The 80,895-nt window shown below is 35.3% G+C and carries 67 protein-coding genes; 17 read left to right on the top strand and 50 right to left on the bottom strand.

Annotation, left to right across the window (positions count from 1 at the left end):
* The 4 genes from KKG99_04150 to KKG99_04135 all read right to left on the bottom strand — a co-directional run.
* The coding region (locus KKG99_04150) for an AAA family ATPase (GenBank protein MBU1012172.1) at positions 1 to 1,109 on the bottom strand (1,109 nt) is incomplete at its 3' end.
* Between the two features lie 354 nt (positions 1,110 to 1,463).
* Positions 1,464 to 3,188, bottom strand: a complete 1,725-nt coding sequence (gldG, locus tag KKG99_04145; protein MBU1012171.1) for a gliding motility-associated ABC transporter substrate-binding protein GldG — start codon at positions 3,186 to 3,188, stop codon at positions 1,464 to 1,466.
* A complete protein-coding gene (gene gldF, locus KKG99_04140; GenBank protein ID MBU1012170.1) occupies positions 3,182 to 3,913 on the bottom strand; it encodes a gliding motility-associated ABC transporter permease subunit GldF in 732 nt (243 codons plus the stop codon). Before gldF ends, gldG begins: the two co-directional genes overlap by 7 nt.
* Before the next feature lie 90 nt (positions 3,914 to 4,003).
* The gene (locus KKG99_04135) at positions 4,004 to 4,780 is read right to left on the bottom strand and encodes an SAM-dependent chlorinase/fluorinase (GenBank protein MBU1012169.1); all 777 of its coding nucleotides are present in this window, start codon (positions 4,778 to 4,780) and stop codon (positions 4,004 to 4,006) included.
* Between the two features lie 112 nt (positions 4,781 to 4,892).
* Between KKG99_04135 and KKG99_04130 the strand changes: the two genes are divergently transcribed.
* Both KKG99_04130 and KKG99_04125 read left to right on the top strand, forming a co-directional pair.
* Positions 4,893 to 5,846 (top strand): PhoH family protein, encoded by a 954-nt coding sequence (locus KKG99_04130; GenBank protein ID MBU1012168.1) that lies wholly within the window; start codon positions 4,893 to 4,895, stop codon positions 5,844 to 5,846.
* A gap of 7 nt (positions 5,847 to 5,853) precedes the next feature.
* Positions 5,854 to 6,801 (top strand): phosphoribosylaminoimidazolesuccinocarboxamide synthase, encoded by a 948-nt coding sequence (locus tag KKG99_04125; GenBank protein MBU1012167.1) that lies wholly within the window; start codon positions 5,854 to 5,856, stop codon positions 6,799 to 6,801.
* A 288-nt stretch (positions 6,802 to 7,089) separates the two neighbouring features.
* Here the strand turns inward: KKG99_04125 and dnaB are convergent, their stop codons facing one another.
* From dnaB to KKG99_04105, 4 genes are all read right to left on the bottom strand, one after another.
* Positions 7,090 to 8,622, bottom strand: coding sequence for a replicative DNA helicase (gene dnaB / locus KKG99_04120; protein ID MBU1012166.1), 1,533 nt, complete (start codon positions 8,620 to 8,622; stop codon positions 7,090 to 7,092).
* A gap of 96 nt (positions 8,623 to 8,718) precedes the next feature.
* Positions 8,719 to 9,423, bottom strand: a complete 705-nt coding sequence (locus tag KKG99_04115; protein ID MBU1012165.1) for a hypothetical protein — start codon at positions 9,421 to 9,423, stop codon at positions 8,719 to 8,721.
* A gap of 109 nt (positions 9,424 to 9,532) precedes the next feature.
* The gene (locus tag KKG99_04110) at positions 9,533 to 10,768 is read right to left on the bottom strand and encodes a hypothetical protein (protein MBU1012164.1); all 1,236 of its coding nucleotides are present in this window, start codon (positions 10,766 to 10,768) and stop codon (positions 9,533 to 9,535) included.
* A gap of 134 nt (positions 10,769 to 10,902) precedes the next feature.
* Positions 10,903 to 11,613 carry a 3'-5' exonuclease gene (locus tag KKG99_04105; protein MBU1012163.1) on the bottom strand — a complete coding sequence of 237 codons (711 nt, stop codon included), beginning with the start codon at positions 11,611 to 11,613 and terminating at the stop codon, positions 10,903 to 10,905.
* A gap of 87 nt (positions 11,614 to 11,700) precedes the next feature.
* Between KKG99_04105 and mnmD the strand changes: the two genes are divergently transcribed.
* The 4 genes from mnmD (at position 11,701) to KKG99_04085 (ending at position 15,035) form a co-directional block, all read left to right on the top strand.
* The gene (mnmD, locus tag KKG99_04100) at positions 11,701 to 12,366 is read left to right on the top strand and encodes a tRNA (5-methylaminomethyl-2-thiouridine)(34)-methyltransferase MnmD (protein ID MBU1012162.1); all 666 of its coding nucleotides are present in this window, start codon (positions 11,701 to 11,703) and stop codon (positions 12,364 to 12,366) included.
* Between the two features lie 127 nt (positions 12,367 to 12,493).
* Positions 12,494 to 13,222 carry a cell wall-active antibiotics response protein gene (locus KKG99_04095; protein ID MBU1012161.1) on the top strand — a complete coding sequence of 243 codons (729 nt, stop codon included), beginning with the start codon at positions 12,494 to 12,496 and terminating at the stop codon, positions 13,220 to 13,222.
* Positions 13,223 to 13,228: 6 nt separating this feature from the next.
* The gene (locus KKG99_04090) at positions 13,229 to 14,296 is read left to right on the top strand and encodes a histidine kinase (GenBank protein ID MBU1012160.1); all 1,068 of its coding nucleotides are present in this window, start codon (positions 13,229 to 13,231) and stop codon (positions 14,294 to 14,296) included.
* A complete protein-coding gene (locus KKG99_04085; protein MBU1012159.1) occupies positions 14,283 to 15,035 on the top strand; it encodes a LytTR family transcriptional regulator DNA-binding domain-containing protein in 753 nt (250 codons plus the stop codon). The genes KKG99_04090 and KKG99_04085 overlap by 14 nt, the downstream gene beginning before the upstream one ends.
* Here KKG99_04085 and KKG99_04080 read toward each other — a convergent pair.
* The 11 genes from KKG99_04080 to KKG99_04030 all read right to left on the bottom strand — a co-directional run bounded on the left by KKG99_04080 (position 15,032) and on the right by KKG99_04030 (position 26,658).
* Positions 15,032 to 15,823 (bottom strand): class I SAM-dependent methyltransferase, encoded by a 792-nt coding sequence (locus KKG99_04080; protein MBU1012158.1) that lies wholly within the window; start codon positions 15,821 to 15,823, stop codon positions 15,032 to 15,034. The genes KKG99_04085 and KKG99_04080 overlap by 4 nt on opposite strands.
* Positions 15,824 to 16,053: 230 nt before the next feature.
* Positions 16,054 to 17,361 (bottom strand): nucleotide sugar dehydrogenase, encoded by a 1,308-nt coding sequence (locus KKG99_04075; protein ID MBU1012157.1) that lies wholly within the window; start codon positions 17,359 to 17,361, stop codon positions 16,054 to 16,056.
* 72 nt (positions 17,362 to 17,433) lie between these two features.
* A complete protein-coding gene (wecB, locus tag KKG99_04070) occupies positions 17,434 to 18,480 on the bottom strand; it encodes a UDP-N-acetylglucosamine 2-epimerase (non-hydrolyzing) (protein MBU1012156.1) in 1,047 nt (348 codons plus the stop codon).
* Between the two features lie 35 nt (positions 18,481 to 18,515).
* Positions 18,516 to 19,478, bottom strand: coding sequence for a Gfo/Idh/MocA family oxidoreductase (locus KKG99_04065; GenBank protein MBU1012155.1), 963 nt, complete (start codon positions 19,476 to 19,478; stop codon positions 18,516 to 18,518).
* A 191-nt stretch (positions 19,479 to 19,669) separates the two neighbouring features.
* Positions 19,670 to 19,876 (bottom strand): hypothetical protein, encoded by a 207-nt coding sequence (locus KKG99_04060; GenBank protein MBU1012154.1) that lies wholly within the window; start codon positions 19,874 to 19,876, stop codon positions 19,670 to 19,672.
* A gap of 317 nt (positions 19,877 to 20,193) precedes the next feature.
* Entirely contained in the window at positions 20,194 to 21,462 is a 1,269-nt protein-coding gene (locus KKG99_04055) for an outer membrane protein transport protein (GenBank protein ID MBU1012153.1), read from the bottom strand.
* 268 nt (positions 21,463 to 21,730) lie between these two features.
* Entirely contained in the window at positions 21,731 to 22,852 is a 1,122-nt protein-coding gene (locus KKG99_04050) for a DUF2891 domain-containing protein (protein ID MBU1012152.1), read from the bottom strand.
* A 6-nt stretch (positions 22,853 to 22,858) separates the two neighbouring features.
* Positions 22,859 to 23,794 (bottom strand): biotin-dependent carboxyltransferase family protein, encoded by a 936-nt coding sequence (locus KKG99_04045; GenBank protein ID MBU1012151.1) that lies wholly within the window; start codon positions 23,792 to 23,794, stop codon positions 22,859 to 22,861.
* The gene (gene pxpB / locus KKG99_04040) at positions 23,791 to 24,489 is read right to left on the bottom strand and encodes a 5-oxoprolinase subunit PxpB (GenBank protein MBU1012150.1); all 699 of its coding nucleotides are present in this window, start codon (positions 24,487 to 24,489) and stop codon (positions 23,791 to 23,793) included. Before pxpB ends, KKG99_04045 begins: the two co-directional genes overlap by 4 nt.
* On the bottom strand, positions 24,486 to 25,247 hold the full coding sequence (locus KKG99_04035; GenBank protein MBU1012149.1) for a LamB/YcsF family protein: 762 nt from the start codon (positions 25,245 to 25,247) through the stop codon (positions 24,486 to 24,488). Before KKG99_04035 ends, pxpB begins: the two co-directional genes overlap by 4 nt.
* 169 nt (positions 25,248 to 25,416) lie before the next feature.
* The gene (locus tag KKG99_04030; protein MBU1012148.1) at positions 25,417 to 26,658 is read right to left on the bottom strand and encodes an Nramp family divalent metal transporter; all 1,242 of its coding nucleotides are present in this window, start codon (positions 26,656 to 26,658) and stop codon (positions 25,417 to 25,419) included.
* A gap of 264 nt (positions 26,659 to 26,922) precedes the next feature.
* On the opposite strand from KKG99_04030, the gene speB reads away from it, so the two are divergent.
* A complete protein-coding gene (speB, locus tag KKG99_04025; protein MBU1012147.1) occupies positions 26,923 to 27,717 on the top strand; it encodes an agmatinase in 795 nt (264 codons plus the stop codon).
* Positions 27,718 to 27,780: 63 nt separating this feature from the next.
* On the opposite strand, the gene KKG99_04020 is transcribed toward speB, so the two are convergent.
* The 4 genes from KKG99_04020 to KKG99_04005 all read right to left on the bottom strand — a co-directional run bounded on the left by KKG99_04020 (position 27,781) and on the right by KKG99_04005 (position 33,917).
* A complete protein-coding gene (locus KKG99_04020; protein ID MBU1012146.1) occupies positions 27,781 to 28,290 on the bottom strand; it encodes a DUF4251 domain-containing protein in 510 nt (169 codons plus the stop codon).
* A 24-nt stretch (positions 28,291 to 28,314) separates the two neighbouring features.
* Entirely contained in the window at positions 28,315 to 28,911 is a 597-nt protein-coding gene (locus KKG99_04015; protein MBU1012145.1) for a hypothetical protein, read from the bottom strand.
* 172 nt (positions 28,912 to 29,083) lie between these two features.
* A complete protein-coding gene (locus KKG99_04010; protein ID MBU1012144.1) occupies positions 29,084 to 31,477 on the bottom strand; it encodes an ABC transporter permease in 2,394 nt (797 codons plus the stop codon).
* Between the two features lie 16 nt (positions 31,478 to 31,493).
* Positions 31,494 to 33,917: an ABC transporter permease gene (locus KKG99_04005; protein ID MBU1012143.1), complete on the bottom strand. Its 2,424-nt coding sequence runs from the start codon at positions 33,915 to 33,917 to the stop codon at positions 31,494 to 31,496.
* A gap of 403 nt (positions 33,918 to 34,320) precedes the next feature.
* Here KKG99_04005 and KKG99_04000 point away from each other — a divergent pair, with 403 nt between their 5' ends.
* The 3 genes from KKG99_04000 (at position 34,321) to KKG99_03990 (ending at position 37,859) form a co-directional block, all read left to right on the top strand.
* Positions 34,321 to 35,679 (top strand): sigma-54 dependent transcriptional regulator, encoded by a 1,359-nt coding sequence (locus KKG99_04000; GenBank protein MBU1012142.1) that lies wholly within the window; start codon positions 34,321 to 34,323, stop codon positions 35,677 to 35,679.
* The gene (locus KKG99_03995; protein MBU1012141.1) at positions 35,669 to 37,018 is read left to right on the top strand and encodes a PAS domain-containing protein; all 1,350 of its coding nucleotides are present in this window, start codon (positions 35,669 to 35,671) and stop codon (positions 37,016 to 37,018) included. The genes KKG99_04000 and KKG99_03995 overlap by 11 nt, the downstream gene beginning before the upstream one ends.
* A 127-nt stretch (positions 37,019 to 37,145) precedes the next feature.
* Complete coding sequence (locus tag KKG99_03990) at positions 37,146 to 37,859, top strand: hypothetical protein (GenBank protein MBU1012140.1); 714 nt, start codon at positions 37,146 to 37,148, stop codon at positions 37,857 to 37,859.
* Positions 37,860 to 37,985: 126 nt separating this feature from the next.
* Here KKG99_03990 and KKG99_03985 read toward each other — a convergent pair whose 3' ends face one another.
* Entirely contained in the window at positions 37,986 to 38,969 is a 984-nt protein-coding gene (locus tag KKG99_03985; GenBank protein MBU1012139.1) for an N-acetylmuramoyl-L-alanine amidase, read from the bottom strand.
* Positions 38,970 to 38,997: 28 nt separating this feature from the next.
* Positions 38,998 to 41,421 carry a transketolase gene (locus tag KKG99_03980; GenBank protein ID MBU1012138.1) on the bottom strand — a complete coding sequence of 808 codons (2,424 nt, stop codon included), beginning with the start codon at positions 41,419 to 41,421 and terminating at the stop codon, positions 38,998 to 39,000.
* 140 nt (positions 41,422 to 41,561) lie between these two features.
* Here KKG99_03980 and KKG99_03975 point away from each other — a divergent pair, with 140 nt between their 5' ends.
* Entirely contained in the window at positions 41,562 to 42,356 is a 795-nt protein-coding gene (locus tag KKG99_03975; GenBank protein ID MBU1012137.1) for an SDR family NAD(P)-dependent oxidoreductase, read from the top strand.
* Between the two features lie 92 nt (positions 42,357 to 42,448).
* Here KKG99_03975 and KKG99_03970 read toward each other — a convergent pair whose 3' ends face one another.
* The 3 genes from KKG99_03970 to KKG99_03960 are packed head-to-tail and all read right to left on the bottom strand — an operon-like array spanning position 42,449 to position 44,479.
* Positions 42,449 to 43,417 carry a hypothetical protein gene (locus KKG99_03970; protein MBU1012136.1) on the bottom strand — a complete coding sequence of 323 codons (969 nt, stop codon included), beginning with the start codon at positions 43,415 to 43,417 and terminating at the stop codon, positions 42,449 to 42,451.
* Positions 43,418 to 43,458: 41 nt separating this feature from the next.
* Positions 43,459 to 44,127 (bottom strand): PspC domain-containing protein, encoded by a 669-nt coding sequence (locus KKG99_03965; protein MBU1012135.1) that lies wholly within the window; start codon positions 44,125 to 44,127, stop codon positions 43,459 to 43,461.
* Positions 44,128 to 44,140: 13 nt separating this feature from the next.
* On the bottom strand, positions 44,141 to 44,479 hold the full coding sequence (locus tag KKG99_03960; GenBank protein MBU1012134.1) for a PadR family transcriptional regulator: 339 nt from the start codon (positions 44,477 to 44,479) through the stop codon (positions 44,141 to 44,143).
* A gap of 299 nt (positions 44,480 to 44,778) precedes the next feature.
* Between KKG99_03960 and KKG99_03955 the strand changes: the two genes are divergently transcribed.
* The gene (locus tag KKG99_03955) at positions 44,779 to 47,424 is read left to right on the top strand and encodes a T9SS type A sorting domain-containing protein (GenBank protein MBU1012133.1); all 2,646 of its coding nucleotides are present in this window, start codon (positions 44,779 to 44,781) and stop codon (positions 47,422 to 47,424) included.
* 121 nt (positions 47,425 to 47,545) lie between these two features.
* On the opposite strand, the gene KKG99_03950 is transcribed toward KKG99_03955, so the two are convergent.
* Together KKG99_03950 and KKG99_03945 are read right to left on the bottom strand one after the other, a co-directional pair.
* Positions 47,546 to 48,253: a response regulator transcription factor gene (locus KKG99_03950; protein ID MBU1012132.1), complete on the bottom strand. Its 708-nt coding sequence runs from the start codon at positions 48,251 to 48,253 to the stop codon at positions 47,546 to 47,548.
* Between the two features lie 14 nt (positions 48,254 to 48,267).
* Entirely contained in the window at positions 48,268 to 49,506 is a 1,239-nt protein-coding gene (locus KKG99_03945) for a HAMP domain-containing histidine kinase (protein ID MBU1012131.1), read from the bottom strand.
* A 156-nt stretch (positions 49,507 to 49,662) separates the two neighbouring features.
* Between KKG99_03945 and KKG99_03940 the strand changes: the two genes are divergently transcribed.
* The 3 genes from KKG99_03940 to KKG99_03930 all read left to right on the top strand — a co-directional run bounded on the left by KKG99_03940 (position 49,663) and on the right by KKG99_03930 (position 53,854).
* On the top strand, positions 49,663 to 49,989 hold the full coding sequence (locus KKG99_03940) for a hypothetical protein (protein ID MBU1012130.1): 327 nt from the start codon (positions 49,663 to 49,665) through the stop codon (positions 49,987 to 49,989).
* Between the two features lie 89 nt (positions 49,990 to 50,078).
* A complete protein-coding gene (locus tag KKG99_03935) occupies positions 50,079 to 51,680 on the top strand; it encodes a 4Fe-4S binding protein (protein ID MBU1012129.1) in 1,602 nt (533 codons plus the stop codon).
* A 245-nt stretch (positions 51,681 to 51,925) separates the two neighbouring features.
* Positions 51,926 to 53,854, top strand: a complete 1,929-nt coding sequence (locus KKG99_03930; GenBank protein MBU1012128.1) for a response regulator — start codon at positions 51,926 to 51,928, stop codon at positions 53,852 to 53,854.
* 387 nt (positions 53,855 to 54,241) lie between these two features.
* Here KKG99_03930 and KKG99_03925 read toward each other — a convergent pair whose 3' ends face one another.
* The 6 genes from KKG99_03925 to KKG99_03900 form a co-directional block, all read right to left on the bottom strand.
* Positions 54,242 to 57,262, bottom strand: coding sequence for a hypothetical protein (locus tag KKG99_03925; GenBank protein MBU1012127.1), 3,021 nt, complete (start codon positions 57,260 to 57,262; stop codon positions 54,242 to 54,244).
* 62 nt (positions 57,263 to 57,324) lie between these two features.
* Positions 57,325 to 58,104 carry an outer membrane lipoprotein-sorting protein gene (locus KKG99_03920; GenBank protein MBU1012126.1) on the bottom strand — a complete coding sequence of 260 codons (780 nt, stop codon included), beginning with the start codon at positions 58,102 to 58,104 and terminating at the stop codon, positions 57,325 to 57,327.
* Positions 58,105 to 58,389: 285 nt separating this feature from the next.
* Positions 58,390 to 59,796: a glycoside hydrolase family 47 protein gene (locus KKG99_03915; GenBank protein MBU1012125.1), complete on the bottom strand. Its 1,407-nt coding sequence runs from the start codon at positions 59,794 to 59,796 to the stop codon at positions 58,390 to 58,392.
* A gap of 128 nt (positions 59,797 to 59,924) precedes the next feature.
* Positions 59,925 to 60,659 carry a 1-acyl-sn-glycerol-3-phosphate acyltransferase gene (locus KKG99_03910; protein MBU1012124.1) on the bottom strand — a complete coding sequence of 245 codons (735 nt, stop codon included), beginning with the start codon at positions 60,657 to 60,659 and terminating at the stop codon, positions 59,925 to 59,927.
* Positions 60,660 to 60,854: 195 nt separating this feature from the next.
* Complete coding sequence (locus KKG99_03905) at positions 60,855 to 61,571, bottom strand: rubredoxin (protein MBU1012123.1); 717 nt, start codon at positions 61,569 to 61,571, stop codon at positions 60,855 to 60,857.
* Between the two features lie 79 nt (positions 61,572 to 61,650).
* On the bottom strand, positions 61,651 to 62,190 hold the full coding sequence (locus KKG99_03900; protein MBU1012122.1) for a glutathione peroxidase: 540 nt from the start codon (positions 62,188 to 62,190) through the stop codon (positions 61,651 to 61,653).
* A gap of 140 nt (positions 62,191 to 62,330) precedes the next feature.
* Here KKG99_03900 and KKG99_03895 point away from each other — a divergent pair, with 140 nt between their 5' ends.
* Positions 62,331 to 63,650 carry an MFS transporter gene (locus KKG99_03895; GenBank protein ID MBU1012121.1) on the top strand — a complete coding sequence of 440 codons (1,320 nt, stop codon included), beginning with the start codon at positions 62,331 to 62,333 and terminating at the stop codon, positions 63,648 to 63,650.
* On the top strand, positions 63,650 to 64,876 hold the full coding sequence (locus KKG99_03890) for an Nramp family divalent metal transporter (GenBank protein MBU1012120.1): 1,227 nt from the start codon (positions 63,650 to 63,652) through the stop codon (positions 64,874 to 64,876). Before KKG99_03895 ends, KKG99_03890 begins: the two co-directional genes overlap by 1 nt.
* 50 nt (positions 64,877 to 64,926) lie before the next feature.
* Here KKG99_03890 and KKG99_03885 read toward each other — a convergent pair whose 3' ends face one another.
* The 14 genes from KKG99_03885 to KKG99_03820 form a co-directional block, all read right to left on the bottom strand.
* Positions 64,927 to 65,694, bottom strand: coding sequence for a TIGR02757 family protein (locus KKG99_03885; GenBank protein ID MBU1012119.1), 768 nt, complete (start codon positions 65,692 to 65,694; stop codon positions 64,927 to 64,929).
* A gap of 7 nt (positions 65,695 to 65,701) precedes the next feature.
* Positions 65,702 to 66,274 (bottom strand): hypothetical protein, encoded by a 573-nt coding sequence (locus KKG99_03880; protein ID MBU1012118.1) that lies wholly within the window; start codon positions 66,272 to 66,274, stop codon positions 65,702 to 65,704.
* 69 nt (positions 66,275 to 66,343) lie between these two features.
* Entirely contained in the window at positions 66,344 to 66,889 is a 546-nt protein-coding gene (locus tag KKG99_03875; protein ID MBU1012117.1) for a 2-oxoacid:acceptor oxidoreductase family protein, read from the bottom strand.
* A gap of 33 nt (positions 66,890 to 66,922) precedes the next feature.
* A complete protein-coding gene (locus KKG99_03870; protein ID MBU1012116.1) occupies positions 66,923 to 67,714 on the bottom strand; it encodes a 2-oxoglutarate oxidoreductase in 792 nt (263 codons plus the stop codon).
* Positions 67,715 to 67,718: 4 nt separating this feature from the next.
* A complete protein-coding gene (gene vorB, locus KKG99_03865; GenBank protein ID MBU1012115.1) occupies positions 67,719 to 68,804 on the bottom strand; it encodes a 3-methyl-2-oxobutanoate dehydrogenase subunit VorB in 1,086 nt (361 codons plus the stop codon).
* Positions 68,805 to 68,824: 20 nt separating this feature from the next.
* A complete protein-coding gene (locus KKG99_03860; protein MBU1012114.1) occupies positions 68,825 to 69,061 on the bottom strand; it encodes a 4Fe-4S binding protein in 237 nt (78 codons plus the stop codon).
* Positions 69,062 to 69,175: 114 nt separating this feature from the next.
* A complete protein-coding gene (locus tag KKG99_03855) occupies positions 69,176 to 70,618 on the bottom strand; it encodes a pyridoxal-dependent decarboxylase (protein MBU1012113.1) in 1,443 nt (480 codons plus the stop codon).
* 83 nt (positions 70,619 to 70,701) lie between these two features.
* Positions 70,702 to 71,679, bottom strand: a complete 978-nt coding sequence (locus KKG99_03850) for an ornithine cyclodeaminase family protein (GenBank protein ID MBU1012112.1) — start codon at positions 71,677 to 71,679, stop codon at positions 70,702 to 70,704.
* Positions 71,680 to 71,849: 170 nt separating this feature from the next.
* Positions 71,850 to 72,218, bottom strand: coding sequence for a four helix bundle protein (locus KKG99_03845; GenBank protein ID MBU1012111.1), 369 nt, complete (start codon positions 72,216 to 72,218; stop codon positions 71,850 to 71,852).
* A gap of 294 nt (positions 72,219 to 72,512) precedes the next feature.
* Entirely contained in the window at positions 72,513 to 74,036 is a 1,524-nt protein-coding gene (locus KKG99_03840; protein ID MBU1012110.1) for a tryptophanase, read from the bottom strand.
* Between the two features lie 1,362 nt (positions 74,037 to 75,398).
* Entirely contained in the window at positions 75,399 to 76,745 is a 1,347-nt protein-coding gene (locus tag KKG99_03835) for a pyridoxal phosphate-dependent aminotransferase (protein ID MBU1012109.1), read from the bottom strand.
* A 76-nt stretch (positions 76,746 to 76,821) separates the two neighbouring features.
* On the bottom strand, positions 76,822 to 78,888 hold the full coding sequence (locus tag KKG99_03830; GenBank protein ID MBU1012108.1) for an acetate--CoA ligase family protein: 2,067 nt from the start codon (positions 78,886 to 78,888) through the stop codon (positions 76,822 to 76,824).
* A 312-nt stretch (positions 78,889 to 79,200) separates the two neighbouring features.
* Complete coding sequence (locus KKG99_03825; GenBank protein MBU1012107.1) at positions 79,201 to 79,404, bottom strand: hypothetical protein; 204 nt, start codon at positions 79,402 to 79,404, stop codon at positions 79,201 to 79,203.
* A 342-nt stretch (positions 79,405 to 79,746) separates the two neighbouring features.
* The gene (locus tag KKG99_03820) at positions 79,747 to 80,616 is read right to left on the bottom strand and encodes an RES domain-containing protein (protein ID MBU1012106.1); all 870 of its coding nucleotides are present in this window, start codon (positions 80,614 to 80,616) and stop codon (positions 79,747 to 79,749) included.
* Positions 80,617 to 80,895 lie beyond the last annotated feature (279 nt).

The raw sequence follows: 80,895 nt of genomic DNA, 5'->3' as shown, positions 1-80,895 counted from the left end.
GGGGTGAGTACTTTGGAAGGTGTAAAGCTTATTAAATCAGTCAGCTCTTTTTCTTCAACATTCGATTCAAAAAGGCCTAGAGCTGCAGCCATTCTACGTTCATTGCTTGCTTTCAGAACGGTTTTTATATTATGCACTTTTAAAGCAGTTGTATAGGTGTCATCGGCAACTTCAAGAACAGCGATAGGAAGTTTTTTAATCCCGGTAATTAATTTCATAATTTCCCTACTGGGTTTGTAGCCGCCGGTGAGGAGAATTCCTGCAATTTTCGGAAAATTTTCTGAAATGTAAGTCATGAAAAGACTGATAATAACATCAGGCCGATCACCAGGTGTTATAACAAGTGCTCCGGCTTTGGTATGTTCCAGTATATGTTCGATACTCATTGCACCAATATGATATTCGTCAACATCATAATCTAAAACCACGTCGTCACCATAAATTTTGTTTGCCTTTAATGCATTGCTTATTTGACGTATGGTAAGCTTTTGTAATAATGCCAATTCAGGAATCACGATATTTATCTCCTTATCGGTTTGTTCCTGCCTGATAAAATTTTCAATTTTAGGTTTATCTTCTAATTTAACCCGATTTGCAAACATTCCGAAATAGGAACATTTTTCATCGGCTATGATTTTTTTGTTGAGATGAATTGTTCTTTTTATTTCTTCGACGCTTTTTGCATATCCATTTATCACAATAATGATTGGAGCACCTAAATTGTTGGCAACTCTTGCATTAAAATCAAATTCAAATGGTCGTAAAGAACCTGTAAAATCAGTTCCTTCAATCAAAACAAAATCACATTTTGATTCAAGTTGCTTGTATTTATTAAGGATAGCTGAAAAAAGGCTGTCCATATCATCTTTCCGAATGAATTCGAAAGCTTCTTCGTCGTTTAAACCATACATTTCCCTGTGTTCAAAAGGAAGTTTAAAATGTTGACGGATAAGTTCGATATGAGGATCGTTACCTTTACTTATATTTACGATTGGTCGAAAGATTCCGACACGTTTCAAATTTCGTAGTAGAATGTTCATGATCCCTAAAACGATTAGGGATTTGCCGGAGTATGCTTCTGCTGCAGCTATGTACAGGTTTTTTGTCATTAATTCAGATAGGCTTAAATAGATATTATAAATACGGTGCAAAGATAACAAAGCTATTGTTAAGAATTAAACAATAAAAAGATTATTTCAGGAAAGATCATATTGATAAAAGATTAATTGATATGCAATTAAATAAGAGGTTGAGCTTTAATCAAAAGAATTCCTCGAAGCTCTGCTTCGCGGTAAGAATCCAGAATTCAGAAGAGGGAATAAAATATCTTCAAAAAAAATTCTGACTTCTGACTACTGTATTCTGTATTCCAGATACCTCGCAGCTTTGCTGCGGGGTAGTTCATTATATCCTGAATACTTCATTTTATCCATTGATAAGATAAGTATTGCTTAAGTTAATGCTTATCCAGCATACTTTTTTCGGCGAATCACGAAGAGAATTATACCAAAAAGCATGACTGCCATGATTGGGACCAAGCTGTTCAATAATTGCCAGTATATCCGGTCCTTGGTTATTTTTGCTTTGTCGAGTAATCGTAGTTTTAACTCACGGTTGCGCAAACTAATCAAACCATTACCATCCGTCAGGTAATTCAATGCATTTAATATAAAATCTTTATTGCCATAAGTTTGTCCGGTATATTGATCGTAGCCTAATGGAAGCGGATAGAATTGTGTACGATGTAATTGGTTTTTTATCAAATCTCCATCTGTAATGACAATCATCTGGGTAGATACACTATTTTCAAAAAATTTGGTGTTGGGATATTCATTCGAGAGCGGCGAGAACCGATTTTTAAATACGGATTCAAATATACCTTCGAGCAATACTGCAATATTTTGTGGCCCCTGATTAAAAAAAAGTGGGTCAGGTTCCGATTGTAAAATATCGAAACTGATAATGGCTGGTGTATTTATAGTTCTTGAATAATTAGAACTTGATAATAAAATTGTTTTTACCGTTCCACTTTTTGAAAGGGTATCAATGCTGCTGACAAATTCGGTGCTGATCGAATTCAGATTTTTAACAATGGGATGATTTGATTGCGGACCAATTGCCGGAAAATAAAACCAAGGGAAAAAATCAATTTTTGCCTGAGTGCCTACTTGCCCCGTTCGCAAAGGAATTTTCCGGGAATTCAAATCCATGATCAGGTTATTCTTAAGCCTTACTCCGTAAGTGAAAAGTTGATCATCAAGATTTAAATATTTGGTGATGGCCATCATGGATTGATAGTTTTTAAGGCTGTCCATCGAAGCATCAACCGGGTCGATCAACCACAATACTTTTCCTCCATTCATGATGTATTGATCGATTACGAATTTATCGGCTTCAGTAAAGACCTTTTCAGGTTTAGCAATGATGATGGTTGAATATTTCGGCTGCATCGAATCGGTACCAAAATTTTCGATCAGAGATTTGGGATTGCCAAAAATTTCAACCTCATTTAATCGATAATCTTTAGCCAGAGCTTCAGCGATATCCGCAATGTATTCGCGACCTAGTTCTCCATGCCCTTTTAAAAAAGCGATATCAGGTTTGGTTTTGTTAATCAATCTTTTTATTGAACTTGCAATATTGAACTCAAGTGATTGAATTGAATTGTTTAATACCGCTTCTGGCGGAACGCCCATTTGTGTTTTTAATAAATCCAATGGAAGTTCGTTCATGTTATGACTAACGATTGCGCCCGGGAAAATCATTTGTTGTTTTAAACCATCTTTGGTTTTAACCTGAAGATCTGTTTGGGTCAGTCCTTTGTCGATTAATTCCTGATACAGTTGATTGCGTTTGTCGTTATCCTTTTCCTGATTGGGGTTGATAAATCTAAAACGGATATTTTTATTGTAAGCCTGAAATTCATTCAGCATCTCCTTCGTTTTCTGTTTTAAACGCATAAATCCGGCCGGAAAATCCCCTTCCAGATACACATTGAAAAATATTTCATCATTAACCGATTTCAACAAGGTTTTACTTTCATCAGAAAGCGAATATCTTTTTTCTGAACTCCAATCCCATCTTACATAATAAATAGAACTGAGCCAATTAATTAAAAATAGCACTGCCAGAACAAATAAAATTTGTTTCAGTGTTTTGATCCGATGAGATGTGCCTTTACTTACCATTTCCGTCTCCCTAACAATATTTTAGTAAAATAGATGAATAAAGAAATGATACTTAGAAAATAAATAAGATCGCGTGAATCAAGTACCCCACGACTTATTGAAGTATAATGTGAACTAATTCCCAGATTTTGGATCAATAAAAACAGGTTATTAAAGCTTTCGGACGCAGAAATATAATCTAACCCTAAATACAAAAAAGCACTCAGGGCAACTGCAACAATAAACGATAAAATCTGATTATTTGTCAAAACTGATGAAAATATGCCAATGGAAACAAAAGTGGCGCCCAGTAAGATCAATCCGGTAAAAGATCCCCAAAATGCACCAAAATCAAGATTTCCTTTTGGAAACCCAAGTTGATAAACCGAATAAAAATAGATCAGGGTAGGGATAATTGAAAATATCACCAAAGCCAAGGCAGCAAAATATTTTGCCAGAATAATATGTAATTCACTGATGGGTTTAGTCAATAAAAGTTCAATAGTCCCACTGCGATGCTCTTCAGAGAAAAAACGCATCGTAAGTGCCGGTATCAGAAACATAAAAGTATAAGGAGCAATACTGAACAAGCCATCCAAATCGGCATATCCATAATCCAATATGTTCAAATTGCCGGGTAAAATCCACAAAAACAAGCTATTGATCAATAAAAAAACAATGACCACCACATAAGCAGTTAAAGAATTGAAAAACCCAAAGAATTCTTTTTTAAAAATTGTGATCATCAACAAAAAAATTATACGCTAAAATAATGAATAAATGAAAAACGCCAAGTTTATCGAAATATTACTAAGGAGTTCAAACGTGAATTGACACTATTTTTCGAATTCGATCCTAATCGCGTCATTTATTGCTATGCCAAGCAAACTGGCAGCGTTTCCCTGATTTATTGCAATTTCCAAATGACCGTTTGAAGCAAAAACTGCCACTGTTTCTCCTGTTGGGACATCAAGATATGATTGTGCGATTGACCTGATTTTTACTCCTCTGAGCTGGATGGCAAATTTTCTGCCATTTCCAACTTTGTCGAAAAGATCTTTCGTAATATTCGTGATCAGGTTTTCATAACCATCAATATGAATTACCATGCCTTTAATTAATAATTCTTCAAGGGCAGGTTTGAATAACATCTTCATTTGAATGTTTTTCAATGGATTCCCCAATTCCTCAATTGGTTTTCCGTTGGCCAGATGAACAGCTGCTTTTACAAAACGGTCGCGTGCAGAAAAAGTAAAAAAATCAGTGTCTTGTGGAATAGTAAGTTCAAATATTTTTTCAGGTTGATCGGTAAATAGCATTGAAAAAATACCATTGTCCGTTCCAATAAAATAATGATTATGATGAAAAACCACGACGTGGGAATCTTTATCAGATTCTTCTGTATTTACACCAATGATATGAATAGTTCCTTCGGGGAAATCCTGATAACAATTTTTGATCACGAATGCTGCATGTTCAATATTAAAAGGACTGATTTGATGCGAAATGTCAACGATATTAACTTCCTGAATATTGGCAAGAATCTTACCTTTTACTGAAGCCAGATAGTGATCCCTTAATCCCCAGTCACTGGTTAATGTAATTATTGGCATACGATATTATATTAACTTCCTTTTACTTTCGGAAATTATTAATTTTGTAAGTCAAAATTAAGAAAATTATCACTGTAAATAAGAATATTCATTTTTTTAAAGAACAATGCCGATGATAGAGAAAACAATCATGCTTGATGATTACAATCCGTTGGAAATTTTTGGGATCAATGATGTGAATCTGGAGCTAATCAAAAAGTACTTTTCGAAATTAAAGGTGATTGCGAGGGGAAATGTTTTAAAACTTATTGGTCCGGAAAATGAAATTCAATTATTTGAAGAAAAGTTTTCTTTGATTCTGCTTACTCACGACAAGTTTGGTCGTATTACTGAGAGTGATATAAATCAGATACTGGAAACTACAGAAGCTGAATTTAATGCCAAAAATGGTGATTCATCAGATGTTCTTGTTCATGGTCGCAACGGATTAATGGTTAAGGCCAGAACTGAGAATCAAAAGAAAATGGTTGAAGCTATTGACAAAAACGACATGTTATTTGCGATTGGCCCAGCCGGTACCGGAAAAACATATACAGCAGTAGCACTAGCGGTTAGGGCATTAAAAAATAAAGAGATCAGAAGAATTGTATTGACCAGACCGGCGGTTGAGGCAGGTGAAAACCTGGGCTTTTTGCCGGGTGATTTAAGAGATAAATTAGATCCATATTTACAGCCACTTTATGATGCATTACGCGATATGATTCCAACACAAAAATTATTAACCTACATGGAAGATGGTACCATTGAAATTGCTCCGCTGGCTTTCATGCGTGGAAGAACTTTGGATAATGTATTTGCCATCCTTGATGAGGCTCAAAATGCAACCTCTAATCAACTCAAAATGTTTTTGACCCGTATGGGCCGTTCTGCAAAATTTGTGATTACAGGTGATGTGACCCAAATTGATTTACCAAAAAACCAATCATCAGGCTTAATCGAAGCTCAGCGTATTTTGAAGGATATCAAAGGGATTTCTTTCATTGAGTTGGGCAAAGAAGACATTATTCGCCACAAATTGGTGACTAATATAGTTAATGCTTATTCTAAAAATCAAAACGAAAAATAAAATCAACATGAAAAATGCCATTGTAAAAACCGATTTCAATTTCCCAAAACAAAAGGGTGTATATAAAGGAAAAGTCCGAGATGTTTATAATATCAATGATGAATTGCTTGTTATGATTGCATCTGATCGAATTTCGGCTTTTGATGTGGTCCTGCCTAAAGGGATTCCATACAAAGGACAGGTACTCAACCAAATTGCTGCCAAATTTTTAGATGCAACTGTCGACATTGTTCCAAACTGGAAATTGGCCGTTCCGGACCCAATGGTAACCGTTGGTCATTATTGTGACCCCGTAAAGGTGGAAATGGTAATCAGGGGATATTTGTCAGGTCATGCCTGGAGAGAATATCGGGAAGGCAAAAGAAGTATTTGTGGAGTGGCAATGCCGGATGGCTTGAAGGAAAATGATAAATTTCCTGAGCCTATTCTAACCCCAACAACCAAAGCAGCTGTTGGACATGATGAGGATATTTCGCGTGAGGAAATTATCAAACTTGGACTGGTTGATGAGAAGGATTATGTTCAATTGGAAAAATATACCAGAGCTTTATTTCAGAGAGGTAAAGAGATCGCAGCTACCATGGGTTTAATTTTAGTGGATACAAAATATGAATTTGGTAAGGTTGGAGATAAAATTTATTTGATTGATGAAATTCATACTCCCGATTCTTCAAGATATTTCTACAAGGAAGGATATCAGGAAAGACAAAATAGAGGAGAATCTCAAAAACAGCTTTCTAAAGAATTTGTGAGAGAATGGTTGATGGCAAATGGTTTTCAAGGTAAAGATGGTCAGAAAATACCCGAGATGCATGATGAGTTTGTAAACTCAGTTTCAGAGCGCTATATCGAATTGTACGAGCACATTACCGGCGATAATTTTGTTAAAGCTGATAGCAATGATGTTTTGGCAAGAGTTGAGAATAATATCAATCAATATCTGAAAAATCGATAATTAAAGATCAGATCCGGATTTGATTTAGAAAGCACTGAAATACATGCTCTTTTATGTTTTAAATAAAGATATAAGACGTTAGATTTTAGACCTTCATGTCTTGTTGCTTGTTACTTGTTGCTCGTTGCTTGTCTGTCTTGTGTCTTGAGTCTTGCATCTTGTGTCACATCGTGTGTCCATAGTCTAACTTCTAATATCTAACGTCTTATTAGCTCAATGGGATAAATATCAGATAGGTTGAAGTCTGTTTCAATATCGAATCCAGATTTGAATTAGTTCTATTTTTATTTAGAAAGGAATATCTTCGTCGCCCATCTCGTTCATTTTTGACGGAATGATACGAGTGGGTTGACCACTATCAAAATCTTCGTTGGCATCGAACCCTGAATAGGCAAGTCCATCACCATCTGTATGAAGGTCGGCAAACTTGGCAAACTTATCAATAAACCGTAATGGAATATCTTTTAAAGCACCGTTACGATGCTTTGCAATGCAAATTTCGGCTATTCCTGCAGTTGAATTACCATTATCATCAACCTCAATTTTATAATATTCAGGACGATAAATGAACATAACCATATCGGCATCCTGTTCAATGGCACCCGATTCACGTAAATCCGAAAGAATTGGTTTCTTTGATCCCCCTCGTGTTTCAACTGCGCGGCTTAACTGCGATAAAGCAATAACCGGGATATCCAATTCTTTTGCAAGTGCTTTAAGTGAACGGGATATTGCACTGATTTCCTGCTCACGGTTGCCTCTGGCGTCTCCGCTGCCACTCATTAATTGAAGGTAATCGATAATTACCATGTCAATATCGTGTTGTGCTTTTAAACGGCGGCATTTTGCACGGAGTTCAAAAACGGTGAGGGCAGGGGTATCGTCAATTAAAAGCTTAGCATCGGTGAGTTTACCAATTTTTGAATGTAATTGTTCCCACTCATAACTTTCAAGATTACCTTTTTTGAGTTTATCGGCAGAGAGTTGGGTTTCACTTGAAATCAAACGTGTTACCAACTGAATTGATGACATCTCTAATGAAAAAAATGCAACAGCTTTGCCAAAATCAACGGCACAATTCCTGGCCATAGATAAAACAAAAGCGGTTTTACCCATACCCGGTCTGGAAGCCAGAATTACCAAATCTGATTTTTGCCATCCATTGGTAACCCGGTCCAAATCGGTAAATCCTGAAGGAATTCCCCGAAGGTGACCCTCCTGGCCCTTGCCTGCTTCAATTTCTTTAATGGCTACTGTAACAAGTGATTGCATATCATCATAATTCCGACGAAGATTGCTTTCACTTACCGAAAACAAATTTTGTTCGGCACGATCCAATAAATCAAAAACATCTGTTGTATCTTCAAAAGCATCCTTAATAATTTCGGATGAAATGCGGATCAATTCACGTTGAATGAATTTTTGACTGATGATCCGGGAATGATACTCAACATTTGCTGCTGAAGCAATTCTGTTTGTTAGTTGAGTGATATAATAAGGGCCGCCTACAATTTCAAGTTCTCCTGTATTTTTTAGTTCATTGGTAACCGTTAAAATATCAACAGGTTCTGATTTACCAAATAAACGAGTAATCGCCGAAAAAATGATATTGTGCGCTTCTTTATAAAATACTTCCGGTTTTAAGATGTCTATCACTTGTGTGAGCGCATCCTTTTCAAGCATAATAGCGCCAAGTACAGCTTCTTCTAGATCTATAGCTTGTGGTGGAACTTTTCCATGTTCCCATGAGCCCCCTGTTTGATTGAATGGCTTTGTCCTTTTCCTTAAATTATCAGTAGTTTTTTTTGATGCTTCTTCCATGAGCCAAATATATAAAAAATGAAAGCTGTTATAGTGAAAAATTAGAAGGTAAATTTATTAACAATATTCAGACTTATTTTCTGAGATTTCAGAGGTTCATTCTTTTGGAATATTTTTCCAGCAATGGCCAATAAAATCGCAAGGATAAGGTGAATTGCAGTGCGGTCCGATTTCAATTTCGGGCGAATGTTTTAAAAATAAAGTTTCTTTCGCTTTAGGGAGATGATCCGTGATAAATGCTTGTAATTCATAAATTTCAGGCAAAACCGATTTTATAATAAATAGCTGACCCAAATCTAATCTTTTCTCATCTCCTTCAATCTGATCAAAATTTTCATTCATGTAAATAATGGAGAAATCTTCAATTTCCAAACCTGAGTTTTGAATAACATAATACTGTAATGCAGCATCCTTCAAATATGTTGGTGAGATTGCTTTGGAGCTTTTAACCTCGTAGGCATAGATATTTCCATTCTTCCGCACTAAAATATCTAAAATGATTAATATCTGATCACTTTGGAAACAGGCTTCGTAAATACAGAAATCATTTCCGGTTGAAATAATCTCAGAAGTCGCAACAATAGATTTTTTATATTGAGAAGGAGATTTTGGTTGTAGATTTATTCCTCCCGGAAATAACTGATGGGCAAGGATGCCAAAATCAGTACCGCGCTTAAACTTTGCAAGTTGCTCAACCGACAATCGATCCCTTAAATAGGATCTGTTTTTATGTAAATAAAGTGATTTAAGGCATTGCGTACTTCGGATGAATGTGGATTTTGACAGTAAATGTTTTTCCATGACTTTCTTCTATGCTATATTATTTGCGTATTTATATTTATGCTTTCATAAAGATAAAAAAACTCCCTTCAGAAATCTGAAGAGAGTTTTTTATTCAAGCTATCAGGGATTAGAAGAAATAATATACGGCCATAAGTAATCTTAAATTACTAACATTATGGGTATCATCAACGGTTCCGTCAGACTGTGTAGTTCCATAAGCAGCCGTTGTATATTCAACTTCGCCCGAAAAGCGCATTTTGCCTGAATTGATATCAATACGTGGAGCGATACGATAAATATTGTCGATATTGGATCCACGACTGTAGTATGGCCCAATGATATCTTCACCGGCTCCTTTGTTTTTTGTGTAACCCGCAAATATGCCGGCCTGTACTTTTTTGCCATTGCTATGAATATCGGTCCAGAATGACAAAGTTTTTATTGGCAGATACTCAACATAATTATAAGTCGTATTCGTCTCATCAGAAGTAACATATCCGCCTAACATGGTTAAGTGTGTGGTGTTTTTACCCATCACACCTTCAAATTTTAAAGTAATATCTTTCGTGGCATATTTCATAAATGCCATAGTTGAAATTCCACTGACTGCCTGATCAGTAGCATATCCGAGGTTAGTTTTCAGGCGAGGTACCAACGAAAGATAATCAGCGCCAAAACCAATTAAGAAAGAATCGCCGTTACTGGATTTTGAACTGTATTGAAGGGTTAAATTCATTTCAGGTAATACATTGTTTCGTAAATACATTGAACCTCCACCATCAGGACCAGTACTTGCAAAATCACGCTGCGACATAGCCGTGAAGCTCATTTTGAATCCATCAAATTTTTGGGTAAAACGAATTTGTGGATTACGTGAGAATGGTTGAAATGGGGCACCTGTATTGAATGAAACCGTTCCAGGGAAGCAATCGGTGATGAACATTGCATGCCAGAATTGGCCTACCATAAGTTCTGTATTTGTCCAGGTTAATTTTGCATGTGCATGTCGAAGTCGGAAACCGTTAATATCAGCATCAGAATGGCCAAAAAATTCACCTTCAATGTACGCTGACGTTTTTGCTCCAAAGGCATCGGGACCACTTATGGATCCTATTAACCTGGTTTGAACACTTAGCATATTAAAGTTTGATTTTGAGTTGATGTCAAATCCATTAGGATCAAGCGATTCGTTAAGTGGGTACAAGTAAAAATGCCCTTCCCTAATCGCCATATTTTGTCTTGAATCATAATAAATATCAGTTTTAACAAAGCCGGTAAATTTTATACCAAACGAAGGCTGATCTTGCGCTATCATTAATATTGGCAAGAAAAGTGCAAAAAATAATATTGAAATTTTTTTCATAATAAGAATGTTGTTTTAATTAGGTTATAGATTAATAGATTGGTTCGCAAATATAAAATAATTATATCTGTTATACTTAATAGATATTAGTTAATTAACAACCTATGATAATAAAAAAATGATCTAAATAAGAATTAAGGAATTATTACAATTTGATTATCGTTGAGTAGCGGTTTACTTTGGTATTTCAAGAACAATTGAGCAACAGTCAGAACATCTTTTTGACAATAATGTACTATTCTTTCCATATCATGATCTTCCCAATAAACCCTTGCTACATCAGCACCGTTAATATCATCTTTTGGAGTTTTGATTCCAAAGATTGCAGCAAGCAATGCCAAAGAAGTATAATGCTTATAATCACCGAATTTCCATAATTCCATGGTGTCGAGGTGAGGTATTTCCCAAGGTTTTTTACCTGCAATATTTAGGATCAAAGGGAGTTGAAGATCATTAATAAGCATACGTCGGGCAATATACGGATAGTCGAACTCCTTTCCGTTGTGGGCACATAATAAATGTTGCCTACTGCTAAAATGACTGTTCAATAATTCGTTAAACTCGGTAAGGAGCAACTTTTCATCATCTGAATAAAATGATTTTATCCTAAATTCCCGGTTGTAAAAATAACCTGCAGAGATACAGATGATTTTCCCGAATTCAGCGTAAATACCGGCTTTAGCATAAATTTGATCCGAGGTTTCTGTTTCCGATTTTTTTAATCGTTCCGCTTTTTGATCCCATAAAGCCTGAAAGTGATCCGGCATATCCTCATAATCAGGATAAGCAGGCACGGTTTCAATATCGATGAAGAGTACGTGATGAAGTTCAATGGATTGCAACATGTTTTTTCTTCTTTATACCATAAATTTAAAAATATTCCCATTACAATAGAAAAACATTCGTAAAATCATAATTGAGTACATTTGCGAATGATTAAATTAATTGTCACAGATGATGGCTCTTCAACATTGTTTGTTGAGGAGTTAAATGAACACTATCATTCAACCTTTGGTGCGGTGCAGGAATCGAGACATATTTTTATTGAGGCCGGATTTAAGTATCAGCAGAAGAGCTTAAAGCAAATTAAAATCCTGGAAATTGGATTCGGAACAGGTCTAAATGCATTGCTCAGCCTGGATGAAAGTCTGAAAAGTGAGGTACAAACTCATTATTGTGGAATTGAACCATATCCGGTAAACCCGGAATTTATTGCGGCATTAAACTATGGTAAGATCTTAATGAGTGATATACTCTCAAAGCATTTTATTCAAATACATGATGCAGCTTGGAATTGCAAAGTCAAATTAGCACCCAATTTTGTATTTGAAAAAAAGAAGGATATCATTGAAAATGTTGAATTGCCCGACCATTATTTTAATTTGGTTTATTTTGATGCTTTTGGACCGGATGTTCAGTCGGAGATCTGGACCGAAAAAATCTTTAAAAAAATTTATGATTCAATGGAGAATGGCGGAGTGCTGGTAACCTATTCTGTGAAAGGAATTGTAAAAAGAGCGCTGAAATCAGCAGGTTTTACAATAGAAAAACTACCCGGACCTATAGGCAAGCGGGAGTTTTTGAGAGCTTCAAAATAACAAAAATATTAATCGATTAACGTATCCACCGTATTTAATACGTGTTTTACCGATTATAACTTTATAAACCTTAAAGGCTAATATATCTTTGCTTCATAAAAAAATATTAACTTTAAAAATTCATTTTATGGAAAAATATATAGAAAATTATTCTGAAAATAGACGTATGAAAAAAGTAGCCTTAGGAGTTATTGTTGTTGTCATCGGAGCCTTATTGATGGCATCTAATTTTGGATATCTGCCATATCGACTAAGGCATATATTCTTGTCATGGGAGATGTTATTAATTGCGATTGGTTTGATAAACGTAGTTAATCGTGAAAGTAAAACAATGGGATTGATTCTGATTTCTGTTGGAACATTCTTTTTATTACCTGATATTTTTAGATTCGACTTTAATTTTGTAAGATTATTTTGGCCAGTATTATTAATGGTGGTTGGCTTTTCACTGATTCTTTATGGGGGTAAGTCTTTTAACTGGCAACGTCATCGAAGGCAGAAAAGTACTTTTGATAGTGGTTTTATCAATGAATTTAATGTATTTGGAGGTTCTAAAAGACGTGTTTCCAATCAGGTATTTAAAGGCGGCGAATTGAATAATATCTTTGGTGGATCGGAGCTGGATATGACTCAGGCCATTTTAGGCGAAGGCGAAAATTTACTTGAGGTTCAGTGTATTTTTGGTGGGGTAGGAATGGTCGTTCCGGCCGACTGGAACGTAAGAATTGAAGTGGTTTCAATTTTTGGTGGTTTTAGCGATAAACGAGCCTATATAAAGAAAAGTGAAAACGACACCAATGTTTTGGTGATAAGAGGAACCTGTATTTTCGGAGGTGGTGAAATCAAAAGCTATTAATAAATTATGATAGTAGATCATCCGGTTTTTAAATCAACAAAATCGTTTGGGCTTTATGCGATATTATGGATTCTCACGATGGGGATCCATTTTTACATCATGTATGGCTTTTATGGGCAAAGCATCGCGATTGCCATAACCGATTCGTTAGTATTTAATGTATTATATGCTTTATTCGGATTGTCATTATGGTTTGCTGTTGGCTTTACTAAACCTACTAAAACCAATTTATTCAATGTCATTTTTAATCATATTACTTCTTTAACAATTATCATACTCATATGGATAAGTTTAGGTTCTTACATTGCCAAATCTATCATTGACGGTGAGAATTACCAATATTTTCTGACCGATACAATACCATGGCGAATAATTAGTGCCGTTTTCCTATATTCAATTATTGTATTAATTTATTATTTGATCATGTATTATCGTGATTTGCAAGATCGCTATCAAAATGAACTGGAACTAAAAGAGACTATTGTTGAAGGCGAATTGAACCTGCTCAAATCTCAAATTAATCCGCATTTTTTGTTCAACAGTTTAAATTCTATCAGTTCACTCACCACAAGCGATGGAGAAAAGGCAAGAGAAATGATCGTAAAACTTTCTGATTTTTTAAGGTATACGGTTTCAAAAGATAACTTACGATTTACTGATTTGGGTAAAGAAATTGAAAATGTGATCAGGTATCTTGAAATTGAAAAAATACGTTTTGGCAATAAAGTTCAGTTCGAATTTAAAATGACTGTCGATTGTAAGGAGAAAATGATTCCTGTGATGATTTTACAACCATTATATGAAAATGCTGTTAAGCATGGAGTGTATGAAAGTATTGAAACTGTATTTATACGTACTGAATGTATCATGCAGAATGACCATTTGCACATTATCATCAAAAATAATTTTGATGGAGATAGCGGTAAGAAGGGGGCAGGGATTGGCTTGAAGAATATTAGGGATAGACTAAAGCTTATCTATAAACATGATCAATTGCTGAAGACGACTAAAACAGAAAATGAATTTATTGTCGAATTATTTATACCATATAAAGCAGGAAATGAAAAAGTATAGCTGTTTAATTGTTGATGATGAAGAACCCGCAAGATCTTTGATTCGTGATTTTTTAAATAAGTTTAATGAATTTGAAATTATTGGTGAGGCCGGTAATGGCTTTGAAGGAGTTCAGTTAATCAATGAATTAAAGCCTGATGTCGTTTTTCTTGACATTCAGATGCCAAAACTTTCAGGATTTGAGGTCCTCGAATTGATAGATTGCAAGCCATTTATCGTATTTTCGACCGCGTTTGATCAATATGCCATTCAGGCATTTGAAAAAAATGCCATTGATTATTTACTCAAACCTTATTCACGTGAACGTTTTGAGAGAGCCGTGAAAAAAATCATGGAGCAGGATTATGAACTGAAAGATAGGGGAGAAGTTAATCAAAAAATAATCGAAAATCTGGATGATTCGAATGAAATGATTAATAGAATCGCGATCAGGGCAGGTAAACATATTCAGGTTATCCCCGTTGATGATATCAGCTATCTTGAATCAGATGATGATTATGTAAGGGTTCATTCAAAAGGTAAAGAATATTTGAAAGAAAAAACAATGAAGTTCTTTGAAAACCATCTGGATTCAACGCAGTTTGTTAGGATTCACCGCTCTTATATCATGAATGTGAATGAACTTGATCGTTTGGAACGCTACGAAAAAGACAGTTATCTGGCCATCATGAAAGATCAGTCCAGGCTTAAAGTAAGTGCCAATGGGTATAAGGCGCTCAAAGATATTCTTAAATTTTAAGCTTGTTTAATCAGGTAATAAACCGCAGTCGTAAGATAATTTCTAAAATATGGAATATTTGAAATGATTGGAGTTTGTTTCCTTATTTTTAGATTAAACTTGAATTTATAAATTGGATTAATAAAAAAATGAATTCTATCAACCACTTCATATCCTTCCGATTTAGCAATTTTCTCAAATTTCTCAATTGAAATTCTACAATTTTTTATATCAATAAGTTCATCTATCGTATCATTCCTTTCACCAAATAGCTTCAATATTCCTTTATAAATAGAGCGCGGAAGTATATGATAATAGGGGAGAAACGCGGCAATTTTGCCCTTACAAATTTGTTGGTGCCCACCAAAAGGCATCTGCCATGGAGGAAAACCGAAAAAAATAAAACCATTTGGTTTCAGTAGTTTCTTTAATTCACGAATAAAAATTTGTTGGTTAGGTAGATGTTCGATAACATCTTTTAAAATGATCAAATCAAATTTAAAATCAAATATATTTACATCAATATCAAAAATATTTTTATTGATGATTTGAACCTTTCCGTCCTCGATATCTTTCTTTAAAAATGATTTAGCTATTCCAACACGATAATCGCTTAATTCAATTCCGGTGCAAATATGTCCTTCATCAACGAAAGCCTTTAAAACACCTGCTTCAGCGCAACCAATTTCTAAAATCTGCCTGCTTTGTTGAAAATTAAGATGTGGACTTACAAAGGGTATAATGTAATCCTTCGAAGTGCAATATTGCATATCAAAATACCTGACTTTATCTTTGTGAAATTCGAACATCTACTTTAATATTTCGGGCAAATATACTAAAAGAAAACGTAGAGAATTTTAACTTTTATCCTAGTTCTAATAAAAGAGGCTGTCCATTTTGGGCAGCCTCTTTTATATCCTTTTTGACGTGTTGGGCATGTTTTAGCATATATGTTACAAAATGGGGCAAGAGAGAAGGAAAACAACGGTTCAAGTGCAATAATTGCGGTATTTATTTTACACGTAACCGCCCTGATTTCTTACAACCTATCATCAACCATTTCTCGAGGGAGTATTGATTTAATATCATAAATTACATAATTATTTCCTTTAGTTAAATTATAATAATCAAGCTCAAGAAATTCATTGTGAGATACAGCTAAAATGATGGCATGATATTTATTAGGTGTAAGTGATGAACTATGGGTAATAAGTTGCAAATTGTATTCTTTTTTTACGTCTTTTTCATCTGCCCAAGGGTCATATATATCCACTTTGCAACCAAATTGTTCGAGTTGATTAATTACATCAATAACCTTAGTATTACATATATCTGGGCAGTTTTCTTTAAATGTTATTCCCAGAACAAGGACATTGCTATTTAGAATTTTTTGTCCTTTCCTGATCATGAGCTTTATAACTTTATTGGCTACAAATTGGCCCATATTATTATTAACCCTTCTGCCGGATAGAATCAAATTGGGTTGATAACCCAAGGACTCGGCCTTATGGGCTAAATAATAAGGATCAACTCCAATACAATGTCCACCAACCAATCCTGGTTTGTATTTTACAAAATTCCATTTGGATCCAGCGGCTTCAATTACTTCTGTTGTATCAATCCCAATCCTGTCAAAAATAAGTGCAAGTTCGTTAACAAATGAAATGTTTAAATCTCGCTGGGCATTTTCAATTACTTTTGAAGCTTCTGCAACTTTAATTGATGATGCCATATAAGTTCCATTTAATAAAACTTTATTATAAAGATTATCCACAATTTGAGCGATCTCCGGGTTGGAACCTGAGGTCACCTTTTTTATAGTTCTGAAAGTATTAATTTTGTCACCTGGGTTTATTCTTTCTGGCGAATAACCACAATAGAATTCAGTATTAAATTTTAATCCACTGAATTTTTCAAGTATTGGAACACATTCCTCTTCTGTTGCACCCGGATATACAGTTGATTCGTATATTACAATATCTCCTTTGCTTAATACAATTCCGACTGTTTCAGAAGCTTTTATCAAAGGAGCTAAATCGGGTTTGTTATTCTTATCTATGGGCGTAGGAACTGTTATAATGTATATGTTGGATTGTTTAATATCGCCTATAGAGGCTGTGATAAACAAACCTTTACTATTTATTTTTTTTAATTTGCGCGTTATAACAGATTTTAGATCTGAATCCGTTACCTCAAGTGTTGAATCACAACCATTTATCAACTCCTTAATCCTTTCTAAATTTATGTCAAATCCAATTACATTGAATTTTTTTGCAAATTCAACGGCAAGCGGAAGACCAACATATCCAAGTCCAATTACTGTTATTTGAGTGTCTTTGAAATCCATGTTTTTAGCAATCTGTATAAAGTGAATACTGAAGAAATTTTTTAATAAATAATACGTTTGTATTTTGCTCTTTTATTTGAAGTATTTTATTATTTCATCAATGATGATCTTTCTTGCATTCCCATCTCCATAGAGTTCTTTATTCCATGAACCCAACGGTTGCTCAAGCAATTGATTTATCTGTGCTAAATTTTCAAATATTAGTGTATTCCAATTATTATCTAGAGTTTCGGTCCATTCAGTTTCAGTTCTGATGGTTATACATCTTTTCTTGAGAAAATAAGCTTCTTTTTGCATTCCACCTGAATCAGTGACTAGGGCAACAGAATTGTAGAGATAATTTAGATTATTTATATAAGATTGGGGTTTAATAAAATCTATGTTTGTAAAATTTTCCTCATGGAAATTATATTTAGTCATCATCTTTTTTGTTCGGGGATGGATTGGAAATACAACATTTTTATTCAAATGATTAAGTTGATCTAAAATGTATTTTAATCGATCGGGTTCGTCCGTATTATAAGGACGATGTAGAGTGCAATAAATTATATCAGTAGGCATCGATTTTCTATGAAGTAAGCCCTTTTCTAAAATGGTGAAGATCAAATCTTTCATGATGTCCCCACAATTGAAAACATTACTATAAATTCCTTCTTTTTTCAGCTGTTCAAGCGATTGATCTGAGGAAACAAATAATAATCCGGACAAATGATCCGCTACGATCCTATTGATTTCTTCAGGCATATTCTTATTAAAGCTCCTCATACCTGATTCGATATGTGCAACAGAGATGTTTAGTTTTGATGCAGCTAAAGCACCTGCCAGAGTCGTATTGGTATCACCGTATATAAGGACCATATCTGGCTTTTCAGCTAATAGGATTTTCTCAGTTTCGATTAAAATTCCAGCGGTTTGTTCACCATGCAAAGTTCCATTGGTATTTAGAGTATAAGTGGGTAAATCAATTCCTAATTCGTCATAAAAAACCTGACTCATCTCAGTATCATAATGTTGTCCGCTGTGAATAGAAATATGCTTAAAATGTTTTTTAAGCTCAGGTTCGAGCACAGCATGTTTAATAAACTGTGGTCTTGCACCAATTATGGTTGCTATTTTAATGTTAGTATTCACAAATTGAGTATAAAATTAAAAAATTATTTCTTCAAAAACGGGTGATAATCTCCCTTTGAACCAATTGCATTGGCATTTCTAATATGATACACCATTTCAATACTAGCGCGGGCATCTTCGAGTGAAAATCCTTTTTCATTCAAAATATCTTTATAAACAAGGGTATGTAAGTCGGTAAATCCACCCGAAAATTCAATTTCCCTGTTTTCAATCGTAATGGATCTGTATGTTCTTTGATTTTTTTCAATTGCTTCTTTCGGAAGGCATTTATCATCCACACTTAGAAACCATCGAACCCTTGCTCTTTCAAGAATCAGAAAACCCGCATTTGTTTGTTGATCAAGTAAATGTACATCACTCTTCTTGCATTTACCAAAGATGTAAGTCAACATGTCGAAAAAATGAACCCCAATGTTTGTTGCAACCCCTCCCGATTTAGCTGGATTACCTTTCCATGAAATAAAATACCAAGGCCCTCGAGCAGTAATATATGTTAAATCAATATCATAAATTTTATCTTTGGGTCCATTATCCACTTCTCTTTTTAAATCAATAATACTATGATGAAGTCTTAGTTGTAGAATATTATAAATCTTTTTATCGCTTTCCTTTTCAATTTTTTGCAACGCATCTATATTCCATGGATTTAATACAATCGGTTTTTCGCAAATGGCGTTAGCTTCATTTCTCAAAGCCATACGAATATGAGCATCATGAAAATAATTTGGAGAACAGATACTGACATAATCTATTTTTTCGTCACCATTTCTTCTTTTTTTATCAAGATGCCTGTCAAATCTTTCCGGTTCGGTAAAGAAATCTGCATTTGGGAAATATGAATCAATTATCCCGACGCTATCAAATGGATCGAGTGCGGCAACCAGATTGTTTCCGGTTTCCTTAATGCTGTGCATATGTCGGGGGGCAATATAACCCGATGCACCGAGAAGTGCAAAATTTTTTGGTTTGAGAGATGATTTTTTCATGAAGATATTAAAATTACCAAAATGTGATGTCCAAGTGTTTTTAATCCTCTTTCGCGTTCGCTTCGGCGGACTTGTCTGCCTGCATGGCAGGCGAGAAATTTGTTTGAATTCTCCTCGTAGTTCTACACCGAAAACAAGGGTTCATTGTTCAACCCTGAGGTTTAGTACCATTTATTCGTGAAACTCAGATTTCAAAAACGTAGTGAATTGAAATCTGTAAGATGAACGCCTGCCTGCCTAACAGCAGTACAGGCAGGAATCCCGATAGCGCAGCGTATCGGGATAAATGAGATTAACCTGCCTGCGCAGGCAGGTACTCCGATGCTTGCATCGTCAATAAAAAGAATTTCCAAATTGATACCTCGACAGCTTGCTGCCAAGTAGTTCATTTGAATCACCTAACCAAATTTAAAACTTGTTAATATTCAATTAAGTAAATAAGTGATATTTTTATCAGCAAGTTAAGAATATTTTTTTTGTTGATTAACTATAACTGAGAAAGAACCAAATTCTAAATTAATTAGGAAATACCTATTGATTAGTTGCTAATATTTAGGTTTTGTTCGCAAGGTTTATGATCTGCAAAATTATGAATTTTCATTTTTAACCCGATCAAAAGAGTGCTTATATTTTTTTATTACGAATTGTTAATAATGTTGATGCAAAAAAAAGGCTGCCCAACATGGACAGCCTCTTTAATATCCTTTTTGACGGATTAAAATGTAAAACCAATTTCAAAAATCCATTGACTCATTGTTAAACCAATAGTTTGTTGACCAGGTGCTTCCATTGGATTTGGACCGATAACGGTATTCTCTAATGCACGAACAATAGCGAAATTCAATTCGTTTTTGCCCATTTTTTTAGAAAACCCTAAAGTGATATGGTCATCAATAACTCCGGGTGCCAAGATGTTAAACATTACTTCGCTTGCCTGCACAGGGTTGGTTCCGTGTGAATAACCTGTTCTTAAGGTCCAATCTTTACAAGTTGCATATTCAACACCAAATTTAATAATGGTCATATCTTGCCATCCAAAACCTGCACCGGTTTCTGATCCCATTGGGAAGTTTGGTCCGGTCGAACTCATCATGGTATTCGCAATAGATTTTACTTTACTGTAAAAAATTTGTTTAACATCAAACGCAAAAACTAATTTCTCAGGAATAAATTCATAAGCTATACCGGCTGTCCAGGTTGCAGGGACATCGAAATCACCTTTTTCGGCAAATAATCCTGCGTACTCATCAAATTGACCCATTGAAATTTTGGTCTGGTAAGTAGCTCCAAATGTTAATCCTTTTGTGATTTCACCATAAATACCAAGTTTTCCTCCTAATCCTAAAGCTGAGCTTGCGCCATTGTCGGTTAATTTGGTTCCATCCATTGAAAAACCTGCAAAAGCCTGAAGTCCTTTTGCTTCGAATGATTGCCATGCTGCTATTGCAGACAGACCAACACTCCAATTATCACTTAATTTGCGTGAGTAAGTGAATGCTCCAAACAATTGCATTAAATTAACACCTGTTGGTGAATTACCATGAAATGTTGCAGTTGGATAATCGGTGTTCATTCCACCGTTTCCGAACAAAGAAACATTGAAAGCACTTTTGTCATCAAGCATCCAGTTAGCTGATAATGCAGGCATCAGAAAAATATTTGATTCACTTTCTACTTTTCCGGGTGCTAACCCAAAAGTACCGGGATACATACTTGGATTACCAGTAATTTCGTACGATCGAATCGGGTTAAAAACAGCTAAACTTACTCCATATTTATTACCTAAAAATACTAAACCGGCAGGGTTGTTAGCTCCAAATAGTGAATTTTGGAAAAGTGCAATTCCTGCACCGGCCATACCATTGCTTTTTGTGCCAAAACCAACACCAAAGTATCCGTCGGTGGCAAATAAACTGCTACTTGCAAGTACTAATACCATAGTAGCAATTGTAAGTTTGCTCTTAAAATTTTGTTTTCGTTTCATAAATTTTTGATTTTATTGCTATTGAGTTTGATTCTATATCTACTAATCTTGCTATTAACATAAATAGATATACAAATATATATATAATTTGAAGTGCTCTAAATATTTAACTATTGATATATATCATATTTAGTGAATAGATAGAATAGGGAAGAATACCTATGGATAATTAATTGTAGTACAATATAATTTGGTCGGAAATATGAAAAACGAGGTAACTTACTATAATTAAATTATTTACTGGATGTTGAGTAAATCCAATGTTTTGTTATTGTTCAAGCGAAAGTAAATAAACAGCAAAGGATGCCAGCCAATGCTCACCTTCGTAACTTCCTGTAGCAATGTTATTCAACGCACTTGTTGCATGAATATTAACTGCTGTTTTTAATATTTCTCTTACAGGATCATCTTTGGATAAAGCATTTAAAATCCCCAACATACACCATGCCCTGCTTAAGTTTAATCCATCAAGGTGAACTCCTTTCGGATCACTACGGTCAGAAACAATTGCCGGTTGGGTTAAATTTGAATATTGATCATTGCTAAATCCGGGTAAAAATTGATGAAACCAGTTTGCAAATTCATCAGGGTTTAAAACCCTTCTCATCAAATCGGCCTCTATTAAAACAGGTGATAAAAAATCTTCTCCACCGGGTTCCCAAAGTGCCGGTCCATCCTTATCATTCTGAAAATATGTTTTACTTCTTTCAATTAAAAAATCTTCAAAGGAAACATCATTGATTTTTCGGGCATAATCTAATGCAAATGATATTCCAAAGGCGGTATTCGGGTGAACCCCGGTTCTGACCGGATAAGTTTGATTTGGAAGAAAATCTGTATAAGCCTTAATCATACGCTGAGTAAGCGGTTCTATATTTTCAAGCCAGTGTTTTCCATCTTTATCATTCCAGCCGTGCAATTCTTCCGAAAGTTTTAGTAACCATGCCCAACCATAAGTTCGCTCGAATGATTTACGCCCTTCCTGATTATAATATTCAACCTCTTTTAGAATGTTTTCCTTTTTTAAATTTGAATTTATAGCATTCCTAATTTCTTCAGCTTCAGGTAAATTTGGGAACAGTTTTAATAACCGAACCAACATCCAATGACCATGAACCGACGAATGCCAATCAAAGCATCCATAAAAAGCCGGATGCATTTCAGAAGGAGAGAGCACCTCCGTCGAATCATTCATCACATGCCCTGTTTTATTAGGATATTCCTTATGCACGCAATTTAATGCCAGGCGAGCAAAATCTGAAGCCACTTCTTGCGTGAGTTTAATGGATTTGCTAGTTTCATCTTGTGACGCTTTAATATTAATTGAACTAATTAACATAAAAACGAATAGCCCTGTAACTAATGGTTTTCTTGAAATTGATGCTTGCATAACAAATTATAAATTAAACAATTTAACTAAGTTTTCTTCCTGTTTTTTAATTAAGTCCTGAGCTTCTTCAAGGGTAATTTCTTTAAATTTTATTTTATCCCCGGCTTTCATTTGTCCCATGATAGGCAGGTCAACAGACACTACATTGGCAATTTTTGTATATCCTCCAACTGTTTGGTGATCGGCCATCATAATGATCGGTTCTCCGTGACCCGGAACTTGTATGCTGCCGTTCACTATTCCGGATGAAATAATATCAGCTCCGTTTTTATGCTTAATTGGAGGGCCCGATAAACGATAACCCATTCTGTCATTTTGATTGCTGATCGTATATTCAGAATTGAGAAAGGTATTCCAAGCTTCGTTTTCAAAACGATAAAATTCAGTGCCCTTCAAAACTCTGATTGTTTGAATACCCGGGTAGATAAATAAGAGCGGAGAAGGGATTTCTTTCATCAGTATTAACGAATTCTTACCAATTTCAATTAGATCCCCTGTTTCAATTTTCCGACCCTGAAAACCACCTACTTTAGCTCTGAGATAAGTGGACCTGCTTCCCATTACATCTGGAATTATTACCCCACCGGCTATTGACAAATAGGCTCTCATTCCTTTTTTTACGGCTCCCATTACCAAAATATCCCCTTTTGCAATAAAAATACTTGTATTCATTGGAACAGAACTTCCATTTACTTTTGATTGCATAATTGCACCACTAATCGCAATCGTTGTATCAGAATGGAATTCTATTTCCGGTCCAAGATAGGTTATTTCAAAACAGGCTTCATTTCTTTTATTCCCTACTAAATAGTTCGCCAATTGCAAGGAGTATGTATCCATGGCCCCTGATACAGGCATGCCAAATTTTTGATGGCCATATCTGCCCATATCCTGAATACTTGTCAGCATTCCGCCCGAGATAAATTTTATCTGCCCAGTCATTTGTCCTGTGCTATTTTAATTGATTCAAATTCAGTTTTACTTATTGGAACAAATTGCAGATGATCACCTGCTCTGCAAAGAAACACATCTTCTCTATCTGGATCAAAAAGATTGAGTGGCGTCCTGCCTATGAGTTGCCAACCACCAGGGCTTTCGATGGGATAAATTCCTGTTTGTTTATCAGCAATACCTACCGAACCTGCCGGAATATTTTGTCTAGGTATTTTTTTTCGCGGACAGGCAATCCGTTCATCCATTCCACCTAAATAACTAAATCCGGGTGTAAATCCAAGCATATAAACAAGGTACTTTGTGGAGGAATGAATTTGAATAATTTCTTTTTTTGACAATCCTGTGTGTTCAGATACCTCTTCAAGGTCACTGCCAAATTCTTCATCGTAACAAACCGGAATTTGGATTAATCGCTGTTCGATAGTTCCCGGTTTGCCTGGTTTTTCAATTTCCTCTTTAATTATTTGACTTAATCCATCATAAGAAACCTTCAAAGGATCATACAAAATAAGAAGGTCCGCATAAGCAGGTACCATTTCAATAATTCCTTTGATCTTTAATACATCCAGCATAAAATGAAGATCATGCACACGTGTGTTAATTTCTTCGGTGATCTCATTACCGAGTCGCACCAATATAGCAGAATCTCCGGAAGGAATAATCTTCAAGTTATTATTGGTCATTTTTTTATTGCCTGTATGATGATTCCATTTTTTTCAAGATGATTTTTTAATGACCTGGCCATGTCGATTGCTGCAGGATTGTCACCATGAATACATATAGTTTCTGCCTTAATTTTAATATCGCTGCCATCAATCCCTTTAACACTTCCTTCCTCGATCATTCTTAAAACCCTTTCGTTGCAAATATTGGTGTCGTGAATGACTGCTCCTGGAAGTGCACGCGATACCAAGGTTCCAGACTTGATGTATGCGCGGTCTGCAAAAACTTCGCTTGCAGTTTTTAGACCCAACTTTTTAGCCACTTCCAACATTTCAGAATTTGCCAGACCCATAAAAATAAGCTCAGGATCGATTAAGTAAACTGCTTCAACTATTGCAGTTGAAATAGATTTATTTACGGCAGCATCATTGTATAATGCCCCATGTGCTTTTACATGTTGTAATTTACCTCCCAATGCTTCTGTCATAGCTTTGAGCGCACCCACCTGATAAAGGACATAGGCTTTGATTTCTTTTGGGCTTAAATTCATTGATCGTCGTCCGAAACCCATCAGGTCGGGATAAGCGGGATGAGCCCCAATTGCAACCTTATTTTCGAGTGCCAATTTGATGGTATCTTCGATCACCACCGGGTCGCCGGCATGAAAACCACAGGCTATATTTGCAGATGTAATGTATTTCATTACTTCAGCATCATTTCCCATTTTGTAATTTCCGAAGCTTTCGCCTAAATCTGAGTTTATATCTACTTTCATTATATTAGATTTTTAGATTCTAGAATTAGATACAAGTGTCAAGTTTCATGTTTCAAGTATCAAGATTCAACCTGCCTGCGGCAGGCAGGGTATCAAGATCATTGAAAATTCTACATTTTAAATTTTACATTCAACATTGATCAATAATGAATAATCATTTATCAATAGTCATTTACAACGCTCCAAAAGCTAAAAGAATACTTTTACCTCCAAGTACAAGCATAATTAAAACAATAATTAATCCCAAAATATTTTGAAATATTTTATTTGAATGATTTCCCAGAATACGCTTGCTGTTCATTACTATTAATAAGTAAATCGCAATTACCGGAAGTAAAATTCCGTTGGTTACCTGTGCAAATACAATCGCTTTTATCGGACTAAATCCAATGGCTGAAAAAATAATTCCAATCGATAAAATTGATATCCAAACCGCTTTAAATTTCTTTGATTTCAAATCAGTTTTCCAACCTAAAATACCTGAAGTGGCATAAGCAGCTGCCAGAGGTGCCGTAATTGCAGAGGATATTCCTGCAGCAAATAATCCAACCGACATAAAGATTCCTGCCCAATCACCCAAGAATGGAGTTAATTGTGAAGCAAGGTCGGAAGCTCCCCTTATCTGTGCGTTTGTACCAAAAAATGCCACTGCCGAGGTTATCACTATTGACATTGAAATTAATCCTCCTAAAATTATAGATAAGGATAAGTCAATACGAGCTACTTTTAAGTCTTTCTCACCTTTCCATTTCTCTTGAACGGTTGATGCATGCAGAAATAAATTATAAGGAACAACCGTAGTGCCAATTAAGCCAATTAACATTAGGGTGCTTCCCGTTGGTAATTTAGGAATAAAAACCCCCTTAAATATTTGAGCTAAATCAGGTCCGATTACAATCATAGTGGCAATAAAGGACACGCTCATCAATAAAACAAGCGCAATTAAAGCTCGTTCCAAATGTTTATAACTACCTAAAAATAAAAGTAAGAATGCAGTTAAACCAATTATCGGTCCCCAGATTCTTAACACTCCACCATTAGCTAACGTAAATCCTGAAAATTTAGTGATTTCTTCCAATCCTAGTGATGCGCCCAATATATTTCCTGTTTCATAAGCAGCATTTCCAATGACGATGGCTGACAAAATGAGTACTGCTGATAATATTTTTGTGATTGGATTTTTGAACTGTTTTCTCAAAGCTTCACCAAGGCCAAGTCTGCCTACAATACCAAGTCTGGCTGACATTTCCTGTAGTATGATGGTCGCGATAACCGAGAATAGCAAACCCCATAAAAGTGCATACCCAAAACCGGCTCCTGCCAAAGTACAGGTCGTAATTGTTCCTGGTCCTATAAAGGCTGCAGTTACCAGAATTCCGGGCCCAATTGATTTTAATCTATTTCGTAGGCTCATCATTTTCAGATTAATTTTCATAAAAATAAGGATTTATGTTTCAAGATAGACGTGATGAATGGAATTGATTTTGAAAATTTACGAACCATCCTAAATGAAACGAGCCACGAGAATTACTTCTTGCTCTTTTTTTGTCATAGGTACAATTATAAGAATTGTTACCTAAATTGTGAAGAAATACACGACAGGCAGGCATCTGACAATTAAAAAACAAATTATAAACAGATGAAAAATTATCTTTGTGTAAGATCAATGTAATTAATAATGAGAAAACAAATAGTAAATTTACTTGGAATCCCTTACGATGATAAATCGTCTTTTAAAAAAGGAGCTGCAAAAGCTCCAAATGAAATAAGAACAGTTTTTTATGACGGATCCTCAAATTATATGACGGAAACAGGAATTGATATTTCGCTTGTATTGAAAGATTGTAGAGATATTCAAACAGCAGATTATCAAAAGATTTCGCTGCAAATAAGCAAGGCTATTGATTTAAAATTACCATCAGTGTTTCTTGGTGGAGATCATTCAATCACTTATCCAATTGTTCAGGCGTTAAATAAGGAACACAGTAAATTTGACATATTGCATTTTGATGCACATGCCGATATTTATGACGAATTGGATGGAGATCGCTTTTCACACGCTTGCCCTTTCGCACGTATTATGGAAGGTGGTCTAGCGAAGAGATTGGTTTCGGTTGGTATTCGAAATATGCCAACATATCTTCTGGATCAAGCCAAAAAATTTGGAATTGAAATTGTCATGATGAAAGATATCGCCAATATGAAAATTTTAAATTTTCAAAATCCTTTATATATATCAATAGATTTGGATGTTCTTGATCCGGCTTTTGCACCCGGAGTTTCGCATCATGAACCAGGTGGATTATCGACCCGAGAACTGATTAATTTACTGCATCAAATTAAAGCCCCGATAATTGGGGCTGATATTGTGGAACTGAATCCTGATCGTGACCCTTCGGGCATTACTGCCGCATTGGTAGCTAAATTGCTAAAGGAAGTAGTTGGATTGATTGTTTTGAATGCTAATTTTTGATTGATGAGTTTTGAATGTTTGGAATTAAATATCCGAACTTAACAATCTAACTATTGAATCAACTTATTCGAGCAATTTGTTCAGAATTCCATCATAATTAATGGTTTGACGATTATTACATGAGATTTTGAGATTCCCATAGCCTGAAGAAGAAATATTCATATAAATCCGATAGGTATCACTTGGTTCAATTATTTCAAACCTAATTTCATAATAACTTGTTTTTTTATTGAATACGATGCGGTAATTATATATTAAGTTTTCGAATTTTATTCCACCCTCATTACTTCCGTATTCAACTTTGTAAGCTTCCCCAAAGTAAGGTAAGTAGCTATAAGCAGAATCTCCGGTAATTTTGAAATCATAATCAGAGGTCAGTGTTATTGAGGGCCCGATTGCCGGATTGGCATTTCTAACCGTGAAAATAAAATCTTTCGACTCAATTACTTTTTTAACCGTAGATTCAATTTTTGCCTTCCTTGCTTCACGAATGTCCTTTCGATTATTGAACTCTTGCGCAAAAATGGAATATGGAATAATAAAAACAAACAGGAAAATTGATAAACGTTTCATGCCTTAAATAAACTAATGTTAGAATTAAAATGAAAATCCAAATCCAATATTGAAAATTAAACCACCGGTAATTATCGAAGGAACTTCTTCAATGTGAATTTCTGAAGGACTATTATTGAAATTAACTTGGATGTCAATCGTATTTGGGAGTGGTGTAAATGAGTATCCGATTTCAGGCCTGAAATAAATCAGGCCACCCCATTTTGCACCAAGTTTAATATTCAGTGTATTCATTCCTATTCCTGCTGTTGCAGAACCAAATTCACCTGAATTTTGATCAGATTCAACATTCTCATAAGTCAAATCAACATTCATGTTTGTATAACTAATTGCAACATAAGGTCCATGGCCTTCTCTCCTTAAATAATAATTGATACCCGCTTCGAAGTATGAATAGTTTAAACTAACATCCTGATCATTAAATGAATATGTTGAATAATCAATCATAAAAGCCAATCTTTGTTCAACAAGTGGTGTAACATATTCGATATTACCTGTAAGGATATTTGGAAATCCAACTTTAACTCCGATACGAAATGGTTTTTCTTGTGCGTTTAATTGAGCTGCAATTAGAAGCACTAGAACAACTAGGCTTATTGATCTAATTATATTACGTTTCATGACATTTGTTTTTTTATGATTAATGAAGTGTAGATAATTATATCCAAAGGTCGTTAATTAATGAGTATTTTACAAATAAAGGAATAAATGAAATTGTTTGATGTAAAAATGGAAAGGTAGTCTTGAAATTAATATTGCAAGACTACCTTTTAGCTTATTTGTTCAATCTAAGCTATTCGTACTTTAATGATTCAATCGGATTTCGGGTTGAAGCTTGATAGGCCTGATATGAAATGGTTAAAATGGCTATGATAAAAGAAATTAGACCTGCACCAATAAAAACCATCCAGTTTATTTCAACCCTATAAGTAAAATTATTCAACCACTTATCCATGATATACCAGGATAGTGGCACAGCTAATACAAAAGCGATTAAAATAAGTATAGCAATGTCTTTTGTAAATAGCATAAAAATGTTGAATAGGCTTGCTCCATTAACTTTTCTAATGCCTATTTCTTTAGTTCTTTTTTCAGCAGTAAATGTAGCCAGTCCAAATAACCCAAGCAAGGCTATGACAATTACAAGGAACATGAAGATGTTCATAATGATACCCATTCTATTTTCCTGGGTATACATATTGTTAAATTCATCATCAATAAATGTATATTCGAATGGCAGGTTGGGAAAAAAATTTTCCCAATTGGATTCTAAGATTGTTATCACTTCATTCACATTTTCCGATTCATAACGAATGGATAAGTAATTTCCTGTATTTGAAATAACCATTGCAATCGGTGTAACCTCATTCTTTAGTGATTTAAAATGGAAGTCTTTAATTACCCCTATGATGTTCATTCGTGCATCATCATTAACCTGACTTAAATAATGGGTCAATGGTTCAGTCATTCCCGTTTTTCGTAAAAATGCTTCATTCACAATTATTGCATCTTCATCTGTTGAAAAATCTCTTGAGAATGCCCGACCTTCAATAATCTCCATCTTAAAGGTTTTAATATAATCATAATCAACAAAAAAGATTGTAACCCTAGATCCTTGGTTTGGATCACTATCAATTTGTAACCACGTATTATAATCACCAGAAGGTGTAGGAAGGGATGTAGATAAAGTTCCACTTTTAATCTGAGGATATGTATACAGTTTATTTTTATATTCCTGAGCTCTTTCTTTAAGCTCATCTGTATTAGAGAGTCTAATGATCGATTCTCTGGAATATCCCATGGGCTTTGTTTGAATAAGCTTTAATTGCTGATTAATAAAAATGCAACAACTTATTAAAACGATGGTTGTAATAAACTGGATAACGACCAGCACATTTCTAAGCCGGCCTCGTCCTTTTCCAGAATACGTACCTCCTTTTAGAACAATAACCGGTTTAAATGAAGAAAGGTAAAACGAGGGATAGCTCCCCGCACTTATGCCGGTGATTATAATAATTGCGATGATTTTAAGTAAAGTTGGAATGTTAAAATAGCCAATTGATATTTCTTTTTGGGATAAGGTGTTGAAAGCAGGTAATACGAGTTCAACAACGATCATAGCCACAAAATATGAAATAATTACCAAAATAAAAGACTCAAGCATAAATTGGAAGATTATTTGCTTTTTATGAGCTCCTGATACTTTTCTAACACCAACTTCCTTTGATCTGCTATCCAGTCTGGCCGTAGTCATATTCACAAAGTTGATGCATGCAACAACCAAGATAAACAAAGCAACAAAGGAAAAAATATACACATAAGTAATGTCACTGTTTGACTCTAGCTCACCTATTAAATCTGACTTTAAATGGATATCCGTTAAAGCCTGTAAGTGCAGAGACGAAGATCGACCTTCCATAGCTTTTTCAAATGGAATACCAAACCTGCTCTCAACTGCAGGAGCAAAGTGTTTAAGAAAGAGTTCATTGATTTTCTCTTCCAGCCATTCAATATCCGAATCGGGATGCAGTAATAAATAGCTTCTAAAATTGTCGCTGACCCAATTTTCTTGCAAGCTTGAATTCAAAGAATTCATTGAAATAATAATGTTAAAATGAAAGTGTGTATTAAAAGGAATATCCTCATAAACACCGGATACCATATAGCTTGTTTCATTTATTATCAGTGTTTTACCAATGGGATTTTCATCCGGAAAAAATTTTAGGGCTGTTTTTTCGCTTAATGCCACATATTGGGTTTGATTCAATACGGTATTTGGATCACCGTAAATTAATGGTAAATCAAAAAAATTGAAAAATGTTGAATCGGCATAAACAATTCTGTTTACCCTGAATGATAAATCACCTGCTCTTACCAACTCTGATCCCCAAGGACGCAATCGACATGTTTTTATAATGTCTGGGTATTCCGATTTAAGATTTTCTGCCAGCGGTGCAACAGTCGTTGTTACATTTACAGCTTGTCCATTAAAATCGTTCATTCCAATAATTCGATAGATCTGCTGATAATCTTTGAAATGCTTGTCAAAACTCAGTTCATCTTGAACCCAAAGAAGAATTAGTATGGTGGTAGACAATCCAAGTGCCAGACCCAGAATATTTAATATTGAAAATAGTTTATTTCTAAAAATACTTCTAAATGTTGTTTTCAAATAATTTACGATCATGACTTAATGATTTTATTTATTCGTATTTCAATGATTCAATCGGATTTCTGGTTGATGCATGATAAGCCTGATATGAAATAGTTATGACAGCAATCAGGAAGGAGATTAATCCTGCTCCTAAAAAGACAAGCCAGTTGATGTCGACACGATAGGAGAAATTATTTAACCATTTATCTATAATATACCATGTCAAAGGAACTGCAAGCACAAAAGCTATTAATATTAATTTTACAATATCTTTAGTGAATAGCATAAAAATGTTAAAAAGGCTTGCCCCATTTACTTTTCGAATACCAATTTCTTTAGTTCTTTTTTCAGCAATAAAGGCAGCCAAACCAAATAACCCTAAAGAAGCAATAATGATGGCTAGTATTGTAAAATTCCTCATGATCTTACCCATTTGTTGTTCTTGAAAATACATATCATTAAACCGATTACTTATGAAAGAATACTCAAAAGGATAATTGGGCGCAAATTCTTTCCATTTCTTTTCTAATAATTCAATGACATCTTGTGTGTTTTCTGCTTCATATCTCATTGTTAGGTAAAATCCATTATTTCCAGCACCCATTAAACTTCCTAATGTCATTAACATCGGAGAAATATTCGTTTTCAATGATTCAAAATGAAAATCTTCAATGACTCCAACAATTTTGTAATTGGCTTTTCCCCCATGATCGTTAAGGACAAGTTGCACGAAATGTCCCTCAGCAGTTTCCCAGCCAAATTGTTTCATTGCAGCTTGATTGACCAAAACGGCTAAAGAATCAGTTCCATAATCTTTCGAAAGATTTCTTCCTTCCACAATATTCATTTTTAATGTTTCAATATAATCAACATCAACGGTCCATTGATACATACTAACTAATTTATTTTGATCGCCATCCGGAAAAGCAGCTGAATTATTCGAACTAGAAGGAACCGGTAAATAGGATGAAATTGTCCCACTAATGATTTCTGGATGGTTTAATAATTCTTGTTTCAAATTAATGGCATTATTATCTAGAATATCCATATTGTGAAGACAAATTAATTGTTCTTTATCAAAACCAATTTTTTTGCTTTGGATATAGCTTAATTGATTGTAAACAAAAATGCTGCTACTTATTAATAAAATGGTGGTGAAAAATTGTATAACTACCAATATATTTCTCAATTTCCCACTCGATTTTGCTGCTTTAAAAGTTCCCTTTAATGTTTCAATAGGTTGAAAAGAAGATAAGTAGAAGGAAGGATAACTTCCTGCCAGTAAACTGGCAGATAGGATAATTCCAATAAGGATTAGCATTGTTTGGGGTTCAAAATAATTTATGTTAATATTTTTACCTGATAAGGTATTGAAGCTTGGTAAATAAAGTTCAACCAATATCATCGCTAAAAAATAGGCTAGTATTGTTATCACAAATGATTCTAATAAATATTGAAATACGATTTGTCCTCTAACGGCACCAGCAACTTTCCTAATCCCAACTTCTTTACTCCGTCCTTCGGAACGAGCAGTAGCCATATTCATGAAATTAATACACGCAATGATTAAAATGAAAAGGGCTATGAATGAAAATATATATACATTGTTGATGTCATTATTGTTTTCAAGTTCAGCCATTAAGTCTGATTTTAAATGTATGTCTGTCAATTTTTGTAATCCAAAAGCTGCCGATCCACCACTCATGAATTCTTCTAAGGTTTTTCCGATAAATCTTTCCAGATCAGGACCCAAATATTTTGCAATCATTTCTTGCATTTGCGATTCTAACTTCGTAATATCAGTGGTTGGATGAACTTGAATATAGGTGTGATAATTATTGCTTAGCCACACTTGACTAAAACTATCTTCAAGGCTTGGCATGGATAATAAAATATCAAAGTTAAAGTGTGTATTGTCAGGAATATTTTCATAAATTCCTGAAATCATGTATGATTGTTCGCCTACTTTAATGGATTCTCCAACCGCATGTTTATCTCCAAAAAGTCGTTTAGCCGTTTCTTTGCTTAGCATTATAAAATTTGGTTGATTTAATAGATTTTTGGGATCGCCTTCTAATATGGGGATATTAAATAGATCAAAAAAAGTTGAGTCGGCATAGGTGACATCTTCAATTTTAAATTTTTGTTCACCTACTGCTAATATTCTTGATCCGAGTTGTCTAAATCGGCATGCATTTAGTACTTCGGGGTAGTCGTTAATCATGCTTGCAGCCATAGGAGCACATGCAGTGCAAAGATTCATACGAACTCCGTTTAAATTATAATCACCTGTTACCCTATAAATATCGTTTGCATTTTTATTATACCTATCATAACTCAATTCATCCTGAACCCAAAATAAAATTAGGATGGCGGTAGCTAAACCTAACGAAAGGCCCAAAATATTAAGAAAAGTAAAAAGCTTATTTCTTCCTATATTTCGTATTGCGGTTTTGAAATAATTTCTGATCATGTTTGATTATTTTGGTATTGATATATGTCTTTTCAAATGATGTGCCATTAAATGTATATTGCTGATAAAGAGCCTAAATGCGTTCCTGGAAATATGAAATCGACATTGGAGTGTAAAAATATTTTACAGGTGTTCGTCAAAAATATTTACATTTGAGATAAAAAAAAATCTTAAAGTCGACTACCTCGAGGCTGGCCAGGTATACTTGCCTGACCTGCCAGTCCGGCAGGCTGGCGGTCAAGCAAGTTTCGCCGATTTTATTTTAGCTTAGGGTTGGAAAACGATTTTTTCTTATTTTACCCCTCTGTCAGTCTTTCGACTGACATCTCCCCTTTTAAGGGGAGAATATGAGGAACCCCCGAAGCAGAGCTTCGGGGAATTATTTGGTTAAATACCTGCTATGATGAATGAAGGAGTAATTTTAATCGTGGATGATAATAAAGATGTTCTGAGTGCCCTGGAGGTTTTATTAGATGATGAATTTAAGGAACTGATTACAATTAGCAATCCGAATCAGATCCCAAATATGATTCAAACGAAATTTCCGGATGTTGTTTTATTGGATATGAATTTTACTTCAACTGTAAATACTGGAAATGAAGGAATTTTTTGGTTAAAAAAAATTAAAGAAATTGATCCAATAATAGAGGTTTTGATGTTTACGGCTTTTGGTGATGTGCATGTAGCCGTTAATGCAATGAAGGAAGGCGCAACCGATTTTGTGCTTAAACCATGGGATAATGATAAATTAACGGCTACTTTAAAATCAGCTGTAAAATTAAGCAGATCGCAAAAAGAATCGGCAAAGCTAAAAGTTCAGAAAAACTATCTTGTTGAAGAGATTAATCGTAATCAAATTCCAATTATCGGAAAATCTGTCACGTTTAGAAAAATAATGGAAGTTATTGCAAAGGTTGCTCCAACCGATGCCAGTGTTTTAATTACAGGTGAAAACGGCAGTGGGAAAAGTTTACTTGCTCGTGAAATCCATTTGCATTCAAATAGAAGTAAGGAAGCGTTTGTTACAGTTGATCTGGGTTCATTAAGTGAAAGCCTATTTGAAAGTGAATTATTTGGTTATAAAAAAGGTGCTTTTACAGATGCAAAAAGCGACAAAGCGGGAAGAATGAGTACAGCCAATGGCGGTACATTGTTCTTGGATGAAATCGGGAATTTATCGATGGCCATGCAGGTGAAGCTTTTAAATGCATTGCAGGAGAAGAAAATCACACCTTTAGGATCAAATATGGCCGAACATTTGGATATTCGCCTTATTACGGCGACAAATCGTCCCCTTCAAAAGTTGATCATCAACAAAGAATTTCGCGAGGATTTGCTTTATCGGATCAATACCATCACCCTCGAAATGCCTTCATTAAGGGATCGATTAGAAGATATTGAGTTTTTGGCGCAAATTTTTTTGGAACGCTTTTCCAAGAAATACAAAAGAGAGGGTATGAAAATGACATCAGCATTTATTCAGTCATTGCAAAAACATTCCTGGCCGGGGAATATCAGGGAATTAGAACATTTAATTGAAAAATGCGTTATCCTAAATAAAAATGAAATATTGGATGCGGATGCAATGAACACTGAAGGAAATCAAAGCATTCAATCACTTACCGGGAGTCTAGAGGAAATTGAGAAGCAGGCCATTTTAAGTGCGGTTAAAAAGCATCAGGGAAATATGATCAGGGCAGCACGGGAACTCAGCATTACAAGGCAAACCATTTACAATAAGATGAAAAAATATGGTTTATAGAAAGTTTTATATTCAGGTTGTAATAAGAATTTTGCTCATGTTTTTAAGTGGATTTATCTTCTTGCAGTTGTTGAATAAATCCAATTTATTGTATGTTCAGTTATTCTTTGTTTTTTTGACTGTTATCCAGATATACTTGTTGATCGATTATCTGAATAAAATTAACAGAAAATTAGCCATGTTTTTCGAATCGGTTAGAACAGAAGATATTAATGTAATTTACAGAAATACTGGTCCTAAGGGAGATTTTGACGAACTAAATTTTCAGCTTGATCTGTTATCAATGCATTTTAAGGATGTAGTAAAAAAACGGGAGGAGCAAGATCTGTATTTCAAAGCTGTAATAGAACATGTTGGAGTAGGCGTATTTGCTTTCGATTCGAGAAGATTGATCAGGTTTATAAATTCCGAAGCCCTAAAGATTTTTGGATTATCGCGACTTAAGAATTTATTTGCGCTGGACTTTACGCATAAAAATTTAAGCGAATTCTTTCTTAAGCTCATTCCCGGACAACAGCAATTATTAGAGCTAAAAAATGGCAACGAAATGCTTCAACTCGCTGCTAAGGTTACCATGTACAAAATTGCCGGTGAGGAATTGAATCTCGTTTCTCTTCAGAATATTAAACCTGAATTGGATTTGAAAGAAACAGAAACCTGGCAAAAAATGATTCGCATCCTTACTCATGAAATAATGAATTCGGTATCTCCAATCACTTCTTTGGCCGATTCACTTTCTGCTTTGGTCAAAAAAAATCAAGAACCCGATGAGAAAATGAGGGCCAAGCTTGATAAAGGTCTGACTACCATTAAAAATAGAGGTGAGGGAATGATGGAATTTGTAAGAAAATACAGGAACTTAACCATACTTCCCTTACCCCAAATGGTAGAAATTTCATTATTTGATTTAATGAATGAATTGGTAATTTTATTCGAAGAGGCATTTGAAAAGGACAAAATCATCTTTGAATGGGAAGTTGAGCCAAATGACTTGAAAATAAATGCAGATAGAGAACAGATAGAGCAGGTGCTAATTAATTTAATAAAAAACTCAATTTGGGCTGTTATGCAGGTTGAGACCAAACAAATATCCGTGAAGGCATTTCATGCAGCCAACAAAAGGGTACAAATTGAAATTAAGGATTCGGGGACGGGTTTAAGCGACGACTTGCTAGACAAAATTTTCATTCCCTTTTTTACAACCAGATCTGATGGCTCAGGAATTGGTTTAAGCTTGTCGAGGCAGATTATGCTCATGCATGGAGGCAGCATTTCTGCCCATTCTTATAATGGCAATGGTGCCATGTTCGTACTCATATTTGGAAATTCTCACAATTAATCTCAGTTTCATTGCTGGAATATATCATGTTTTTGATATCAGGCTTTCTGGAAAAAAATAACTACTTTTGAACTTCAAAATGTAAAAAAATATTCTAACAAATCTAAGTCTAACTTTTAAAATTATAATGATGAAAATTTTCAATTCCTCACTTTTAATGATATTACTTATATCAATATTCGCATGTAATTCAAATTCTTCAAATGCTGATTCGGTTGAAGCGGTCGATGGTCAGCATAAAGCCAGTGTAAAAGAAGTTCTTCAAGCCAATGCTTATACTTATTTATTGGTTGAAGAGAGTTCTGATAAGTTTTGGATTGCCTGTACCAAGCATGATTTTTCGGTAGGACAAACTGTATATTTCACGGAAGGTTTAGCAATGGAAGACTTTGAGAGCAAAGATTTAAACAAAACATTCGATCTTGTTTATTTTATCAATCAAATTTCGTTTGAACCCATTCCTGTAACTCAACCCGACATGACTGCCCCTCACGGTATGGTCAAAGAGGCTGTGAAAAAAGCTGTTCAGGTTGAAAAAGCTGAGGATGGCATTACCTTAGGTGATTTATTTGCAAACCCTGAAAGTTTTAAAGGAAAAGAAGTTATTATTAGAGGAGAAGTTGTAAAATACAATGAAGCCATTATGGGCAAAAATTGGGTTCATATTCAAGATGGCACTGGCAATGAGAACGCTTTTGATCTGACCATTACTACTGCTGCTGAAGTTAAAGTTGGTGATGTTGTTACCTTTAAAGGAACCATAAACCTGAATAAAGATTTTGGTGCAGGTTATGTTTATGAAGTAATCATGGAAGAAGCTGAATTACAAAACAGCATTTAGTTTTAGATTCAACCTATTTTACCTGATGTATTTTTTTTAGTTATTGGTTATTGACTTTTATACAAGCTAACAACAAACAACCAATAACCTAAAAGCCAACAGCTAAAAGCTAATAGCTGATCGAAATTATTTTTTCTTTACTTCTTCATTAAAGTCTTCGATCAATCCTTCGGTAAGCCAATTAGCTAGGGCCTGACGATTATCTGCTATTAGAAACCGTTTTTGATTTTGTTGATGATTCATATTTCCAAGTTCGATGAATGTGGCAGTAGGGTAGGTGTTTTGAAGTACAAATAGATTACGTGGTGACACTGTACCGTCATAACCTCTGCCGGGCTGGTGCGTGTTATATTTTTGTTTTAGCTTATTCAGCAAAATTTCCGACATTTTTTTACCACTATTACTCCGTTTGTCGTAATAAAAATAAACATCCAAATCTTCATTTTTACTTCTTGCATCCATATGGATAATAATTACCCGTTGAAATTTTTCTTTGTCAGCCAAGTATAATTTGTTTACTGCATTGGTTCTTTGTCGCAACCTGAGCAATTGGTTATGAGGGATTTTCTTGTCAGGGTAACACAATTCATCGTGGTCACATTTTAAAAAGCGTTCATCCCTGATACCATCGTTTATATCCCTGATAATCATATAAACAGTGGCCCCACGTTGGATTAAGGCCCTGCCAAGCCTTAACGCAATATCATAATTATACTCATCTTCACAAACCTGTTTATTTTCAATAATTGATACCGCTCCTGGATCGGGACCACCATGTCCGCTGATCAAATAATAAGTGGCTCCTTTTAATTGCTGATCGATAATATCAACGGTTTCATATTTTTTACCGAAGATGGCAAAGTTGCTGGTAGTTGGTATCCCCGGCAAAAAATATTTTCTCCCAATAATTAATTCATTATTTTTATTCAGATGAGCCTTATTGATCTTTATAAATTCATTCATATATACTGCAGGATCTAGGCCATTCCTGCGAAGTAACGATAAGATCCCTTCTCCTTTCTCAGCAGTGGTAGAATTATAATTGTTTTGTGAAATTCCGGCGATCGAACTTCCCAAAAGAAGGAATAAAATAGTTATAAATACTTTCATGTTGTTTATTAAGGTTCATTGTGAAAAATCAAAAAATCTTAGGATATTTTATAGGATTGTATTCGTGCATCATGTTATAAACCGCGTCAAAAACATCTTCAGCATTTGGATTCGAAAAATAATCCCCATCCGTACTATAAGCTGCCCGATGATCTTTGGCAGTTAAGGTTTTTGGTTCTGCATCCAAATGATAAAAACCTTTTTGCCCTTCCAAAACCATCTGCATCATGTATGCAGTTGCACCACCCGGTACGTCTTCATCAAAGAATAAAATTTTATTTGTTTTGTGAAGCGACTGATTGATGATTTGATCCGTATCGAAAGGTAATAATGATTGAACGTCAATCAATTCAACCTCAATATCAAATTCTTTAAGTTGATTTACTGCATCCTGAGCGATTCTTACACATGAACCATAAGTTACCAGTGTCAAATCCTTTCCGTTAACCAAAATTTCTGCCTTTCCCGGAATGACCCTAAATTCTCCAATATTTGATGGAACTTTTTCTCTGATTCGATATCCGTTAAGTGGTTCGATGATAAGTGCAGGATCATCGGATACCATCATTGTATTATAGAAGCCCGCAGCCTGAGTCATATCGCGTGGAACCAATACATGCATGCCACGAACAGAATTGATAACCATGCTTAAAGGTGATCCCGAATGCCAGATGCCTTCGAGCCGATGTCCTCTCGTACGAATAATCAATGGTGCTTTTTGAGTGCCACGACTGCGGTAACTCAATGTAGCTAAATCATCACTAAGTAATTGTAAACCATATAATAAATAATCGAAATACTGGATTTCTGCAATGGGTCGTAAGCCTCTCATTGCCATCCCAATACCCTGACCAATAATCGTTGCTTCCCTGATTCCGGTATCAGCAATTCTCAACTCTCCGTATTTCTTTTGTAAGCCTTCAAGTGCCTGATTTACTCCTCCAATTTTTCCAACATCCTCTCCGAAAATTAAGGATTCAGGATATTTATTAAAAATATAATCGAAATTTTTTAATAAAATTTCACGGCCCGGAATTGATTCCGGATTTTCATTATAGATGGCTTTAACTTCTTTAACTTTAAGTGTTGATTGATCCGATTCACTGTATAAATGCGAACTATATCTATCCTTACTTAATGCCATCTCTTTATTCAACCAATTGGTAACGTTTGTTTTTAGTGAGTTTTGAGGATTACTGCACGAGTTACAAATGAGCCTGAGTATCTTTTTCCCTGAAGACATCAAATCTTTATAAATGGGTTCTCCCACTTTTGAAAGTTCTGTTTTGATCAGCTCAATTTTAGCTGTTTTAGCACAGTTACAAGTAGTTACATCCACCATTTTCAGGAATTCCTGTTGTTTCTTTTTAATGGGTTTTTGGTAGTTGTTCCAGGCATTTTTTCTGGCCTCTTTAGCTCTTTTAATAGCTTCTGTTTCAATATGCGCCAATTCTTCCTCAGTTGCAATGCCTGATCCAAGCAACCAGTTTCTCATCACCGCAATCCCGTCTCTTTCTTTTTCAATCTGAAGTTGTTCTTCGGTTTTATAGCGTTCATGCGAACCGGAAGTAGAATGCCCTTGAGGTTGAGTAGCCTCTGTAATATGAAAAATTACCGGAATGTGGTTTTTACGGCATTGTTGAATTCCTTCCCGATAAGTTTGAATTAAATTAGGATAATCCCATGCTTTGGCTTTATAAATCAGAAAACCATCCGCTACTTTGGTTTTTTCAAAACCTTTTAATATTTCGGATATATTTCCTTTTGTGGTTTGAAATTTTATCGGAACCGAAATCCCCCAACCATCATCCCAAATAGAAACAGCTAAGGGTACCTGTAAAACACCTGAAGCATTGATTGTTTCAAAAAACTGACCTTCCGAGGTACTTGCATCTCCGATGGTTGCAAAAGCAACCTCATTCCCTTTTATTGAAAACTGCTGATTATTTTTGAGTTCAGGATTATTTCGATACATCTTTGAAGCCTGCGCTAAGCCAAGCGCTCTGGGCATTTGGCTGGCAGTAGGGGAGGTGTCGGTCGCTGAGTTTTTTTGTTCAGAAAGATTCAGCCAGTTTCCATTTTTGTCAAGGGTTGGTCTTGAAAAATGATTGTTCATCAAGCGACCTCCGGTTCCGGGGTTGAATTCCTGATCGGTATCACCATAAAGCTGAGCAAAAAATTCCTCCAAACACATCATCCCGGAAGCAAACATAAAGGTTTGATCACGATAGTAACCTGAGCGCCAGTCACCATTCTGAAATACCTTAGCCATTGCCAATTGCGGAATTTCCTTCCCATCGCCAAAAATCCCAAACTTCGCTTTTCCTGTTAATACTTCCCTACGACCCAAGATACTCACCTGTCTGCTCTCGTTGGCAATACGAAAATCATTCAGGATTTCATCCTTATTTAAGTATTTCAATATTTTATTCCTATCAAGAATTTTCGTCATTGGTTTTAATTCTTTCAATTATCGGCAAAGCTAATTAAAATGATTATAAATAAAAAATTCACAATTTGGGCTATTTATTAACAAATATTGACATAATTGTGTGATATAGATTATATTCGATATAAGAAATCAAAATTTGCATGGAACAAGAAAATCCAAAAACTGCAATTGTAACCGGTGCTTATGGCGCAATTGGGTTTGCTATTGCACGGAAATTAGCTTTTATGGATTTTGAAGTATTTCTTTTGGGTAGAAATGAAAGAAGGCTGGAAGAAGCCGTTGGCACAATACAGGCATTAAAACCCGGTGCTAAAGTTTGGTACGAGTTGGTTGATTTATCAAGCCATACCTCTATAAGGGATTTATATAAAAGATGGGAGGGACCCTTACATATCTTAATAAATAACGCTGCCACTACTCCTCGTGAGCGAAGAACTACCACCGATGGCTTTGAGTTGCAGTTTGCAACAAATATATTAGGCTATTTCAGGATGATGCACTATTTCAGTGAGTTTATGTCTGGTATGAAGGATGCCAGAATCGTGAATGTGGCAAGTTCATGGGCCGGTGATATGGATATCAATGATCTTCAGTTTGAACATCGCCCATATCACAATGATTTGGCCTATCGACAATCGAAACAGGCAAATAGAATGCTTACCGTTGCATTTGCCGAACGGTTGGATAATTTTGGTATTGTGGTAAATGCTTGTCATCCCGGTGAAGTAAATTCAAAATTGAGTAATAATTTAGGTTTTGGAGGGCACGAATCACCTGAAACCGGAGCTGTAACCCCTGTTTGGCTTGCTACAGATCCGGCTGGATTAAATTACACCGGAAAATATTTTGAAGATAAACGACCGGTTGAATGCAGTTTTAGCAAAAATAAAATAGCGATAGAGGAACTCTACCGCTACTGTCGTCAATTTACTTAGAAAACGCAGAATTAAGTAATGAACGAAAAAATGAAGTGACTAAAGTATTTAAAGTTAAATTCTCAATATTCTCAGCAACTCGCTAAATGGCATTATTTTATAAAATAATTAAAGGATAATCCAAAATAATTTAAATTAATTGAGTTGATGCCTGAATAGCCTTTTTGAACTGAATCGTCTGAGTTCTCCATTAAATTCCTGGATTTTTCAAGCCCATCTTCTGTCATTACATAATCCTGATCGGACCAGCTATAATAATAATATCCGGAGTTATGACGTAGAATATTGTACATATTTTGATCCAGTTTAATTTTTGTGCCAACCGGTATCCGTAATTCTAAAGTGATTTCCTGATCGGCCCAAAGTACATCTTTCGGGATTTTATAAAACTCATCAAAAATGAAGCGATTTCCTTCTTGCTTAAAGTTATAAACGGTTAATTCAGCTCTTTCTTTAGCTGCAAATCCAGACCTTCCACGGGCAGTTGCATGCTTTGTCAAACTAATCTGATCATTATTGCTTTTTCTGATATCCAGTCTTGCCTTATTAATATAAAAACCATCATCTGTCACCGCAATTTCCAAATCGTCAATTTCAATGAGTTCATCGTACTTGTAATTTAATGTTTTGTCGGAATTTTTGGTTTCAAGGAAAATTTCATTTGTTTTGGGTTGTTCGATTGCGTATTCATACTTATCTTCCGCTTCGTACCTGAAATTATGAAATATTCTGTATGAAAAAGACAAGGTAAGAGCCAATCCGATTAACCAAAGAACAAAGGCAGTTAATCCCAGATGCCTGACCCTTTCAAATCCAAAAATCATTCGGATACCTGCGTACATTAACATGATTAACGGTATTCCGATCAGGAAAAATAATCCTACTTTTAATAAACCGATATTACCCGAACTGCTTAGGAAAAGATCCATGAGCTGAAAAGCAGGCAATACAACCATATCCGGACCATCGAAGAACCAGATTCCACGACCAAAGAATGCCGCAACAAATACCAGCACAAGTGAAAGCCCGGTTACCATAATCACGATTCCGAGCAAGATCACGATCCCTTTAAAAAATGCTTTGGCAATATTAACGAATAGCTCTAGGATGTCCTCGAAAACTGTCTTAGGTATATCGCTTTTTTTTTGTAAGTTTCTTTAGCTTGGTTCGTCAGGTCATTAATCGTTCCTTTCAAATTATCGAATTCATCCTTAATTGATTTTTCGATATTCGAGATATTCACTTTTTCGCCACGCATTTCCAGTCGCTCTGATGTTGTCAAAGCTTCCGGAACAACAATCCAAAGAATGATGTAGATAAACCCACCTATTGTTGTAAATAATGCAATAATAAACAGGATTCTTATCCAAAGCGGATCTATATGCAAATAAGCGCCAATTCCTCCGGCTACTCCACCAATCATTTTGTTTTCAGGATCACGGTACAATCTTTTATAGCCGGTTTGCTGATCCGAATAATTTGTGCGGGATTTAACAGGTTCTTCATCTTCATCCGAAAAATCGCTGGGCTGCCCCATGATTACGATAACTTCGTTGATGTCTTCGATAACAATAACTTGTTTTGAATCGCTTAGTTTTGTCTGTAGAATTTCAGCGATGCGGCTTTCAATATCCGAGATGATTTCTTCTCTTCCATCCAGATTAGTGAAGTGATTTTTTATACTACCTAAATAGGAATTCAGCTTCGAGTATGCATCTTCGTCAATGTGAAAAATTATTCCGCTAATATTTATAGTGAATGTTTTCTTCATTTTTTTGGCTTTTTTAAATTAAATTGTTTGATTTGGTTAGCAATTGAACAGCATTGACCAGTTCCTTCCAACTGATGTCTAACTCTTTTAATACTTTTTTACCTATCTCGGTAATTTCATAATATTTTCGCGGTGGGCCCGATTTTGATTCTTCCCAGCGATAACTTAGGAGGCCATCGTTTTTTAAACGAGTCAAGAGGGGATATAAGGTGCCTTCAACGACGATCAGTTCCGAATGTTTTAATTCTTCCAGAATATCGGAGGCGTAAACTTCTTTTCCAGTAATTATGGATAATATACATAATTCCAGTACCCCTTTCTTCATCTGTGCTTGTGTTTTTTCAATATTCATGCTACAAACATAAAACATTTTTCAGTACTATGCAAGACAAAGTACTTAAAATATATTATTAATTAGTATAGCATAATACTTTAAAACTAATATTAATCAGATATTCAGATAAATAAAACAAATTTTAATAATGAAGGAGAGATGTAATTTTTATTCAATATAAATAATTAGGCCATAAATGAAGCTAAATTTTTTGTAGATTCGGTATTATTTTTAGATTGATTTTTGTAAGATCAACGATCTTATTGGAGTAGGGGATTGAATTTGATTATAATTAAAAGAACTATATATATTTTATTATGAAATCCCTTACTTTCCTTGTTATTGGAATATTTGTGTCCTTTTATTCCTTCTCACAACAAAATGGCAATCCTTGCATCAATGATGATTCGACGGTATTATTAATCCACTTCAACAATGATCTGACCTTTGAGGGATCATATAGCGGAAATGTTCAAAACTGGGGCAACGAATCTGTGTATGGAAATTCTTTAACCGGTTTTGGACAGGCCTTTAGAATGAACAATGAAGAAGGATTACAATGCATTCTGATTGAACCTGCATCAGAGCTTAACCTTGGCAGGGACTGGCGTATTGAGTTCTGGGTAAAAGTTGGGAATTACGGTTCAGGTTCAACTGCATTTCCAAGCCTGTTTATTAAAGATGGACAGGGAGTTGCAGCCATTGTTATCGGTTTTAGGAGTGATGGCCTTGGTTTTAATTGTGGGGTAACTTTCGATAATCTTGCTGAAATAAGGATTGAACAGCAGACCGGGTTGGAGATTGAAAAATGGCATCATGTAATACTTGCCAGCGATTCCGCAGATGCTAGTATATCATTTATTGTTCATGATCAGGACTGGAACAAGGTTTTTAGTAATTCACAGTCATTTCCTGAAGGAACTGATGGCAGCTTATGTAATGCTGAACGTAAGGTTTTTTTGGGTGGTGTTGATGGGGGCAGTAATATCCAGTTCGATGGTTGGATTGATGAATTTCGGATCAGTAATAGTTCAAGAGTCTATCATCCCGAGCCACCCGCTTTAATTGCAGAAAGCGAACATACAGCTTTTTATGCCCATGAATCCCAGTCGGAATATTGGGATGAGATCAAAAATGAAATTGATCAATGGTTCCTGGAGCTATGCTCATATTGGGATCGTCCCGGCCTCGATAATTTATTCGATGAAGAGGAAAAGGTAAAAATCTTTCTGGTTGGGAAAGAAGAATTAAGTGCGTTCATCAATTTTGATTTTCCTGATTGGAAATGTGGCGGATACAAAGTTCCGAATGAAATTTATGTTTCAATTCCTCCCGGAGGAAGAAATGATGTTTATGAAGATTCTTTTTCGAGACTGGTAAAGAATACCCTTGCACAATTGATTTTAAAGAAAAAACAAATAAGGAGCCAGGGTGGCTATTGTCCTTCTTATTTTGCAGAAGCTTTCGGGCTTTTTTATAGTGGCTTTTATATAAATAGCAACACAATTGTTGAAGCTATCAGTGAGTTGGGGCATAATCCAGTGATTAATGATATCAAAAGTATGGATGATTTTACTTCGATTAATAAAAGATCGTTAATGGTATCCTATATCGAAGCACAAGCATTATCTGTAGTTGGAATACAAAATCTTGGCCCGGATGGTTATGAAACTATTTGGCAACATCATTTGACCTATTTTTATGAAAACGATGTTGCCAATCGCATTGTATTGCAGCGCCAAACCAATCATTTTAATATTTATTCGACTCCCCAGGATATTCAGTTTATGGATGATATCGCTGGTAAACTGGAAGAAAAATTTGAACATTATACAACACTTTTTGAATTTCCAATTCTCCATAAATTTAATTGTGTGGTTTATCCCAATGCTCAGGCGGGGCTTTATTGTATGGTGATTTTAGACGATTACAATGGTGGAAGTGCATGGTCAGGCGATAAAATAGATTTTTTATCTCCAACAGTAGCTTGGGGTGGACTTGACGAAGCACTTAAAACTTTGATACCCCATGAATTTTTTCACGGTTTTCATTTTAACTTCGTAACTCATCTGTTTGCTATTCCCAGTTTTCATTCAGAAGGAATGGCTGAGATCATGGCATACGAAAGTGTTAATGACGATTACCTGGCCAACCGTTCATGGTATTTTAAAGAGGGCTTGGAAAGGTTTAAAAATGAGCATGGTCATTTTCCGAATCTTGCTGAAATAATGCCTGATACTGATGGTTATATGTCGGTTTATTCATTCGGACAGGCATTCTGGCATTTTATGCAAAAAAATCATGCTGATTACCCAACCATCCGGGATTTTTTCTTGAGCGGATTAGATTGGAATGTTTTCGATATTTCTTATGAAGAAATTGATGCAGGTTATATCAATTATTTAAAGACTATTGCGGGAATTCAAACAGATCCTCCCGGGCAGCCTTCCAATCCTCAACCCCAAAACCAGGCAACAGCAGTTTCAACAAACCCAACCTTGAGCTGGAACAACGGATCAAATACTGATCAGATCGATTTGTATTTTGGAACAAGCAATCCACCTGCACAGAAAGTGTTAAATAACACAAATGAAACAAGCACCTATCAACCAGCTACACTAAGCTATCAAACTACCTACTATTGGAAAGTTGTAAATCGGAATACGATAGGCGAAACTGAAGGAGCTGCATGGTCGTTCACAACCGATATCGGCACTGGTATTTTTGATGAAGACAAAGAAGATGGGATTCAATTATATCCAAATCCAGCAGAAAAGATCGTTACGATAGCTTCACCGGAACCGGTTGATCTATCTATTTTTAATTTGGCCGGACAATGTGTTTTGGAACGAAAAGATTTCTTAAACGATCAAATTGATTTAAGCGGCTATCAAAAAGGTACCTATTTTGTAATTTTTACAAACAGGAAAGGGAAATTGATAAAACAATTGATTATTAAATAAATCACTTGTTATTGGCCAATGTTGCCCGCCCGTTCAGAACGGAACGTTCGGGTAGGAATGCTAAATGAAGAATGAAGAATGTAGGTTTTGCCGCATTAGCAACCAGCAACCAGCAACTTAATCACGAACCAATGTCCGCATTCTCTTCCAGGATGTATCCTACTGATGGAATTGTCGAAATTTTTATTTTAGGATCCTTTTTAAGGTAGTTTCTTAATTTTGAAATGAATACGTCAAGGCTTCTGCCGGTAGAATAATTCGAATCGCCCCAAACCTGCTCCATGATCTCATCCCGTTTTACCAGTTCATTTTTTGACATGCTTAGTAATTGCAGAATTTTATTCTCCTTAAAAGTCAAACGATACTTATTCGAGTTCAACGATAGTACCTGATTAAGTGGATCGAAACTATAATCTCCAACCGAAACTTTTGATAAATTAGCCTGCTTCGACGGGTCAGGTTTTTGTTTTCGGTTTAAAACGGCATTTATCCTGCAAACAAGCTCTTCTTCATCGAATGGCTTGGTAATATAATCATCAACACCAATATCAAATCCTTTTAGTTTGTCCTCTTTCAATGAACGGGCGGATAAGATGATGATCGAAATATGTTTATCAAGCATCTTAATCTCTTTGATCAAACTAAAGCCATCCATCTTGGGTAACATGATATCGATAATACAAAGGTCGTAGGTTCCCATCCTGAAACCGTTCAGACCGGCAACACCATCAATATACAGCTTAACTTCAAAACCATTCGACTCCAGATACTCAACCAGCAGGAATCCCAGATTAACGTCATCTTCAACAATTAGTATCCTTGGTTTCATTTGCACAGTCGTGGTTATTTTCTATGGTTAGGCAATTTAACGATAAATTGGCTTCCTTTATTTATTTCGCTATTCACCATAATTTCCCCACCAATTTGGTCCAGAATTCGTTTCACATGATACAGCCCAATTCCGAATCCTTTGATATCATGAACATCACCGGTTGGCACGCGGTAATATTGATCAAATATCAATTTCTGCTGATCGGGCGAAATTCCAATTCCATTATCTTTTACCTCAATCAGATGATATTTTTCGCTTGATTTCAATGTAATATCAATTTCTGGGTTAACGGTGCAATATTTAATTGAATTATCTATTAAATTATCCAGAATGATTTGAAGTTGGTTACTATTACTTAGAATGATGTGATCATCGCCGTATTCGAAAAAATTGATCTTTCCATTTTTATTCAATATCTGTACCTGATTTGAACTAATAATTTCTTGAATCAAAACCGACAAATCCAATTTTTCAAACTCTTTTATTGCCTCTTTATTACTATAAGAGGTACTCAATAATTTTTCAACACGGTCGTTCAGCTTCGCTTGCTCACTTTTAATAATTTGAGTAAAGGATTGAAGTTTTGAGTCATTTTCAACCTTTGAGTGCTTTGAAATCATGCTATTTGCAAAGGCAATATTAGCTATAGGAGTTTTAAATTCATGGGTCATGTTATTAACAAACTCACGAATCCGCTCTGTAAGCGACTTTTCTCTTTTATAATATCTGAAAATAAGCATGAAGGAAACAACCACAAGGATAATTAAAAGCAATGAACTAATAAAAGCATAACCAATCTGCGCAAAAACAAAATCGCTTTTTTTCGGAAAATTAATCTTTAGCTCATACCCTGATTCATGTAGTCCCTGGGCCAGATCTACCGTCACCGTTGTACCCTTTTGTGCGCTCCAGTAATTATCCAACTTTACATTCACGATGCCATATTCATAATCCAAATCTATCCCGTGATAATTTAAATCGTGGGTAATGAGGGAATCAAGATTAATCGCTTGTTTAAAGGTATTGAGCAATGCCATGCAATTATTTTCTGTTTTATTTGTAAAAGGACATTCGCTGATACCTTCAAGATTTTTTTCTATGCTTATTAAGGCCTTTTTGACATCTCTATTAAATTCTTGTTCTTGTAAATTGGCTTGTTTGAGGATCCAATTAATTTGAATTCCCACCAATCCTGACAGGCAAAATATAGTAATAATCAATAAAACCAATTGGAATTTCATCTTCTTCATGTGTCAAAATTAAAAAGATTTTGACTAACGGCTAAAATATTAACATCGCTATAACATAAAATAACATCGCTATAACCTCATTTAACATATAGTTAACCTGTTAACTAAAATCAATGTGTTATTTTTGGATCATAAATAAATTTTAAAACCATAGATATGAAAAAACAAATTGTATTATTTATCAGCATTACTTTTTTATCCTTCTTTTTAGTTGCAAATGTAGTTGCTCAGGATCAGAAAAAAATTGTTAAAAAAGCGAAAACCGAACAAGCAAAAAAAGAAGTTTCATCAAAATGTGCAACATGCCCAACTGCTGCTACATGTTTAGAGAAAAAAACAACAACTTGTGCCAATGCAGCCACCTGTGATAAAGCAGCCACTTGTGATAAAACAGGAACTTGCGATAAAGCAGCCACCTGTGATAAAGCGGCCACTTGTGATAAAGCTAAAACAGCGGTTAAAACAGAAGCCAAGAAAAAGTAATAGCTCTAAGCGAATTCTCAATAATAGATCCCCGGCCATGTTTTAGTCGGGGATTTTTCTAATCCACTCCCCTCATCAGTATTTCCAATATGAAAAAGATTAAAACCAATCCTTACAGACTAAGCATCCAGCTAATAATTTTTTCATTATTAATTTACATGGGAATTAGTTTATTTATTAACCCTAATTATTTAGCAGATTTTGAAGCTTATTGCCCATTTGGAGGGATTCAGGCATTGACTAGTTTTTTGGTAAACGATACCCTGGCTTGTACCATGACCAGTGCTCAAATTGCGATGGGGTTGATATTCGTTATAGCCATTATCCTATTTAGTAAATTGTTTTGTTCTTTTATTTGTCCCATCGGATCAATTTCAGAATGGTTAGGTAAAATTGGAGATAAATTTAAAATGCGTTACACAATTACCGGTGTCACCGATAAAATTTTAAGATCGCTGAAGTATGGCTTACTCTTTATCACTGTTTACTTCACTGTTGAATCGAGTGAATTGTTCTGCAAGTGGTTCTGCCCTTATTATGCAGTTGCTTCCGGTTTTAATCCCGATGTGAATGTAATGATGGCCATAGGTGCCATCCTATTAGTAATTATTGGATCTATTTTTATACGGCTTTTATGGTGTAAATACCTTTGTCCACTCGGAGCACTATCAAGTATTTTCAGGTATTTTACCCTCACTGTAAGTATTCTGGGAATTTACCTGCTTCTTAATGTTTACGTAATAAATATCAGTTTTATTTGGCCATTGGCATTTCTTTGTGCCATAGCTTATATATTTGAGCTTTACACGATGCAAAGCAGGATTTTCCCATTATTAAAGGTGAAACGAGATGCTAAAATATGCACCAGTTGTAAATTATGTGATAAAGCATGCCCCCAAGCCATTCAAGTCTCAAAGGAAACTGTTATAAAACATATCGACTGCCATTTATGTGCCGATTGCCTGCAAGTGTGTCCAGAAAAAGGCGCTTTGGCAATCAACAGAAAAGGAAGAAAATGGTGGCCCGCAATCATTGTTGTTATTTTAATTATTGCAGGACTTGTATTGGGTAAATCATTCGAATTGCCAACCTTGAGTGAATATTGGGCCGAACCTGAAACGAAATCGGAGATGGAGATATATACTATTCACGATTTGAAAACAATTAAATGCTATGGCAGTTCGGTTGCATTTTCGAATCACATGTACGATATGGATGGAGTTTATGGAATAGATACTTATGTCGGCACTTTTACGGTAAAAATTTGGTATGCTCCTGACATGACCGATACCCTTAAAATCAGGGAATGGATTTTTACCCCGGCTAAGGTTCGGTTACAGGAAATTGATTTGAATGATGACCATCTTATTGTTTATAAAATCCGTATTGATAATTTTCTGGATCAGTTGGATACTGAAAATCTGAGAGGCATACTGGCAGAACAGGCAGATATTATTGGCATGCAAACTGAATTTGGATGTCCGGTTTATCTCACTTTATATGTCAAATCTAATTCTCAGCTTACAGAAGAAAATTTAAAAAATATTATTGAGCAAAGAGGATTCAAATCAAAGAGCAAAAACTCAACAGATGTTGAGATTATAAATCATCATTTTAAGGTAGTTGAAGTCGCCAAGGCGGATGAAGTTATTTCTGTTGAAAATATCCTAAGGCTTTTCACGATTGAGTAGTATTGCAAAAAATACAAACAACATATAAATAAACCTCCTTGCAGGCTGTGGGTAAAATAGCCTTGAGATCCTGCCTAAGAATTCGTCTTCGCGGGATCAAATAGTAGGATATATTTACTTCCTTTTTTGTCTAGACTATTCAGGATGTACTTTTAATGTTCGAAAGCATGTTTGCAGTTTTTTTATTTATTTAATTTTCCAAAGAACTTATTTTAATATCTTTAGCGATGAATTAAGACCTAAAAATGATTAAAATTCCCGGAATCAATAATAATATTCGGAATATCAATATTGATTTGAATATAAATAAGATCACCTTAAACTTCTTCAACAAAAATATTGAAGCCAAATTCAGGCAAGACTATTTTAAGAATTCACTCATACCATTTCGAATCTCATTTATAACAGTTTCACTGCTCTATGCTGCCTTTGGATACTTAGATTTAATAACTTCTGAAGAATTTATAAAAGAATTCCACATCATAAGGTATTTAATCGTAATACCTATATTATCAGGAGTTTTTCTTTTTTCATTTCACAAATATTTCAGAAATATCTGGCAGACACTTCTATCAATAAGCTTTATTGCAGGTGGTAGCGGCATTATATATATGTTACTACGAAATCCTAATAATTTATATTATTATGGAGGAATGTTTTTGGTAATTATGGCTGGATATTTTTTTATTCACCTTAGGTTTCTTCCTGCGACTATAGCAGGAATTATACTGACCCTTATCTATAGTATTGCCATTTTTATTTTTTATGATTCAACAGATACACAGTTTGGGCACTTATTAGTTGCAGGTGCATTCTTTATCTCGGCTCATGTTATTAGCATGTTGGCTTTATATAATATCGAATTTTTGAAACGCCTTGATTTCAATCAAAGAATATTACTGGCCGAGAAGCAAGATGAAATAACAAAAATTAATCAAGGTTTGGAGGAACAAGTAATAGATCGCACAAAATTACTTGACGAACGTAATCAAAATCTTATTGAGGAGATTAAAATTCGAAAGAAAATTGAAAAAAGTCTGATTATTGCCAAAGAAAAAGCTGAAGAAAGCGATCGTTTAAAGTCTTCATTTTTGGCTAATATGAGTCATGAAATACGTACACCGATGAATGGCATTCTGGGGTTTGCAGATTTGCTTAAGGAAAAAGATTTAACCGGAGAAGAAAGGGATAAATACATTGAGGTGATTGAGAGTAGCGGTGAAAGAATGCTGAACATTATTAATGATTTATTAAATGTTTCGACAATAGAAGCAGGATATGTAAAAGTTGATCTTTCGGAAGTAAATATTAACGAACAAATGCAAGATATATTCAATTTGTTTTTACCGGAAATTGAAAGTAAAGGGTTGAAATTTATCTTTAAAAACAAACCAAAATCCGACATCTTAATCCAAACTGATAAAGAAAAGTTGTATGCTATATTCAACAAATTGCTTAAAAATGCGATAAAATATACTGACGAAGGATTTATTGAAATGGGATACGAGGAATTTGATAACGAGCTTAAATTTTTTATAATTGACTCAGGTATAGGAATCCCTAAAAACCAATTAAAAATAATATTTGATCGATTTGTTCAAGTCGATTCAAGCTTATCGAGTTTATATGAAGGAGCAGGGTTAGGTCTTTCTATCACCAAATCTTATGTTAAAATGCTCAAAGGGAAAATTTGGGTTCATTCAGAAGAAGGAGAAGGTTCAGAATTTTATTTCAGCTTACCTTATAAATATACCAAGCATCACAAAGACAAAGAAGACATTGCCATAAATAAAAGTGCCATGAATAAATTAAAACAAATCACATTATTGATTGCAGAAGATCAGGAGAGTTCGGATGCTTATCTGACTGCAATAGTGAAAGATAACTGCAAAAAAATCTATCATGTTCAGACAGGAGTAGATGCTATAAAAATCTGTCAGAATGAAAAATTAGATTTAATATTGATGGACATCAAGATGCCTATAATGAATGGTTATGAAGCTACACGGGCAATTCGCGAATTTAATCGTGACGTCATTATTATCGCTCAAACAGCTTATGCTATGCCGGGGGATAAAGAAAAGGCACTTGAAGCGGGTTGTAACGATTATATTTCCAAACCTACTAAAAAAGATGCGCTTTTGGCAATTATCTCGAAGTATTTTCTCAATTAAATTTTTATGAAGAAGTTATTTCTTCCACTGATATCATTACTTTTCATTATCAGTTCCTGCCGGATAAAAGAGAATGAAAATCACACGGTAGACTTTTTAGATGATGAAGATATGGACGAATTTAATTACTATATAGGTACTTTAAATGTTTGATAAACAAGAACAACGAACTCCTAGCAAAGGCTATATGCAATATGGGTTTAAGTGGTTATGCAAGCTTTCTACCCCGCTTCAACTTCTGTGTAACTTGACAGGAAAGCAACCCGCAACCTGCCTGCAGGCAGGCAGGCTCCCCAACGCATTTTAATAGCATTCGTCACAGACTTTAAATTTTCGCTATGTATGCCAAAATAAAGAAAGGCCGGATAAAACCGGCCTTTCTTTTGCTTATTCGTTTAGGAACTCATCAAATGTTTTTAATTTCAATACATCCAATTTTACCTTTTTGATCAACTTGGCAAAATCGAGTTTTGCTTGATTAAAGCTTTCTTCGATGATAAGTAAATAATTTAATTCATTAGAAGTAGGTTTATCGTAACTGCCGGCTATTTTTGCATAAAGATCAGCCATTTTTTCCCTTAATTGGGGTTCTGCTGAGCCAACATAATTATCACCCGTAGTAATAACCAAGGTTTCTTTAAGCGAATTTAAAGAAGCTACAAGTTTTTTATTATTCGCATTGGCTTCTAAGATGGCATCTAACTGATAAACAATATACGCAAGTTCTTGGGTCATATCGTACATTTTCATGGTCGTACTATGCTTCAAGTCACGATCTGCTGCTGTAAGACCTGCATGCTCATCATAAACAACCTCAAATACATGTTCAAAAACGTCTTTACCTTTTGTAATAACGGCTTTATATTTTCCGGCTTTTACCCTCGGTGACGTAATTCCACCAAAACTGAAAGTTTTTCCTTTTGCAACTTTTGGTTGTTTAATAGAATAGGACCAGTTAACGATATTGATCCCCTTCGATTTTCCGGCACCCAAAGTTGAAATTACTTTTCCATCCATATCCTGAATTTCCAAAGTCATTTTACCAAAAGTATGTCGCTTTGGTAGCAGATATTTTATTTGCGCAGCAGAAGTAGGGTTTGCACCGATAAATTGAACTTCAGTACCGAAACTGCTGGCAAAGCCACCTTGATCTTTCATCACGGTTGGTTTACTGGTGAAAAAATGCAAGGTTTTGTTTATTACTTCCGAGGTAATTTCACGCAGCGGAGAAATGTCATCAATGATGATAATTCCACGGCCATGAGTAGCTAATATCAAATCGTTGGTTTTTTTGTGCAATTCAATATAATGAACTGCAACCGGAGGAATATTTTTGGTAAACTTGGTCCAGCTCAGGCCACCATCCAAAGTAATGTACAAACCTAATTCAGTTCCTAAAAACAGTAAATTCGGATTTACATAATCTTCCTGAATGTTTCTGGCAAAACCAACAATATTATCAGTAATGATATTTTTCCATGTTTTTCCAAAATCACTGGTTTTGTACGCATAAGGCTTAAAATCACCTGTAGTATGACCTTCAAAAACAGCATAGGCCGTTCCTTTGTCGAATGAACTGGCTTCAATATGATATGCCCAGGTATTTTTTGGTAAACCGGCTATGTTAGCGACAGTGTTTGTCCAGGTTTTACCTCCATCGGTAGTTACTTGAACATTTCCATCATCGGTTCCTACCCAGATAACATTTTCGTCAAGAGGTGATTCGGCAATGGTAAATATGGTTGTGTGGTTTTCAGCTCCGGAATTGTCTATAGATAAACCACCCGAATTAGCCTGCTCCTGTTTGCTCTTATCGTTGGTAGTTAAATCTGGAGAAATAATTGTCCAGGTATCACCCATGTCTTCTGATCTATGAAGGAACTGGCTCCCGATATAAAAACGATCAGGTTTATGCACACTGGTAGTAATTGGGGTGTTCCAGTTAAACCGAAATTTTGGATATCCTTTTACGGGCAAAGGTTGGATCGTTTTTATCAGTTTATTGTCAACATCATAGCGCCAAACATTTTCAGCACCTTGCATTTCCGAATAGATAATGTTTTTCGTTGGATGCCTATACACCCTAAATCCATCACCGCCACCAACTGAATTCCATTCCCTGGCACCAATGCCTCCGCTGGCAGCCGAGGGCCCGTACCAGGAACCGTTATCCTGTAAGCCACCATAGACATTATAGGGTTCAGCGTCATCTACACTCACGTGATAGAATTGAGATAAGGGAAGATTTTCCACAATTTCCAAAGTAGTTCCCCCATTCCATGAACGATAAACTCCGCCATCCGTGCCAACGTAAATTCTGTCAGAATCATTGATATCAAATACCATATCGTGGATATCGGCGTGCATATTTCCTAAATTTTTAAAAGTCTTGCCCCCATCTCTGGAAATAGAACCCCTCAATCCGGCTTTTACTACCACATCAGGATTTTTAGGATCAATCACTATTTTTGAAAAATAGAATGGACGTACTGTAATTTCAAAATCATTATTGAGCTGTTTCCAGTTTTCACCGGCATCATCACTTTTGTAAAGTCCTTTCCTGAGATCCTCTTCTGCTTCAATAATGGTATAAAGGATATTTGGACTTGAAGGTGCTATCGCGATTGCCAAGCGTCCCAACTTTCCTTTTGGAAATCCATTGTGAATCTTGTTCCAGGTTTTTCCTGCATCTTTGGATTTGTAAAGGGCACTATGATCACCTCCCGATTCAAACGACCAGGCAGTGCGCCTGAACTCCCACATTGATGCATAAAGAATATCGGGATTTGATGGATCCATTGCTAATTCGGCAGCTCCTGTTTTTTGATTTACATATAACACCTTTTCCCAGGTTGCTCCACCGTCCGTTGTTTTGTAAACCCCTCTTTCATCACTATCCGACCAAAGTGCACCTAACACCGCAACGTAAATTTCTTTTGAATTTTTTGGGTTTACTATGATATTGGCAATTCGTTCTGATTTTTCAAATCCAATTTTCTCCCAATTCGTACCACCATCTTTCGATTTGTATAATCCATCACCGATTGAAACGCTATTTCGTGGCCAGGTTTCACCTGTTCCTACATAGATTATATTGTCCGGGTTGTTTGGATCAAGTGCGATGGCGCCAATCGATTGGCAATAATCATCAAAAATAGGGTTGAAGGTAGTTCCGGCATCATTCGATTTCCAAACTCCACCACCGGCAGTAGCTGTGTAAATAATTCGTGGATTCGTGGGATGGGTTTCCATATCGTTGATTCGACCACTCATCAATGCAGGTCCAATATGTCGGACAGATAAATCGCCAAATAAATCATTTGCATTAATAACTCCTGTGGTTTGGGCATCCAAATTGAATGGCAAGAAACCAATGCTGAATGCAAATGCAAAAAATATTTTTTTCATTTTTTATGGTTTAGTTAATAAATAAAACCCTCAATAAGTGAATATTGAGGGTAGTTTTGATGTTATTTTTTAACAGGATCAGCTCCAACTGCAACCTCTTCAGGAAATTCAAATTCCTTAGGATCGATTTGAGGATTTAACTCAATTTTGTCGATGGCAATCGCTTGTCCGGGTTGGCCTTTTAAGCCTTGGGTCATTGAATGAGGTAAAGATAAGCCATCTACTTCTTGGTAGTCGCTCATTTTAACTTCAGAAACTTGTCCTTTCATCGGACCTGATTTAATTTCAGAATGTATAACCAAAGGAACAAAGTTTTCTGCATCAAAGAAATAATATGTAATATCTTCCACTTTTGCCCCATCTACGGTAATAGGTTTTTTGGTAAGTTTTATCTTGAAAGTTTCGCTACCATCAAGGGTTTCCTTACCTAATAATTCGATAGTATAGCCATTTTTCTTATAATCCAGAAATGGATCTGGGAAATCATTTACCAGTAGTTTCATATTGTCAGTAGTTTCCTGGTCGCCTTTTTCTGCTTTTTGGGTCATGAAATTGGTACTCCATAAAATCTCACCATTAAAAACACCTTGTTTAATTTCTTTTCCTTGAAAATTAATAACGGTCATTTGTTTGCCTCCTTTTAATTGAATTATTTCAAGTGGGATTTCCATTCCTCCCTGGTTAACTTTGGCGCTCATTTTAATCCCTTGAAGTGCTTGCCATTTAGCTACTCCTCCTGTATTCTCGAAATAGTTAGCAATAGTTTCATCAGCAGTTTGTGCATTAATTTGAGTTGAAATTCCAACAATTAATGCTATACAAAATAGTTTCAGTTTTTTCATATGTGGTTAATTTTAAAATAGTATGGATTGAACTTGCATATAAATTTTCATCCTTGTTTATGTTTAACGAACATGCTCGTTTTATAAAAATTATTGAATTTCGAATATTTAGGCTTGATTCAAAAAAACAGAAGATTCTTAATGTTAAAAGTATGATTTTTTTCAATTCATTAAAAAAAAATTTTTTCTGCCATGTTTGCTTATTAAACATGACTTTATGATCCTAATAACAACTATAGCGAGTTAGTTATCCCAGTATACATAACTAATTATCTGAGAATGGGTTTAAAACCCCAATCGTATTTTTGCTTCTGTTTTATCAATTCCACTCCTTCGAAATGGATGTGCTTCAGTATTAAAAATATGATCATCAAAATTAAAATTGTTTTGATGATGTGAAAAAGTAAGGTAAAAATACTTTAATGTCTCGGCGAAGAAAAAAGTGGGCATATAATCTTTTTGTTCCATGGTTTCGACGTTGACAATAGAAGTATATGCAACTTCTGTTCTACAATATTTTTTAATATCAGTCCAAAATTTCTTATTCATCGATAGATAGGTTGTATCACCGGTTAAATGATATAAGTAATAAGCCGATTCGATGATTTCCGGATTAAGATCATAATCAGGATATTTTGCAATAGCTTTTTTATAATCATAACCAGAGGGCTCTAAGCCGTATTTATTCCAAAGCCAGCTCCAGGTTTTCTCATACTTTTCAGCACGATCAATATCGCCCGACAAAGCTAGTATGGCAGGAAAAAATGCATCGTATAGAGTAACTACTGAACTGGTTCTATCACCTGTATTCATGTTAACACGTCCGTACCATAGTTTTTCATCAAACTCCTCAGCTAAATATTGGTGAATACCAATGATGCTTTCATCCCATATTTTACCTAATTCAGAATCGCCAAACATGAGGTAACTTTTGTACAGATACTCATAGTAAGAATCAACCCCGGCGCAAATATGGCTTGTTTCGGATACCCATTCACCTGTTTCAACATCAATTACATCACCTATCAATCCTATAGCTGAACGTCGATTGTAAATAGCCAGTGTTGCCTTTTTTCCTGCCTGATAGTATTTTGGATCTTTGGTATAATAGCTTAACATGCCCATTTCAAATGTATAGGTTCCGGCTTCAGCAACGTTCACTGTATCGCCTCTGGCAATTCCGGTTTTAAGGTTTACCCAATATTTAGGAACTCCTGTTTTTGTATTAAATGCAGGCATCATTCGATCTGCAAAATCTCTTGCTTTATCTAAAACTTTTGGATTTTCTGATAATTCATACATCGATAGCAAACCACCCAATATTCGAATGTTCACTTCAAATATTTTTGCATCTATATTTTTATTAAAATTTAATGAATCAACTACATAATTTTCAATTTCTTTTGCTTCGTCCATTAATCCCATCAAGTAGAGCGTGCTGTATGCATCAATAGGTGATATATAGAGCGGTTCGCTGTACCAGTCGGTAAACGATTTTGAAAGCGGTGTCAGGGCATCATGTCCCCATGCATATTCTTTGTATGCGTCCCACGATCTGAGTGTTTCGGTAATTACTTCCTGAGCCAGTCGGTTGTTTTCAGTCTGGTCATTAATGATTTTTTTTGAATCTATATTTTGGCAAGAAACCAATGTAAGGGTAATAAATAGACTTAAAAGAAGTGCTTTCATCATTAAGATAGTTTTGTTAATAATGTAAATATAAGGGAAAGTCTCTAATGTTAGTATTGAAAGATAAGAACAATGAAGAAATAAAGGGCTATTAGCGTTAGCTTTTGGTTTTTAGTTTATAAAACTAATGCTTAATCACCTATAGCTTTTGAAATTTCCTGTTCAATTTTAAGCACTAATTCCTCAGCCAAAATATGATTTGGTTCAATAGGCTCAAGAACAGTAAACTTCAAGGTTTCACCAAAACTCAACGGGTATTTACCATATCGATGTAATTTATAATTTCCATTAATGGCAAATGGAACTATCAAGGCGGATGGTGACACTTTTAACAATGTTTTAATTCCTCCCGATTGAAAGGATCTTAATTTACCGGTTCGGCTGCGGGTCCCTTCAGGAAAGATACAAGCTGAATACTTATTTGTTTCGATGAGTCGGCCAAGTCTAATAATTTCCTTGATGGCCTGAGTGGGGTTTTTACGGTCAATAATGGCAGCACCACTATGGCGTAAATTATATGAAATGCTTGGAATGTATTTTTCTAACTCCTTTTTTGCAATAAATTTCGGATGATTTTTACGAAAAAGCCAATAAATTGCAGGAATATCATAAGTGCTTTGATGATTGGCAACAATAATTAATGGGCGATTTGCCGGAAAGTCGAATGATCCTTCAATTTTTATTTTTGCACCAACGATAATTAGACTTTTAAATAGCAATAGGTTCAAAATGTCGACACTTGTTTTATGACTTTGATATCCCCAAATATTTCTACATAACATTTGAATTGGCTGAAATATTACAACCAAGAAACCAAAAACAACAAAGTAAACAGGAGTAAGAATATGTGATAAAATGATCTTCATCTTCAAGCATCAAATTGAAGTGTAAATTTACGAAATGATTATTATGGAACGATTATTTTAAAATGAAGAATGTTTAATGGCTTAAATGCTTAGAAGTTCAAAAGTTTAATTATAAATTGTAAAGTGGTTTTTAAAAGATTCATATAGCATAGTATTGCCTTTTCAATTATCAATAGACATTAATCATTAATCATTTCAGGAGCTTATCGGTTTAAAATCATCTTTCGTAACCCCACATACAGGACAGGTCCATTTATCAGGGATATCTTCAAATGCAGTTCCGGGGGCAATACCTGAATCAGGGTCACCGTCTTCCGGGTCGTATATTAAACCACAAACTGTGCATTGATATAATTGCTTTTTAGTACTTGAGGATTTTGGTCCGACTTCTTCTCCAACATCATGATCTTTTATATAGGTAGGTGCGTTTTTAGGAGAAATTCCCTTAATCACCTTACGATAATATTCGTATGTGAGAGGGGTTGAATTTTCATTAACCAGATCCATATCTATCACATCTCCAATAAATAAGATATGAGAACCTGTATCAATGGTTTCGGTAAGCTTACATTCAAAATAGGCCACCGCTTTCTCTAATAGAATAGGTGAACCTGTTTGTCCGATTTTATGTTTTAAACCCTTAAATTTTTCAATATCGCGACCCGACTTGAATCCCCAAGGGCCAAGAAAAGCAAGATCAACATCTTGTTCCAAAACGGAAATACTGAAAGCTTTGCTTTTACTTATTAATTCAGTTGTGAGGTTATTTTTATTGGAAGCAACAGCAAATCGGACGGGGTCGGCAGTTACTTGAAATATAGTATTCGAGACATGTCCGGTCATTCTTTGACCATCGCTTGCACTTAAGATATACAAGCCATAAGTGATTTTAAATAATGCTTCCTGATTCATGAATGTGAAGTTATAAATTATAAGTTATGAGTTAACATAATGCAGACAATTTTTAACTTATAATTCACCACTCAACTTATTATTTTTTCACCCAAGCGGTAATTTTATCATCAAGAGGGCTTGTTTTAGGTGTTACAAAATCAACCAAATGACCATTCTCATCAATAAAGTATTTCTGGAAATTCCAGGTAACTTCTGAATCCATCACACCATTCTCGCTTTCTTTAGTCAACCATGAATAAATAGGGCTAATATCATCACCTTTTACGGAAACTTTATTCATCATGGTAAATGTAACCCCATAATTTTGTTCACAAAAAGTTTTGATTTCTTCTTTAGTGCCGGGTTCCTGACCTGCAAAGTTATTTGCCGGAAATCCAATAATTTCAAAACCTTGTCCGCCATAGGTGTCGTAAAGTTCTTGTAGTTGCTTATATTGTGGCGTAAGGCCGCATTTAGAAGCGGTATTCACTACCAAAACTTTTTTCCCCTTAAATACCGAGAAGTCTATAAGTTCTCCGGTAATGTTTTCTGCCTTAAAATCGTGGAAATTTTTATTTTGTGCGTTTGTCATGCCTACAATGCTTATTAGGATAATAGATATAAATATTTTTTTCATTTTGTATTAATTTAAGTTGAAGTACAAAGATAGTTCAAAAAATACTATATAGATTCGTTCCAAATAAAATTAACAATTGATTAACATTATGAGATAATCCCCTGTTTTTAATTTACTTTTGCAAAATTCGTTTATAGCCTATGTTAAAACTCCAAAAACTTAATTTAAATCCACTCGAAAAGCGGACTTTCAAAATCCACACCGTCTATTCTTTAATTGAGGCAGTGATTTTGGGTGTATTGGCACTGAATGAATTTGTGTTTTTAAAGAGTTTATTCGGGTCCAACTATCAGCTGGGTTTTTTGTTTCAATTTAGTGCAGTTGTTTTTGTTTTTTTACTTTTTATTAATGAGTTTATTCGACGTATTAGAGACAGGAAACGATTATTAATCTTTACAGGACTGATAACCAGACTACCCTTGTTTCTCTTAATTCTTTTCCCTCATTCGGCAGCATCTTTTCAGGGAAACTCAATATATCATTATGTTTTTCTGGCAATCTTTCTGGTTTATTTTTTAGGTAATCCTATTATTTTCCCGAACATAAATTATCTTTTAAAAGCGAATTACAGCAATGCTAATTTTGCTCATTTATATAGCATTTCAACTTCTTTGAACAAAATTGTAATGCTTATAGTTACCTTGGTTTATGGCTTGTGGCTTGATGCAGATAACTATATTTTCATCTATGTTTTCCCTGTGATGGCGATTCTGGGAGTTGGGTCGATTTATCTGTTAACTAAAATGCATTTCCCTGAAGAAAAACCTCTGACAATTCGAAAAACCTTCTTTCAATCAGTATTTCAGTCGGGTAAAAATATGTATTGCATCCTTAAGGAAAATGTTGCATACCGCCATTTTGAAATCGGATTTATGTTATATGGATTCGCTTTCATGTTCACAATGCCCATTCTTTTTATTTATTTTTATGATGAATTAAACCTCAATTATTTTAGTGTTGCATTTTACCGGAATGCTTATAATATTATCGCGATTATTATACTGCCATACTTTGGAAAGCTTATGGGGAAAACCGACCCACGTATATTTGGAATTTTAACCTACGCTTCTTTAGGTTTGTATATTCTGTTTCTTGGATTAACCTCATATTTACCTTTTTATACCGATTTTATGAGTATTAGACTGTATTATTCTTTGATAGGATATGTTGTTTTTCATGGAGTATTTGCTGCATCTATGGTTTTACTATGGAATATTGGTTCGTCATATTTTTGCAGTGCAGAAGAGGCAGGCACCTATCAATCATTGCATTTATCGTTAGTTGGTATTCGGGCTATATTTGCACCATTATTTGGGATATTTTTTTATGAATTATTTGGTTTTAATGCTACATTTGGATTGTCGATTATTTTCGTAATACTGAGTATTTACGTAATGATATGGTCGCATCGTCGGATACCTATATCAACGAACACAACCGAAAAAGCAGAAAATTGCTGATGAATTTAAAATCTAAAAATATTTTTAAAATGTTGGGGCCCGGTATTGTCGTGGCTGCAACAGGTGTCGGGGCCGGTGATTTAATTGCTGCATCGGTATCCGGTGCTCAGTACGGTTATGCATTGTTATGGGCGGCTATTGCCGGTGCAATATTAAAATACGTGTTGAATGAAGGTGTTTCAAGATGGCAACTGGTTTACGGTACCAGCTTGATGCAGGCATGGATGGAAAAGTTAAATGCCTTCTTTAGCTGGTATTTCTTTGTGTATTTAATCGTATGGTCGTTTATAGTAGCTGCCGCCCTCATGGCTGCCTGTGGCTTATCGGCACATGCAATCATTCCAGTATTGACTGTAGCTCAATGGGGAGTGATTCATTCGATATTAGCAGCAGTTTTGGTTTTAGGTGGGAAATATCATCTGATTGAAAAACTTATGAAGTTCTTTATTGCACTAATGTTCGTAATTACAATTACCAGTGCAATATTGATCAAGCCGGATATATTGACCATTTTAAAGTCCATTTTTATTCCAAGCATTCCTCCCGGATCTCTTAAATTTATTTTGGGGGTGATTGGTGGAGTAGGGGGTAGCGTAACCTTATTGAGTTATGGATATTGGATTAGTGAAAAAAAATGGCAAGGAACTTCATTTTTAACACAGAGCCGTTTGGATTTAGGCTTTGCTTATATGCTAACCGGGTTTTTTGGACTCGCCATTATGATAGTCGCAGCTGGAACTAAGCCCGATGTGATACAAGGAAATATGATGGTTTTGGCACTTGCCGATAAAATGGGCGAAGTAACCGGCCAGACCGGGAAATGGATATTTCTGATAGGATTTTGGGGTGCGGTATTTTCTTCCATGATAGGGGTATGGCATGGAATTCCTTATTTATTCGCCGATTTCGTTCAATTAAAATTTAAGCGTGGCATTTTGGGGCAATCGCAATTGGCTCAGAGCAAATTTTATAAATATTATGTACTCTATCTGGCCCTTCCTCCAATTATTTTACTCTATATGGGCAAACCAGTCTGGATAGTAATTCTATATGCGGTTGCCGGTGCATTCTTTATGCCATTTTTAGCCATAACTTTGCTTTATTTAAATAACCGCTTTCGCTGGTTAAAACAATTTAAAAATTCTTTGATAACAAATATCATTCTGGCCTTATCACTCTTCCTCTTTGCATATTTGATGTTGAATGAGTTGATGAATTATTTATAGAATTCTATATAAAGAAATAGGATGGCGTCCCTAAAGGGACGCCATCCTGGTTAAAATTTTTCAAAAACTCCAAGACCAAAAAGTGCATAATCATATTTAACAGGATCATCCTTGTCGAATCGTCTGAGCTGAGTAGTCAATTCTTCCACAGATTTCCAGTCATCTTGCCGGCGATCAAGCAGCCCAAGTTTACGAGCAACATTTCCTGAATGGGTATCCAGGGGACAAAATAATTCAGATGGTTTAACTGCTTTCCAAATTCCAAAGTCAACCCCGTATTCATCTTTCCGAACCATCCAACGTAAAAACATATTTATGCGTTTTGCTGCTGAACCTTTAAGTGGATCTGCTATGTGCTTTTCTGTTCTGTTTTGATGGGAAAGAGAAAAAAACAATTTCTTGAAATTCGAAATATTTTCCGGAATATGATGATTTGAAGGTGAAGAAAAAAAAGCATTTTCAAGATTTTCAGAATTTCGATATAGGTGTTGAAGTGCTTTAAGAAAAGAAATACAATCGATCCCATTAAATGTGCGATGCTTAAATTTTTCAAAAATTCGAAGATCAGCATTTTCAAAATTTAAAATAAAATCATGAGGTGCATGATCCATCAAACTCATTAACTGATTTGCATTTTTCAGTATGGTTGATCGTTGCCCCCATGCAAGTGTGGCGGCAAAGAATCCGGCAATTTCAATGTCTTGCTTTTTTGTAAACTGATGAGGGATTTGTATTGGATCTGTTTCAATAAATTCGGGCCGATTGTATTGTTTGTATTTTGCCTCCAGCAAATCGTGAAGTTGATTAAATTCAAACATCATCAATCTATTCCTGCACTTTACCGTTAATATTGATAATTTTTATTTTTCCGAAGCCTTCATTCATTTCATTCCTGAAATCGTATATTCCGCCTAAAATGATTAATTTATTTTCCAACACCAAATCATTGTATTTTTCAAGCGCAATATTTGCCTGGTAATGTATGTTTTTTGAAATATGTACAATTAAAGATTTTTTCTCATTTGATATGACAGGGATGAGGTGGTCCAATTCATGTATAATCGAGATGGGTTCCGACTTGTAACCTGAGATGAAAGCTTTTATAGCACCACAATCGGTGTGTCCCAATATAAATAAGACAGGCGTTTTTAGATGCAATATCCCGTAATCCACAGAACCTTCATTTGAATATATCTGATTTCCGATATTTCTAATAACAAAAACTTTATTGAATGAGTTGTCCTGAAATGCTTCGTTTTGAACGCGTGAATCTGAACAGGTTATAAGTGTCATATAAGGCGTTTGCCGTTCAATATGATCTTCGAAAAAATCCTTACCAGTTCTTTCAATAAACTGTTTATTTGATTTTAACAATGCTTCAATATAGTTCCGATTCATTTATGTTTGGTTTAAAAAAAAACCTTCAAACATAAGAATGAAAGAAGGTCATTTTGAGTTTATGAGAAATTAATTTACATTAACCAGATTTTCCATGCCTTTATTAATGGCTGATTCATTAATAGGAATTAATGAATGGTATCTTTCGGGCAATGATTTTTTCAATCCTCTAATTACATTCTCAATTTTCACAATGGGCCGCATCTTCATATAGGCACCCAAAACTACCATATTGAAGATTTTAGTATTACCCATTTCAGCCGATAGCTTACTGCCTTCAATTTTAAAAATTTTAATATCTGTTCGCACAGGATGTTTTGTAATACCATTTGGATCATATAAAAGATATCCACCCGGCTTTACGGTTTTCTCAAACTTATCCATCGATTGCTGGTTTAGAATGATGGCTGTGTCAAATTCGTTTAATACAGGTGAACTTACCCTTTCGTCACTAATAATTACTGTGACATTAGCTGTGCCACCGCGCATTTCAGGTCCGTAAGAAGGCATCCAGCTTACCTCTTGGTCTTGCATAATTCCTGAATAGGCCAAGATTTTACCCATTGACAAAACGCCTTGTCCACCAAAACCTGCAATGATAATTTCTTCTGTCATTTTATATTGTTTTTAAACTTTTATTCTTTCAATTTATTTTTTTACCATTTCACCATCAACTTTGATATCTCCCAGTGGATAAAATGGGAACATATTATCAACCATCCATTCATTTGCGTGAACGGGGCTCATTTTCCAACCGGAATTACAATTGGATACGATTTCAACAAATGAAACTCCACCTTTTTTATCTACCTGATTTTGAAAGGCCATTTTTACGGCTTTTTTTGTTTTACGAACATGTGCAGGTGTGTGAACAGCCTGACGGGTTACAAAATAAGCTCCATCTAAATGAGAGATTAATTCGGTCATTTTAATAGGGCTACCCATCAATGCAACATCCCTGCCATAAGGTGAGGTTGAGGATTTCATTCCGGGTAAAGTTGTTGGAGCCATTTGGCCACCGGTCATTCCATAAATACCATTATTAACAAAAATAATCACGATATTTTCACCTCTGTTGATGGCATGAATGGTTTCGGCAGTTCCGATGGCAGCAAGGTCACCATCACCTTGATAAGTAAATACAATCTTATCGGGCCAGCAACGTTTTATGCCAGTTGCAACAGCAGGTGCTCGTCCGTGAGCAGCCTGTTGAATATCGACATTCATAAATTCATAAGCCAGCACTGAACAGCCAACCGGGGCAATTGCAATTGTATTTTCCTGAAGGTCTAGTTCTTCAATTACTTCCATGATAATACGATGGGCTGTTCCGTGACCGCAACCAGGACAATAACTCAATACTTTATCGGTCATCAACTCAGTTTTTTTATAAACTAAGTTCTCGGGCTGAACAATTTCATTATATATTTCGTCTCTCATCAGATTAACCTCCTATTAATTTTTTTTCCAGTGCATTAGCTACTTGTAAAGGCGAGTGAATCATTCCCCCCATACGACCATAGTGTTCTACATGAACTTTTCCTTTTACAGCCAATAAAACATCTTCAACCATCTGCCCGGCGCTAAGCTCAACCGCTAAAATTCCTTTTACATTAGATGACATTTTTTCAATTTCCTCATAAGGGAATGGGAAAAGGGTGATAAGGCGGAATAGTCCGGCTTTAATCCCTTTTTCTCTCAATAATTGAATTGATTTTTGAGCAATACGAGCACTTGATCCATAGGCCACAAATAAATAATCAATATCATCATCACATTCAATTTTCTCAAATCGAACTTCTTTGGCCCTCATCTCATTGTATTTGGCAACGAGTTTTTCATTATGCTTTTCCTGTCGGGATGAATCCAGATCCAGAGAAGTGATAATGTTATGTTCGCGGGTTTTAGGTTTTCCGATTGTGGCCCAAGGTGACATCTTTTTAATTTCCTCATCAGTCCATCTTGGAACGGCATCCTTTAGTTCAACTTTTTCCATCATTTGACCAATCACTCCATCACTCAAAATCATAACGGGATTACGGTATTTAAAAGCCAAGTCAAACGCTAATGAAACAAAATCTGACATTTCCTGAACAGATGCCGGTGCAAGAACAACCATACGATAATCGCCATGACCACCACCTTTTGTTGCTTGAAAATAATCTGCCTGAGAGGGTTGAATTGTGCCTAATCCTGGTCCTCCACGTGCTACGTTAACAATAACTGCCGGAAGTTCGGCTCCTGCCATATAAGATATTCCTTCCATTTTTAGGCTGATACCTGGACTTGAAGAAGAAGTCATTGCTTTTTTTCCAACTCCTGCTGCTCCATAAACCATGTTGATGGCAGCAATTTCACTTTCGGCCTGCAATACCACCATACCCGTTCTTTCATGTGGTTTTTCAGCCATTAAGTATTCAATAATTTCTGTTTGAGGTGTGATAGGGTAACCAAAATACGCATCAACGCCTGCTCTTATTGCAGCTTCGGCGATGGCTTCGTTACCCTTCATTAATTTTAATTCACCCATTATGCTTTTATTTTATAAGGTTAAACTTCTACGGTAATTTTTTTTCGATATACGGTAATTACGCCATCAGGACAAACAATCGCGCAATTTGAACATCCTGTACACGCATCTGCTTGTGCCATATAAGCGTAATGATAACCTTTTCCATTTACATTATCAGACATGCCTATAACTTCAGAAGGGCAATTGCCAACGCAAACTTCACAACCCTTGCATTTTTCAGTATCAACGATAATTACTCCTCTAACTTTTGCCATGATGACTTGATATTTATTCGTAAATTATTTATACTCTAATTCAACAAAATTAGGAAAAAAAAAGCAAATTCTTGGTATTAAAGTCGCTTCTCTTTTTCCTAAATATTGGGCTTTTTATGAAAATTCGTTACCTAAATCTGCAGAAATGCTTCGAATCATAAATAGAAGCTTTTTTAGAATTTCTATAGTGGTAAATGGGTTCATAATCGTGATCCTGAAATATACTTTTTCGTTAATCACTGTTTGAACGATATAAAAAGTTCCATCGATTTTTATCAGTTCTCTTATTTTGCTGTTAAGCAGATTTCTTTCCTGCTCAGTAAGCCCTTCAGGGATTAACCGGAAACAAACGATATTAGAGTCGGGAGTTACCGCAAGTTCAAAATCCGAACTTTCCTGAATTATGCTGGCAAATTCACGGGCAAGATCGTAGGTTTGATCAACATATGAGGAAAATAATTCCGTACCATAGGTTTTGATCATCAAATAGATTTTTAAACCCATCGCTTTTTTAGTGCATTCGATCGTTCTGCCGGCGCCATCGAACCAATTAATCTCACCTTTTTTATTTAACAAATAGGAAGCCTTTTGCGTAAATGCTTCGTAGGATGTTTTGCCATTTTTAAAGATTACTGCAGTGGTTAAAGCAGGAGTCAACATCATTTTATGAAAATCAATAACTACCGAATCCGCTTTTTCAATTCCTTTAGTAAGGTATTTGTACTTTTCTGAAATAATTGCTGCTCCACCATGAGCTCCATCAATATGGAACCAAATTTTATTTTGGGCGCAAAAATCAGCCATTTCATCATTATGGTCGTAAATACCCGTTGAAGTAGAGCAAGCATTACCAACCAAGGCCATCACAATTTTACCATTACTCTTTGCTTCATCAAAGATGCCTGGTAATAAGTCAACTTTAATACGATGCTGATCATCGACCGGAAGCTTAATGATCCCTTTGTCGCCAAGACCCATAATCCGCACACTCCTGTCCACACTATAATGAGATTCCGCAGAAACCATTACAGCCAGATTACCGTCAACTCCCGCTTCCCAAACATCATATTCTTTAACTGCCTGACGGGCTGCAAGTAAACCTGTAAGGTTACCCAATGAACCACCGGAAGTTAATAATCCGTTCGCATTTTTATCCCAGCCAAAAAAACCAAGCAACCATTCAATTACATTTCGTTCGATTGCAGTAGCAGCCGGTCCCATCTCATAAATAGCCATTCCGTTATTTGAAAAAGTGGCCATTAAATCGGTAAGGGCCGCAATAGGAAGTGGTGGAACAACCTGATGGCCAATGTAATTAGGATGATGTAAATGATTGGATTGATCCAGGAACTTTTGATAGAATTCCTTTGGCGTGTTTTTTTTGTCAAGAAATTTTTTCCAATCTGCATGTTGCATTTCAGGATCTATCCAGGGTAATACCGGCATTTCTTTTTGCGACATACAATCTTGCAAATAATCTGCAAGCAGATTAACCAGTTCATGCCCCTCTTTTCGGAAAGCCTCAGGATTATAAGCTTTTTTTAATATATCATCCATTTAGTAAAATTGTAAAAAACAGCATGCCTTTCAGCTAATAAGAAAAAAAATACACTTTAACTGAGAGCCAATCAGAATTTTATTTATATAATGACAGAAACCCCAATGCCTGCAGCTACCGCTTTATCGTAAATGAGTTTGGCAGTTGCGGCATCTTGTATTGCCAGCCCGTTCGATTTAAAAACAGTTATTTCCTCTGCATTAACCCGTCCGTCTTTTTTACCTGTTATCAATTCGCCAAGTTCAGCATAAAAATGATCTTCGGTTACCGAACCTTCTTTTAATGGGATCATAATATCTCCGGCTTCCTTAAAACATGCTTCTTTCGAATCGCCAACAAATTTTGAGCGTTTAACCGTGGCAGTGTCCAACTCCCGTGCATTGGGTGTATGGCTACCAATATTATTAATGTGTGTGCCGGGTTTTAATTTATTTCCATCAAAAAGTGGGGTAGAGGAGGAAGTTGCCGTACAAATAATATCCGAAATCAAAAGATCATCAGGATTTTTAGTCTTAATAACCTCCAGATTTAGCATTGCTGTTGTTTCCTTTACAAAATTATCGGCGGCTTTTTCATTCAGATCATAAACCAATACTTTTGAAATACTAACGGTTTCATTCATGGCCCAAAGCTGCATTTTGGCTTGAACGCCTGTTCCGTAGATTCCGATTACCTGGTTTTTATCTTTACGTGCAAGATATTTGGTGGCTACGCCACTCGCTGCTCCTGTTCTTACCGCCGTGAGGTATCCTCCATCCATAATACAGATTACTTCACCGGTTTCGGGGTTTTGGAGCAATACTTTTCCGATGGTAGTTGGTAAATCGTGTTTTGAAGGGTTATTTTTGTATACAGTAACTACTTTGCAAGCAAGGGCTTTCATTTCCTTCAGGTAGGCAGGCATATAAAGTGATAATCCATCGGTTGGTGCAATATTAATGCGAAGCGGCAATACAGCCGTACCGTTTGATAATTCTGCAAAAGCTTTTTCAACCACTTCGATGCAGTCTTTCATGTTCAGCACTTTTTGAACATCTGCTTTGGTTAATAGTAAAGGCATAATTTGTCCTCCTTTGATTGGGTTAATTAAAATACAAATAAAAAAAAACATTGATAAATTATAAATCCCAAGTTTTAAATAACAAAAAAAACATTGGTAAATTACAAATCCCAAGTTCCAAATAACAAATAAAACATCAGACCTCAAATTTCAAATTAAAAAATGGAACCTCATTTTGATTTTTCGATGATGGCCGAAAATATTTTTTTTAATTCGATGGCTTCATTGTAAAGAATATTTAAGTCGTTTATATGTTCATCAGAGTTGGTTTCTTTGAGCAACCTCAAAAAGAAAGCACTTTCTTTTGCTTCTTTCCTACAAATTTTGATACGAAAAACAAAATCTTTATTACTCAATGATTCATTTGCTTCAATGTAATTTGCACCAGTTGAAGCAGAAGATCTTATAACTTGCTTCCCATCTTCAATATTTGCAATTGACTTAGGCAATTTCATCACAAAAAGCCTAATGTTCTTTGCAAACTGGAAAGTACGTTCTTCCAAATCATAAATATGCTTTGTCTGTGACTTTTCGGTCATAGGATTTATTAGTATTTTGTTATTTGTTATCCTGCCGCAAGCAGGTTGTTACTTGTTTTTTGTTATCCAGCCTGCGGCAGGCAGGTTGTTATTTGTTGCTTGTTATTTGTTTTTTGTTACTTGTTATTTGTTATTTGTTACTTGTTATTTGTTATTTGTTATTTGTTATTTGTTATTTGTTTTTTGTTACTTGTTATTTGTTATTTGTTACTTGTTATTTGTTACTTGTTATTTGTTATTTGTTATTTGTTATCCAGCCTGCGGCAGGCAGGTTGTTATTTGTTGCTTATTTTTTTATTTTACTTCTTCGAACCGACCCTGGAAGAATCTCAGGTTTTTGGGTTCATAAGTGAAGCGGAGGCCTTTAATTGTCTCTCTTTTCTTATAGAGATTGATGATGCTCTCCGCAACTAAATCCATATGTGCATTGGTGTATGCTCTTCTTGGAATGGTTAAACGTACCAGTTCGAGTGAAGGACGGTAGTTTTTGCCATTTGGTTGCCGTCCTTTAGAAACATTTCCTCTTTCCATGGCACGTACTCCTGAATCAATAAATAAGGCAGTTGCAAGTGCTTGAGATGGATATTCGTCCTGATCCAAATGAGATAAAAATCGTTTTGCATCCAAAAATACTGCATGCGAGCCAACAGGCTCAACGATAGGTACACCGGCTTTTAATAATTTTTCGCCAAGGTATTGGGTTTGTTCCACACGATTTTTAATATATCTGAAGTCCAACATTTCCATAGCACCCAATGCGTGAACCGCTAAATCTGCGGCAGCAAGACCACCTGTGGTGATCGAACCTTCATACTTGCGAAGCATCTCGAGAGCTTTCATGTAGAATTCCTCATCATCTTTAATACCAAGGAAACCTCCAATATTAACCATATAATCTTTTTTGCTGGATACCGTACATCCATGTCCATAACTAAAAAGTTCGTGAACAATATCGGCAATGGAAGTATGCTCATATCTTGGATCATGTTTTTTGATCATATAAGCATTTTCAATTGCACGCGTTGCATCCCACATTAAGTAAATGTCATTAGCTTCACAATATTCGTAAACTTCTTTTGCATTATCCATATGCACCGGTTCACCACCAGCAAGGTTTACACTTAATTCAAAACTGATATAAGGAATTTTATCGGCACCGTTTTCATCAACAATTTTCTTAAGCTTTTTCAGGTCGATATTTCCTTTCCAGCGGAAAGTACTGGTTGGATCGTGTGCTTCATCACAAATCACATCGGCAAAAGTCCCTCCGGCCATCTCCTGATGTAATTTGGTAGTTGTAAAATACATATTACCCGGAACAATACCATCTTTTATAAGGCATTGCGACATAATGTGTTCGGCTGCCCGTCCTTGATGGGTAGGGATAATAAATTTGTAACCCGTAACTTCCATCAAGGTTTCGACCAGGTCAAAATAATTTTCACTACTAGCTTGAGTTTCAACACTGCTCAAATAAGTTGCCCATTGATCGGTACTTTGAGCGGTAGTTCCCGAGTCGGTTAAAAAATCGATTACCACATGTTTTGATTGAAGCAAGAAGGTATTATAACCTGCTTCTTTGGCATATTTCAATCTTTCCTTTTTAGTTGCTTCACCAACATATTCAATTTGTTGAATATTAAAAGGCTCACTCTCAAATAGGAAATCTTTAATGATCGGTCTTTTCCATTTAAACAGGGCTTCATCATTCCAATCCGGCTCATTTTGCAGTACAAGTCCTGTAATTTTTTCTCTTTCTTCAAAGAGTTGGTTCACAACTTCAGCTATTTCGCTCAAATGCTCATTGGTTAAAGCCATGCGTGGAATTTGAAGGGGTAGAATTGTTACACCAAATCTATCCTCAAGAAAAGTTCTTACTCCTGACTTTAAGTATAATGCAGCTGCTAAAGTAAATGCAGGGTTTTCAACATTGGGTAAAAATTCATCGGCTTTGATATAAATTCCATCTGCACCTAAAAAGTAAGGAATGTTTTTTAATTGAGCTGCAAAATAGTCCGTTTGTTGGAATATCCACATTGCCTGTTGCTCATAAACCATTTCTTCCAATCCTCTGGCAAAAACTTCCATCGTACGTCCCGCCATTCCTCCATAGGTATGCAAACCTTCATAGACAACCACTTCATTCATGTATTTGTCATACAATTCATCATTGTCGGTGGCGATTAATCCACCTGTGTTCGAACGTGGGTCCTGACCGGCATCAATTACAAAAACATGGGCAAGAGAAGCTATTTTTTTAACGATTTCAGCAATTGTTTTATTCTCAAATCCTTCTTCATTTTTGCGAATGTAATTTGCAGAAGAAAGTATGTATGATCCATTAATAACCAGAACGGTATCGTTTTCCTCGGCGATTTTGTGAGTTTCTTTCAAATTTGCAAAGGAAATAGGTTTATAACCATCTGCATATAATTCAATGTAGACAAAAGGTTGTTTTTTGCCTTCAAGTTTTTTCCTTAATTGATCGACATTAATATTTCCTGAAAAAGTTTTATCATTTACCTTTAAAACCTCCATCGTAGCTTTTCGTTCTTTGATCAGCTCTCCGGGTTTTTCAGAGTTTGAATAAATAATGTCATATGCATTAACCATGGTTGTTGAGATCAATTTGTGCGATCCTCTCAAATTATGAGTGGGGCAAACATGCTCATGGCCGAAAATATTTTTTACATTATTGACAAGGTTTTCAAAGTTACGGCTACCGGCATAAGTTTCATCTCCGATGAATAATCCGGAGAACTGATCCTGACTAACTGCACTTGTTCCTTGACTTGTCATATCAAAAGTTACAAGATATGAAGGGATATTAAAAGTATTGTAATCGGCTTCCATCAAGGCGTCTATTCTTTCTTGAAAGCTTGTGAAAACTAAATTTCTGATAGTTTTCAGTTTATAAGGTTCTGCTAACATATGCTATTTTTTTTATAATGTGTAATAATGATATTTGTTGATTCTCCTCTTGTTTTAATTGAACCTATGCCTATCTGAATTTCTATAAATCGGATTAATTTCTGAACCGAAAAAATAGACAGATCGACATTTGATGAACAATAAATCTGATCCTCAAGGATAATAATAACAAACAAGAAATATAATCATTTCAAATTTCCAATTGTATGTTGAACTATATCTTTTCATGATCAGAAATCGTTAAAACGATTATTTATTTGGTAATGGATAATTCTCATGAAATCGCTTTAGCCTGCTTTCGAGTATAGGAAATTGATTTCTCTGAACAAGCGATACACAGGCACGTAAACCTTCATGCCGCTCACTTCGTGTTACATCAAGTGTGATAGCACTAATGCCATAATACAATAACTTTTCAATCAACTCTTTACCTGTAAACAGCGGATACGAAATTGTGAAATAAAAACCGTCGGCTATGGGAGTACCGTCGTCTTTGTCATAAACAATATCAAAACCGTAATCAGTAAATAATTTCTTCATGATGTGAGCTTTTTTGCCATATTCAATTACATCTTCCCTGTAATTATGTTCCCCACTGTTCAAAGCTTTTAGAATGGCCAGTAAACCGTATTGAGCAGAATGGCCGCATCCGGCACTAAGTGCATAAATAGCTCCGAATAAAATGGAATAGCCAAAGCTATCCGTGGCAAAAAACCTTTTTAAAGCCGGTCTTCTTAGATTTTGTAACTTATTGGAAATAACCATCATTCCAATTCGCGGACCGGGGTAACTAAAAATCTTTGAACAAGATATTATCAGAATATAATTATCCGTATAATTTGCCACAGTTGGTTGGTAAGGAGGTTCACCGGGTATGGAATAATCTTTTCTAAAATCCATTCCGAAATAGGCCAAATCTTCAAGTATGATTACATCATATTTATTTGCAAGGTCTCCAATAATTTTTAATTCTTTTTCGGTAAAACAAATCCAGGATGGATTATTTGGATTAGAATATAAAATAGAATGAATGTGACCTTTACTCAGGAATGATTCTAATTTTTCCTTTAACTTATCACCTCGAAAATTATACACATCAAAGGATTCAGATTTTTTGCCCAAGATGTTAAGTTGTTGTCGGTGAAGCGGAAATCCAGGGTCAATGAATAAAACGGTATCACGATCCTCCCACATATTATCAATGGTAATAAAGGAGGACATGCTTCCCTGAAGGCTGCCAACGGTTGGGATACAACCGTTATAATCTACCTCCAGATTCAGGAATAATTTAATAAATTTTGATATTTCATGTTTCAGTTCCGTAACGCCTTCCAACATGGGGTATACTGAATTCACCCCTTTTTTGATTGCATCGATTTCTGCATCCATAATTATTTGCGGACTGAGTATACCCGGTATTCCCATCTCCATGCGAATGAATTTTTCGCCTGTTGCTTCTTCGATATTGCTTACTAGCCGATATATTTCACGAATTGTGGCTCTGCCAACGTTTTGAAGACCGCTCTCTATAATTTTTTGTTTAACAATTTCGGAATCGATCGGGGTATTTTTAAATTCAGAGTCTAGGTTACCCATATTTTATCTTTTTTAATGTTTTAATCATTGCAATATTACTAAAAGTCTATCAACCATAAACAGCCAATTTTATCTGTTATGGCATCATTTTATCAATTTTTATTCGTGCATCAACAACTGTAAGACTGGTTCGTGTTCCAAGCAATGGATTTAAATCCATCTCCAAAATTTCAGGTGCAACTATTACGAGTGCTGAAATACGAACAATGGCATCAGCAAAAAGATCCTCATTAACCGGATCTTGTTTTCTGGCTCCCTTAATAATTCCATATCCTCTTAATTGTTTTATCATTTGTCCAGCTTCGTGTTTCGATAAAGGTGCAATACCTGTGCTGAAATCCTTTAAAACTTCGACAAAAATGCCGCCTAGCCCACACAATACCAAATGGCCGAATTTATCATCCCTTTTGGCTCCAATAAAAACTTCAGTTCCAAAAAGCATGGGATACATCAGAACGGCGGTTGTATCCTGAATTTTCATCAATCGATGATATTCGGCAATAACAGTCTCTAATTTATTTACATTCAGCACAACCCCCCCAACATCCGACTTATGAACAGGACCGACAACTTTCATAACCAGCGGATAACCAACGTTCTTTGCGAATTCAATCGCTTCGGTTTCTGAATTGACTACTTTCTCATTTGACCGACTTATTCCTGCAGCATCCAACAATTTACCAACTTGGACAGGTGACAGATAACCGTTTTCAGCCTTATCAATTACTTCTCTTATTCCAACTCTATCGATAGCCGGAAGTTCAATGTTTGAAGGAGCAGGGGCTGGGGTATTGTAAATTTTTACCAATGCATCTCCGAGCAATACTTCATCCGGGAAATTAATTCTTCCTTTGGATAAAAATTCTTTAATTTCCCTACCAGCAGTTTGGATTGAAGGCAGTACGGGAAAAATAGGTTTCTTAACTGAATTCATTTTCTCATCCAATACTTTATAAACATCGGAAATATCAAACAAACCGGGAGTTCCGAAAATGACAATCATGGCATCGATCTGGTCAAATTTTTGATCTACATAATCAATGATGATTCCAAGTTGCTCGGCTGTACCTGTTGCCAAAAAATCAATAGGATTGCTTACTGATGACCCGGGGAATAGTTTGTCGAGCAAAGCTTTGGCATCCGGACCTTCAATGGCAGGGATCTTTAATCCTCCGTTTGATAATGAATCCGTAAGCATTACGGCAGGGCCGCCTGCATGTGTGATAATTGCAATATTTTTCCCTGTTAAGGCCGGATGCATAAAAACCGAAGCAACATTGATTAAATCCTCCCGGCCGTAGCATCGAACGATACCTGCTTTTTTAAAGAGTGCATTAACTGCTTCATCCGAACTGGCCAGCGCTCCGGTATGAGAGGACGCTGCCCTGCTTCCTGCTTCCGAACTACCTGCTTTTATGGCTGCAATTTTACATCCTTTTCTGATCAGCGATGCTGCATGTTTCAGCAATAATTCAGGTTTGGCTATATCTTCAATATAAAGGAGTTTAACCTTTGAGCTTGTTTTAGTATTAAAGGTCTCGTCGAAATATTGCAACACTTCTTCTACACCCAATTGAGCGCTATTTCCAACAGAAAAAACACTCGCGAATGTCAGGCCTTTAGGAATTGCAGATTCAAGTATAAAACAAGCAGTTGCACCTGATCCAGAAATAAAATCGCACCCTTTTGGATCCAACTTTGGAATTGGAAGCGTAAATACACCGTGATAAGTTGGAAGGATTACACCAATACAATTTGGGCCAATCAAACTAGCATCAACACTATTGATAACTTCAACTACTTCCTGTTCAAGATTTTTTCCTTCCTTACTAAATTCACTGAAACCTGCGGATAATATAATGAATGCTTTAGTTCCTTTTGTATACGCTAAAGTTTTTATGGTTTCCAGAATAAAGAGTGCTGCTATGGCAATAATGGCAAGATCAACATCCGGCAGTTCACTGGCATCGCGAAAGCTTTGAATACCTTGAACGGTATGTTCTTTTGGATTGGTAACATATAAATCACCTTTAAAATTGCCATCCAAAATATTTTTTAAGACTTTTCCACCCGGCTTTTGTATATCAGTTGAACCTCCTACAACAACAATACTACGGGGTTCAATAAGTTCCTTTGTAATCATTTAATTAAATTTTAAAAAAATAATTAATAAAACGAATAAATCATTTTAATAAAACCCAGTCATATCACTAACATTAATTTGATATAAGAAAGAACAGTAATTGGATATGATGCTTTGTTTTATGTTGTTTTGATTATTCGCGCCAGGTGGTATTATAAGGAATTTGAATGCTATGGCATTTAACCGCTGTATGATAAATAGTAAACGAGAAGAATAATGGTTTAAACGTGCTCATAACTATTTTTTATTAGATATGCTTTGAGCCACAAAATTAAGAAATTTTATTGAACACTGAAGAGATTACTCTAAATTCTATTTGGCGGCTTTATTTTTACGTTCACGATTCCAGATAAACAAATGGGTGATCAATACCCCAATGGCCATTCCCATTGTAATAATCATCCAAAAACCTGCCTCCGAAGGTTTTATGCTAATTCTGTCATAGAAAACCAGATAGATCATAAATGGAATAAAGAATGGGAAAATCATTTGACGAATGGTACGGCTCTTTTTCATGTTAATTAGGTTTTGATTATAAGGAGATAAATTTAGGATAATTTTTGAATGACAACCTTAAATCCACCCATTAATTAAATCGAAAATAATAGAAAAGAAAAAATCCGGAAGAAGGATTATTTATTCAATTTTTAAAAATTTCCATCGATAATTTGCTCGAGCGGACTTGCAGTTACTACTGTTCGAAACCTTGTATTTACATACAAATCAAAATAAAAAAGGTAGAATTAATCTTAATATTTGATGCAAAACATCCTTATTCTATTCAAAAAACAGCTAAAAATTTCTCACATTTTCATGTTTCGAACACTTATGACTGAAAGTCCGCGCCAGCGAGTTTTATTAATTCCATAATATAGTCTCACCATCATTTATTTGTGATTCGCCCAATAATTCAAACTTATATTTATCGCCTTGTTCAGAGAAATCCAGAAGTTTTTTTTCTGTTGTTTTAAAAAGTGTGTATTTCTTATCGAAAGATTCTTTTTTTATAGCAATATTTTCAGTTCTAAGTTCTTCCTGTGTGCTTGGATAAAGTATTGCATCTATAACACCCCCGTTATTTTTATTTAAAATTTTGTCAGCTAACAATGCTGTAAAAATATATCCTTGATTATTGCTTGAATCTATTTTTCTCGCGAAACAATTTGCATAAAATGTATGAATTTCAAAAATAAGTCTGGAGATCTCAGGTGGAAATCTTTTTAAATCAAGCATAAAACTATTATACATGTTTAAGAGTCTTGTATTTATTGTTCCATCTTTCGGTTGATTCATGAATATTGGACAAGTAATCAAATTATCGCTTTCATTTTTAATCTTCCATTCTGAAACTGTTATTAAATCACCTATCTCGGGTTTCATTTCTTTAACAGCTGTCATAAAATTAAAAGAGCCATAAAGTACACTTTGATGCTTCAGATTAGCTCTACCATATTTTGTTATGCATTCTGCTGGCGGATATTTCAATTTATCAACTTTATTAATTCGAACATTATTTCCTTTTAGAACTCTTTTGTTAACAGTAACTCTTTCAATAATTGGAAAAACGCCTTCACCAATAGCATTATAAACTTTTATTGGCTCAAAGCATTTTATCATCAAATATTCGAAATGAGGTGGAAACTCATTATTCAAAGTTTCTATTCTCTCAAATAATGCCTTTATCGAGGAAATGTAATTCTCTATGTCATGGATGTTATATTCTGGCATGGTTTTAAACTGTTGCCTAACGTACGGAAATATATGTAGTTGCCGATTGCGGAGAACTTTCCTGTCGAGCCGCACCGAAGTTGTTGCGGGCTGTGAACTCCGCAATCAGCACGGAAACGGCAATTATCATGTATTTTTTGTGTGTGCCCAGCATGAGCATGAGCACACCCATTCGCAGTATGTATAAATATTTCAAATATGCAAATATTTTGGATATAAACTAGGTGAATGGGTATATATTTTTTCCAGAGGGTGCCCTGCCTACGACAGGTAGGAAGT

This window comes from Bacteroidota bacterium (assembly GCA_018816945.1).
In the GTDB taxonomy this organism is placed as follows: domain Bacteria; phylum Bacteroidota; class Bacteroidia; order Bacteroidales.
The sequence above is the reverse complement of the archived record's forward strand: the minus strand, read 5'-3'. Positions and strand labels throughout refer to the sequence as shown.

Excerpts from the sequence above, each read along its gene's own strand:
- gldG (MBU1012171.1), bottom strand. The coding sequence starts at position 3,188 with ATGGTAAGTAAAGGCACATCTCATCGGATCAAAACACTGAAACAAATT.
- gldF (MBU1012170.1), bottom strand. The coding sequence starts at position 3,913 with ATGATCACAATTTTTAAAAAAGAATTCTTTGGGTTTTTCAATTCTTTA.
- KKG99_04135 (MBU1012169.1), bottom strand. The coding sequence starts at position 4,780 with ATGCCAATAATTACATTAACCAGTGACTGGGGATTAAGGGATCACTAT.
- KKG99_04130 (MBU1012168.1), top strand. The coding sequence starts at position 4,893 with ATGATAGAGAAAACAATCATGCTTGATGATTACAATCCGTTGGAAATT.
- KKG99_04125 (MBU1012167.1), top strand. The coding sequence starts at position 5,854 with ATGAAAAATGCCATTGTAAAAACCGATTTCAATTTCCCAAAACAAAAG.
- dnaB (MBU1012166.1), bottom strand. The coding sequence starts at position 8,622 with ATGGAAGAAGCATCAAAAAAAACTACTGATAATTTAAGGAAAAGGACA.
- KKG99_04115 (MBU1012165.1), bottom strand. The coding sequence starts at position 9,423 with ATGGAAAAACATTTACTGTCAAAATCCACATTCATCCGAAGTACGCAA.
- KKG99_04110 (MBU1012164.1), bottom strand. The coding sequence starts at position 10,768 with ATGAAAAAAATTTCAATATTATTTTTTGCACTTTTCTTGCCAATATTA.
- KKG99_04105 (MBU1012163.1), bottom strand. The coding sequence starts at position 11,613 with ATGTTGCAATCCATTGAACTTCATCACGTACTCTTCATCGATATTGAA.
- mnmD (MBU1012162.1), top strand. The coding sequence starts at position 11,701 with ATGATTAAATTAATTGTCACAGATGATGGCTCTTCAACATTGTTTGTT.
- KKG99_04095 (MBU1012161.1), top strand. The coding sequence starts at position 12,494 with ATGGAAAAATATATAGAAAATTATTCTGAAAATAGACGTATGAAAAAA.
- KKG99_04090 (MBU1012160.1), top strand. The coding sequence starts at position 13,229 with ATGATAGTAGATCATCCGGTTTTTAAATCAACAAAATCGTTTGGGCTT.
- KKG99_04085 (MBU1012159.1), top strand. The coding sequence starts at position 14,283 with ATGAAAAAGTATAGCTGTTTAATTGTTGATGATGAAGAACCCGCAAGA.
- KKG99_04080 (MBU1012158.1), bottom strand. The coding sequence starts at position 15,823 with ATGTTCGAATTTCACAAAGATAAAGTCAGGTATTTTGATATGCAATAT.
- KKG99_04075 (MBU1012157.1), bottom strand. The coding sequence starts at position 17,361 with ATGGATTTCAAAGACACTCAAATAACAGTAATTGGACTTGGATATGTT.
- KKG99_04065 (MBU1012155.1), bottom strand. The coding sequence starts at position 19,478 with ATGAAAAAATCATCTCTCAAACCAAAAAATTTTGCACTTCTCGGTGCA.
- KKG99_04055 (MBU1012153.1), bottom strand. The coding sequence starts at position 21,462 with ATGAAACGAAAACAAAATTTTAAGAGCAAACTTACAATTGCTACTATG.
- KKG99_04050 (MBU1012152.1), bottom strand. The coding sequence starts at position 22,852 with ATGCAAGCATCAATTTCAAGAAAACCATTAGTTACAGGGCTATTCGTT.
- KKG99_04045 (MBU1012151.1), bottom strand. The coding sequence starts at position 23,794 with ATGACTGGGCAGATAAAATTTATCTCGGGCGGAATGCTGACAAGTATT.
- pxpB (MBU1012150.1), bottom strand. The coding sequence starts at position 24,489 with ATGACCAATAATAACTTGAAGATTATTCCTTCCGGAGATTCTGCTATA.
- KKG99_04030 (MBU1012148.1), bottom strand. The coding sequence starts at position 26,658 with ATGAGCCTACGAAATAGATTAAAATCAATTGGGCCCGGAATTCTGGTA.
- speB (MBU1012147.1), top strand. The coding sequence starts at position 26,923 with ATGAGAAAACAAATAGTAAATTTACTTGGAATCCCTTACGATGATAAA.
- KKG99_04020 (MBU1012146.1), bottom strand. The coding sequence starts at position 28,290 with ATGAAACGTTTATCAATTTTCCTGTTTGTTTTTATTATTCCATATTCC.
- KKG99_04015 (MBU1012145.1), bottom strand. The coding sequence starts at position 28,911 with ATGAAACGTAATATAATTAGATCAATAAGCCTAGTTGTTCTAGTGCTT.
- KKG99_04010 (MBU1012144.1), bottom strand. The coding sequence starts at position 31,477 with ATGATCGTAAATTATTTGAAAACAACATTTAGAAGTATTTTTAGAAAT.
- KKG99_04005 (MBU1012143.1), bottom strand. The coding sequence starts at position 33,917 with ATGATCAGAAATTATTTCAAAACCGCAATACGAAATATAGGAAGAAAT.
- KKG99_04000 (MBU1012142.1), top strand. The coding sequence starts at position 34,321 with ATGAATGAAGGAGTAATTTTAATCGTGGATGATAATAAAGATGTTCTG.
- KKG99_03995 (MBU1012141.1), top strand. The coding sequence starts at position 35,669 with ATGGTTTATAGAAAGTTTTATATTCAGGTTGTAATAAGAATTTTGCTC.
- KKG99_03990 (MBU1012140.1), top strand. The coding sequence starts at position 37,146 with ATGATGAAAATTTTCAATTCCTCACTTTTAATGATATTACTTATATCA.
- KKG99_03985 (MBU1012139.1), bottom strand. The coding sequence starts at position 38,969 with ATGAAAGTATTTATAACTATTTTATTCCTTCTTTTGGGAAGTTCGATC.
- KKG99_03980 (MBU1012138.1), bottom strand. The coding sequence starts at position 41,421 with ATGACGAAAATTCTTGATAGGAATAAAATATTGAAATACTTAAATAAG.
- KKG99_03975 (MBU1012137.1), top strand. The coding sequence starts at position 41,562 with ATGGAACAAGAAAATCCAAAAACTGCAATTGTAACCGGTGCTTATGGC.
- KKG99_03965 (MBU1012135.1), bottom strand. The coding sequence starts at position 44,127 with ATGAAGAAAACATTCACTATAAATATTAGCGGAATAATTTTTCACATT.
- KKG99_03960 (MBU1012134.1), bottom strand. The coding sequence starts at position 44,479 with ATGAATATTGAAAAAACACAAGCACAGATGAAGAAAGGGGTACTGGAA.
- KKG99_03955 (MBU1012133.1), top strand. The coding sequence starts at position 44,779 with ATGAAATCCCTTACTTTCCTTGTTATTGGAATATTTGTGTCCTTTTAT.
- KKG99_03950 (MBU1012132.1), bottom strand. The coding sequence starts at position 48,253 with ATGAAACCAAGGATACTAATTGTTGAAGATGACGTTAATCTGGGATTC.
- KKG99_03945 (MBU1012131.1), bottom strand. The coding sequence starts at position 49,506 with ATGAAGAAGATGAAATTCCAATTGGTTTTATTGATTATTACTATATTT.
- KKG99_03940 (MBU1012130.1), top strand. The coding sequence starts at position 49,663 with ATGAAAAAACAAATTGTATTATTTATCAGCATTACTTTTTTATCCTTC.
- KKG99_03935 (MBU1012129.1), top strand. The coding sequence starts at position 50,079 with ATGAAAAAGATTAAAACCAATCCTTACAGACTAAGCATCCAGCTAATA.
- KKG99_03930 (MBU1012128.1), top strand. The coding sequence starts at position 51,926 with ATGATTAAAATTCCCGGAATCAATAATAATATTCGGAATATCAATATT.
- KKG99_03925 (MBU1012127.1), bottom strand. The coding sequence starts at position 57,262 with ATGAAAAAAATATTTTTTGCATTTGCATTCAGCATTGGTTTCTTGCCA.
- KKG99_03920 (MBU1012126.1), bottom strand. The coding sequence starts at position 58,104 with ATGAAAAAACTGAAACTATTTTGTATAGCATTAATTGTTGGAATTTCA.
- KKG99_03915 (MBU1012125.1), bottom strand. The coding sequence starts at position 59,796 with ATGATGAAAGCACTTCTTTTAAGTCTATTTATTACCCTTACATTGGTT.
- KKG99_03910 (MBU1012124.1), bottom strand. The coding sequence starts at position 60,659 with ATGAAGATCATTTTATCACATATTCTTACTCCTGTTTACTTTGTTGTT.
- KKG99_03905 (MBU1012123.1), bottom strand. The coding sequence starts at position 61,571 with ATGAATCAGGAAGCATTATTTAAAATCACTTATGGCTTGTATATCTTA.
- KKG99_03900 (MBU1012122.1), bottom strand. The coding sequence starts at position 62,190 with ATGAAAAAAATATTTATATCTATTATCCTAATAAGCATTGTAGGCATG.
- KKG99_03895 (MBU1012121.1), top strand. The coding sequence starts at position 62,331 with ATGTTAAAACTCCAAAAACTTAATTTAAATCCACTCGAAAAGCGGACT.
- KKG99_03890 (MBU1012120.1), top strand. The coding sequence starts at position 63,650 with ATGAATTTAAAATCTAAAAATATTTTTAAAATGTTGGGGCCCGGTATT.
- KKG99_03885 (MBU1012119.1), bottom strand. The coding sequence starts at position 65,694 with ATGTTTGAATTTAATCAACTTCACGATTTGCTGGAGGCAAAATACAAA.
- KKG99_03880 (MBU1012118.1), bottom strand. The coding sequence starts at position 66,274 with ATGAATCGGAACTATATTGAAGCATTGTTAAAATCAAATAAACAGTTT.
- KKG99_03875 (MBU1012117.1), bottom strand. The coding sequence starts at position 66,889 with ATGACAGAAGAAATTATCATTGCAGGTTTTGGTGGACAAGGCGTTTTG.
- KKG99_03870 (MBU1012116.1), bottom strand. The coding sequence starts at position 67,714 with ATGAGAGACGAAATATATAATGAAATTGTTCAGCCCGAGAACTTAGTT.
- vorB (MBU1012115.1), bottom strand. The coding sequence starts at position 68,804 with ATGGGTGAATTAAAATTAATGAAGGGTAACGAAGCCATCGCCGAAGCT.
- KKG99_03860 (MBU1012114.1), bottom strand. The coding sequence starts at position 69,061 with ATGGCAAAAGTTAGAGGAGTAATTATCGTTGATACTGAAAAATGCAAG.
- KKG99_03855 (MBU1012113.1), bottom strand. The coding sequence starts at position 70,618 with ATGGATGATATATTAAAAAAAGCTTATAATCCTGAGGCTTTCCGAAAA.
- KKG99_03850 (MBU1012112.1), bottom strand. The coding sequence starts at position 71,679 with ATGCCTTTACTATTAACCAAAGCAGATGTTCAAAAAGTGCTGAACATG.
- KKG99_03845 (MBU1012111.1), bottom strand. The coding sequence starts at position 72,218 with ATGACCGAAAAGTCACAGACAAAGCATATTTATGATTTGGAAGAACGT.
- KKG99_03840 (MBU1012110.1), bottom strand. The coding sequence starts at position 74,036 with ATGGCTTTAACCAATGAGCATTTGAGCGAAATAGCTGAAGTTGTGAAC.
- KKG99_03835 (MBU1012109.1), bottom strand. The coding sequence starts at position 76,745 with ATGGGTAACCTAGACTCTGAATTTAAAAATACCCCGATCGATTCCGAA.
- KKG99_03830 (MBU1012108.1), bottom strand. The coding sequence starts at position 78,888 with ATGATTACAAAGGAACTTATTGAACCCCGTAGTATTGTTGTTGTAGGA.
- KKG99_03825 (MBU1012107.1), bottom strand. The coding sequence starts at position 79,404 with ATGAAAAAGAGCCGTACCATTCGTCAAATGATTTTCCCATTCTTTATT.
- KKG99_03820 (MBU1012106.1), bottom strand. The coding sequence starts at position 80,616 with ATGCCAGAATATAACATCCATGACATAGAGAATTACATTTCCTCGATA.